Raw genomic sequence first — 114,616 nt, 5'->3', positions numbered from 1 at the left:
GGAACGTCTCAACCGCCCTTGACAAGACATCAACTCATCGGCATGATTCGCGGCCTATTTTGTTTGCTATTTCCTAAAAAGTCTTTCGAGGAGCTCGACGGTGGCCAACACACCTTCCGCCAAAAAACGTGCAAAACAGGCTGAGAAGCGTCGCAGCCACAACGCCAGCCTGCGTTCCATGGTTCGTACCTACATCAAGAATGTAGTTAAGGCCATCGACGCAAAAGACGCTGAAAAAGCTCAAGCAGCTTACGTTCTGGCTGTGCCAGTTATCGACCGTATGGCCGATAAAGGCATCATCCACAAGAACAAGGCAGCTCGTCATAAGAGCCGCCTGAACGGTCACGTCAAGGCTCTGAACCTTGCTGTAGCCGCATAAGCGATAAGCTTGTTGAAAAACCGACCTCAGGGTCGGTTTTTTATTGCCTGCGATTTGGTACACGCCGCGCAAAAAAATGTGGGAGTGGGCCTGCTCGCGATAGCGGTGCAACACTCAACATTGATGCCGACTGTTACACCGCTATCGCGAGCAGGCTCACTCCCACATTTCGATTTGCGCCAGCTTATTGGGCGTGCGTCCACGGCAGGATCGGGATCGCCGTCACCGCATTCTGCGGGCTGCCTTCGATCAAGCGATCGCTGTAGACCAGATACACCAGCGTATTGCGCTTCTTGTCGAGGAAGCGAACCACCTGCATGGTCTTGAACACCAGTGACGTGCGCTCCTTGAACACCTCATCGCCATCCTTCAGCTCACCCTTGAAGCTGATCGGACCTACCTGACGGCACGCGATAGACGCTTCAGCGCGATCTTCCGCCAAACCCAGCCCACCTTTCACTCCGCCCGTCTTGGCCCGCGAGAGGTAGCAAGTCACACCCTCGACCTTCGGATCATCAAACGCCTCAACGACGATACGGTCGTTCGGGCCGACGAACTTGAACACCGTCGACACTTGGCCAATCTCCTCAGCCGAAGCCAGCAGCGGCATTGCCAACAGCAGACCCAACAATCCTTTTGCCACACGCATTCAAATATTCCTTCAGACCAGAATCAGGTTATCGCGGTGAACCAGTTCCGGCTCCGCCATGTAACCCAACAGACCGACAATCGCCTCAGACGACTGACCGATGATTTTTTGTGCTTCCAGCGCGCTGTAGTTGGCCAGGCCACGGGCAATTTCACGACCGTCCGGCGCCACGCACACCACCATTTCACCGCGCCGGAAACTGCCTTGAACCAGTTTGACGCCAACCGGCAGCAAACTTTTGTTGCCCTGGGACAGCGCGATCACTGCACCCGCATCCAGCACCAGGGTGCCACGGGTCTGCAGATGACCGGCCAGCCATTGCTTGCGCGCCGCCAGCATGCCGCGCTCAGGTGACAACAAGGTGCCGATGCGCTCGCCCGCCTTCAGGCGATCCAGCACACGTTCAATGCGCCCACCGACGATGATGGTGTGCGCACCGGAACGCGCCGCCAGACGTGCGGCACGTAATTTGGTCTGCATGCCGCCCCGACCCAACGCACCACCGGTACCGCCAGCGACGGCATCCAGCGCCGGATCATCGGCGCGCGCCTCGTAAATCAGGTTGGCGTCGGGGTTGTTGCGCGGATCGGCGTCGAACATGCCGTCGCGATCGGTAAGGATCACCAGCAAGTCCGCCTCGACCAGATTGGCCACCAGCGCCGCCAGGGTGTCGTTGTCGCCGAAGCGGATCTCGTCGGTGACCACGGTGTCGTTTTCGTTGATCACCGGGATCACTTTCAGCTCGACCAACGCACGCAGGGTGCTACGGGCATTCAGGTAACGCTTGCGGTCAGACAAGTCATCGTGCGTCAGGAGAATCTGCGCGGTATGCCGGCCATGCTCGGCAAAGCTCGACTCCCAGGCTTGCACCAGACCCATCTGACCGATGGCGGCAGCGGCCTGCAGCTCGTGCATTGCACTGGGTCGCACGGTCCAGCCCAGGCGACTCATCCCCGCCGCTACTGCCCCGGAGGACACCAGCACCAGTTCGACGCCCGCCTCATGCAAAGCCACCATCTGCTCGACCCAGACACTCATTGCCGCGCGATCCAGGCCCTTGCCGTCAGCCGTCAGCAAAGCGCTGCCGATCTTCACGACCCAACGCTGCGCACCTGTCACCTTGCTCCGCATCATCTTCAACCTTAGCTTGAGGGCAGCGCGACCCAGCGCCGCCCGTAACGTTATTCGTGACTACCGATTTCCAGATACTAAAACGCCGCTCGATTGAGCGGCGCTTAAGTTTACTGCAACGAATCAGTCACGCACGTAAATGATTTCCGGACCGTCTTCGTCATCCACATCTTCTTCGTCCCAGTCATCGTCGCCGATGTCATGGACCGACTTCACGCCGCTGCGACGCAGGGCACGCTGGTCATCCAGCGCTTGCAACTGGGCACGGGCTTCGTCTTCGATGCGCTGATCGAGCTCGGCCAGCTCTTCCTTGTAAACCGGGTCGTTAGCCAGACGGTCAGCACGATCTTCCATGTAACGCATGATGTCGTGGCACAGACGCTCGGTGCCCAGCTTGGAGATGGCGGAGATCACATAGACCGGACCGGTCCACTCCAGGCGATCAACGATTTCCTTGACGCGAGCGTCATGCTCTTCTTCAAGGATCTGGTCGCACTTGTTCAGCACCAACCAGCGATCACGCTCAGCCAGGGACGGACTGAACTTGGTCAGTTCGCTGACGATCACTTCAGCAGCATCCGGAGCGCTGGCGTCATCCAGCGGCGCCATGTCCACGAGGTGCAACAGCAAACGGGTACGCGACAAGTGCTTGAGGAAACGAATCCCCAGGCCAGCGCCATCGGAAGCACCTTCGATCAGGCCCGGAATGTCCGCGACCACGAAGCTCTTCCAGCGATCGACGCTGACCACACCCAGGTTCGGCACCAACGTGGTGAACGGGTAGTCGGCGACTTTCGGCTTGGCGGCCGATACGGAGCGAATGAAGGTACTTTTACCGGCGTTCGGCAAACCCAGCAGACCGACATCAGCCAATACTTTCATTTCCAGCTTGAGATCACGCGCCTCGCCCGGTTTACCCGGAGTGGTCTGGCGCGGAGCACGGTTGGTACTGGATTTGAAACGGGTGTTACCCAGACCGTGCCAGCCGCCATGAGCCACCAGCAGTTTCTGGCCAGCCTTGGTCAGGTCGCCGATCACTTCCTGAGTGGCGGAGTCGATGACGGTGGTGCCAACCGGAACACGCAGCACCAGCTCTTCACCTTTCTTGCCGGTGCAGTCGGTGCTGCCGCCGTTGGAACCGCGCTCGGCATCGAAGTGCCGGGTGTAACGGTAGTCCACCAGGGTGTTGAGGTTTTCGTCGGCGATCATGTAGACCGAGCCGCCATCACCACCGTCACCGCCGTTCGGGCCGCCGTTTTCAATGAATTTCTCGCGACGGAAGCTCATGCAACCGTTGCCGCCGTCACCGGCTTTTACTCGAATCGATACTTCGTCAACAAACTTCATAACAAAACGCCTCTCGTCATACGGACGAGCCGAAAAAATCTAGACATAAGACTCTTGCAAAAATGAGCGCAGCGACCTCAATCAACGACCGCAAATCCAGCGCTGGAGCCCATCACAAACAGCTTTGCAAGAGACTCACCCCACAAACGAAAAAGCCCCGTCGCGAGACAGGGCTTTTCCAGCAACTACGCAATTATGCCGCGACGACTTCAGTCTTCGGGACAATGCTCACGTAACGGCGGTTGAAAGCGCCTTTTACTTCGAACTTGATCACGCCGTCGATTTTAGCGAACAGAGTGTGATCTTTACCCATGCCAACACCGTAACCGGCGTGGAATTGGGTGCCGCGCTGACGCACGATGATGTTGCCCGGAATGATAACCTGGCCGCCATACATCTTCACGCCAAGGCGTTTGGCTTCTGAGTCGCGACCGTTACGGGTACTACCACCAGCTTTTTTGTGTGCCATGAGTCAATTCTCCTAGTGAGGAATTAGGCTGAAATTAAGCCTGAATACCGGTGATTTTGATCTCGGTGTACCACTGGCGGTGGCCCATACGCTTCATGTGGTGCTTACGACGACGGAACTTGATGATGCGGACTTTATCGTGACGACCTTGGGAGATCACTTCAGCCACAACGGTAGCGCCAGCAACAACTGGAGCGCCGATGTTCACGTCATCGCCATTGGCGACCAACAGAACGCGATCAAAAGTAACGGATTCGCCGGTAGCGATTTCCAGTTTTTCGATCTTCAGGTATTCACCTGGGGCGACCTTGTATTGCTTGCCACCAGTAACAATTACTGCGTACGACATGGTATTTCTCCGATAATCCTGCTCACCCAGCTCTTTATAAGAAGAGGTATTGGCTGGCATGGCTGCATAAGGCTGGAAGGCCTGTTTGCAATTGCGTAAGGCAGGTGCTGCCCAGGAAGTTCAGGGTGCGCGATTGTACGCAAGCTGCCGGGGCGATGCAAGAGGCCGTCCATCGTGCCTTGACACCCGCCGACGTGGGTCCTAGCATGCCGCGCAACCCTTCTGGAGCAACTGTCGCTGATGCAACCCCAAGCTTTCTACCGCGCGGTGGCGGACGATTTTAGCGCCGTCGACGGCATCATCAAGAAGCAGCTGACTTCCCGAGTGCCGCTGGTATCGAAAATCGGCGATTACATTACCTCGGCTGGCGGTAAACGCCTGCGTCCCCTATTAGTGTTGCTGTGTGGCAAGGCTCTGGGTCGCGAAGGCGATGACCTGCGCCTGCTGGCCGCGACCATCGAGTTCCTGCACACCGCCACGCTGCTGCACGACGACGTGGTCGACATGTCCGGCATGCGCCGTGGCCGCTCGACCGCCAACGCCATGTGGGGCAACGCGCCAAGCGTGCTGGTGGGCGACTTCCTGTATTCGCGCTCCTTCGAAATGATGGTCGAACTGGGCTCCATGCCGGTGATGAAGATCCTTTCGCAAGCCACGCGCATCATCGCCGAAGGCGAAGTGTTGCAGCTGTCCAAAGTGCGTGATGCCAGCACCACCGAAGAAACCTACATGGAAGTCATCCGCGGCAAAACCGCGATGCTCTTCGAAGCCTCGACCCACAGCGCCGCGGCCCTGGCCGGTGCCACACCGGAACAGAGCGAAGCGCTGCGCACCTTCGGCGATCATCTGGGCGTGGCCTTCCAACTCGTCGACGACCTGCTGGACTACCGTGGCGACGCGGAAACCCTGGGCAAGAACGTCGGTGACGACCTGGCCGAAGGCAAGCCGACCCTGCCGCTGATCTACACCATGCGCGAAGGCACGCCGGAGCAGGCTGCACTGGTGCGCAAGGCGATCCAGAAAGGCGGTATCGAAGACCTGGAAAGCATCCGCGAAGCCGTGGAAGCGTCCGGTTCGCTGGATTACACCGCGCAACTGGCCCGCGATTATGTAGCCCGTGCAATCAAATGCCTCGACGCGCTGCCCCCCAGCGAATACCGCGATGCATTGGTTGAGCTCAGTGAGTTTGCGGTCGCCCGTACGCACTAACTGCACCGTAATACCCTGTGGGAGCAAGCCTGCTCGCGAAAGCAATCTGTCAGTCAAATGCTGACTGGCACACCGCTTTCGCGAGCAGGCTCGCTCCCACAGTTTTTGGCGTCGCCCCCCTCCCAGCTAAAACCCTATATAATGTGCGCTTTTTAGCGATCCTGAATCCAAGGAGCTTTAGTGAGCACGTTGCCACCCTGCCCAAAATGCAATTCCGAATACACCTACGAAGACGGCGCTCAGCTGATCTGCCCCGAGTGCGCCCACGAGTGGTCCGCCAGCGGCGAAGCCGAAGCGGCGTCCGATGACACCGTGAAAAAAGATTCGGTCGGCAACGTCCTGCAGGACGGCGACACCATCACCGTGATCAAGGACCTGAAGGTCAAAGGCACGTCGCTGGTGGTCAAGGTCGGCACCAAGGTCAAGAACATCCGCCTGTGCGATGGCGATCACGACATCGACTGCAAGATCGACGGCATCGGCCCGATGAAGCTCAAGTCCGAGTTCGTCAGAAAAGTCTGATTCTGTTGTCTTCCATCCCGCGCCCTGCGTGGGATGGTGCTTCACCCGCCCCGCCTCCCCCCACATATCCTCGCAATATCCAAACGCCAGCCGTTTTGACCTTACGCAATCTTTACCCGGAATAAACCACAAACCGCCAATAGGTCCTTGCTATTTGATGAATAAGAATTATTCTCATTGAAACCCATCAATGGAGATGAGACCCATGACTTATTTGATCGATGCCTGGCTGGACCGCCCACACCCCTACCTCAGGATCCTGCATCGGGAAACCGGGGAAGTCTGTGCAGTACTTGAAGAAGAAGCCTTGAACGAGCTGCAGGATCAGGGTGATCTGGACGTCAACGGCTTGAGTTCCTGCGAGCCGGTGGTGCTCAAGGAACTGGTGCGCAATCTGTTTCTGTTCTGCTACGCCAGGGCGTTGCGCCCGACGAGCGATCTGAACCACAAGATCGAAGTATGAGTAGCACTAAACCCCGTAGGAGCGAGGCTTGCCCGCGAACCTGACAACTCGGTTCTGACTTGAACCGAGGTGATGCATTCGCGAGCAAGCTTCACTCCTACAGAATCAAAAGCTTACAGAACGTCGAGCAGTTCGACGTCGAATACCAGAACGCTGTGCGGCGGAATGCTGCCAACGCCTTGAGCGCCGTAAGCCAGTTCGCTCGGCACGTACAGGCGCCATTTGCTACCGGCATTCATCAGTTGCAGGGCTTCGGTCCAGCCAGCGATCACGCCGCCAACCGGGAATTCTGCAGGCTGGCCACGATCGTAGGAGCTGTCGAACACAGTGCCGTCGATCAGGGTGCCGTGGTAGTGAGTGCGCACTTGATCTTCACGGGTTGGCTTGGCGCCTTCACCTTGAGTCAGCACTTCGAATTGCAGGCCCGAGGCCAAGGTGGTGATGCCGTCACGCTTGGCGTTTTCAGCCAGGAAAGCCAGGCCTTCGCCAGCAGCCGCTTCGGCTTTTGCAGCTGCTTCGGCCTGCATGATTTCGCGGATCACCTTGAAGCTGGCGGACATTTCTTCCTGACCGACACGGCTAGGCTTACCGGCGAACGCGTCGGTCAGGCCAGCCAGGATCGCGTCCAGGTTAACGCCCGGTGGCGGGTTGTCGCGCAGTTGGTCGCCCAGCTGACGGCCAATGCCGTAGCTGACGCGGGTTTCGTCGGTGGACAGATTTACTTCGGACATGACACTGCTCCGCTGTGCGGACGGCCCGGGAACTTGCCGTGCGTGCACAGCGCGTCCCGGAGCGCCCGGAACCAAAAGGGCCAGCAGACTAGCACAGATGCCGTTGCGCTGATCAGGGGGTCATTGCTACCAGCGAGAACTGAAGGCGATCGGCACCTTCAGGCCCTCTTCTGCATTGGCGCCGAGTCCGCACATTTCATCATGGACCGACGTGTGCACAAGGTTGAAAGGCAAGGTGGGGAGTCGGTGCAGCACTTGACGCGCATGCTCCACCGAACGCAGGTGGAGCATATGGTCGTGGGCATCACTTAGCGGATACGCCGCCCCATGCATGCGCGCCTCCAGCAGGTAGATCCCGCCTTCCATAGAAATCAGGTTCAGCTCATCGACTTTCCCTGCGATGGCATATGCACGTAATTCAACAAGGTTCATGAATGCACCTCATACGGTGTCAAGCCAATATCAATACATGCATAGGCTTCGGCACCTCAAAGTACAAGCCACAAACGACACCGCCCGTCTGTTTGCACCTGACTGTAGGAGCGAGGCTTGCCCGCGAAGGCGGTGTGACGGGCAACAACTGTATCGACTGACACGGCCCCTTCGCGGGCAAGCCTCGCTCCTACAGGGCTTTGTGAGCGTCAGTGCTTGGTCAGCTTATCCAGATAACCCATGGCAAACGCCGACACGACGAACGTCATGTGAATAATCACGTACCACTTCAAATGCTCGGGATCGACGTTCTTGGCGTCCATGAAGATCCGCAGCAGGTGGATCGACGAAATCGCCACGATGGAGGCCGCCACTTTCATCTTCAGCGAAGACGAATCCATGGTGCCCAGCCAGTTGAGCTTTTCCTTGCTGTCGTCGATGTCCAGCTGGGAAACGAAGTTCTCGTAACCGGAGATCATCACCATCACCAGCAAGCCACCCACCAGTGCCATGTCGATCAGCGACAGCAGCACCAGGATCAGGTCCGACTCGGCCATCGAGAATACGTTGGGAATGACGTGGAAAACTTCCTGGAAGAATTTCAGCGCCAGTGCCAGTAGCCCAAGGGACAGACCGAAGTAGATCGGTGCCAGCAGCCAGCGGGAGGCATACATTGCATTTTCGATAAAGCGTTCCATTGAATCTCACACGTGATGTTGAAAATGGCCGCAAGTATACCAGCCCCCTGTCTATACCCTGAAGCAGCCAGAAACCTTCGGCAAATCCGCGACCTGCGCGTGTGCCACAAAGTTTTTCTGCTAGTGTCCAGACTATTGACAGCTCAGCGACATCGGACAGGAAGACTGGAAATGGATGTGCGATTGCCAATAACGAGTGCCGGCATTTGCCTGGCTCTGCTGCTGGGCGGCTGCTCACCCAGCGATGAGAAGCGCCAGACTAGCCTCGAGGAAAAGACCGCGCAGTTCGAGAAGTCTCTGGATGCGATTGAGGATCCAAAGCTCAGGGATGCCGTTGCCGAACTCGGCGGTTCACTGCTGTTGCTCGAGCGTGCGCAACTCAAGCTCGACAGCAAACCCGTGGAAACCGAATACGGCGAAGACGTTCTCGCCGTGCTCAAGCACTACCCCACGCCTCAGGCTTTGGTCGACACCTACATCAACGGCCTGTTCGTGCTGCACAAGGATTCCAGTTCCGACTACCTGACCGACCTGCAACCGGTGTTCCCTTTCAACTTCAACATTCCGGCAGCGTTTCTCTTTCCCCATGGCCTGGAATGGCAATCGGTGACCTTGAGCAACAAGCGCGTCATCGCGTTCCAGCCGGAATGGTCGGAAACCGATCCCGGCATTCAACTGAGCCCCTCCAGTTCCAACCTGACCAACCCGGATGATCTGACGGTGACCTATCCGTTCATCGACGGTCTGGACATGGACAACAAGAACCAGCCTCAACCGGTGAGCCTGCAAGGCAAGGTCGAGGTCATCGCCCCGCGCCGGCTCTACACCTTCGACCTGACGAAAAAAGACGTTGCCCAGACCCGCACCAACGACAACCTCAGCGTCACCTTGCTGAAACTGGGCAACAACTACGCCGAAATCGACTTCAACAACAGCGCACCACTGGCCCCTGAAGTCAGCGAAACACCGTTGAATCCGCTGATCGTCCAGGCCAGGGACACCACCGGGCAATTCCTCTCGCGATCGGGTTCGATCAACGAAACCGCTGCGCAAATTGCCTTCTATCAAAAACAACTGGCGAAAATTCAGCAGCAGAAAGCCTGGAGCGAGACTTTCGAAAAGCAGATCGACGAAGAACAGCGCACCTTCGAGGCGCAGCAGAAGAATCATTACACCAAAGTGTATTTCAACGGTCCGGTCGAAACCGTTGAAGTGAGCGTTCTGGATTTCTCGGCCGTCACGGTGACCCACAAGGACCTGAACCTGCCGGTGCGCCGCTTTGACTCACACACCACGGCAAAAACCATCCAGCCACTGACCCTACCGGTGGTGGCGTATGACGATCAGGCCCCGACCTGGCTCAAGGGCGCGACATTGAGTGAGGAACAGCTGAAGAAGGGCATCATCGTCAGTCAGTCGGTGGATGACCCCAGCGCCGCACGCATCGAGTTCGACCACCCCAGAAGCTTCAATGACGAGATGCTCGGTACATCGTTCAGCGCTGGCGATAGCCCGGTCACGTTCTTTACGGAGGATGGGAGTGGCAAGCGCGATGGGCCGATCGAGCTGCCGCTTGAGGCTTACGAGGTCGATCCGCTACGTGGCGCCATCACCTATGACTTGAACCTGTTTCCGGAAACACCGGCCTATGCAGTGGGCTCCATGCCGCTGTTTCTGGCGACGGTGGCCAAACAAACGCTCGACGCCCATACGTTGCCCAAAGGCCTGGAACTCAAAGGCAATGCCTTGGTGGTTGATTTGAAGCTGTTTCCTGCCCAGGAGTGGCGTTTTTTCGCCAAGGACGACTCTGGAAACTATCTGAAAGAAATCCTTTCGGTCACTCACGACGCGAGCGCAGAAGGCCCGGCGCTATTTGCCGTGCATTACTTCTATGGCCAGCCAACACGTCTGGAAACCTATCAGCGAACCGACCTCACCACGGTGCAATATGGTTTCGAGGTCAAACTGGCCAAGGCGGATTTGAGCCACCTTGATCAATAACCGGTTTCAGTGGCCGCGCCGAACTCAGCCATTGAGGTTGCGGCAACGGCCCCCGTTGATTTCCCGCAGCTGGGCTTGCAGGTGCAGGCACCAGATTTGTGGGTCATCGGCCAGTTCGTAGCCATGCAGCGTCAGGCTTTCAACAATCGTGTCGAGGATGGACTCCGCCACGAAAGGCCCATGAAACGGTCCCTGCGCCTTGATGGCGGAAGGTTGTTCGCCGGCCATTCCGGCGGCGAAGAGCAAGGTCCACATGCCCGTATCCCCCGCCAACGGACGGATGGCACACTCGATACGGGTCACAAGGCCCAGGCATTGACGGGTGAGGCAGAGGTTGCGCGACATGGCGGCGACCCTCGGTAGATCCGGTGTTCAGCCCCCACGGGAAGGCTGTCTCGATCCAGTGATTACTGTCGATATCCTTGAGCTGAGAATAGAAGAAAAGTCTGACTAGCACGTCAAGTCAGACCAGAAGGCGCCGAATGGTCATTGTGTGAATATTGACGTCAGAGTGATGGCACTTTCTTGAAGTGGACACATCACAAATGTGGGAGTGAGCCTGCCCGCGATAGCGAACTTTCAGCCAACACATGTGTTGGATGAAAGTGCCACATCGCGGGCAGGCTCACTCCCACTGTGGATCGGGGTGATCCTCAGATCGGTCAGGCCGGTTTGGCTTCCACCAGGGCTTCCAGCGCCGCTTCTTTCTCGGCTTCCTTGAGGTCTTCTTCGCTGATCATTTCCGCGATCACGCGCAAGCGTTCCACCACCCGTGCGTTAACGCTGCCTTCGGGGAACTGGCCATCGGCATCCGGCGCACCGGCCGGCTCTCCGACCAACAGGCTCAACGCCTCGTCAGCCTGGCGTACGGCGTAGACATGGAACTGCCCCGCACGCACCGCCGAGAGCACCTTCTCGTCGAGCATCAGCGTGGCGACGTTGGCGTGAGGAATGATCGCCCCCTGCTCACCGGTCAGCCCACGGGCTTCGCAGAGTCGGAAGAAGCCTTCGATCTTCTCGTTGACCCCGCCCACCGCCTGCACTTCACCGAACTGGTTGATCGAGCCGGTGATCGCAAAGCATTGCTTGAGCGGCGTTTTCGACAGGGCCGAAATCAGCGTGCACGCCTCGCCCAGCGACGCACTGTCGCCATCGACGTAACCGTAGGACTGCTCCAGCGCGATACTCGCGGAAATCGCCAGCGGGAATTCCTGGGCGTAACGACTGCCCAGATACCCGGTGAGGATCATCACACCCTTGGAGTGGATCGGCTGGCCGAGGTTGACCTCGCGCTCGATGTCGACGATGCCGCTGCCGCCCGGGTAGACCGTGGCGGAAATCCGCGCCGGCACACCGAACGCCGAGTCGCCGACTTCCAGCACGGTCAGCCCGTTGCACTTGCCGACGGCGGCGCCGTCCGTGTCGATCAGGATGATCCCGGCGAGCATGTCATCGAGAATCCGCGCAGAGACCCGCCCGGTACGGGTGGCCTTGGCCTTTAGCGCCCGTTCGATATGCCCGGCATCGGTCATCTCGTCCCCCGCCAGGTGACGAATGAAGTCCGCCTCGCTGACCAGCTGGAACAGATCACCGATGCGCGCCGACAAACGCCCCTGGTGTTCGGCCAGGCGCGCGCTGTAAGTCGCCAGGCGCGCCACGGCATCGGCCGTCAGCGGCGCCATGCCTTCTTCCGAGGTGCGGGTTTTGAGCAACTGGGCGAACTGCTCCAGGCTTTCGTCGACCATCGGGATGTCTTCGTCGAAATCCACCAGGACGCGGAACATCTCCTGGAAGTCCGGATCGAGGTCTTGCAGCGTGTAATACAGCTGACGCGCACCGATGATGACGACTTTGACCTGCAACGGAATGTGTTGCGGCGTCAGGGTCACGGTGGCCAGGCGGCCCAGCTCACCAAGCGGCGACTCCATTTTCAGCTTGCGCGATTGCAGGGCGCGCTTGAGCGCATCCCACACGAACGGCTCGCTGAGCATTTTTTCCGCTTCAAGGATCAGAAAACCGCCGTTGGCCCGGTGCAATGCGCCCGGCCGCAGTTGCCGATAGGTCGTGTACATCGCGCCCTGATCGGTGCTGTATTCAATGCGGCCAAACAGGTTTTCGTAAGTCGGGTGCGGCTCGAAGACCACCGGCGCACCGCCGCTGGACGAATGACCGACCACCAGGCTCGGGGCGTATTGCTCTTCCAGCAATTTGCGGGCGACGGCGTCGGTCTTGCTGTCGTCCACCAGTTGCTCGACCACGGTCTTGAGCAGGTAGACCTGCATGGCTTGCAGGTAACCGCAAACGGCGGCGTTCTCGGCGTATTTCTCCGACAACGGCGACAGCAACGGCTGCAAGGCCAACGTGATGGTTTCTTCGTTGAGGTGGCGCAGCTGATTGCTCGACTCGCGCTTCCATTGCGGCAGGCTGGCGAGCTCTTCGTTCAGTCGCTCCTCCAGACCGGAAATATCGTCGTGGAAACGCTCGCGATCGGCTTCCGGCAACTGGGCGAATTCCGCTTCGTCCAGGGCCTTGCCTTCGCTCATGGGCGTGAACGCGATGTTGCTGGCGTCGCGGTAAAGCGCGACCTCCTTCTCCAGCGCCAGGCGCTCGATCACGTCCAGTGCCTTGTCGTAGCGCTGGTTGAAGGCGCGGTCGATGGCGCTTTTTTTCTGCTGGTAGGACGGGTGCTCGAACACTGCCGGAAAAGTCGCCAGCAGGTTGTCGATCAAGCCGTTGATGTCACCGATGAAGGCGCCAGCAGTGCCCGATGGCAATTCCAGTGCACGAGGCTCGCGAGGCTCATCGAAATTATTGACGTAGACCCAGTCGGCCGGGGTCTGCAGGCGCTTGCCTTCGGCTTTCAGGTAGCGTTTGACGAACGAAAACCGGCCGGTGCCGGGCTCACCCATGACAAATACGTTGTAACCGGGGCGTGGCATGGCCACGCCGAACTGCAAGGCTTCGACCGCACGTTCCTGGCCAAGCACACCGCGAAAGGGCTCCAGATCATTGGTGGTAGAGAAGCTGAACTGTTCAGCGGAAAACGGACGGGTCAGCGCTTCAGGCGCTAGACGCAAGCTGGCAGCAACAGGATCAGGCATCGGGCTTCCTTACATCAGGCGGGGCAGATAGCGGCATTCTGGCGCTGCCCATACCTCACTTGCAAGGCGCGCCTCCAGGCAAAGCATAGACAAACCGTCATCTCCAGGCCGGCCGGGGACAAATCAATGATTTCAACGAATGTTTTGCAAAAAATCACGGAACCCCGGGAACGTGCCTAAACTCCAAACTGCGCGGCTGGATTAATAACTGGCCCACTGGCGCCGGATTGGGCCAGACCCCTTGTCCATTGGTATGCACATAAAGAGAACAAAGCTATGAAACGGATTCTTCTCGGTACTCTCTTCACCGCTGTATCCATCAACGCCATGGCCCAAGCGCCAGGCGGCCCGGATTGCGGTTGGGGCAACATGCTGTTCGAAGGTCAGCGTGGCACCCCGGCTCACTTCCTGGCATCCACCACCAACGGCACTTCCGGTAACGCAACGTTCGGTATGACTTCTGGTACCAACGGTTGCTCGACTAATGCGTCGCTGACTTATGGCGGCAAATCCTGGTTTGCCATGAATGGCATGATGAACGAGCTGTCCGAAGACATGGCCAAAGGTAACGGCGAAGCGCTGACGACCTATGCCGTGGTACTGGGCGTGGCGCCGGAAGACCGTGCGCACTTCGCCGCTGTGACTCACCAGCACTTCCAGCAGATCTTCAGCAAGGCTGACGTGACCGCTGACGACGTGCATACCAACACCCTGGCCGTTCTGAAGAACGATCCGCGTCTGGCCAAGTACGCTACTCAAGCTTAAGCTCGACCCACCCGCTCCTTTCGGGGGGCGGGTTTTATTTTTTGGACCTGTCCCCCTTGGGTCTTTATTTTTTTTCGACTTAAGTTGCTCACTATGCTCAAACGCCTTGCCTGGCTGGCGCTCTGTGTCTGCGCCCCGCTGTCCGCCGCGCCACATGTCGACAATCAACGTTTGCAGCAACTGGCCAACGACCCTTTCTGGATTTCCCTGGGCCATTACGAAACCGCCAAGCTGGGCGGCTGGCGCAGCTATGTCAGCGACAAAAAGTTCTTTCTCGCACCCGACGGTAACGAACACCCCGACCGCGAACTGGCGGCCACCGTGCAGGCGCTGTACGCCCCGGCCAGTGCGGGCGAACAACATGCCCAATGTGTGTACCCGGCGCGCACCCGCTGGTTGAAAGCGCAGCTCAACCTGACTGATTTGCCGACGCTCGATTGCACTGAGTTCAAACAATGGTTCAAGGATGTCTCGCCCCATAGCGCGGTGATGATTTTCCCGGCGGCTTACCTGAACAGTCCGTCATCGATGTTCGGCCATACCTTGCTGCGCATCGACCAGGCCGATGTGCAGAGTGATCACACCGCGCTGCTCAGTTACGCGATCAACTTCGGCGCCTACATCGAAGGTTCGGACAACAGCATCCTCTACGCCTGGAAAGGCTTGATGGGCGGCTATCCGGGGCTGTTCGCGCTGGTGCCGTATCAGGAAAAACTCTCGGAATACCGCAGCCTCGAAAACCGGGACCTGTGGGAGTACCGGCTGAACCTGACGCAGCCAGAAACCGAGCGCATGGTCGAGCACGTCTGGGAGTTGAAGCAGATCCAGTTCGACTATTTCTTTTTCGACGAAAACTGCTCCTATCGCCTGCTTGAGCTGCTGCAGGTGGCGCGGCCAAGCCTGCGCCTGACCGAACAGTTCCCACTGACGGCCATTCCGACCGATACCGTCAAAGCGGTGAAAGAAGCCGGGCTGGTGGAATCCATTCAGTATCGTCCGTCCCGTGAACGGGAACTGCTGAGCCGCGCCGAGCCGTTGACTGACGAAGAACAGGAGTGGGTGCTGAAAGTCAGCGCCGACCAAAAGCAATTGCAGACACCGGCGTTCAAGGCTCAACCGCGCGACCGTCAGGCGCTGATCATCGATGCGTCTTACCGCCTCGAACGCTATCGCGCCAACGGTCAGGAACGCGATCCTGAGAGGGCGCAACGCAGTTTCGAACTGCTGCGGGCGATCAACCAGAACCCCGCCCCTGAGCTGGACATCCCGAGGCCCGGCCTGCCCGAGGACGGTCATGAATCCCGCACCTGGCAGGCCGGCATCGGCACCCGGGGCGACAAGGCCTTTGGCGAATATGGCCTGCGCATGGCGTATCACGACCTCAACGATAACGCCGAGAGCTTCCCGCTCGGTGCGCAGATCGAAATCCTGCAGATGAAACTGCGCCAGTACGAAGGCAATGACTGGCAGTTCCAGCAACTGGACCTGGCGACCATTCGCTCCCTGACGCCGCGCAATGAGTTGTTGAAGCCATTATCGTGGCAAGTCACGGGCGGCCTGGAACGCGTGCCAGGCAAGCATGACGATGAAACGCTGGTCAGCCACGTCAACGGTGGTGGTGGCGGCACCTGGCAGTTGGGTGAAGACATGCTCGGCTTTGCACTGGGCACCGTGCGTGTCGAACACAACAACGACTTCGCGGGCTTTATCGCACCGGCGGCAGGTTTCAATAGCGGTCTGCTGTGGAAAAACCCACTGGGCAACTTCAGCCTGGAAACCAAGGGCGATTTCTTCACCAACGGCGAGGTGCGCCGCAGTGTGAGCCTCAACCAGCAGTGGGAACTGTCGCGTAACCTGGGCCTGCGCCTGAGTGCCCAGCGCGAATTCAGCCACCTCGCCTCGCCCGAGAACGAAGTGATGCTTGAGGTGAAGTGGTATCACTATTGACGTGACACCCCACCGTCCCTGTGGGAGCGAGCAGGCTCGATCCCACAGCGGATGTGTGGTGGCCAACAGATTAATCACACACCTTTCACAACTGCCTCACGAATCCACTCCTAGACTTCACCCATAGGCCGTCCAACGGCACGGGAGTCGGAGATGTGGCGTTGCGCAGGTGTGCTGGGATTGTTGATGTTGATCGCGGGTTGCCAGACGACCCACGAGGATTTGATCGCCAAGGGTTATCCACCGGCGTTCGCCGATGGTTTCGATGACGGTTGCAGCAGTGGCCGGCAAGCTGCCGGGGCAATCACCGGGGAATTTCGCAAGAACGTCCCGCGTTATCTCAAGGACAAGCAGTACGCCGAAGGCTGGAGCGACGGTTTTCGCCAGTGCCAGGCCATGCGCGAAAGCGAGGATCGCGAGGACTATCGCAGCCACCACTGGGACGACCGCGACAAAGCCTGGCAGCAACAAAAGGACCAGGACGCCGCCCGTGCCTATCGCTCGCAATGAGTCGCGGACAGACATCCATCGAAACTAAAAGCCTGCAACCATGGCCCAAACCCTATAACGGGAGAAAACCATGAGTCGCGCTTTCGTCAATGAAGATAACGCCGCCGCGCAAGCCGATCAGCCGGTCGAACGGCAGGTCAGCACACAGCCCAATTACGTCACGCCCGCGGGGCTGGCGCAGCTTCAGGCGAAAGTCGCCGAAGTGCAAAACCTGCTCAATGGACAGAGTGCGAAAGGCGAACTCGCAGACAAACAGCGCCAGGCCGATCTGGAACGTGACTGGCGATATTTCAATCAACGCCTGCAAAGCGCTCAGTTAGTCGTACCGGCCTCCTCGACCGATAAAGTCCAGATTGGCGCGTGGGTAACGTTTGCCGATGAACAGGGCCACGAACAGCGTGTGCAGTTGGTGGGTGAGGATCAGGCGGATGCGGCGAGTGGGCTGATCAACTGGGGCTCGCCGCTGGGGCGGGCGTTGTTGGGCGCGCAGGTCGGGGATGAAGTGGTGTGGAAGCGGCCGGTGGGGGATTTGATGATTGAGGTGTTGAGCATAGAGATCGAGTGATCGTCAGGCCGTCATCGCTAGCAGGCTAGCTGCCACAGTGGATTTGTGCCGCTCACATATCCCCTGTGGGAGCCAGCCTGCTGGCGATGGCCGCGCCGCGGTGTCACTGAAACCCATAAAAAAACGGAGCCCCGAAGGCTCCGTTTTTTCATGCAAGCCGCCCGATATCAGGCCAGTTTCTTGTGCCGTACACGATGCGGCTGGGAAGCCGCTTCGCCGAGGCGTTTCTTGCGATCGGCTTCGTACTCGGTGTAGTTACCTTCGAAGAACACCGCTTGCGAGTCGTCTTCGTAAGCCAGGATGTGCGTCGCGACGCGGTCAAGGAACCACCGATCGTGAGAGATCACAATGGCGGCGCCCGGGAAGTCCAGCAGGGCTTCTTCCAGGGAACGCAGGGTTTCAACGTCGAGGTCGTTGGACGGTTCGTCAAGCAGCAGGACGTTGCCGCCCTCTTTCAAGGTCAGGGCCAGGTGCAAGCGACCGCGCTCACCACCGGACAGGTCCTTGACGAACTTCTGCTGGTCGCCGCCCTTGAAGTTGAAGCGACCGACGTAGGTGCGCGACGGGATCTCGTAGTTGCCGATGCGGATCTGATCGGAACCGTCGGAGATTTGCTGGAACACCGTCTTGCTGCCGTCCAGGTCTTCGCGGCTCTGATCGACGCACGCCAGTTGCACGGTTTCGCCGACTTCGATGCTGCCCGAATCCGGCGTTTCCTTGCCCATCAGCATGCGGAACAGGGTCGACTTACCGGCACCGTTACCGCCGATCACGCCAACGATGGCGCCTTTTGGCATGGAGAACGACAGGTTGTCGATCAACACGCGATCGCCGTAACCCTTGGAAACGTTCTTGAACTCGATGACCTTGTCACCCAGGCGTGGACCGGCCGGGATGTAGATCTCGTTGGTTTCGCTGCGCTTCTGGAATTCCTGCGACTGCATTTCTTCGAAGCGTTGCAGACGAGCCTTGGATTTGGACTGGCGGGCCTTGGCGCCTTTGCGCACCCACTCCAGTTCTTCCTTCATGGCTTTTTCGTGAGCCGACTGCTGCTTGGATTCGGCAGCCAGACGGTCGGACTTGGCTTCCAGCCAACCCGAATAGTTGCCCTCGTAAGGGATACCGGCGCCGCGGTCGAGCTCGAGGATCCAGCCGGCGACGTTGTCCAGGAAGTACCGGTCGTGCGTGATCGCGACTACGGTGCCCGGGAAGTCGTGCAGGAAGTGCTCCAGCCAGGCGACGGAATCGGCGTCCAGGTGGTTGGTCGGTTCGTCGAGCAGCAGCATGTCCGGAGCAGACAGCAGCAGGCGGCACAGGGCCACGCGACGCTTCTCACCACCGGAGAGGAATTCGATCTTGGCATCCCAGGCCGGCAGACGCAGCGCATCGGCGGCGACTTCCAGCTGGCGATCCAGGTTGTGACCGTCGCTGGCTTGCAGGATGGCTTCGAGCTTGGCCTGTTCGGCGGCCAGTTTGTCGAAGTCGGCATCTTCATCAGCGTAAGCGGCGTAGACCTCGTCCAGGCGAGCCTGGGCGTTCTTGATCACGCTGACCGCTTCCTCGACTACTTCACGCACGGTCTTGGTCGGGTCCAGGATCGGCTCTTGTGGCAGGTAGCCGATGTTCAGGTCCGGCATCGGACGCGCTTCGCCCTCGAACTCGGTGTCGACGCCCGCCATGATTTTCAACAGCGTGGACTTACCCGAACCGTTGAGGCCGAGCACGCCGATCTTGGCGCCGGGGAAGAAGGACAGCGAAATATTTTTCAGGATTTCCCGCTTCGGCGGAACAACTTTGCCCAGCCGATGCATGGTGAAGACGTATTGAGCCATGGAGAACCTTGGGTCAGTGACAGATGAATGATTGGAGCGCAGGCGATGCCTGGCCAGACTGTGCGCGTCGTCAGATTGATAATGTATCAATGCATGAGCGCTGAAAAAGTCTGAGTCTAGGAGCTGGAACGCTCCCGCGTAACCGGCAAAGCTACCTGAATGACAGATGGCAGTCCAGCCGGTAGGGGCTGGCACTTCGCCACAACACAAGGCATGCTAGCCGCCCTCCGGGCGTCCGGCTTATAGTGCACGTCGCGCCAGTCCAGCCAAACCGCAGGATTACAGTTTGTCCAATGTCTCTCCGCCTTCGTCCGTGAGCGCACCTCATCCTGCGACCGGCGCGCCCCTGCGCGGATCCTTGAAGGGTGCGCTGGCGACACTCGTGCTGTTGTTGCTCGCCCTGCTGTTCTGGCAGCTGCTGGATCAGCTGCGCGAAACACAGAAGCACCAGCGGCAATACACCATCGACTACACCGCCGACCTGGCCGCGCAAGTCAGCCTGAACATGGCGCTCAACGCCCAGATTGCACTGAACCTGCTACCGATCGTCGAACAACCGCAAAGTGCCGACGAACAGCAGGCGCTACTGCGCAAACTGCAACAATCGCTGCCTGACCTGCGCAGCCTGGCGCTACTCAGTCCTTCCGGCAAAGTCCTCAGTGACAGCGCCGCCGACGCCCAGGATGCCGATTACCTGGGTGAACTGGTCCGGCGCAGCCGCGCCCAGGCCCACTATTTCAGCAATGCCGATGACGGTTCAGTGGTGCATCTGCTGTTGCATCAAGCCAGCGGCAGCACTCGTGGCTACTGGGCCCTGCGCCTGACACCGACGTTTTTCTCGTCACTGACCAAACAAAACGAAGCCGGCATCCGTCCGCTGTGGCTGGTGGAAAACCGGGTCAATCACCAGATCATCAGCCGCGATGAAGCGTCGCCTTCGGTCAAACCGAGCGCGTTATCCCCCGACGATCTGGCCAAAAGTGTGCTCACAGTGCCCCTGAGCAGCAGCGATTGGCAACTGCGCGGACTGTTCGATCGCCAGCAAGTGCTCGAACAACTGTTGCCGGCATTCATCGGCAAATGCCTGCTGGGCCTGGCCTTCTCCCTGCTGCCGTTCATCGTGTTGCTGAACATTCGCCGCCGTCAGCGCCAGTTGCATGAAGGCCGCCGCCGCTATCACGATATTTTCGAAGGCACGGGCGTTGCCCTGTGCGTACTGGACGTCTCCGGGCTCAAGACCTTCTTCGACAAAGCCCAACTGCACAGCAGCGAGCAACTCAAGGCGTGGCTCGACATACCGGAGCAACGCCAGCAACTGCTCCAGGAACTGCGCGTCACCGAGGTCAACCAGGTCGCCCTGCAACTGCTCAACGTCAACTCCTGCGCTCAGGCCTGGAAACTGTTGATTGACGGCTGCCCGCTGGACGGCACCGCCATCGGCCACCAAGTGATCGAAACGGTGTTCAACCAGCAGAGACAGCTCGAGCTGGAAATCAAACTCCAGGACCTCAATGGCCGCGACCAGCACCTGTGGCTGGTGCTGCGCCTGCCGGAAGATTACGCCGACTATAAAGCGGTGATCCTGAGCATCACCGACATTACCAGCCGTAAACTCATCGAGCTGTCGCTGCTGGAACGCGAAGGGTTCTGGTCCGATGTGGTGCGCACTGTGCCGGACCACCTGTACGTGCAGGACGTGATCAGCCAGCGGATGATTTTCAGTAACCACCACTTGGGCCAGACCCTCGGTTACAACCGTACCGAGTTGCACCAGATGGGCGAGTACTTCTGGGAAATCCTCCTGCACCCCGAAGATGCCGATGACTACCACCGCTCGCGCCAGGCCCAGCGCCACGGGGGTTACACCCAATTGCTGCAGTGCCAGTTGCGGTTCCGTCATCGCGACGGCAAGTGGCGGCGTTTCGACATTCGCGAACAGGCACTGGCGCGGGACAAACACGATCAAGTCACGCGGATCATCGGCGTGGCCAAGGACATCACCGAACAGATCGAAGCCAGTGAATCCCTGCGTGACAGCGAGCAGCGCTACCGGATGCTCGCCGAAAGCATCAGCGACGTGATTTTCTCCACCGACAGCAAAATGGCACTCAATTACGTCAGCCCGTCGGTGCATGCCGTGCTGGGCTACGACGCCGAGTGGATCTTCCAGAACGGCTGGCAATCGACCATCGCCAACCCGCAGCAACTGACCGGTATTTACGGCCTGATGGATCGGGTCAGCAAAGCGCTGGATAAACCCGAGCAACTGGCGCTGCTGCGCACTCAGGTGCAGACCCAACTGTTCCTGTTCGATTGCCTGCGGGCCGACGGGCGCAAGATTCCGATCGAACTACGGCTGGTGCTGGTCTGGGACGAACACGGGGCCTTCGAAGGCGTGCTCGGCGTCGGACGCGACATCAGCCAGCAACGCCGGGCCGAAAAAGACCTGCGCATGGCGGCCACGGTTTTCGAACATTCGACGTCGGCGATCCTGATCACCGACCCGGCCGGCTACATCGTCCAGGCCAACGAAGCGTTCAGTCGCGTCAGCGGTTATGCCGTGGAGCAGGTGCTGGACCAACTGCCAAACATGCTGACCGTCGACGAGCAGCAGGAAGCCCATCTGCGTTATGTGCTCAAACAACTGCATCAGAACAGCACCTGGGAAGGCGAAGTCTGGCTCAAGCGGCGCAACGGCGAGCATTACCCGGCCTGGGTCGGCATCACGGCGGTGCTCGACGATGAAGGTGACCTGGCCAGTTACGTGTGCTTCTTCAGCGACATCAGCGAGCGCAAGGCCAGTGAGCAGCGGATTCACCGTCTCGCCTACTACGACGCCCTGACTCACCTGCCCAACCGCACGCTGTTCCAGGACCGCCTGCACACCGCGCTGCAATCGGCCGAGCGGCAGAAGTCCTGGGTCGTGCTGATGTTCCTCGACCTCGACCGTTTCAAGCCGATCAACGACTCCCTCGGTCACGCCGCCGGCGACCGCATGCTCAAGGAAATGGCCACGCGACTGCTCGGTTGCGTCGATGATGACGACACCGTGGCGCGCATGGGCGGCGATGAATTCACCTTGTTGCTGCAACCGCGGGCCAACCGTGAAGTCGCCTTGAACCGGGCGATCCATGTCGCCGAGCAGATCCTCGCCAGCCTGGTGAAACCGTTCGTGCTGGAAGGCCGCGAGTTCTTCGTCACCGCCAGTATCGGCATCGCGCTGAGCCCGCAGGATGGCAACGAACTCAGTCAGCTGATGAAAAACGCCGACACCGCGATGTACCACGCCAAGGAGCGCGGCAAGAACAACTTCCAGTTCTATCAGGCGGACATGAACGCCAGCGCCCTGGAGCGCCTGGAGCTGGAAAGCGACTTGCGCCATGCCCTGGAACAAGACGAATTCGTTCTGTACTACCAGCCGCAGTTCAGCGGCGACGGCAAACGCCTGACCGGCGCCGAAGCGCTGCTGCGCTGGCGTCATCCACGTCGCGGCCTGGTGCCGCCGGGGGATTTCATTCCGGTGCTCGAAGAGCTCGGGCTGGTGGTGGATGTCGGTGACTGGGTGATCAGCGAAGCCTGCCGTCAGCTCAAGACCTGGCATCAGGCCAAGGTGCGGGTGCCTAAGGTGTCGGTGAACATTTCGGCCCGGCAATTCTCCGACGGCCAACTCGGGACGCGGATTGCCACCATCCTAAAGGAGACCGGCCTGCCGCCGGCGTGCCTGGAGCTGGAGCTGACCGAGAGTATCCTGATGCGCGAAGTCAGCGAAGCGATGCAGATCCTCGCCGGATTGAAAAACCTCGGCCTGAGTATTGCGGTCGATGACTTCGGCACCGGGTATTCCTCGCTCAACTACCTCAAGCAATTCCCGATCGACGTGCTGAAAATCGACCGCACCTTCGTAGATGGCCTGCCGTCGGGTGAACAGGATGCGCAGATTGCCCGGGCGATCATTGCGATGGCCCACAGCCTGAATCTGGCGGTGATCGCCGAAGGCGTGGAAACCCACGAGCAGCTCGATTTCCTGCGTGAGCATGGTTGCGATGAGGTTCAGGGGTATCTGTTCGGCCGGCCGATGCCGGCGAGCCGGTTTGAGGCGCAGTTCAGCAATGATGCGCTCTTCATGTTTGATTGATTGGAGCCAACAGCTCCAATCAATCAAACATGAAGAAAGCTGGAAGCTTCAAGTGGCAAGCTTCAAGCAGTGGCCGGTCCGCTTTTGACTTGCCGCTTGAGGCTTACAGCTAGAAGCTGAATTCCTTTCGTCTGCGACATGATGTCCTTTCATATGCCATCTAAAAGCGGTTGAGTTAGAATGCCCCCCTTTTCTGCCCCGATCCTTGAGGACCGCCATGTTCAGCCGTGATTTGACTATTGCCAAGTACGACGCCGATCTTTTTGCCGCCATGGAGCAAGAAGCTCAGCGCCAGGAAGAACACATCGAGCTGATCGCTTCGGAAAACTACACCAGCCCAGCGGTGATGGAAGCTCAAGGCTCGGTACTGACCAACAAGTACGCCGAAGGCTACCCGGGCAAGCGCTACTACGGTGGTTGCGAGTTCGTCGACGTGGTTGAGCAACTGGCCATCGACCGCGCCAAAGAACTGTTCGGCGCCGATTACGCCAACGTTCAGCCACACGCCGGTTCCCAAGCCAACAGCGCCGTGTACCTGGCACTGCTGCAAGCGGGCGACACCATCCTGGGCATGAGCCTGGCCCACGGCGGTCACCTGACCCACGGCGCCAGCGTTTCCTCCTCCGGCAAGCTGTACAACGCCGTTCAATACGGCATCGACGCCAACGGCCTGATCGACTACGACGAAGTCGAGCGTCTGGCGGTTGAGCACAAGCCAAAAATGATCGTGGCCGGTTTCTCTGCCTACTCGCAGATTCTGGACTTCCCGCGTTTCCGCGAAATCGCTGACAAGGTCGGTGCCTACCTGTTCGTCGACATGGCCCACGTGGCCGGTCTGGTCGCCGCTGGCGTCTACCCGAACCCGGTTCCGTTCGCTGACGTCGTGACCACCACCACGCACAAGACCCTGCGCGGTCCACGTGGCGGCCTGATCCTGGCTCGCGCCAACGCCGACATCGAGAAGAAGCTGAACTCCGCGGTATTCCCGGGCGCCCAGGGTGGCCCACTGGAGCACGTGATCGCCGCCAAAGCGATCTGCTTCAAAGAAGCGCTGCAGCCTGAATTCAAGGCCTACCAGCAACAAGTGGTGAAAAACGCCCAGGCCATGGCCGAAGTGTTCATCGAACGTGGTTTCGATGTGGTTTCCGGCGGGACCAAGAACCACCTGTTCCTGCTGTCGCTGATCAAGCAGGAAATCTCCGGTAAAGACGCCGACGCCGCTCTGGGCAAAGCGTTCATCACCGTGAACAAGAACTCCGTGCCAAACGACCCACGCTCCCCGTTCGTCACCTCCGGCCTGCGCTTCGGTACTCCGGCTGTGACCACTCGCGGCTTCAAGGAAGCAGAGTGCAAAGAACTGGCCGGCTGGATCTGCGACATCCTGGCTGACCTGAACAACGAAGCGGTGATCGACGCCGTTCGTGAGAAGGTCAAGGCCATCTGCAAGAAGCTGCCGGTGTACGGCGCTTAATTGCGGCGCTAAACCGCAGCCATAAAAAACCGGCCACGTGATGGCCGGTTTTTTTTCGCCCTGGATTTGTAGGAGCCGGCACCACTGGTCAGACCGGTCATGCCAATTATGCAATTTCCGCTTGCGATCACCCAAAAACAGCGCCTAGACTGCGCCTGCACTGGACATACCGGTAAGACCACAATAATTAAGTCCTGAATCTGATGCGCCCACTCAAGCGCACGGCAGCCAGGACACCGACCAGGATTCCTCCCATGCTCAGATGGTGCTCGCGTTCAATCTTCCTCCAAGTGGTTCTCGGACTGGTGCTCGGCATCGTCTGCGGGCTGACCCTTCCTGAATACTCCGCCCAGCTCAAACCGCTCGGCGATGGCTTCATCAAACTGATCAAGATGCTCATCGGCCTGATTGTGTTCTGCGTAGTGGTCAGCGGCATCAGCGGTGCCGGCGACTTGAAGAAGGTCGGGCGCATCGGCCTGAAATCGGTGATCTACTTCGAAATCCTGACCACCATCGCCCTGGTGATTGGTCTGGTGTTCGCATTCACCACCGGCATCGGCAGCGGCGCGAACATTCATCTGGATCAGCTTTCCGCTGCCGACATGGGCGACATCGCCCAGCGCGGCCAGCACATGCAAACCACCTCCCAGTTCTTGATGAACCTGATCCCCACCTCGGTCATCGGCGCCTTCGCGGAGAACAACATCCTGCAAGTCCTGCTGTTTTCAGTGCTGTTCGGCAGTGCGCTGAACCTGGTGGGCGAAGCAGCATCGGGTATTTCCCGGCTGATCAATGAGCTGAGCCACGTAATCTTCCGCATCATGGGCATGATCGTGCGCCTGGCGCCGATCGGCGTGTTCGGCGCCATCGCCTTCACCACCAGCAAATATGGCCTGGATTCCCTGCAACACCTGGGCAGCCTGGTCGGCCTGTTTTACCTGACCTGCGTGGCGTTTGTGACATTGATTCTCGGCCTGGTGATGCGCCTTTCGGGCCTGAAGATGTGGCCGTTGCTCAAGTACCTGCGCGAAGAACTGCTGATCGTCATGGGCACCGCTTCGTCCGACGCCGTGCTGCCACAAATCATGCGCAAGCTTGAGCACCTGGGCATCGGCAGTTCGACGGTGGGGTTGGTGATTCCGACGGGTTACTCGTTCAACCTCGACGGGTTCTCGATCTACCTGACCCTCGCCATCGTCTTCATCGCCAACGCCACCGGCACGCCGCTGGCCATGACCGACTTGCTGACGATTCTGCTGGTCTCGCTGATTACCTCAAAAGGGGCCCACGGGATTCCCGGTTCGGCGCTGGTGATTCTGGCAGCGACACTCACGGCGATCCCGGCGATTCCGGTGGTCGGCCTGGTATTGGTGCTGGCGGTGGACTGGTTCATGGGCATCGGCCGGGCGCTGACCAACCTGATCGGCAACTGCGTCGCCACCGTGGCCATCGCCCGCTGGGAGAAGGATATCGATATTCAACGGGCGAACAAAGTGCTTTCCGGCCAGGTGGGGTATACCTTCCAGCCGAGAAAACCCGTCGCCCCGGCACATCAGCAGGAATTCTGAATAAACGCCGTGCCTGTCTTCGGGCAGGCACGGTCAACAACCGTTTTGGATGCTCATGGAGCGAACAGTGATTACCTCGTCGACCGTTGTGAACTCAGTCGTAGAAAAACTCCGGGCCGCTTTGGCCCGTGGTCAGTGGCGCTCCGGCGAAATGCTGCCTGGGCAGCGTGAGCTGGCCGAACAACTGGGCATCAGCCGCCCGAGCCTGCGTGAAGCGGTGATCGTGCTGGAAACCCTTGGCCTGGTGCGCTCGATGCCCGGCAAAGGCGTGGTGGTGCTGGACGCCCATCTCAGCGACAGCCAAAGCCACGACAGCGCGGTCGCCGGCGCCAGCCTGGAAGATGTCTTGCAACTGCGCTACACCCTCGAGCCGTTCATCGTCGGCCTGGTCGCGCAGTCGATCAGCAGCAAGGAGGTCGGGCAACTGCGCCTGACCTTGATGGACATGCGCGAAGCGCTGGAGGCCAACGACAGCGAGGCCGGGGTGAACGCCTACATCGCGTTCCACGAAGAACTGTTCACGCTGACCTCGAACCCGATTTTCCAGAGCGTGGTGCAGCAGACCAGCAATGCCCTCAAGCAAAGCGCCGAGGTGCTGCGCAACTCCCCCGAGCATCTGGCTGAGCGCCTTGAGGAGAACGAAGCCGTGGTGCGCGCGATTCGCAGCAAAAACAGCGCCCAGGCCAGTGCCGAGATGCGTCGGCACATCCTTCGGGAAGGCCAGCGGATGGGCATTGAACTGAATATTCCAGACGACAACTTCGGCAGTTAAAACTTCTTCGAACCGGAGACAGGCCATGAACAGCTTCGCTTCACCGCAAACACTCACTGCCCTGCCCCTTCCACCGCGGGCGGAAGATCTCTATTCGCGGATCTTCGACGCCATTCTCGAACAGCGCCTAAATGCGTCCAGCCGCTTTACCGAGGAAAGCCTGGCGCGGATGTTCAGCGTTCGACGCAGTGACATTCGTGGCGTGCTGACGCGTCTGTCTCATCAGCAAATCATCGTCCTTCGGGCGAACCATCGGCCTCGCGTTGCCACGCTCGATGCAGAACAGACTCGGCAGACGCTGCATGCCCGACGACTGACCGAGACCACCTTGGTGCGGCTGGCCTGCCGACAACCTCGTGCGCAACCCTTGAACCGCCTGCATGCCCTGCTTGAACGCGAACGCCACTGTACAGAGCGCGGCCCGGCGATCCGGTTGTCTGGGGAGTTTCATTTGCTGTTGGCGGAAATGGCGGGAAATGCACCATTGGCGCATTTTCTTGGCAGCCTGGTGCCGCTGACTTCATTGGCGATTGCGCAGTTTGATGCGCAGATGGAGGCCCCTTGCGCGTGGCATGAGGACATTATCAATGCGCTGGAGCGTGGGGATGCGGTGACTGCCGAGGCTTTGCTAAACCGCCACCTCGATATTCTTGAACAGATGTTGCTAGATCCGGTACCCATCCCTGGCAAAAATCGTGTTGCCGGTTAGATCGCCTTCACGGGCAAGCCTCGCGCCTACAAGGGCTACGCAGAACCTGTAGGAGCGAGGCTTGCCCGCAAAGGCGTCATCACCGATGAACACACTCTTTCAATCCGCCGCCACCCGCGCAAACCCCTCACGGATTTTCTCTTCCGGCAAATCATCGGCAATGAACACGATCACGCTTTCGCGCGCCTCGTCCTCTGCCCAATCCGTGTCCCAGTCGAATCCGTAAAGCTTCAACACGCCCTGAAACACCATGCGCCGCGGCTCGCCCACAATGCTCAATACACCTTTGTAGCGCAGCAATTGCTTGCCATGGTCTTCCAGCAGCTCGTTCATGAACTCGCTGAGCTTGTCGATATCCAGCGGCTTGTCGGTGCGCAGCACCAGGCTGGAGATCCGGTCGATGGAGGGTGCCTTGGTCACCGGACGCAGGCTGACGCCGCCGAGGTCGGCATTCAGGTTGAAACCGCGCACGTCGAGCAATTCGGCCAGGTCGATCTTGCCGTGTTCGACCACTCGAATCGGCGCGCGACGGTTGATGCGGGTCAGGCGCTCGCTCAACGCGGTAAACGTCGCTTCGTCCACCAGATCGCGCTTGCTCACCAGCAAGCGGTCGGCAAAACCGATTTGCGCCTGGGCGATGGTTTGCGTCAGGTGAGTGTCGGCGTGCGCCGCGTCTACCAGGGTGATGATGCCGTCGAGGATGTAACGCTCGCGCAGCTCTTCATCGATGAAAAAGGTTTGCGCCACTGGCGCCGGGTCGGCCAGGCCGGTGCATTCGATCACCAGACGGTCAAAGGCGATTTCGCCGCTGTCCAGGCGTTCGAGCAGCAGGTACAAGGCCTTGGTCAGGTCGGTGTGGATGGTGCAGCAGACGCAGCCGTTGGACAGCGTCATCACTTGCACCGGTTCATCGCCCAACAACTGGGTGTCGATACCGGCGTCACTGAATTCGTTCTCGATCACCGCGATTTTCAGGCCGTGCTCGGCTTTGAGCAGGTGGCGCAGCAGCGTGGTTTTACCGGCGCCGAGGAAGCCGCTGAGGATGGTTACCGGGATGGGAGAGGACAACTGGAATCTCCTGTTTCACAAAATTAAAAAGCAACACAAAACAAATGTGGGAGCTAGCCTGCCAGCGATGGCGGACTGTCAATCAACAGTGATGTTGAATGTTCAGCCGCCATCGCTAGCAGGCTAGCTCCCACAAGGATTGTTGTTAACCCGACAACCGGGTCAACAGCACTTCGGCCCACCCTTGCCACCGTAACGAGCCTCTTGGCGTTCCCGGAAGAACATCTCGTAGCTCATCATCGGTTTGTCCGGGTGTTTGGTTTGCATATGCTCGACGTAGTTGTCGTAGTCGGGCATGCCGACCATCAGGCGCGCGGCCTGACCGAGGTATTTACCGAGGCGACTCAGGTCATTGAACATGGTGCAATCCTCGATTACGCATCCGGCACCGCCTGGAACGGTGCTTCTTTATCCGTGCGTCCTTTGCTGCCCCAGGCGGAGATACCGACCTTGAGCGCATAGAACAGGATGCTGAAGACCACGAACAGGAACAGCGCCGTCAGCGTTGCGTTGGTGTAAGCGTTGAAGATCACGTGCTGCATCTGAGTGATGTCCTTGGCCGGGGCGAGGATCTGACCGTTGGCCAGCGCATCGCTGTATTTTTTCGCCAGCGACAGGAAGCCGATCGCCGGGTTGGCGTCGAACAGCTTGATGAAACCGGCGGTGGTGGTGCAGATCAGCAGCCACACGGCTGGCAGCATGGTCACCCAGACGTAACGTTGGCGTTTCATTTTGATCAGCACAACGGTGCCGAGCATCAGCGCGATACCGGCCAGCATCTGGTTGGAGATACCGAACAACGGCCACAAGGTGTTGATGCCGCCCAGTGGATCGATGACGCCCTGGTACAACAACCAGCCCCACATCGCCACACAACCAGCGGTCGCGATCAGGTTGGCGGTCCAGGACTCGGTGCGTTTCAGTGCTGGCACGAAGGAACCGAGCAAGTCCTGCAGCATGAAACGCCCGGCACGGGTGCCGGCATCAACAGCCGTCAGGATGAACAGCGCTTCAAACAGAATCGCGAAGTGATACCAGAACGCCATGGTGTTTTCACCCGGCAGGACACTGTGCAGGATCTGCGCGATACCGACCGCCAGGGTCGGCGCACCGCCGGCACGGGCCAGGATCGTGGTTTCACCGATGTCCTTGGCCACCGCTTGCAGTGCTTCCGGGGTGATTGCAAAGCCCCAGCTGCTGACGGTTTGGGCCACGGTCACCACATCGCTGCCGACGACTGCCGCCGGGCTGTTCATGGCGAAATACACACCTGGCTCGATCACCGAAGCCGCCACCATCGCCATGATGGCGACGAAGGATTCCATCAGCATGCCGCCGTAACCGATGTAACGGGCGTTGACTTCGTTATCCAGCAATTTCGGCGTGGTGCCGGAGGAGATCAGCGCGTGGAAACCCGAGACCGCGCCACAGGCGATGGTAATAAACAGGAACGGAAACAGACCGCCCTTCCACACAGGGCCAGTACCGTCGATGAACTGGGTCAGCGCCGGCATCTTCAGCTCAGGCATGGTGATCAGGATGCCGATCGCCAAGGCCACGATGGTGCCGATTTTCAGGAAGGTCGAGAGGTAGTCGCGCGGCGCCAGAATCAGCCAGACCGGCAGCGAGGCGGCTACAAAACCATAACCGACCAGCATCCACGTAATCTGTACGCCAGTGAAGGTAAAGGCTTTGGCCCAGACCGGATCGGCGGCAATCTGCCCACCGAGCCAGATCGAGCCCAGCAGCAACAGCACCCCGACCACGGAGATTTCGCCAATGCGGCCCGGGCGGATGTAGCGCATGTAAATGCCCATGAACATCGCGATCGGGATGGTCGCCATCACCGTGAATATGCCCCAAGGACTTTCGGCCAGAGCTTTCACGACAATCAATGCCAGCACCGCGAGGATGATGATCATGATCAGGAAGCAGCCAAACAGCGCAATGGTCCCGGGGATGCGGCCCATTTCTTCACGGACCATGTCGCCCAGGGAACGGCCGTTGCGGCGAGTGGACATGAACAGGACCATGAAGTCCTGAACCGCACCGGCCAGCACCACGCCGGCAATCAGCCACAGCGTACCGGGCAGATAGCCCATCTGTGCAGCCAATACCGGACCGACCAGCGGCCCCGCGCCAGCGATGGCGGCGAAGTGGTGACCAAAAAGAATGTGTTTGTTGGTGGGGACGTAGTCCAGACCATCATTGTTGAGCACGGCGGGGGTGGCCCGTCGCGGGTCGAGTTGCATCACATTGTTGGCGATGAACAGACTGTAGTAACGGTAGGCAACCAGATAAATGGCCACGGCTGCAACCACAATCCACAAGGCGTTGATCGCCTCGCCTCGACGCAATGCCACGACACCAAGGGCGCACGCTCCCACGATTGCCAGCAGCAGCCAGGGTAGATGGCGTAGCAGGCTATTATTATTTTTCATTTTATGATTCCAGCCAGGGTGGACAAGAAAGACAGCCACCCCGAGTTTAGCTCGCCTGACGGCAAAGGCCATACCCCGACATTGGTCTAGAGGACTGTCCTCACTGGCAGGCTTTGACCGTGGCGGTCTATAGTCAGCGAACATCAAGAGGATTGCGCCATGAGTGAGCTCCCCGCCGATCGCCGCCGCTTCAAACGTATTGCGTTCGATGCCAGAACAGAGCTGAGCCAGGGGGAATTAACCTGGCCGGTGAAGCTGATCGACCTGTCACTCAAGGGACTGCTGATCGAGAAGCCCGAGCCGTGGCTGGGTAATCCGGACTGGCATTTCCTGGTGGATATTCATCTTAACGAAGACGTCGAGATCAAGATGGATGTGATGTTGACCCACGATGATCATGGTCAACTCGGGTTCGTCTGCAAACACATCAGCCTGGAATCGATTGAACGCCTGCGGCGGTTGATCGAGTTCAACGTGGGGGATCCCAAGGAACTGGAGCGCGAATTGGGCGCGCTCATAGAAGTCTGAAGGCTCAACACTGATCCAATGTGAAGCGAGCTTGCTCGCGAAAGCGGAATGCCAGTCGACATAAATGTTGAATGTCAGATCGCTATCGCGAGCAGGCTCGCTCCCACAGGATTGTGTGCTGCCTGCGACTACTCGAACAATGCGTCGAGGGCCTGCTCCAGACGGGTCACGGCAATAATCTGCAACCCCGGCGGCGCTTCCTTGGGCGCATTGCCCTTGGGCACGATGGCGCGTTTGAAGCCGTGCTTGGCGGCTTCCTTCAAGCGTTCCTGGCCACTCGGCACCGGGCGCACTTCGCCCGACAGCCCGACTTCACCGAACACCAGCAAATCATGGGGCAGCGGGCGGTTGCGCAAACTGGACATGACCGCCGCCATCAGCGCCAGGTCGGAGGCCGTTTCCAGCACCTTCACCCCACCGACCACGTTGAGGAAGACGTCCTGATCGTGGGTCGGAATCCCGCCGTGACGATGCAGCACCGCGAGCAACATCGCCAGACGATTCTGATCCAGCCCCAGCGTGACCCGACGCGGGTTCGCCAAATGGCTGTCATCCACCAGCGCCTGGACTTCCACCAGCATCGGCCGCGTTCCTTCCCACGTCGCCATGACCACGCTGCCCGGCACTTCTTCCTGCGCACGAGTGAGAAAAATCGCTGACGGGTTGGAGACTTCTTTCAGGCCCTTGTCGGTCATGCCGAAAACGCCCAACTCGTTGACAGCGCCGAAACGGTTTTTCACCGCGCGCAACAGACGCAGCCGTCCATCGGATTCGCCTTCGAAATACAGCACCGTATCGACCATGTGCTCCAGCACGCGCGGCCCGGCCAAGGCGCCTTCTTTTGTCACGTGGCCGACCAGGAAAATCGCCGTGCCGCTCTGCTTGGCATACCGCACCAGCAACGCGGCACTTTCCCTCACCTGCGACACGCCGCCCGGTGCCGATTGCAGTTGTTCGGTGAAGATGGTCTGAATGGAGTCGATCACCATGACCTTGGGCTTTTCGACCCGGGCGGTGGCAATGATGGTTTCGATGCAGGTTTCGGTCATCACCCGCAGCTGATCCTGCGGCAGGCCCAGACGTCGGGCGCGCATGGCCACCTGCTGCTGGGATTCTTCACCGGTGACGTACAGCGCCGGCATGACTTTGGCGAGGTTGCACAAGGTTTGCAGGAGAATGGTCGACTTGCCGATGCCCGGATCACCGCCGATCAGCACCACCGAACCATCCACCAGGCCACCGCCCAACACCCGATCGAGTTCACTGGACGCGGTGGAGAAGCGCGGAATCTCTTCGACGCTGACTTCGGCCAGGGTCTTGATCTGAGCCTGCTGGCCGGTCCAACCGGTGCGACCGCTGGGTGCTGCGGCACCGCCGCTCTCGACCATGGTTTCGGTCAGCGTGTTCCAGGCCCCGCACTCGCCGCACTGGCCGGCCCACTTGGGGAAGGTTGAGCCGCACTCGGTGCAGCCGTACATGCGCTTGGCCTTGGCCATCTGAACTCCCGGCAAAAACCGCGATGATAGCTCAGCTGACGCGGATCAGCGCGGCACCGCTGTGCGGATTTCACCGTTGGCCAGACGCGCGGCGCTGTTGCCCAACGGATCTTCGGCATTCAGGTCGGCGCCCTTGGCCTTGAGCTCATCCAGCAATTCGACTCGCTTGAACAGTCCCGCGTACATCGCGGCCGTCTGGCCAGCGCCGTTACGTTGGTCGGGGCTGCAATGGGCGGCCAACAGGGTTTTGGCGATCTGGATTTCGCCCTTGAAAATGGCGCCCATCAGGGCGGTGTTGCCGCGCTGATCCTGCGCGCAGGCATCGGCCCCTGCCGCGAGCAAACGGTCCACGGCGGCTGCCTGGCCGTGATAGGCCGCAAGAATCAGCGCGGTGTAACCCTTGCTGTCGCGGGTATCGAGGGCGTAACCAGCCTCAATGAAGGTATCGAGCATCGGCACATCGCCACGGCGGGCGGCGTCGAAGTAATAATTTTTCAGTTGAGCCTTCAGCGCTGCGGGATCTTCGGCCGGCGCGCCGAATACGCTGAAACACACGCACGCCAGAAACAGCGATAGGCAAAAACGCATGGCAATCTCCTTGGTCTGACGGGACCTCGTCAGAGGCCCCGCTTTTTCAGGCAAACGCGATCAGTCCGCCAGCTTGGCCGCCAGTGCCTTGACCCGGCCCAGATCACCCTTGGCCACCTTGGTCACGCCGCTCCCGTATTCCGGGTCGGCCTTATAAAGGAAGGACAGGATGATGTGCTTGCTCTCGTCATCGGTGGTGGCCAGTGAGCCGCCGAAGCTCTCGATCAGGTCCTTGCGTTCTTTCTTGCTGAACGAGCGATACAGATCGCCGGCTTGCTTGAAGTTCTGCTCACGCTGGATCTTCGCCTGCTGCGTGCTGCCCGACAGGGCCGACTGGCTGTAACGTGCGGTTTGCGACTCGTCACGAGGCAGCAAACGGCTCGGCTGATAATTCACGCCGCTGCTGCTATGGCCGATGTTCATCGCGCCATCCTGATTACCGTTGTTCACGGCGACCTTGGGTGCATTGATTGGCAATTGCAGTGCATTGGCGCCCAGGCGATACAGTTGAGTATCGGCATAAGAGAACACCCGTCCTTGTAATAAGCGATCTTCGGAAGGTTCGATGCCAGGAACAAGATTGGCCGGTGCCATGGCAACTTGTTCTGTTTCCTGGAAGACATTTGCCGGATTTCGGTTCAACACCATTTGTCCAACTTTTCGCTCAGGAACTCCGGGCCAGATTTTGGTTGCGTCCAATGGATCGAAATCAAACTTGTACAAGTCTTTAGGATTTAACACCTGGACGTACAAGTCCCATTTTGGAAAGTTACCCTTGTTAATATGAGACACCAAATCATTAGTCATATGACTGTAGTCTCGACCTTGAACGTTGGTTACTGCTTTTGGATCGAGATTATTAATCCCCTGCAGACTTTTCCAGTGAAACTTCACGTAGTGAACTTCACCCTTGGCATTAACTAACTTGTAAGCATGAACACCGTTACCGTCCATTTCCCGATAACTGGCGGGTGTACCGGAATTGGAATACAACTCCGTCAGCGTGCGAGTGGCTTCTGGAACATGGGAAAAGAAATCGAAGCGGCGGGCATCATCGTCCAGGTTGGTACGTGGGTCCGGCTTGAAGGCGTGGACCATGTCCGGGAATTTGATGGCATCACGAATGAAGAAGGTCGGAAAATTGTTGCCGACCAGGTCCCAGTTGCCGTCCGCCGTATAGAACTTGGTCGCAAAGCCCCGGGGGTCACGCAGGGTTTCTGGCGAATGGTTGCCGTGGACGACCGCCGAGAAACGCACAAACACCGGCGTGCTTTGACCGCCAGCGAACACCTTGGCCTTGGTCAGGTCACTCAGGTCGTCCGTCACGGTAAAGGTGCCGTGGGCACCGGTGCCGCGGGCATGCACGACGCGCTCGGGAATGCGCTCGCGATCAAAGCGTTGGAGCTTCTGGATCAGTTGCACGTCCTGTAGCAGCACCGGGCCATTGGCACCGGCGGTTTGCGAATTCTGGTTGTCGCCGACGGCAGCACCGTTATCGCGGGTCAGGGGGGCAGCGTGGACGGAGAAGGTCAGCAGGCTGGCGGTTAATACGCCAAGGGTACGCCGATGGGGGAAAGCCCCAAGGCCAAGGGTGGAAGTCATATCAGGTTCCTCTGTTTTCAAGGCGCACTCCAAGTGCGCTGCCCAGAGGCTAGTGGCCCGGAGCGCAGAACATAAATAGAAAGAACGTAATGCGATGATTCAGAGAATTGTGTGGCTAATCAGCCCGTTAGCGCGTAGATCGCGCGCGATTGCTGGCACTTTGCAAACTAAATGCCTGCAAATGTGTCGATAAACACGGGCATTGTAAGAAGGCGTTTCGAGCAGGACAGGATTTGCTGATTTACACTGCGTTCACCAACCTCATCTGTAACAAGGAAATAACCTATGGGCGTGATAAGTGAGTTCAAGGCCTTCGCGGTCAAAGGTAATGTGGTCGACATGGCCGTCGGTATCATCATCGGCGCCGCGTTCGGCAAGATCGTTTCATCGTTTGTCGGCGACGTGGTGATGCCGCCAATCGGCCTGCTGATCGGTGGGGTGGACTTCAGTGACCTGGCGGTTACCCTCAAGGCAGCCAACGGCGATATCCCGGCGGTGGTGCTGGCCTACGGCAAGTTCATCCAGAGCCTGATCGACTTCATCATCGTCGCCTTCGCGATCTTCATGGGCGTCAAAGCCATCAACCGTCTGAAACGCGAGGAGGCCGTGGCGCCCACCCTGCCGCCGGTTCCAACCAAGGAAGAAGAGCTGTTGAGCGAGATCCGTGACCTGCTCAAGGCCCAGAACAATCAGCCCTGAAGGCTTGTTGCGTACAAAAGAACGGCGCCTTCGGGGCGCCGTTTTTTTTTACCAGAAGTTCTCCACCGCCACTTGGCCGGGTCGTCGACTGAGGCTCAAGTGCATGTCCCGCTGCTTGAGCAGCTTGCGTGTGTCATCGATCATCTGGGGGTTGCCGCAGAGCATGACCCGCGAGTGCTCGGGCGTCAGCGCCACCCCCGCCACCCGCTCCAGTTCTCCGTTGTCTATCAGCGTCGTGATTCGCCCGTTAAGGGCGCCGGGGTGCTCCTCGCGCGTGACGGTCGCGATGAACTGCAACTTGTGCGCGTATTCGGCCAGATAGTCGCGCTGCGCCAGCCCCGCGATCAGCGCCTGATAAGCCAGCTCGCGGGCTTCCCTTACGCTGTACACCAGGATGATCCGCTCGAATTTCTCCCACACCTCAAAGTCCTGCAGGATCGACAAAAATGGCGCCACGCCGGTGCCAGTGGATAGCAACCAGAGATCACGACCGTCGACGAAACGATCCAGCGTCAGGTAGCCGAAGGCCTGACGGTCCACCAACAGCGTATCGCCGACCTCCAGCCGACTCAGTTCGCTGGTGAACTCCCCGCCTGGCACCACGATGGAAAAGAACTCGAGAAATTCGTCATGGGGCGAGGAGACCATTGAATAGGCGCGCCATACCGTGCTGCCATCGGTCCGGGTAACGCCCAACCGGGCAAATTGCCCCGCCCGAAAACGAAAACCGGGGTCTCGGGTGGCCCGCAACGTGAACAGGTTGGGGGTCAACGGCTGAACGTCGGTCAGGGTCTGGCGAGTGAATTTTTCTGCGCTGACGGTCATGGGGTGCTCCATTCAACAGATGCCCCAGTGTCCCGCAAAGCGAGTGATGTAAACACCGGTGATTTGTAGTGGCTTTAGACGAGCCACCCATTTCCTGGGGTTACTGATGCGATTGTAAGTGCCCCTCCTGTCACACTAACCAAAGGGTACAACACAAAATTCAATAGAAGCATTGGGTACAACATATAACGTTGTTAATCCTGACTAAGAACCAGTTATTTACTTTTCAACCTTTTCAAGAGCAAAAAAATTGCAGCCTCTTCGTAGGAATACTCCTACACTCGTGACGTGCCGGATTTCGGATCCAATGTGCACCCCCCAGATACCCCGTATGGAGTTACGCCAATGGAAATGTGGAAGGAATCACGTTTAAGACAGATATCTGAAGCGAGAGACGTTGGAGATGCCTATGAGATATCACTGGATTTCGTCAAAAGCCTTGGCTTTAATTTTTGTGCATTTTCAATCACTTCTCACTTACGAGGCCCACACTTCGATAGAGTGAATTTCAACAACTACCCAAGTGGCTGGAACGCGGAATATGAACAAAATCACTTCAGAGAAATAGACCCAGTAGTAGCTCATTGCAATCATTCAACAATGCCCATTTTATGGGAAGAAAAGGTTTATTCGAAGACACCAACGCTGTGGCAAGCACAGAAACAACTCGGTTTGCAGTATGGCTGGTCACAATCGCTCCATGGCGACAACGGGCTGCGCAGCATGCTCAGCCTGGCAAGAAGCGACTGCCCCATCACCCCCTATGAATGGTATGAAAAACTGGGCTACACGATGTTCATCAGCAACCACCTGCATGGGCTCGTCGCTAAAAAATTGCCTGATCGCGTGAAGGATTACTGCAAACCGCATTTATCGGCACGCGAGATCGAGATATTGAAACTGTCAGCCGATGGCAAAACCGCCTACGAGATAGGCATCATCCTGTGCATCACTGAACGCACCACAAATTTTCATATTCACCGAGTGATAATGAAACTGGGCGTCAACAACAAGCTTGCGGCAGTGGTCGCAGCCACCAGGGCGTGCTTGATCTGAGCAGTACACCCCTAATAACCAGGAGGAAAAACCTGCGGGTAATCCAAAAGAAAAAAACGTACCATTTGCGGCTCCTCCAGAGTGTTGACGAATGCACCATTACGTCGCAGTCCACTCGGACGGCCCCGCCCGCTACAACGCTTCAGGCAGCGGGACACCACACCCGTTGACTACCCAGAGCCCCGCCTCATGCCCCTGCTCGAAACGCCCTTCGCCCAACTCGATCTGATCCGTCAGCCAGAACAACAGAACGAACCACTGCAAGCTTTCGATGCCGCAGACGAGTACATGCTCAATTATCTGGCCGAGCAGCAACCGGCCGCGGACACCCGAGTGCTGGTGCTCAACGATAGCTTCGGCGCGTTGGCCGCGAGCCTGGCGGGGCACGTTGTGGTGACCAGCAGCGGCGACTCGTTTCTGGCCTTCCAGGGCCTGGAAAAGAATCTGATCCGCAACGGCCAGGCCTTCGATGCCGTGCCGAGCGTACCGGCCAACGAAGCCTTTGCGGGGCCGTTTGACCGCGTGTTGATCCGGGTGCCGAAAACCCTGGCCTTGCTGGAAGAGCAACTGATTCGCCTGCAAAGCCAACTGGCCCCAGGTGCTCAGGTGATTGCAGCAGCGATGGTCAAGCATCTGCCCCGTGCCGCCGGTGATCTGCTGGAGCGTTACATCGGCCCGGTGCAAGCCTCGTTGGCGGTGAAAAAAGCCCGGCTGCTGATCGCAACGCCTGAAGCCAAAAGCCCAGCAGTGTCCCCCTACCCTTCACGCTATCAACTCGACACACCGGCGATCGAACTGCTGAACCACGCCAATGTGTTCTGCCGCGAAGGGCTGGACATCGGCACTCGAGCATTTCTTCCACACTTGCCACAGAACCTCGGGACAGCGCGCGTTGCCGATCTCGGTTGTGGTAACGGCGCACTGGCAATCGCCAGCGCTCTGCAAAACCCTGAGGCCCATTACACGCTGGTGGACGAGTCATTCATGGCGGTGCAATCGGCCGCCGAAAACTGGCGCGCCGCTCTGGGTGATCGTGACGTGATCGTCCGCGCCGACGATGGCCTGGCCGGACAAGAACCGCAATCGCTGGACGTTGTGCTGTGCAATCCACCGTTTCACCAGCAACAAGTCGTAGGCGACTTTCTCGCCTGGCGGATGTTCCAGCAAGCGCGCGAAGCTCTGGTAACCGGCGGTGCGCTGTACATCGTCGGCAACCGTCACCTGGGTTACCACAGCAAGCTCGCGCGGCTGTTCCGTGGCGTCGAGCAAGTGGCGGCCACGCCGAAATTCGTCATTCTCAAAGCCCGCAAATAATCGCAGGTAAAAAAAAACCCTCCGTGACAGGAGGGTTTGAATCCGTGCCGCAAGGCAACGGGGATGGGAATGTCGGGTGTTTCAGTGCGTGGACAGACCTGCGGCGTTCATGAACATGCGCATCAGGCTGGCCACGATAAACAGGGCCCCCACGCTACCGACCCAAATCAAGGCCAACCAACCGAGCCGCTGCCAAAGCGGTTTTTTCTCTGCCGCCTTGATTTCCTCCAGGGAATGTTTGCCAGCCATCATCTTGACCTCCTCTGAAACGGCGCAGGTTCAAGCCCTGCGCCATTGTCGTGTGCGCTAGTGATAACCGTCTTCGTGGGTCACCTTGCCGCGGAACACGTAGTAGCTCCAGAAGGTGTAACCCAGGATGAACGGGATGATGAACAGCGTACCGACCAGCATGAAGCCCTGGCTTTGCGGCGGTGCAGCAGCGTCCCAGATCGAGATCGAAGGCGGTACGATGTTGGGCCACAGGCTGATGCCCAGACCGCTGTAGCCGAGGAAGATCAGCACCAACGTCAGCAGGAATGGCGTGTAGTTCGCATTGCGGGCCACGGCGCGGATCAGACCGTACATGGTCACCAGCACCAGGATCGGTACCGGCAGGAACCAGAACAGGTTCGGCAGGGTAAACCAGCGGGCCGCGATCTCGGCATGGGCCAACGGGGTCCAGATACTGACGATACCGATCACCGCCAACACCACGAACGCCAACGGCCGCGCCAGATCATGCATCTGCTGCTGCAACTTGCCTTCGGTCTTCATGATCAGCCAGGTGCAACCCAGCAGCGCATAAGCCACCACCAGCGCGAGGCCGCAGAACAGGGTGAACGGTGTCAGCCAGTCCAGTGAACCACCGGCAAACTGGCGATTGACCACCGGCAACCCATCGATGAATGCCCCCAGGGCCACCCCCTGGAAGAAGGTTGCAGCAATCGAACCACCGATAAACGCCTTGTCCCACAGATGACGCTTGTCGTCCTTGGCCTTGAAGCGGAACTCAAACGCAACGCCCCGGAAAATCAGCCCGATCAGCATGAAAATCAGCGGCAGGTACAGCGCCGAGAGCACCACCGAATAGGCCAGCGGGAACGCGCCGAACAACGCCGCGCCACCCAGTACCAGCCAGGTTTCGTTGCCGTCCCAGACCGGGGCGACGGTGTTCATCATCACGTCACGGTCGGTCTTGCCCGGGATGAACGGGAAGAGAATCCCGATCCCCAGGTCGAAACCGTCCATGACCACGTACATCATGATGCCGAAGATGATGATCACGGCCCAGATCAGCGGAAGATCAATACCCATGACTCAAATCTCCTTGGTCAGGCTGGGACCGTGGTCGTCGTCGGCGGAATCGTCGGCGGCGGACAGCGGACGGGCCGGCGTGCGCTTCTTGCCTGGACCACCTTCGGGCGTTTCCTTGCCTTCGTCGATCTTCGGCCCTTTGCGCACCAGGCGCATCATGTAGCCCAGACCGGCACCGAACAGCGCGAAATACACCACCACGAACAGGACCAGCGTGATGCTCATCTGCAGGAAGCTGTGATTGGAGGACGCATCCGCCGTGCGCATCAGCCCATAGACCACCCACGGCTGACGGCCGATTTCAGTGGTGAACCAGCCCGCGAGGATCGCGATCAGGCCGGACGGCCCCATCCACAACGCCAGATATAGGAACGGACGCGAGGTGTACAACTTGTCACTCTTGCGCAGCCACAGGCTCCACAATCCGGTGAAGATCATCAGCATGCCCAGACCCACCATGATCCGGAACGACCAGAACACAATGGTGGAATTCGGCCGGTCTTCAGGCGGGAAGTCCTTGAGCGCCGGCACTTGCTTGTCCAGGGAATGGGTCAGGATCAGGCTGCCCAGGTAGGGAATTTCTACCGCGTATTTGGTCCGCTCTTCTTTCATGTCGGGCCAGCCGAACAGGATCAGCGGGGTCGGCTCATCGCCGTGATTTTCCCAGTGACCTTCGATCGCAGCGATTTTCGCCGGCTGGTGCTTGAGCGTGTTGAGCCCGTGAAAGTCACCGATGACCGCCTGAATCGGCGCCACGATCAATGCCATCCACATGGCCATCGAGAGCATGGTGCGGATCGCCGGGTTGTCCTTGCCGCGCAGCAAATGCCAGGCCGCGGAAGAGCCGACGAAAAAGGCAGTCGCGACGAACGCGGCCGTCGCCATGTGCATCAGGCGGTAGGGGAATGAGGGGTTGAAGATCACGGCGAACCAGTCGGTGGGAATGACCTGGCCATTGATGATTTCGAATCCTTGCGGGGTCTGCATCCAACTGTTGGAGGCGAGAATCCAGAAGGTCGATATCAGCGTGCCGATGGCAACCATGACCGTGGCGAAGAAGTGCAGATTGCGCCCGACCTTGTTCCAGCCGAACAGCATGACGCCGAGGAAACCGGCCTCAAGGAAGAACGCTGTGAGGACTTCGTACGTCAGCAACGGCCCGGTCACGGAACCGGCGAAATCCGAGAAGCGGCTCCAGTTGGTGCCGAACTGATATGCCATGACCAACCCGGACACCACACCCATGCCGAAGTTGACGGCAAAGATCTTCGACCAGAAATGGTACAGATCGCGGTAAGTGTCGTTGTTCGTCTTCAGCCACAAACCTTCGAGTACCGCCAGGTAACTCGCCAGGCCAATGGTGATAGCCGGGAACAGGATGTGGAACGAGATGGTGAACGCAAACTGAATTCGGGCGAGATCAAGCGCCTCCAAACCGAACATAAGTCTTCCTCTGTCAGGTAATACCGGCTGAAGGCTTGCGGCCTGCACCCACTGCCCCCACGGATATGGAGTGTGGCGAATTAGAATTCGTTCTTTTTTTACAAACGTCACAACGTAGGGAGTCTGGCCATCTGGCCACCGGATCATTTCCACAAGGGTCTTGATCTGGATCAAGCAATGGTTAAAAGAGTAGTCCCATTTTTGACGATGGACGGTGTGGTCTTTTGCCGCGTGACAGGTTGCCTCATAGCTCTACTCATGAACTGAAACACATTACCGGTGAGAGCGAGCCGGCTCGCGAAGCAGTGTGTCAGGCAGCAGAGGTGTCGGCTGATACTCCATCATCACGAGCAGGCTCGCTCCCAAAGGGGAATGTCGGTGTTTTTGGAGATCGGTGTCTAGCTAACTAAATTTTCCAAGCCTGCAACTTCTGGTTACAGCTTGGTGATAATCTCGACCCTCACCTCGCTCAAGACCAGCTCTCAGATGCCCAGCCAAGCGCCCTTGTTGTTACGCCATCACCGCCCTTTTATCGCGTTCTGGCTGGCTCGGGTGTTTACCGCCAGCGGTTTTCAGATGCTCACCGTGGCCATCGGCTGGAATCTGTATCAACTGACCGGCAATGTGCTCGACCTGGGCCTGGTAGGGCTGGTGGAATTTGCTCCACGGGTTTTGTTCATGCTGCACACCGGGCACGTTGCGGACCGCTATGACCGGCGCAAGGTCGCGGCGATCTGCCAGTCTCTTCAAGCGTTGATTGCCCTGTCCCTGGCCATCGGCAGCGCAACCGACCATGTCACCCGGGAGATGATCTTCATCCTCGCCTTCCTGCTCGGCGCCGCACGCTCCTTCGAGATGCCGACCACCCAGGCCCTGCTGCCGAGCATCGTGCCCAGCGCGCTGTTCCCCCGCGCCGTCGCCGCCGCGCAGTCGGCTCAACAATCAGCCACCATCGTCGCCCCGGCCCTTGGCGGTTTGCTCTATGCCTTCGGCAGCGTCTGGGTGTATGGCCCGACCGTGATCCTCTACCTCATTGCCTGCTTGTTGATGCTCAACCTGCCCGCCCGGCAAACACCGTTGAACAAGGGCAAGGCGACGCTGGACTCATTGCTCGCAGGCATCCGCTTCATTCGCAGTCGGCCGGACATTCTCGGGGCGATTTCCCTGGACCTGTTTGCGGTATTGCTCGGCGGGGCAACGGCACTGCTGCCGGTGTTCGCCAAAGACATCTTGTTGACTGGCCCCTGGGGCCTGGGTCTGTTGCGCTCAGCCCCGGCCGTCGGTGCGCTGCTGATGTCGCTGTACCTGGCGCGATTTGCCGTGGAGCGCCAAGTCGGGCGGGTAATGTTCACGGCCGTCGGCGTGTTCGGCGTCGCGACCATCGCGTTCGGCCTCTCGACTTCGTTCTGGTTTTCCCTGGCCGTGCTGGTGGTGTTGGGCGCAGCGGACATGATCAGCATGGTGATCCGCGCCTCCTTCGTGCAACTGGAAACCCCGGACGAAATGCGCGGCCGGGTCAGCGCCGTGAACGGTTTGTTCATCGGTGCTTCGAACCAGTTGGGCGAGTTCGAATCCGGCCTCACCGCCCATTGGTTCGGCACCGTGCCGGCGGTGGTCATGGGCGGTATCGGCACGCTGGTGGTGACGGGGGCGTGGATCAAATTGTTCCCGACCCTGGCCAACCGCGACCGTATGCATGTGCCAATCGAAGAAGCCAAGGCCTAGAGCAGTTTGTCCAGGGTGATGGGGAAATCCCTCACCCGTTTGCCAGTCGCGTGATAGATCGCATTGGCTACCGCTGCCGCCACGCCGACGATGCCGATCTCGCCCACGCCCTTGGAACCCAGGGCATTGACGATCTCGTCGTGTTCTTCGACAAACAGCACGTCAATGTCGCCGATATCAGCGTTTACCGGAATGTGGTATTCGGCCAGGCTGTGATTCATGTGACGACCCAGCGCATGGTCGGTCTGCGTCTCCTCGTGCAAGGCCATGCCGATGCCCCACACCACGCCACCGAGAATCTGGCTGCGGGCCATTTTCGGATTGACCACTCGACCCGCCGCAATCGCGCTGACCACCCGGTTCACCTTCACCGTGCCCAAGTCCTCATCCACCAGCACTTCGACGAACACCGCTGAATGGGTGGCGGTGGCGTAGGCTTCGCGCTTCTTGTCAGGCTCGGCATCAACCTGAACCTCGAGGGTGTCTTCGCCGCAGTCCCGGGCCAGGTCGGCCAGTTTTACCCGCGCATCGCCAAATGTCAGATATCCGTCTTCAAAAGCCGCTTGTTCCGAGGTCACACCACTGAACGCGGGTGAGGTTTGCCGCGCAACGGCGAGCAGCTTTTCCTTTAAGGCTTCGCAAGCCTGCTGAACGGCCGTGCCGACCGACGACACCGTGAACGATCCGCCCTGCAATGGCGCGGTTGGCAATGAAGAGTCGCCAAGGACAAAAGTGACATCCTCTACCGAAACGCCTGACGCCTGCGCGGCAATTTGCGTCATGACCGTGTAGGTGCCCGTGCCGATATCGGTGGTGGCGCTACTGACGATCAGCTTGCCGTTGTGATCAAGCGAAGCCTTGGCGCTGGCCTTCTGCTGCATCGCTTCCCAAACACCGCCGGCCATGCCCCAGCCCACTAACTGTCGACCCTGACGCATGCTGCGCGGTTCGGGATCGCGCTGATCCCAGCCAAAGCGTTTGGCACCTTGGGCGTAACATTCGCGCAAGGCTTTGCTGGAGTACGGTTTGTCTTCGTTCTGATTGCGCTCGGAATAATTGATCAACCGCAGCTGCACCGGATCGATGGCCAACGCACAGGCCAGTTCGTCCATCGCACATTCAAGGCCAATCAACCCCAGCGCCGCGCCTGGCGCTCGCATGTCGAGGGGCGTGAACACGTCCAGTGGCACAAGTTTGTAGGTCAACTGCACGTTGTCGCAGTGATAGAGCATGCCGCTCCACTCCACCACGTGCTCGGTGAAATCCTCGAAACGCGAGGTCTGGCCGATGGCGGTATGAGCCACCGCCAACAAGCGTCCATTGGCCGCAGCGCCCAATTGCAAACGTTGTAAAGTCCGCGGACGGTAGCCGAAGGTGAACATCTGCTGCCGAGTCAATGTCACTCGCACCGAACGCTTGAGGTGCAGCGCGGCCATCACGGCCAGCGCCAACTGGTACTGCGGACGCAGGCCAGAGCCAAACGCACCGCCGACATACGCGGCGAAAATTCTGACCTGCTCTTTCTCAAGCCCGAACACCTTTTGCACGTATGACTGACAGTTCTGCGGACCCTGAGTCTTGTCATGGATATGCAGACTGCCATCGGCCTGATAAAGCACTGTGCTGGCGTGCGGTTCCATCGGGTTGTGGTGTTCGATCGGCGTGCTGTAGTTCAGATCCAGACTCAGGGCGGCACCGGCAAATTCGGCCTGGAAGTTCCCACGAGGTTCAGGCAGCTTGGCGGGTGCCGGTTTGGCTTCGCCTTGCAGGCTCAACAGATCGGTCTGATGAGACTCGGTGTCGTATTCAATCTTTACCAGCGAACCGGCATAACGCGCCAACTCAAGGTTATCCGCAACGACGAGCGCCAGCGGCTGGCCGCTGTACAGGACCTTATCGTTGTACAACGGACGAAACGGCGATCCCTCAGCCGAGTCGGCGTCTTCGTAATCCTTGTCATAACTGGCGATTGTCGGACGCTGGAGGTGATCGATCACCGCGACAACACCGGGCAATGCCAGCGCCTCGGAGGCGTCAATGCTCAGCACGCGACCGCAGGCGATAGAACTTGAGACAACGCTGCCGTGGAGCAGACCCTCCTCAGGAAACTCACCGGCGTAGCGGGCCTGGCCGGTAACTTTGAGAGGACCGTCGACCCGGTCCAGTGGTTGGCCCATGGGTAAGGTAACTGTGTTCATCGGGCTTGCCCTCCTCGCGCGGCATCGCTCAAGGCGCGAACAATTGCCTCTCGCGCCAGTTTGACCTTAAAGGCGTTATGTTCGAGCGGTTCGGCCTTTTGCAGGAGCATGTCGGCAGCGGCGCAGAAGGTTTCATGGTTGGCCGCCCTACCCTCCAGCCATTGCTCGACGGCATTGTCACGCCACGGTTTGTGCGCCACGCCACCGAGGACCAAACGCGCTTCGCGAATGGCCGGCCCGGACAAGTCCAGCGCTGCGGCGACCGACACCAGGGCGAAGGCGTAAGAGGCGCGATCGCGAATCTTCAAATAATGGCTGTACTCGGCAAAACCGGCGGCGGGCAACTCGACCGCGGTAATGAGTTCATCGTCGGCCAGTTGGTTATCGCGCTCAGGGGCATCGCCCGGCAATCGGTGGAAGTCGGCAAACGCAATGGTTCTGGCACCGTCGCGCCCCTGGACGTGGACGATTGCCTCCAACGCCGCCAACGCCACACACATGTCGGAAGGATGGGTGGCGACACAGTGCGAACTGGCGCCGAGGATCGCGTGAATCCGGTTGAGACCGTCCCGTGCAGGGCAACCACTGCCGGGCTCCCGCTTATTGCACGGCACGCTGGCGTCGTAGAAGTAATAGCAGCGAGTGCGTTGCAGAAGATTGCCGCCGGTGCTGGCCATGTTGCGCAATTGCGGCGAAGCACCTGCCAGGATCGCCTGGGATAACAGCGGGTAACGCTGCTCAATCAGCGGATGCCAGGCCAGATCGGCATTGCTGACCAAGGCGCCAATCATCACGCCGCCGCTGGCCGTTTCCTTGACCTCGCGTAGTGGCAAACCGGTGATATCGATCAAATGTTCGGGGCGAGTGAGGTTCTCTTTCATCAAATCCAGCAGATTCGTACCGCCGGCGATGAAGCGCGACGCCGGACTGGCGAGGTGCACGGCGTCCTGCACCGAATCGGGTTTGCTGTAGTGGAAAGGATTCATTGACCACCTCCTTGCCCAGGCTGGCGGCAGGAGGGAAGTACCTCTTCGATGGCATCGCGAATATTGTTGTAGGCACCGCAACGGCAGAGGTTTCCGCTCATCAGCTCCTGAATGTCCGCGCGGGAGTGCGCCCGCCCTTCATTCGCCAGACCGACCGCCGAACAGATCTGCCCCGGCGTGCAATAGCCGCACTGAAAGGCATCGTGCTTGATGAAGGCTTGCTGCATGGGGTGCAACTCATCGCCGGTTGCCAGCCCTTCAATGGTGACCAGCTCTGCGCCGTCGCACATCACCGCCAGCGTCAGGCAGGCGTTCACCCGCTTGCCGTTGAGCAACACCGTGCAGGCGCCACACTGGCCGTGATCGCAACCTTTTTTGGTGCCGATCAGGTCCAATTGCTCGCGCAGCAGGTCCAAAAGCGTGGTCCAGGGCAAGACCTCCAGTTGACGCTCCTGACCGTTGAGGGTCAGGCGTAACGGGTGACGAACGAAGGACGGCTGCGCCGCTTCGGGGGTGGTCGCACTCATAAACACCTCACGGTTAGTCGTAATAAGCGGCGTTTTGGCAAACCGCCGTCATAAGGGGTACGACTTCGGGGTGGCGAGAGTGTTCAAGGAAACTGATGGGCGCGGAAAGACCAGTATTGGAGCGGGCGAAGTGTTCGTTTGGCTGTTACTAAAAGGTTCGCGCAACTTGAAACCACGAACAGTCAGACCACCAACTCAACCGCCACCGCAGCCCGAGCAGCTTTACCGCACAGTTGCTCCACCAGCGCCAGCGCAAACGGCAGCGCCGCCCCCGATCCCTGGGCAGTGATGCAGTTGCCGTCGACCACCACGGGCTGGTCGACAAAATTGCAGCCCGACAATCGATGGCTGGCCGATGGCAGGCAGGTCATGCGCCGCTGACGCAAGACGCCAAAGGCTTGCAACGCCAGCGCCGGGGACTCACCAATGCCGGCGAACAGGCGCCCGGCGGCGGCCTGGTCCTTGATCAACTGTTGCAGGGGTTGATGCGCGGCGAGGTGCTGGGAGCCCACCTCGCCTCCAGGCAATACGAGAAGGTCGAACGGCTGGGCCAGCAAGTCCACCAGCATTGCATCGGCGGTCAGGCGGGTACCGCGGGCACAAGTGATCATGCGTCGCCCCTCGATGCTCGCCGCCACCACTTCAACCTTGGCGCGGCGCAGTACATCGATCAGGGTGACGGTTTGCAGGTCGTCGATGCCCTCGGCGAGGGTAATCAAAGCTCTAAAGGTCATGGGCGCGGTCCACAGAATGATCTTTAAAGCGTAGTCAGCTTTCCTGACCCTTGTTCGAACGCAGCCGTTACTTGATGTAAAGCTGTGTCGACATCGTGTTGCGGGGCGCGTTGATGGACGTGTTGCTGAAGGTGAAGATGCCGTCCTGCTTGCCCTTCAGATCGAAGATGTACAGATAGCCGACGGTTGTTTCTCCGGATGCGCACTCCTTCAGGTTGCCGGTTTGATAGGCACACACCGCCGTCCGGGTGCCGTCTACGTTAAAACCATCCAGCGCGACGTGCGGACTAAGGCTGCCATATCCAATTTCCAGAACGTAGACCTTGATGTCCGGACCACTGTGGTCGCAGCTCGTCTGCTCCTGTTTCTCGACAATGTTTTCAAGACCACAGCCCGGCGATTGGACCTTGATCACTTTCACCTGGCTCAACGGAGCCGCCATCGCCGCCGAAGCAGTTTGCGCCCCCAGCCATAACGCCATCGCGACGCCCACCATCGCAATCCCACGCTTTTTAATGCACTTCATAACGCCCCCCCAAAACCAGCGCGCAGTATGGCTCACTTCGCTTTACGGCAAAACATCGACGACGATCGCAGCCATAAGCAGCCATAGCCCCACGCTGCTGGTATGATGCGCGGCTTTTTCCGGCCCACAGAAAATTACCAGGCGCTATCAGCGGTCTGTGCTTTGCTGTTGAGGTCGATACATTCACGGCGCCCGGCGCGCCACGGGGAGCAGACATGCTGGAAAGGCTGTTTCAACTCAAGGCACACAACACCAACGTGCGGACCGAGATTCTGGCGGGCGTCACGACCTTCTTGGCCATGGCCTACATTCTGTTCGTCAACCCGAGCATCCTCGGCGAGACCGGCATGGACAAGGGCGCGGTGTTTGTCGCGACCTGCCTGGCAGCAGCCATCGGCTCCACAGTGATGGGCCTGATCGCCAACTACCCGATCGCACTCGCGCCGGGCATGGGCCTGAACGCCTTCTTTACCTACACCGTAGTCCTGCACATGGGCCACACCTGGCAAGTGGCGCTGGGGGCGGTGTTCATCTCGGCGGTGCTGTTCTTCCTGCTGTCGATCTTCCGCATCCGCGAATGGATCATCAACAGCATCCCGCTGCCGCTGCGCTCAGCGATTGCCGCCGGTATCGGCCTGTTCCTGGCGCTGATCGCCCTGCATAACGCCGGCATCGTGGTCAGCAACCCGGCGACCATGGTCGGCCTCGGTGATTTGAAGCAACCCGCTCCGATCCTCGCGACCCTCGGTTTTGCCCTGATCGTTGCCCTCGAAGCGCTCGCCGTGCGCGGTGCGGTGCTGATCGGCATCCTGGTCGTGACCATCGCGTCCATCGCATTGGGCTTCACGCCGTTCGGCGGCGTGATGTCGATGCCGCCGTCTCTGGCGCCGACCTTCCTGCAACTGGACATCAAAGGTGCGCTCGACATCGGCCTGGTCAGCGTGATTTTCGCTTTCCTGTTCGTCGACCTGTTCGATAACTCCGGCACCCTCATCGGCGTCGCCAAGCGCGCCGGCCTGATGGGCAAGGACGGCCACATGCCGAAAATGGGCCGCGCCCTGATCGCCGACAGCACCGCGGCCATGGCCGGTTCGCTGCTGGGCACCTCGACCACCACCAGCTACATCGAATCCGCCGCTGGCGTGAGTGCCGGTGGCCGTACCGGCCTCACGGCCGTCGTGGTGGCGATCCTGTTCCTGCTGGCGCTGTTCTTCTCGCCGTTGGCCGCCAGCGTTCCGGCGTTCGCCACCGCACCGGCGCTGCTGTTCGTCGCCGTGTTGATGACATCCGGCCTGGCCGAAATAGACTGGGATGACATCACCGTCGCCGCACCGGTCGTGGTCACTACGCTGGCCATGCCGTTTACGTACTCCATCGCCAACGGCATCGCCTTCGGTTTCATCTCTTGGACCGCGATCAAGTTGCTGTCCGGCCGCGGCCGTGAGCTGAACCCGGCGCTGGTGATTCTTTCGATTCTGTTTGTGATCAAGTTGGGTTGGTTCAACGCATGACTTTTGATTCCCAGGCCTACGCCGTTCAGCTCGAAGAAAAGGTCACGCGCCTGCGCGATCTGCTGGCCCCGTTCGATGCACCGGAACCTGCGGTGTTTGACTCGCCGCTGAAAAATTTCCGCCTGCGTGCCGAATTCCGCCTGTGGCGCGAAGGCGGCGATCGGCATTACGCGATGTTTTCCCAGGAAGACAAACGCACGCCGATCCTGATCGAAGCGTTCCCGATCGCCAGCCTGCGCATCAATGAACTGATGCCGCAGCTCAAGGCGGCCTGGAAGGCAAGTGCGGCGCTGAGCCACAAGCTGTTTCAGGTGGAGTTTCTGACCACCCTGGCTGGCGATGCGATGATCACCCTGTGCTATCACCGTCCACTGGATGAACACTGGCACGCGGCGGCGTCAAAACTGGCCACCGACCTGAACGTCAGCGTTATCGGTCGTTCGAAAGGCAAACGCGAAGTGATTGGCCATGATTACGTGGTCGAGAAACTCGACGTCGGTGGCCGCACGTTCAGCTACCGCCAGCCCGAAGGTGCATTCACCCAGCCCAACGGCACCGTGAACCAGAAGATGCTCAACTGGGCTTACGACGCCCTCGGCGATCGCCCTGACGATTTGCTGGAGCTGTATTGCGGCAACGGCAACTTCACCCTGCCGCTGGCGACCCGTGTGCGCAAAGTGCTGGCCACGGAAATCAGCAAGACTTCGGTCAACGCCGCACTGAGCAACCTCAGCGAAAACGCTGTGGATAACGTCACCCTGGTGCGGTTGTCCGCAGAAGAGCTGACCGAAGCCCTGAATGAAGTTCGCCCGTTCCGTCGCCTGCAGGGGATCGACCTGAAGAGCTACGAATTCGGTAGCGTCTTCGTCGACCCGCCTCGCGCCGGCATGGACCCGGACACCTGCGAACTGACCCGGCGCTTCGACAACATCCTCTACATCTCCTGCAACCCGGAAACCCTGGCCGCCAACATCGCCCAGTTGCACGATACCCATCGCATCACCCAGTGCGCGATGTTCGACCAGTTTCCGTGGACACATCACATGGAATCCGGGGTGTTGCTGACCCGTCGTTAAAGGTCAGTCGCTTAGACAAATCAGCCGTCATCACGACGGCTTTTTTGTGGGTGCTCAATCGGTGACATCTGTCTTGCGCGGACGCCCGCCTTTTCGGCCATTGGCCCGCGCGGCCTCGGCTTTGGCGGCGCTGCTTTGGCGACCATTGCGCGAGGCGATGACCGAGGCTGCCATGTCCATCAACGGCTTGCTCGCCGAAATCATCCCAGCGATGGACACGTGCAGATCCTTGCCTTCATGGCACAGGGCGGTTCCGGAAAAGCCGACTTTGAGGTTTGCGAAATCCTCGACGTCAAAATCATCAAATTCCGGATAGTGCTGCACGGGCAGCAGCACGCCACTGCCATCAATGAAACTGACCGCCAGACAAGGCTCCACAAACCTCACCGAAGTCGCCTGCAATCCGCTCTTCTGGCGCACTTGCCCGCGCTGGATGGCTTCATCCAGCACGACCTCGGTGACAGGCCGATCGACCAGCATGCCTGCCTGTATCGTTTTCATAGTTGGATCTCCACACCCTCAGGAGCGCCGATCAGCGCCAACAGGGTCTTGTTCGTCTCGGGTTCATAGCAAGCCGAGCCAATCATCCAGGTCGTATTCGCAATCCTTTTTATCACCACGACTTCGCTGGCCTGCCAGTCCCAAATCTGATGATCAAGACAGACCGTGTGCAACTCGCCCCACCAGATGGCACGGGCGCGGCGCAAGTGGGCGGGTTGGCCGAGTGCGTGACGCAATCCTTCCAGCACGGCCACTGGCGGCCGATTTGAATGAGGAACCACATCCCACAGCTCGACACTGTTGTGCCAAAAGCAGAATTTGAAGCGTGCGCTCCAGCTTCCGGCGTCCACATGTGCGTGAGGCGGACAGTGCTCATCACGCAACATGATCACCATTGAAAACCCTTTGTAGCTGAATAACCGCATACCAACCCATCCGTTAGGTTAAGGAATCCGAAGACCCGACATTCCCTGGAAAACCGACAATTGGCGCGACGCCAAATCGCCTTTACGCCTCTGAGACTAGCGCCAAGCCTCGCCTTGGACCGGTGGATAACGGCGCAAAATAGTAAGCAATCCTTTCGCCGCGCCCACAAAAAAGCCGTCACGAGGACGGCTCTGCGGGCGTGTAACACCCTCATTCCGGCAGGTTTTTTCGATACTCGGTGGTGGTCATGCCGGCATAACCCCAGTTATCGGTGTCGACTTCTTCGATCACGATGTGGGTCAATTTCGGATCCTTGCCGAGGACTCGCTCCAAGGTGTCGGTAATCTCGGCGATGACTTGGGCTTTCTGCTCCCGGGTGACGCCGTCACGGGTAATACGCACGCTGACGAAAGGCATGATGCTGCTCCTGGCCGGTTATCAAGGAAGACGCCGTCAAGTAAAGCACCGCCGGGCCGATTTCATCTACAGTGGCGAAATCCAGTCCCTCATTGACCCCCGGTGTCATCCATCATGCAGCGAGTATTCGACGATCTTCAGCTGGGCAGCATCGAACTGTTTTGCCTCGCCGCCGAGGCCGGCAGCTTTACGGCGGCCGCGTTGGTGGCGGGTGTCACACCGGCCGCCGTGAGTCGATCGGTGTCGCGCATGGAAGAACGTCTGGGCGTGCGGCTGTTTGCGCGCACCACCCGCAGCGTCAAGCTGACCGACAGCGGTCGGCGCTATTACGAGGAATGTCGTCAGGCCCTGGCGCAGTTGGTGGAGGCTCAGCGCGAGGTCATGGGCCAGCAACAGCAACCGTCCGGGACACTGCGCATCAGTATTCCCACGACGTATGCGCACCATCGGATCTTGCCGTTGTTGCCGGCATTCCGGGCGCGTTTTCCAGACGTGAAAGTCGAATCGCACATCAGCAATCGCAACATCGATTTTGTCGGCGAAGGCTATGACATGGCGATCCGCGTGCGGGCGATTCCGGATTCCGGGCTCATCGCCCGGCACCTTGAGGACGCCGCCCTGGTGATGATTGCCAGCCCCGATTACCTGAAGCGCGCGGGCACCCCGCAAAGCCTGGACGACCTTGCGCAGCACGAATGCATTCAATACGAATTGCCCAGCAGCGGTCGGCGCATTGCCTGGCTGTTCAACGACGACGGCGTCCCGCGTGAGATTCTTGCCGAGGGCAGCCTCAGTTGTTCTGACGACGTACTCGGCGGCGTGACCCTGGCCAAACACGGGGCGGGGCTTTTTCAAACCTACCGCTTCATCGTTGAAAACGAACTGGCCGATGGCTCATTGGTGGAAGTGCTCAAGCCTTATGGCGGACGCTCGCGCCCCTTCACCCTGCTCTATCCACAGACCCGTCATATGCCGCTTAGACTGCGGGCATTTATCGATTTCCTGGTCGAGCATCTGCCGCGATAAGTCGTGCGAATGTCCGATCACCGCACACAAAACCTCAATGAAACCGCTCTTCAATTGACCGAACTAACCAGCTAGTACAATTTATCTCCACAGGCTGATCACCCCAGCCCATTCCAAAAATAATATGTGGAGAGACTTCGATGTCCCCTATCGTTCTGGTCCTCAACGGCCCGAATCTGAACCTGCTCGGCACCCGCGAACCGGCGACTTATGGTCACGAAACCCTGGCCGATATCTCTGCCCTGTGCGGGCGCGCCGCCGAAGAATTCGGCTTGGCAGTGGAGTTTCGCCAAACCAACCATGAAGGCGAATTGCTCGACTGGATTCACGCGGCCCGTGGCCGTTGCGCCGGGATTGTCATCAACCCGGCGGCCTGGACGCACACGTCAGTCGCGATCCGCGATGCCTTGGTCGCCAGCGAATTGCCGGTGGTCGAAGTTCACCTGTCCAACGTTCACGCCCGCGAACCCTTCCGGCATCACTCCTTCGTTTCCGCCATTGCCACAGCGGTGATGGCCGGTTTCGGCAGCCATGGTTATCGCCTGGCGCTGGATTACTTCAGTCAACGTTTGAAGGGGTAAGCGCCGTGACTCAGAACAACGCGGTACTGGCCGGGCTGATCGGCGCCGGCATCCAGGCTTCCCGTACTCCGGCACTGCACGAGCATGAAGGTGATGCCCAGGGTTTGCGTTATCTGTATCGCTTGATCGACCTCGATCAGTTGAAACTCGACAGCAGCGCCCTGCCCGATCTGTTGATGGCCGCCGAACGCATGAACTTCACCGGCCTGAATATCACCTTCCCGTGCAAGCAGGCGATCATCCCGTTGCTCGACGAATTGTCGCCGGAAGCTCGCGGCATCGGGGCGGTGAACACGGTCGTGCTGAAGGACGGCAAGCGCATCGGCCACAACACCGATTGCCTCGGTTTTGCCGAGGGTTTTCGCCGGGGCTTGAAGGACGTTGCCCGCGAGCGTGTGGTCCAGATGGGCGCTGGCGGGGCCGGAGCGGCAGTGGCCCACGCGCTGTTGAGCGAAGGCGTACAGCTGCTGAGTATTTTCGATGTGGAGATCAGCCGTGCGCAGTCCTTGGCGGACAATCTCAATCAACACTTCGGCGCTGGCCGGGCCGTGGCGGGGCATGATTTGCCGAGCACGCTGGGACAGGCGGATGGGTTAGTGAACACCACGCCCATGGGCATGAAGAAACTACCGGGCATGCCGGTGCCCGTGGAGTTGCTTCGGGCTGAGTTGTGGGTGGCGGAGATTGTTTATTTTCCGCTGGAAACCGAGTTGCTACGCAATGCCCGCGCCTTGGGTTGCCGAACGCTGGATGGCGGCAACATGGCGGTGTTTCAGGCGGTGAAGGCGTTTGAGTTGTTCAGTGGCGTGGTGCCGGATGCGCAGCGGATGTTGGCGCATTTTCAGAGCATGAATGGCTAAGGTTGAAAGTATGAGGGCTGCATCGCAGCCCAACGGGGCGATGCGGCGTTCCGACGCCCCCTCGCCACAGGTCAGGCCTGCAGGTATCGCAAAACCGACTCGCAGATCATTTCCCGATGACGCTGCTTGATGCTTTCGTCCGGCAAGTCGATCTGAAAAATCTCACCGAAGGTATGGCGGTTGGACACGCGATAAAAGCAAAACGAGCTGATCAGCAGATGCACATCCAGCGGCTCAAGCCCTGAACGGAACACGCCCTCTTCAGCCCCGCGACGCAAAATCACGCCCAGGGAATCGAGGATGGTGTTGTTCATCGCCTTGATCGCATCAGAACGCTTCACGTACTCAGCGTTGTGAATGTTCTCGATGCTGACGATGCGCACGAAATCGACGTTGCGGTCATGGTGGTCGAAGGTGAATTCCACCAGTCGCCGAATCGCCTCCACCGGCGCCAGTTCGGCCAGGTGCAGATGGTTTTCCGTGTTACGGATGTCGCCGTAGAGTTTCTCCAGCACCTCGACGTACAGCTGTTCCTTACTGCCGAAGTAGTAATAAATCATGCGTTTTGAGGTGTGGATGCGCTCGGCGATGGCATCGACGCGAGCACCGGAAAGCCCTTGCTGGACGAATTCGACAATCGCCTCTTGAAGGATGTTCTCGCGGGTCTTTTCCGGGTTGTTCTTGCGACTCTTGCGCGGCCCGGCAATCGGTTCGGCGGGCACTGCGGAGAGTTCTGAAGTTATCGTCATTGCGGGCTCACGGCCATCACTGCACAGGCTGGCGATTATGGGCCGCGCCGCACAGTGAAGGAAGCCGCGCGGCAGCGGTTTGTCGCCGTGTTTACGATTTTCCTACAACTTTGCCGGACGTACCGCACCACTTCGGGATTTGGCCATGGCCGCCAGGCGTACCGCCACATTGGCCGCACCGTAACCGGCGTAGCCATTTTTGCGCTGGATGATTTCAAAGAAGAACCGCCCTTCGAACGGCTCCGTGTACACATGGAACAGCTCGCCGCCCTGGGCATCGCGGTCATAAAGAACGTTGAAATACGCCAGTTCACTGAGGAATTCGTCGTCGAAATCGAACCGTGCAGCGAGGTCATCGTAATAGTTGAGCGGAATATCCAGCAGCGGCACGCCCGCCTCTTTGGCACGACTGACTTCGGCAAAGATGTCATCGCAATCAAACGCGATGTGATGCACGCCGGAGCCGCGATAACTCGACAGCGCGTGTGAGATCGCGGTGTTGCGGTTTTCGGAAATGTTCAGCGGCAGGCGAATCGAACTGTCACGACTGCGCAACGCTCGACTTTTCACCAAACCGTAAGGATCGGGCAGCACCACTTCGTCATCGGCTTCGAAATCCAGCAGGCTCTTATAGAACAGCACCCAACTGTCGAGACTGTCGGCCGGCAATGCCATCGCCATGTGGTCGATGCGTTTGAGGCCACCACTGGCCACGGCAGCCGGTTGCAGATGGAAATCAGTGCCGTAGACATCGGCGTCCTGATCCACCAGATAAATCAGGCTGCCATCCGGTGCGCGCACGGCAGCGAGTTCAAGTTCATTGGGGCCGACCAGTCCGCGATACGGTTGCCCCTTGTAAGCCACGGCCCGAGCGAGCGCACTGGCGCTGTCCTTGACCCGCACGGCGGTGGCGCACAGCGACGGACCGTGCGCTTCGAAAAAACTGTGGGCAAACGAGTAAGGCTCGGAATTGAGGATCAGGTTGATGTCACCTTGACGCAGCAGGCTCACGCTCTTGGAGCGATGTTGCCCGGCCTTGACGAAACCCAGTCGCTCCAGCCAGTGGGAAAGCTTGGCGCCAAGGCTTTCGTCCACAGCGAATTCGAGAAACTCGATGCCGTTGTATTCGCTGGCCTTGGGCGTCTCGAACAGAATGTCGAGGCTGACCGCCGGTGTCGTTTCCTGGGCCAGACGATGACGGGTTTTCTCCTCCAGATACAGCAACGAACGCAAACCGTCGGCGGCATTGGCCCGAGGCGGTGCGGCACGGAAACCGTCGTTGAAGATTTCCAGCGACAGCGGCCCGGTGTACCCACTCTTGATGATCGGAGCCAGGAAGCCCGACAAATCGAATTCGCCCTGACCCGGGAAGCAGCGGAAATGCCGGCTCCACTCGAGAACGTCCATCGCCAGAATCGGTGCGTCGGCCATTTGTACGAAGAAGATTTTATCGCCAGGGATCTCGGCGATCGCACTCGGATCACCCTTGAGCGACAGCGTGTGAAAGCTGTCCAGCAGCACACCGAGGCTTGGGTGATCGGCCTGACGGACGATGTTCCACACCTGTTGCCAGGTGTTCACATGCCGGCCCCAGGCCAGCGCTTCGTAGCCGATCCGCAACCCGCGTGCGCCGGCGCGTTCGGCCAGCAGGCGCAAGTCGTCGATGAGGATATTTTCATCACCGATGGAATCGGCGGACGCGTTGCTGCACACCAGCACCAGGTCGGTGCCCAGTTCCTGCATCAGGTCGAACTTGCGCTCGGCCCGTTCCAGATTGCGATGCAAACGGTCGCGGCGGCAGCCTTCAAAGTCCCGAAAGGGTTGAAACAGTGTGATCGCGATCCCGAGATCGGCGCACATCTGCTTGATTTCCCGCGGGCTGCCGTCGTAGTAGAGAAGGTCGTTTTCGAAGATCTCCACCCCGTCGAACCCGGCGGCGGCAATGGCTTCGAGTTTTTCCGGCAGGGTACCGCTCAAGGAAACGGTGGCAATGGAACGCTGCATATTTCGGCTCCCGATGGTGGAGACAATCTTATTAAAGGCGTCGCACCCTTTTTGCAGGAGCGAAGCTTGCTCGCGAAGGCGATCTTGAGGACGCCATCGCCGGCAAGCCTGGCTCCTACAGGGATCGCGTTTCTCTCGGGGGAATTATTGGCTTGGCAGTCGAACACAGCAATTTAAAGTGTACTACCCAGTTAGTTTTGCGTGCGATTATCGAACACAATGGCCCTTGGCGAATTGACGATTTTTCGTCCACTGCCCAACATCGACGACACATTGAGCCCGGTCACACACATCGGTCTCGATGACCAAAGACTCAGAACACCACATAAAAATAATCGGTGGCCTACATGACTCCTTCTCAAAGCTCTCCCGTGGAGCGTTCCTCCATGACTCCTGCCAGCGGCGGTATCGGCGACAAGATTCGCGGCGCCATGGCGGTCGGCAAGACCCGTTGGGGCATGCTGGCACTGGTGTTTTTTGCCACCACGCTCAACTACATCGACCGCGCTGCACTGGGCGTCATGCAGCCTATCCTCGCCAAGGAAATGAGCTGGACGGCGATGGACTACGCCAACATCAACTTCTGGTTCCAGGTCGGCTACGCCATCGGTTTCGTGCTGCAAGGCCGGTTGATCGATCGGGTCGGCGTGAAGCGCGTGTTCTTCTGCGCAGTGTTGCTCTGGAGCCTGGCGACCGGCGCCCACGGCCTGGCCACGTCGGCGGTCGGCTTCATGGTCTGCCGGTTCATCCTCGGTTTGACCGAAGCCGCCAACTACCCGGCTTGCGTGAAAACCACGCGCTTGTGGTTCCCGGCCGGCGAGCGCGCCGTGGCCACCGGCATCTTCAACGCCGGCACCAACGTCGGCGCAATGTTCACGCCGATGCTGCTGCCGCTGATCCTGCACGTGTGGGGCTGGCAAGCCGCGTTCCTGTGCATGGCGTCACTGGGCGGGATCTGGTTGCTGTTCTGGGGTTTGAAGTACTTCAACCCGGAAGACCATCCGAGCGTCAAACAATCGGAACTGGACTACATCCAGAAGGAAGTCGAGCCGGAGCAGACCCGTGTACCGTTCTCGAAAATCCTGCGCATGCGTGGCACCTGGGCCTTCGCCCTCGCCTACTCCATCACCGCACCGGTGTTCTGGTTCTACCTGTACTGGCTGCCGCCGTTTCTCAATCAGCAATACAACCTGGGGATCAACGTGACCCAGATGGGTATCCCGCTGATCATCATCTACCTGACTGCAGACTTCGGCAGCGTCGGCGGCGGGATCCTGTCCTCGCTCCTGATCGGCCGCGGCATGAATCCGATCAAGGCGCGCCTGTTGTCCATGTTCCTGTTCGCCTGCTGCATCGTCGGCGTAATCATGGCGGCGGGTTCGAGCAGTCTGTGGGTCGCGGTGTTCGCCATCTCTCTGGCCATCGGTGCGCACCAGGCCTGGACCGCCAACATCTGGAGCCTGGTGATGGACTACACGCCTAAACACATGATGAGTACGGTATTTGGCTTCGGCGGCATGTGCGCAGCCATCGGCGGTATGTTCATGACTCAGTTGGTCGGCCACATCCTGACGGTCACCAACAACAACTACACCGTGCTGTTCACCCTGATTCCGGCGATGTACTTCATTGCCCTGACCTGGATGTACTTCATGGCACCGCGCAAGATTCCTACTGTCACCGAGTAAAGTTCCCTCCCTTGGCAGGCCTGGTTCCAGGCCTGCCTGTTTGATTTTCCTACCGACGACTCTGTTGCCACGCCGCCGCCAACCCGCTGCAGCAAATCACCGCGATCCCGATCACCGTGGTCAGGGTCGGTGTGTGGGAGAACAGCAGCCAGCCCAGCAAACCGGCAAAGACGATCTGGCAGTAACCGAACGGCGCCAACAACGCGGGCGCGGCGTGGCGGAAGGCCTGAGTCAGAAACAAATGCGCGGTCATCCCGCAGGTCCCCAGCGCCACCATCATGAAACCATGCCCCAGTGTCGGCACTTGCCAGAAGAACGGCACCAGCGCGCTCATCACCAGGGTGTTGCACAAGCCGGCGAAGAAGTTGCTGGTGGTCGGGCTGTCGATGTTGCTGAGCTTGCGAGTGAGCAACTGATAAAAGCAGAAAAACAGCGCTGAACAGAGCGGCAGCAACACCGCCGGCGTGAACAGATCGCCACCGGGGTGGACGATGATCAATACGCCGACAAACCCGCAAATCACCGCGATCCATTGGCCACGTGTCACGCGCTCCCCCAACAGCGGCACCGAGAGCGCAGTCACCAGAACCGGCGCAAGAAAGTTGACCGCCGTCGCTTCAGCCAACGGGATGTACTGCAGGCCGGTGGTAAAAAACAAACTGGTGCCCAACAGGCACAACGCCCTCACCAATTGCAGCATCGGTCGTTTGGTCCGTAGGACGCGCAACCCGGACTGCGGCAGAAAAATCCCGGCCATCAACAAGGTGTGCACCACATAACGAGCCCAGACCACCATCACGATCGGATAGAAGCCCGAGAGGTATTTCGAAAAAGCGTCATGGCTGGAAAACAGGAAAGTGGCGACGACAATCAGCAAAATCCCTTTGAAGGGCTGGTTAACGCCGGAGAGCGGAGTGCTGGCGGTCATGGGTTTCCCTTGAGAAGTGCAACGTGTCTCGGGCGGCGAGTTCCAATAATTTAGAACCTGGTTCCAGATTCCAACACAAGCTTCAGCCGAAAGTGTTCGAATACCGCACAGTTTCACGATCAATAAAAATCAACCGTGGGAGTGAGCCTGCTCGCGATGGCGGACTGACATTCAACATTTGAGCTATTTGAAAGTTCACTTTCGCGAGCAGGCTCGCTCCCCATAAATTAGCTGAACAACTCCGACGCCAGACTCGCCGCCGCCAATTCCTCGGTATACCTCAACAACAGCGGCGCCAATTCATGCAACCGCGCCCCCGGCATCCGCGCACTCGGTCCGGCGATGCTCAGCACACCGATCACACGACCCTCGCTCGGGTGCCGCACCACCGCCGCGATCGCCGAGGTGCCCACCGCCGAGCTTTCCTCGACCCAGGCATAGCCCTGTTCCCGCGCCAGACGCAGACGTTCGAGCAGTTCAATGTTGGAACGCGGAGCATTCGGCCCGAGGTCTTTTGGCTGCTCGCCGCCCTGGCGCTCAACCAGCGACAACGCTTCGGCATCGGTCATGCACGCCAGCCACGCATGGCCCGACGCGGTATAAAACAACGGCGCATCGCGACCCATTTCCGGGTCGTAGCGCAGGCCGGAACGGGCCCCCTGGGACTTGGCAATCCAGATCTGCCGCTCGCCTTCAATCACCCCCAGACGCACCAACTCCCCGGTGTCCTGGGCCAGGCGATCCAGCACTGGCTGAACGATATCGGCGCCGCTGCCCGACAAGTAACGAAATCCCATCGCCACCAGTTTGGTGGACAAGTGATACCGCAGGTTCTCCGGATTCTGCCGCACATAACCCAACCTGATCAGCTCCGCGAGCAGGCGGTGAGTCGCGCTTTTCGGGATGTCCAGTTGCTCCGCGAGCATCTGCATCGGCAGACCGCGAGGGTCACTGGTGAGGCTTTCGAGCACATTGAAGACACGTTCGATCTGACTGCCGGCCATGGGAGGTTCCACCTACAATTTGCCTGATTCTAGAAGATGAACCCTGTAATGCGAAATCTGGAACCCGATGCTCAACAGACCCGCGGGTCGCCCGTTCGATAAAAATCCGCGCCCTGACGGAATTCGATGGGTGATCCATGTTCCTACAGTCAGCGATTCTTCCGGCCAGTGAACGAAATGCCGGACAGCCGGACTGGCGCCGCCCCCCCACACCAGCAACACTCATCACCACGGACAATCAGAGGATTCCCACATGCTATGGAAAAAAGGCCGACGCAGCGACAACGTGGTCGACGCCCGTGGTGATGATGCCGGCAGCGGTGGCGGTGGGATGCGTTTTGGTGGCGGCAAAGGCCTGAGCCTGACCGCGATCATCCTGATTGTGGGGATCGGCTGGCTCACCGGCCAGGACCCGATGCAAATCCTCGGGCAACTGACCGGACAAATGACCGAGCAATCGGCACCGGCCACCAACCAAAGCCGCAAGGCGCCGCCGGCCAACGATGAAGGGGCCGAATTCGTGCGCTCGATCCTCGGCGATACCGAAGACACCTGGGGCCAGATTTTCCAGCAGGCCGGTCGGCAGTATAAAAACCCGACGCTGGTGCTGTTCAGCAACCGGGTTAATTCGGCCTGTGGTCTGGCGACATCGGCGACCGGACCGTTCTATTGCCCGGCCGACCAGAAGGTCTACCTGGACATGGCTTTTTTCCAGGAAATGTCGCAACGCTTTTCCGCGGCCGGTGACTTCGCCCAGGCCTACGTGATCGCTCATGAAGTCGGACACCACGTTCAGACATTGCTCGGCGTTTCCGCGAAAATTCAGACAGCTCGCCAGCAAGGCCGGCAGATGGAAGGTGATGGCGGCTTGTTGGTGCGTCAGGAGTTGCAGGCCGATTGCCTGGCCGGTGTCTGGGCCAACAATGCGCAGCAGCGTCTGAACTGGCTGGAACCGGGTGACATCGAAGAAGCCTTGAACGCGGCCAACGCCATCGGCGATGACCGTTTGCAACAACAGGGGCAGGGTCGGGTGGTACCGGACTCGTTTACCCATGGCACATCAGCGCAAAGGGTGCGCTGGTTCAAAACCGGATTTGCGCAAGGCCAGGTGGGCCAGTGCGATACCTTTGCGGCGAAAAACCTTTAAATGAATAAGTGGTTGTTGATGTTGTTGTTCACCTGCGCGAGCACCCAGGCTGCGGAGCATGGCGTCAAAGAGCTCAGCCCCGGGCGGTTGTTGTTGAAAGAAGGTGAGATGGCGGTGAGCCTCGGCCCGGCGCCCGCGAAAATCGAACGCGTGCTGATCATCATCCATGGTCGTCTGCGCAACGCTGAAACCTATCGCCAGAGCGCCGAGCGCGCAGCGGAACTGGCCGGGCAAAGTGCAAGCACCCTGGTGATCGCGCCGCAATTCCTCAACGAAACCGACATCGCACTTCATCCTGTGGCAGACACGGTGTTGCGCTGGCAGGGCAATGACTGGATGGCAGGAGGTTTATCCACCGCTCCTTTTGCGCTGAGTTCCTTTGCAGCCCTCGATCAAATCATCGAGCGAGTCGGCGACCATCGACAGTTTCCGGACGTGAAGGAAATCATCCTCGCCGGCCACTCCGGTGGCGCTCAGGTGGTGCAGCGATATGCGTTGCTGGCCCGCGAGCAACCGGCCTTGACGGCCGCCGGCGTGAAGCTTCGCTACGTGGTCGCCAACCCTTCGTCCTATGCGTATTTCAATGAGCAGCGGCCAGTGGCGTTCAACCATGCGGCGTGCCCCGGTTTCAATCGCTGGAAATACGGGCTGACGGATTTACCGGTATATGCCAGTGGGCAAACGGCACCACAGATTGAAGGAAATTACGTCAAACGGGACGTGACTTATCTGCTCGGGCAGCAAGACACCGACCCGCAGCATCCGGCGCTGGACAAAAGTTGCGAGGCCGAAGCCCAAGGTGCTTATCGTCTGGTTCGCGGGAAGAATTTTTTCAATTACCTGCTGCGTCGTAATCCGAAAGGGGTGAATCAGCGGCTGGTTGAAGTGCCGGGGGTCGGGCATAACGGGGATGGGATGCTGACGTCACCGGAGGGGCAGAAGGTATTGTTTGGTCAGTGAGTTTGTATGGCCTGATCTGACGTCTTCGCTGGCAAGCCTCGCTCCTACAAGGGCAGCGCGCCCCACTGTAGGAGCGAGGCTTGCCAGCGAAGGGGCCCTCAAGCCGAAAGCATCTCCCGCAACACCGCACAATCCGCCGCATGCCAATCCGTCAGCTCCGGCCAAGGGTTATCCGGCAGATTCACCAACACCGTCCGCGCCCCCGCCGCTCGGCCGCAATCCAGATCAAAGCGGTAATCACCGACCATCACCATCTCGCTCGCCGGCACGTGCCAGGCCTCGGCCAGTTTCAATAAACCACCGGGATGCGGTTTAGGCGGCGCTTCATCACGCCCCAGCACATCCTCCACGGCAAAACAGTCAGCCAGGCCGATCGCCTCCAGGGTTACGTGCGCCAGCTCCCGAGCATTGCGCGTGAGAATGCCAAGACGATAACCGCGCCCGGCCAACTCCCGCACCAGCTCCACCGCACCCGGCGCCGGTTTCGAACCCAGCGCCAAGTCCCGTTCGTGCTCCAGCAGCCAAGCATGCTTGGCGGCCGCTTCATCGGCCGGCAGCGCCGCGAGGTGGGTCAGGATGTCGTCTTCGGCGGGAATCGCCAACGCCACGCGAATCGCCGCGAAGTCATGCACGGCCACCGTCAGGGTGCCGTCCATGTCGAACACCCAGTGCCGCACCTCGGCCAGGCTCATGCCCAATCCTTGCGGTGACGGATCAAGCCTTCCTGAGTCACCGAAGCCACCAGTTGCCCGGCACGATTGAACACGCTGCCACGGGTGAACCCGCGAGAATTGCCGGCCCAGGGGCTGTCCATCGCGTACAGCAACCAGTCATCGGCGCGCAGGTCCGCATGGAACCACAGCGAGTGATCGAGGCTGGCGACTTGCATGTCTTTCTGCCAGACCGATTTGCCATGGGGCTGCATCGAGGTGGTCAGCAGACCGAAGTCCGAGGCGTAGGCCAGCAGGTATTTGTGCAACGCCGGAGAGTCGGCCAAAGCACCGTCGGCGCGAAACCAGACGTACTTGACCGGATCGGACGGTTGCGGGTTGTAGGGATCTTTCTCGGTGATCGGTCGGAATTCGATCGGCTTGGGGCACAGAAATTTCTCGCGCATGTGCTCAGGGATCAGGTGCGCACGCTGCTGGGTGAGTTCCAGTTCCGAGGGCAGGTTTTCCGGGCCGACCACGGTCGGCATCTCGGCCTGATGCTCGAAGCCTTTTTCGTCGTACTGGAACGAGGCGCTGCAGGTAAAGATCGGGTTGCCTTTCTGGATCGCCGTCACCCGACGCGTGCTGAAACTGCCGCCATCACGCACCCGGTCAACCTGATACACCACAGGCAACGCGGAATCGCCCGGGCGCAGGAAATAACCGTGCATCGAATGCACATGGCGCGCTTCTTCGACTGTCTGACTGGCCGCCGACAACGACTGACCGATCACCTGACCGCCGAACAACTGACGAAAACCCAGGTCCTGACTGCGGCCACGAAACAGGTTTTCTTCGATCGGTTCCAGGGTCAGCAAATCGACCAGATCATCCAACACTTGGCTCATTCAGACTCTCCTCACACAAAGCTTGCCGCGCAGTCTTGGCTGCGGCGGTCGATTCAGTTTATGGCCAAGGCCCATGGCAGCCATTGTAAACGTCCGTGACTGCTTATCCATGCAAGGTTTGCAGCCATTGTTCACGGGAGATGCGATACAGCACATGGTGACGCAGGGGATGATCGGCCGCGAGCTTGGGATGGTCAAAGTCATCGGCTGAATCATGGTGCATGCCGATCGCCTGCATGACTTTTTCCGAAGGCAGGTTGTCTTTGGCGGTGAACGACACGACTTCTTGCAGCGCCAACCGATCAAAGCCGCAGCGCAGAGCGGTCCACGCCGCCTCACTGGCATAACCCAAGCCCCAATGCTCGCGCGCCAGGCGCCAGCCGATTTCGGTCGCCGGGGTGAACGGCGCATCGAAACCAACCACACCGAGGCCGGTGAAACCGATGAATGCCCCGGTGTCCTTGCGCTCCAGCGCCCAGAGACCAAAGCCATGTTCGGCAAAATGCCCGCGAATCCGTCCGATCAGCGACGCACTTTCCAGACGACTTAAAGGCGCCGGAAAATATCGCATCACCTGTGGATCGGCGCACATCGCCGCAAACTCCGGCAAATCCTCATCGCGCCACTGCCGCAACAGCAGTCGTGCGCTCTCGAGTTCCAGTATCGGCTCCATCTTTGCTCCCCTTTCCATGCCGCAAGTCTACAACGCTGGTAGGATCCTTCACTCATTCCTACCTGAATTCGTTATGCCGCTGCCGCTGATCTACCACGAAGACTACAGCCCCGAATTCCCGGCGGATCACCGCTTCCCCATGGACAAATTTCGCCTGCTGCGCGATCACTTGGTGGACAGCGGCCTGACCCGGGACGCCGACCTGCTGCGCCCGGAGCTCTGCCCCCCGGAGATTCTCGCCCTCGCCCATGACGCTGCCTATATCGAACGCTACATGAGCGGCGAGTTGTCCCGCGAAGACCAGCGGCGCCTCGGCCTGCCCTGGAGCGAAGCGCTGGCCCGACGCACCGTGCGGGCGGTCGGCGGATCGTTGCTTGCGGCAGAACAGGCGCTGGAACATGGGCTGGCCTGTCATTTGGCCGGAGGCACCCATCACGCGCATTACGACTATCCGGCGGGTTTCGGGCTTTATGCCGACCAAATTATGTAAACAAATCTTGTTAGACCGCGAAAATAAGGCCCTTGGAGAGTCAAGGTTTCTAAAAAGTGGAAATTAATACCCGAGATTCGACGAGGTGTTTACAAAACTCAGAAATCGCCCCAGCCCCCTCATATGCCATCGGGTGAATCGTGGCGGGAATCCGGGGTGAATCAGTGAACAGCATTACACCAAGAACGGGATTTTTATGAGGACCATCACGAATATCACGAATCGGCGACTAAAAATGTTTACTTATGATTGTGAATGATTATTATTAGCGCGCATCCACCCTGAAGGATATGCGTCAGTGATACGAACCTCTCCGGTGTTTTCCCGGTTACAAGCAGGGAACAACGTCTACGGCTTGCTCAATTCTCTACCTTCACCGATGCTCTGCGAAATGCTCGCGTTTGCGGGCTACGACTTCGTGATTCTCGATCTTGAGCACTTACTGCGCTCCGAAGAAGACATCATGCATTGTGTCCGCGCGTGTGAGGCCGCTGGCATTTCGCCTTGGCTGCGCATACCTCAAGTGGACGAAAAACTGATCGGTCGGGCACTGGATGCCGGCATCGAAGCCATTGTCCTTTCACGCACCGAAAGTGCTGCGCAAGTTCAGCGCGCCATCGAAGCGGCGTTCTTTCCCCCCTTGGGGAAACGCGGAATAACCGGCGGACGCATTACCGGTTTCGGTCGCCTGCCATTACCCGAATACATCGATCTGGCCAATCGTCAGACCCCTATTATTCCCATGATCGAAAGCCGCGCCGGGGTCGACGCTCTCGGCGAGATTCTGCAACTGCCGGGGGTCGGCATGATCATGGAAGGCGCTCTGGATCTGTCGCTCGATCTCGATCTGGGCCCCGACCCGCTCAATCCTCAAGTCTGGCAAACGCTGCAAAACATGGCCGATGCCTGCCTCAGCGCCGCAATACCTTTCTGCGCAAATCCCCGCACGGCCGAACAGAACACGCTGTGGCGCGCTCGCGGGATCCGAAGTTTTCTGGCCGGTGAAGACCGAGGCTTGCTGCATAACGCATTGAAAGCCCGCCTGCATTCTCTCCAACAGTAAAAATAAGCCAACGTAGTCCACATGAAAACAACAACAAACTCCCTACATTTTTCACTCAGTCTTATCACTTTGGGCATCTGTCACGGTGCCGTGGCCGCCGATCAACCCGTCGATTTGTCCACCAGACCTGCCAGTAACATGGAACTGGCACCCATGATGATTCAGGGTGACGTTCTCGGGACGGCCAGCGATCAGGAGGTGCGTACCTATGCCGGCAGTCGCAGCGTTGTCGACTCCAGCGAACTGAAAAAAGCCAGCGTCCGCGGTGTGGACGACGCGCTGCAACGGGTACCGGGCATCAAGATCTTTGACGAAACCGGCACCGGCGCCTTGCCACAGATATCGGTACGCGGGCTGTACGAGAGTCGTAGCGGCCGGATTCAAGCGTTGTCGGATGGCATTCCACTAGCACTGGCGCCGTACGGCCAGACGGGTCTGTCGCTGTTTCCAGTGACCATGGCCACTGTAGACCGTATTGATGTCGTGCGTGGGGGCGCAGCGGTGCAATACGGTCCGAACAACGTTGGCGGGGTGATCAACTTCATCAGCAAGCCGATTCCGCGCGAGTGGGAAACCACTCTGCAGGAGAAGTTGACGTTCAATGCTGGCGGGCGCCAGTTGTGGGACAACTATGTGGGCACCGGCGGCTACCTGACCGACAACTTCGGCCTGCAACTGGACCTCAATACCCTGGGTGGCGAATACGGGCGCGAGCACTCCGAGACCGATGTGCAGAACTACCGTCTGCGCGGCCAGTGGAACATCGACGACGATCGCGATCTGAGCTTCGGTATCCAGCACTACAAGGCCGATATGGACCTGGCCGGAGCACTCAGCGTGCAGGATTACAAGGATGATCCACGGCAATCGACGCGTCCGCTGGACCGCTTCGAGGGCGACACCAATCGCGTGTGGGGCACCTACACCCAGCGCCTGGGCGCCATGGGGCCGTTCGACTCAGTAGAATACAGCTGGACCAACTTCGCCCACGACAGCTACCGCAACTTCGTAGTCGGCCTGCCGTTCACTCCGGACGGTACGGCGGTGACCAAACAGGACGGCCCACGCGACTTTAAAGTCTGGGGCACGGAGCCGCGCATCAGTGCCACCATCGATGGCGACACGGTTGGCCAGACCTGGTTGCTGGGCGCCCGTTATGTCAGCGAAGACATCGACTACAAGGTCAACCGCCAGCGCGTCGCTACCGGCGTGACGACGCCGTTCCGGGACTGGAAGTTCGATGACGACGCCCGCGCGTTCTACCTCAGCAACGCCATCAGTCTGCTCGATCATCGCCTGACCATCACCCCCGGCGTGCGCTACGAAAACGCCCGCATGGATTACGCAGACGGCATCACCGGGTTCTCGCGCGAGAACAAATCCGAAGAATGGCTGCCGGGCCTGACGGTGGGTTACCAGGCGACCGACGCCTGGTTTGTCTACGCCAACGCCCAGAAGTCCCTGCGTCCACCGCAAGTCACGCAGATCGTCAAGGAAGGCGATGTCGGCGCCGAACTGGCGTGGAACTACGACACCGGCGTGCGCTATACGCCATGGGACGGCATGCGCGTCGACTTCAACTTGTACCGCATCGATTTCGACGACCAAATCAGCTACAACGCCACGACTGACCGCTTCAATAACCTTGGCAGCACACGTCACCAAGGTTTCGAGAGCGAGATTTTCTGGACGCCGCAAGCTCTACCTGATCTGGACCTGCACGCCAGCTATGCGTACCTCGATGCCAAGCAACGCAACGGCACATTCAAGGGCAACGAAGTGCCGTACTCCTCGCGCAATCAGTTCACGGTTGACGGTCGTTACCGTTTTGCCGAGCACTGGACCTACAACCTTGACGGCCTGTATGTCAGCAGCGCTTACACCGATGCCGCCAACTCCAGCGATGAAGATGCCACAGCCAGTGTGGGCAAACTGCCAGCTTACTGGGTCTGGAACACCGCCATTGAGCGTGAGTTCGAGCTGGCAGACAAAAGCGTCCTGACCGCGTCCGCGGGCATCAGCAACCTGTTCAACCGCGAATACTACTTCCGCGGTATCGACACCAGCCCGTGGGGTCGTCAACCCGCGCCAGAGCGCTCGCTCACCCTAGGCGTCAACTACCGCTTCTAAACCGCGCACTTGCGCACTTGTAAACCAGTGCCCGATCCTCCGGGACGGGCAACTGCTGCCCCCAGGAAACTGCCATGCAACGCCCATTCGTCATTCTTGCCCACGTCGCCCACCCTGCCATTCTTGAGGGTTTCCTGCCTGCCGCGCACAAACGCGGGTTGCCGATCGTGGTGATCACCGACCACGCTCAGGAACACCGGCGCCTGCTCGCCACCTCGCACATTTCGCCGGATGAGCTGCACGTTATCGAATGTGATGTGTTCAATCCGCTAGCGGTCGTCGAGACACTCAACAGCCAGGGTTTGCGCCCCGCCGCAGTGTTCTCCAACAGCGATCACCTGCAGACCGCGACAGCAATGGTGGCCGAGATATTCGAATGCCCCGGCAAGGACTGGCGACTGTGCTATGCGGCAAAGAACAAGGCGGCCATGCGCGAGCGCATGCAACGTCTCGGCTTGCCCGGCCCATGGTTCCAGGTGATTACATCGAATTCCAAACTGCCGACCGATGCGCCATGGCCGGTGGTCGCCAAGCCTCGTGAAGGCGTCGCCAGCCTGGACGTCAGACTGTGTCACAACGCCGCCGATCTGGCCGTTTACTGCAAACAGTTCTGGCAGCAGCAACCGGACCGGGCGTTGTTGCTGGAGGCGTACATGGAAGGTCCTTTATTCACCCTCGAGACACTGGGCGACGGGCGCAACCTGCAAGCCATCGGTGGCTTCGACGTCACCCTTTCAGCACCGCCGCATTTCGTAGAACTCGCCGCACGCTGGAATGGACAACTCAGCCGCGCGCAGCGCGCCGGCGCGCTGGCTCAAGTGGCCGCGTTCGGGGTCAATTTCGGGGTTTGCCACAGCGAGTTCATTCTGACCGCCCAAGGCCCGGTACTGGTTGAGATCAACTATCGCAGCATCGGCGATGGTCGCGAGTTCCTGCTTGATCGGCTGCTGCCACAGGGTTGGTTCGACCGCATCGTCGCTTTGTATTTGGGAGACAGCCTGATCGACGCGCAACCGGCGCAAGCCGAAGCAACCGTTCATTACCTTGTGGTCGACCGCTCGGGGCGTCTGGATCAGGCCAGCGCCAGCTTCAACGTCGAACGTGAGGGCCATTGGTGCGATTACCGCGCACTTCACAACACCGGCGACACCGTGACCATCAGCCATTCCAACAAGGACTACGTCGGCGTACTGAGACTGATCGCGCCGGATGAGGTGAGCCTCGAAGCGCAACTGAATTCGACTCTGAACGACCTGAAATGGGTGATGGCATGAGCCTGTATCCGGACGCCGCGGATCAGGCGTTCATTACTCGACGCATCATCGATTGCTGCCTGCGCGAGGACATCCGAGGGATCGTCAGCACAGGACAGATTTGTCGGCTGCCGGAAGAACTGAGTCAACACTTGCAGCATCAGCCCGACGCAAGCTGGCTGCGAATCGCCCATCTGGGCGCCGACGAACTATGGCTGCCGGTGGTCAAGGCGTATCCGTTGCAGGACTGGATCGGTACAGGCGACGCCTGGATCAAAGTGTCGCCGCAAAGCCACGGCGAGGTTCAACACGGCTACGGGCTCTGGCTGGGCCACCTGAGCCACGGTCTGGACGAAGAAAGTCTGACGCTGTTCGCGGCGTACCTGAAAGAAGCGGATTGCGCGACCGAACACCGGACCCTGTGCAATCAGGCGTATCGCCAGCATGGCCCTGCGCTGAGCGACGTGACTGCCCTGAAAGACTGGTCGCAGAGGCTGCTGAAGATCGATCAACTGGCGAGCTACCTGGATCACCCGTTTTATCCAACGGCGCGGGCCAAAAGCGGCTTCGATGCCGCCGCGCTCAAAGGCTACGCGCCGGAGTTTGCGCCGCGCTTCGAACTCAACTGGCTGGCGATTCCCAACAACGCCCTGACCCTGACCAGCCCACAGCCGCTGCACTGGCCGGACTTCGAGGACGTCGGCTTGTCACCGACCTTGCAAAACAGCCATTCATTACTGCCAGTACACCCGCTGACATGGGGCGAACTGGAGCAATACGGCCTGCCTGAAGGAACGCTCAAGGCTCCACGTTCGGCCATGCAGGTCGAACCTACGCTGTCCGTGCGCACGGTGGTCTGCATCAATCAACCTCAGTGGCACATCAAACTACCGTTGTTAGTCAGCACGCTCGGTGCGCGCAATTTGCGCCTGATCAAGCCCAGCACCCTATACGACGGTCACTGGTTCCAGACCACCCTGCAGGCCTTGACCGAGCGCGATCCGGCACTGGCGTCACGTTATCTGCACGTTGACGAAAAACACGGTGGTCATGCCGACGAAAGTCGTCACCTAGCCTATATCGTGCGCCGTTACCCGACGGGTCTTGAGAACACCACACTCGTACCTGTCGCCGCGTTGGCCAGTCCGCTTGCCGATGGACGCCTTTTCCTCGAACAGTTGGCCGAGCGCTTCTACGCAGGTTCGTTGCAACACTGGCTGGACGATTATCTCGATCTGCTGCTGCAGGTCCATCTGCGGTTGTGGCTGCATTACGGCATCGCGCTGGAGGCCAACCAGCAGAACGCCGTCTTGATGTTCGAACAAGGTCAGCCATTGCGCCTGCTGATGAAGGACAACGACGCCGCTCGCCTGTGGCCTCAGCGCTTCACCCATGCGTGCCCGGATCTCGCTGATCTGCCGGCAGTCTTGCAGGACGAGCGCATTCGCGTCGACAGCAGCCAACCGTTGGCCGAGATGTTCTGCACCATCACCTTGCAGCTGAATATTGTTGCGATCCTGGAAGCGATAGCGACCGCAGGCCTGGCCTCTCGATCCGGTCTGTACGGCACGCTGCGTCAGCGTCTCATGACCTGTCTGCAACATCTCGAAGCAGAAGGCATCGACTGTGACGACGCGCGTCAATGGCTGCTCGACAGCCCGAAACTGCCGGTGAAATACCTGCTCAGCGCCGGCAGCCTGTTCAGCAAGGCGCATTCCGGTGCCAGCGACATCAACAAGTTCTATGGCTACAGCGCGGCGAACTTCCTGCTGGAGGATGCTCCATGCAACGGAGTCTGATCACCAGCGTTCTGCTGGGGCATTACCTGTCGGCTTTCACGGCGCTGGGTATTCCGTTGTACTTGCCGCGCATCCTCGCCGACCTCGCACCTGACACACCAGGCTGGGCCATCGGGGTGCTGTTCGTACTGCCGACACTCTGCACCGCACTGGCGGCGCCGATCTGGGGACGCTGGGCCGATCGCAACGGTTGTCGCTTGTCGTTGCTGCGTGCGCATGCCGGACTGTTCGCGGGCTTCCTGCTGGCAGGCTTCAGCCCCAATCTGCCGGTGTTCGTCCTGGCATTGATCATCCAGGGCACCTTCGGCGGCGCGATGGCGGCGTCCAACGCCTACCTGTCGACTCAGTTCAAGGAAGGCGATCTGTCCCGCGCCCTGAACTGGACGCAGTATTCAGCACGTCTGGCGATGATCAGTGGCCCAATCCTGTTGGGGCTGCTGACCTCACAGGGTTTGGGATTAAGCCTGTATCGCTATCTGGCCTGGTTACCGCTGCTGGCGTTTGTGCTCGTCCTGCCGCTGCCCAAGGACGCCCCCAAACATGCCTTGAGCAGCAAGAAAGCCGTGGCCTTGGGCGAACTGCCTGAAGACATGCCGCGGCTGATGGCGGTGCAGTTTCTGTTCAGCTTCGCGATGGTCGTCACCTTTCCCTATTTCGTGCCCTTCGGCGAACAACTGAAAATTGGCAACGATGCCTTGATCGGCGTGCTCTACAGCCTGCCGCATCTGGTTTACCTGCTGGCCCTACCCTGGGCTCAGAAGCATCAGGGCAACCTGCTGTTGCCGGGGCTGGCGCTGCTGGCAATCAGTAACGCGTTGCAATTCTGGAGCGTGCAGGCCGAGCCGCTGTTCGCTCTGCGTCTACTCAGCGGGGCCGGCATGTTGCTGAGTTTTGTCGGGCTGCACCGCTGTCTGAGCCAGCGCAGCCGCCAAGGCAGCGCCGGCCGCCTGTTTGGCTGGTTCGACTCCAGTGGCAAATGGGCCGGCACTGCTGCCGGGGTCACTGCCGCTCTGGTCAGTCAGACCTGCGGCATCGCGTCCCCCTTTCTCGTTGCGTGCCTGGCGGCCATAGCGGCCATGGTGCTCGCCCGCCCTCTATTGATGACTTCCCGGGAGATTCCGGCATGACTTTCGCTCTGAATACCGCATCGCTGAACACCGTATCCCAGCATGACCATGCCCTCGATGGCGAAGCCCAACGACATGCCATCGAGTGCCTGCTCAATTGCTATTTGCGCGAATACGCATTGCCCCGCAACGAAGTGAACCTGAACGATCAAGCACAGGATTTGCCGATGAGCCTGCGCCAAGCCAACAGTCGTTGCATCAGCATTCGCCTGCCCAGTGGCCGGTTGATCGTACGCATCGACCGCGCCAGTCTTCTGGGCCGCTGCCACTACATCAGCGCCCCCTACTTCAAAGGCAATAACCAGAGCTGGCGACCGTTGGACGCCCACGAACTGGCGCGCCTGCTCTGTACCCCGCTGAGTGGAGCCGACCGCGTCGGCGAGATGCTGCAACAGATCGGTAACAGCCTGCAGATCACCCGTACCTTTCTGCGGCATTCACGCCCGGCCAACCAAGCAGCCGACAGCCTGCTGGCGTCCGAGCAACATCAGCTGTGGGGCCATGCCCTGCATCCGACACCGAAAAGTCGCGAGGGCATCTCCCATGACGATTTGCTGACCTGCTCGCCGGAAGTTGGGGCGCGCTTTCAGTTGCACTGGTTCAAGGTTGATCCGACGCTGATTCGTCATCAGGGCGAGGATCCGCGCAGCACGCTACGCCAACTGTCGGGGCGTGAGGGCGCCTATCCGTGCCACCCTTGGGAAGTCGCCCGCGTGCTTGCTGACCCGCTGGTGCAACGGGCGCAACAACAGGGTTTGATCACCTACCTCGGCCCCCTGGGTCAGGCCATGTACCCGACGTCGTCTGTGCGCACGCTCTACCATCCGCAGATGGCCTACTTCATGAAGTTCTCGATGCACGTGCGCCTGACCAACTGCGTGCGCAAGAACGCTTGGTATGAACTCGACAGCGCCGTCGCCCTCACTCACCTGCTCGGCCCCATCATGAGCGAGTTGGCGACGCAACAACCGGGCTTCATGTTGATGCCCGAACCCTGCGCCACCAGCCTGGACCTCAGCGCCCTGGGTACGCTGGAGGAGGCCCGCGAAGTCACCGAATGTTTCGGTATCGTTTACCGGGAAAACCTTTCCGTCGCCGAACGCGAGCGTTATCAGCCGCAAGTGGCAATGGCGCTGTTTACCTGGGATCAACAAGGTCGCAGTGTCTGCCGCCCACAGGTACAGCGCTACGCCGACAACACCGGCTTGACCATTGAGCAAGCCACGTTGAACTGGCTCGATGCCTATGCCGGTCAGATGCTCGGCGGTGTGCTGTATTGCCTATTCCGTCAGGGCGTGGCGCTGGAGCCGCATTTGCAGAACACGGTCATCGGCTTCGCTGAAAACGGCCTGCCCAGTCAGGTCTGGATTCGCGATCTGGAAGGTACCAAGCTGGTCCCTGAAATCTGGCCCGCTGAACGCCTGAGTGCGCTGGATGAACGCACCCGCAGCTCGGTGTACTACAGCGCGCAAAAGGCCTGGCAACGAGTGGGCTACTGCGCACTGGTGAACAATCTCGGCGAAGCGATCTTCCATCTGGCCAACGGCAGCGGCATGCTGGAACAACAATTGTGGGACCGAATCGGCGACCTGCTGCACGCGCAATCCACGCGTCTGGGCCATCCGACAGAACTGCGTGAGTTGTGCGCCGGCGCGCCCTTCCCAAGCAAGGAAAATTTCATGACGCGCCTGATGATGCGCGCCGACCGCGAGGCCGATTACACGTTACTGCCCAGCCCGCTGACGATGACTGAAAAGAGGAAACACGCATGAGCCTTCCTGCCTCCGTCACCCAACGCATCGAGCAGCTCAAGACTGAACACGACGCGCCATTGTGCGCCTACGTCTACGACCTGCCTGCCCTTGAACGGCACGTAAAGGCAATGCGTCAGGTACTGCCCGAAAACTGCGAATTGTTCTACGCCGCCAAGGCCAACCCGGAAGCCCTGGTGCTGAAAACCCTGGCGCCGTGGGTAGACGGATTCGAGGCGGCCTCCGGCGGCGAGCTGACGTGGCTGCATGAACAGTGCCCCGACCAGCCGCTGATCTTTGGTGGCCCTGGCAAACTCGATCGCGAACTGGATATCGCCCTGCAGTACCGGATTTCGGCGTTTCACGTGGAGAGCGTGACCGAACTGCGCAGTCTGGCGCGCATCGCCCGCGAACGCGGTGTGCGGGCTCCGGTGATGCTGCGGCTGAATCTGAAGCTGGCCCAGACACCGCAGAGCCGATTGGTCATGGGTGGCAAACCCACGCCGTTCGGTCTGGATGAAGAAGGCCTTGCAAGCGCCCTGCAATTGCTGCGCGAAGAGCCGTCCCTAGAGCTCAAGGGACTGCATTTTCATCTGTTGTCGCACCAGCTGGATGTCGACGCGCACCTTGAATTGATTCGCAGCTACTTCCTGACCTTCCGCCAGCTGTGCGCCGACCACGACCTGCAACTGCCGCTACTGAATGTCGGCGGAGGGATGGGCATCAACTATCAGGACGCGGCCAGGTCATTCGACTGGCCACGGTTTTGTCAGGGCCTGCAGGGGTTGATCAATGAATACGACATGGGCGCGACCCGCATACGTTTCGAGATCGGCCGCTTCATCAGCGCTGCCTGTGGTTACTACGTCATGCAGGTGCTGGACATCAAAAGCAGTCACGGCGAGTTTTTTGCCATCGGACGTGGCGGTACCCATCACTTTCGCACGCCTGCGGCTCAAGGCCACAATCATCCGTTCACGGTACTACGAGGCTCGCAGCCGGCACAAATCAGTGATCAGTCCGTGACGCTGGTGGGCCAGTTGTGTACACCAAAAGACGTCCTTGCCAGACAACAACCAGTGGCGCAGCTAACGATTGGTGACCTGCTAGTATTCACTCTCGCGGGCGCCTATGCCTGGAACATCTCGCACCAGAACTTCCTGATGCACGAACCGCCGTTGAAGGTTTTTATCGAGGGCTGATTCCACGCTATTGTCAGCCTCTGTGCTGCCCTTCCCGTATCTGTGGCTGCTTGTCCGATGTGTCCTTCAAACTCTTCGGACCACTACAGTTTGCCTATCCCTTATGTTAAGGGGGGGGGGAAACGGTGTCCTGTCTTTCAGAGGGCTCGTCCAGATGGGATGATTGCAGTCCTTCAACCAAGCAAGTTGGAGGGAGCGCTCCTGTCGGCCACCTATTAAGTTGAGACGGTCGTTCCGAGTCGTGCCAATGGCTTGAATCAGAATGATATGTATTTACTTACAAAAGATAACCGTTATCATCTGCGCGATAATTCATACAAAAGGTGTTCATGGTGGCTCGATCGCGCATTTACCCAGTCTCTCTGTCGTTGCTGGGCGTTCTGGTTGTACCTGATTTACAGGCAGAAACGGAGTCTGCTCTAACCCTACCGGCAACCGCTGTGAACAGTGAGTACAGCGAGCAGAGCTACATGTCGACCGAGAGCAGGAGCGCGCTGAAGATCGATGCCCCTCTACGAGATATCCCGCAAACCGTCAACGTAATTCCCCAGAGCGTTATCAAGGATCAGGGGGCTCAGTCGATGGAAGACGTGCTGAAGAATGTCCCCGGTATCGGCCTGTCCAATGGCGATGGCCAGCGCGATCAAGTCACCATCCGTGGTTTCAGCGCCATTGGCGACATGTACGTCGACGGCATTCGTGACGATGCGCTGTACTTCCGTGATCTGTCCAACGTCGAGCGGGTGGAAGTGATCAAGGGGCCGGCCGCAGTGCTCTATGGCCGAGGCTCTTCGGGCGGTCTGATCAACAGCATCAGCAAGAAGCCCAACTTCACGCCCAAGCAGGAGGTCGGTGTCAGTGTCGACAGCGAGGGCAAAAAGCGCACTCAGTTCGATGCCGGTTGGGCCGATCAGCAACAGGGCGATAAAGCCTTTCGTGTGACAGGGGCGCTGGAGAACAGCGACACCTTCCGGGATGACGGCTACATCGACCGCAAGGCCATCGCGCCTTCGGCCTACTTCAAGCTCTCCGACGATCTGGAACTGAACCTGGGCGCTACCTATCTGTATGACAAGCGCCTGATCGACTTCGGTATCCCAGCACGAGGCGACCGTCCAGTCGATGTGGACCGCGATAAGCGTTTCGGTTCCGCTGATCCAGATGACGATTACACCCGCAGCGAAGTGTTCTCGTTCACGGCCGGCGTCGATTACAGCATCAATGACGACTTCACCCTGAGCAACACCAGCCGCTACTACCACTACGACCTGGATCGCAACAATACGCTCGCGGACTCCAGTCCAACGCGTTTCGTTACCGCCGCCAACGGCGAATTGCTGGTAAAACTCAACCGCGGCAACGTGCAGCGCAAGGAAGACGGTTGGTTCAACCAGACCGAACTCAAGCAGCGCGCCGTGCTCGCCGGGATGAACCATAACCTGCTCTATGGTGTGGAGCTGGGGCGCCAGGTGAAGGACCAGTCCGTGTTCAGCCAACCCAACGTGGCAAGGGTGCCGGTGTACCGCGATGCTTTGGTCGACGTGCCGTTCCAGGCCAACCGGCAAACCGCCAAGGGCACCAATACTCAGGACACTGCCGGGTTCTACGTGCAGGACCTGATCGAACTGGCGCCGCAGTGGAAAGCTCTGCTGGGAGTGCGTTATGACGTGTTTGACCAGGAATACGCCGATGACCTGACGAACAAGGAACTCTCCCGCACCGACACTACCTGGAGTCCGCGAGTCGGTCTGGTCTACCAGCCTGATCATGTGCAGTCCTATTACGTCTCGGTGAGCCGTTCCTACCAGCCCTCTGCCGAAATGTTCGCTCTGAGCACGACGAACCAGGACCTTGAGCCGGAGGAAACCACCAACTTCGAGATCGGCGGCAAATGGGACCTGCTCGACAATCGCCTGGCGTTGACGGCGGCGCTGTTCCGGCTGGAACGCACCAACATGAAAACCACCGATCCGGCGAACCCGACCAAACTGGTGCTTGCGGGAGAGCAGCGTACTGATGGTCTCGAACTGACCGCCAGTGGGCAGTTGAGCGAAAAATGGCAGGTATATGCCGGTTACGCCTATCTGGATGCCGAGATCACCAAGTCCAACAGCCGTACCAACGGTATCGCCAACGAAGGCCAGACTCCGACCTTGACCCCGCGCCACAGTGCCAATTTGTGGTTGGTACGTTCTTTGACACAGGAGTGGCGTGTAGGCATGGGGGCGAACTATGTCGATGACCGTTACACCGCCTTGGATAACCAAGTGGTCATGCCGGCCTACACCACCGTGGACGCAGCGTTGCTCTACAACCAGCCGAAATGGGACATGGCCCTGCGTCTGCGCAATGTCTTCGACAAGGACTATTACGCTTCGGCGCATGGCTCGGTGGATCTGATCACACCCGGCGCACCACGGACGCTGGAGCTGAGCACCAACTACCGCTTCTGAGTACGGACCTGAAGAACAAACGCCCGGCATTGTCGAGCGTTTCCTCACGGCTGGGCCTGTACTCCCAGCCGTGCAGTGGCAGCTTTCAAAAGCCCAACTAATCTTCAATGCGCGGGTTTGAGTGAGAATCTGTCGTGTGAGAGCTTTAACGATACGAGTTTGCTCTTATAGATCAATGGCTTGAGATGAAACGGCAACAGACCCTAGGGTGTCTGCTGTCGATTGATGATGGGCAGAGGGCGGGAAAGAAACTGTTCATCCAAGCCCCGAATGTAAGCGTTATAAGCCCAGCGTACAAACTGCTCGAGCAATCGATCATTCTCCATCCGCAGACGTTGATTCTCCGCTTCCAAACGAGCAATTCGCTCGTTTGCAACTTGTAATTCAGGACTGCTGGCCTTCTTCACTCCTACTGTGGTTGAGAGTGTTTGCTTACGCAGTATGAACGCACGCCGAATCCGCTCATGTTTATGCAGAGTCTGGCGCGTGTAGGTTCCTCGTAAACGGCGAGCGACGCTTAAGATCAGCAGGTCCCACGTCAGTTTTCCAGACCAACCATCCAGGATCGACACGATCTGCTCTATAGCATCTGGGGTTAGATTTCTCGAACGAGACATTACAGGTCCTCAGCCTCTATGCATGGCACATCTGGATCTTCAGTGTCTGGTCCCGGCAAATTACGCTTGTTCAATATTTTATGGTGGGTCAGCAACTGTTCCAGCCTTGACGCTGGGACGATCCCACGCGGCTGGATAATTGCATTTGCGGCAACGGAAGAGTCCTCAAAAATGGCACACAGTTCATCCAGTCGTTTAAGGGTCAGTGTCTGGTGCTCGACCCAACGGTTGGCACCAAACTCCTCCTCGCCCAGCGCTTCTAACGCTTTTGCGAGGAGGGCCTGGGTTTCCTGACGATACTGGCGTATAGCCTGCTCTCGGACCACATCACCTTTGATGCATACATGCTCATCACAATTGGGGCAATCTCGATGGAGTTGGCAAGGCAACATGGAAAAATCGTGCAGGCAATACCCCAAATCCGTTGTATGGGCGGTCATGATCTTCAGCGTCGCAAACTGATCCCGCGAGATCAAACTACTTGGAGGGATACCTGCCACATGACCTGCCGACTTTTCCGGGTCACCCAAAGCGGACCTCGCGAGCGCCAACACATCCCTATCGGACTGATGGTCATAGCACTTGTTTTGTCCGAGTTTGGCGCGACCGCTCCATTTGGCGATGTCGAGTTGCGATAATCCGCCCATCTGTGCCACGGTATTTAAAAAATGGCGAAATTGATGCGTCGTGATACTCATTGGACTGCCATCTAACTCACGATAACCGAACCGTTCGAAAATATTGAGAAAAGTTCGAGTACTACCTAGTTGCTTCTGAGTATAAGCGGTGTCTGGCAAGACGATTACCCCACGGTACGTTCCCCACAACTCGGTTAGCTCATTCAGCCGTGTCAAGCAAAGCGCTTCACTGTACTTCAGGTTGTTCTTCTGATCTGCCAGCGGGAAGTTAGCTGGCAGCATCGAAAGGATTACTCGCTCAACGTCCGCGAACAAAAACCTCGGAGCATGTCTCTGCTGTGGGTCATATGGAATATGTTCAAAAATCCCCTGCTTTCTGCACCACCCCGCCCCTTGCGCGGTTTGATTGCCATTGGGGGGTGGGGCGAGAAAAACAATCGCGCCCACCTGTTCTGAACTAATTAACGACCGCCCCCGTAACGCCTCCAGCTCCGTTGGCAAATACATCGCATCAGGGTGCTGCTCATACCACCGTGCCACTTCCCGCGCTGGCGTGGAAATGGTCCTGAGCTTACTCACCGCCTCGCGGGCAACACTGGCCATGGATTGCACCACCCATTTGACTTGTGCCTTACCACCCTTTGAAGGCCGCCAGCGCAATCCATACAGTTGTTGATTTGCTTTTGGATCGAACTCCTCGACTTCACACTGGTTTGAAATGGACATCACCTCATTAATGCGGCTCGGCGCCGACGCAAGCAACGCACAGACACTGGAGGTAAAAATATCGCCTGGCTTCTCGGCGGTTCTGAAAATTTCGGCAATCGCTTCTAACGAAGCTGACGAGGGCAGACGGGCCCGGCGCGACGCATCAAACTCTGGGCCAACACTGCGCACAAAGTTCGCTGGTGCCCGAAGTGGATTTTGCCATTGAAGAGGCAGCGTACAGAGTTGATGCTCCACCAGGAACTGCGAAATGCGTTTGAGTTCTGCCCCGGCAAAAAATGCGGCAGAGGCTTGGTAGCGTTCGTTTAGTATCGCGCACGCACGATTAAAATGCCCCAGACTTGCCTTAATAGGTGTGACACAACTCTCCGTTTCTTCCAGAGCTACAGCGAGGGAGCGGAGCGCGGCCAATCGTGAACTGACGGTTGTATACGCGCACAACGAATAATCATAACGGCAGTAGGCTTTGGCAAAGTCTTTGTAAGGCTGAGGCAAGCAACAGGAATCCTTTTGCCCTCGTCCACTGGGGAATCCATGAAATCGCATGCTTGAACAAGAATTACGTCGTTTCAATCGAACAAAATTGGTGACATCCCAACTGTCCGCCTCAAAGACCAACTCACTGCCAAAAGCCGTCAGAGACTCTCTGGCGAGGGTAACGAAGTCCCTGAGATTGTCCTCAGCCGCCTGCTCTGCTCGGGGCTTAAACAGGATTACCCTATCGTCCATGAGCCTGCTCCTTTCTGCTGCGACATAATTGGACCACTTCTGCCACTGCGAGCAGCGTTCGATCGTTGATCGCCGCGATACGACCGTCCGGATAGCGTTTAGCATCCGCTAGCAAGAAATCCAGGACCGCCTCATGCGGCCCGTCCAACCAAGGTTGAAAACACTGACAGGTGTAACAGGCCACGGGGGCAAATAATCCGCAGAAACTGAAGCTGCCACATGACCCCATTGGCCGTGCGCTTTGATCGATACGCAAATCGATAATTCGGCTGGAGCGGTCTGCTCCACGAACGGCATTGTCCTCATGAGCTATCAGTTGACCTTTAAAAGCTTGAGCCAGAGGCGCCATGTACAGCGCAGTCGCCTTTTCAATCCGCATCGCAAGCTCTGGTGTCGCAGCTACATAGACAGCCGCAGAGTCAGTTCGCGAATGATCAAGCAAGTCCGCAATGACCAAAACCCCGTGCCCTTCACGCGCAAGATTCGTCCCTAACGTACGCCGAAAGCGCAAGGCACAGATGTTAACTATTTCCCCCGTGCGCTCAGAGCGGACGGATAGCTTGTCCAACGCGGTCACCAACAATTTCCGTAAATTCTCGCTGGTACGGTGGTATCTGGCCCATCCTGGCCCGTCCGCCAAATACTGTGACTGCCGGGGTAAAGGAAACAGGGGCGCCTGCTGGGGGTCTGGAAACGCTCCAATAAAGCGCTCACTGACGCGTCGGGCATAATCAAACAACGGTCGACCAATTTGATTCACCAGCGCTCGCGGCTTGAGTTCCTGGCGGAGCAATGCGTTTTGTTGCTTCGCACGCGGAACAAGCAAAAGAAAAGACTCTGTTCCATCCGCAGCCACCGAGCGCACAACATCACAAACCTTTAAGGCTGCCAACTGAACAGGGCGGGAACCCAACGCAATAAACAACCATGCCAGCAGGTATATGTCCTCACTCAAACGCCCTGCGCCGTAAGCTTCATTCAGGGCATCTTGAATACCCACTTGCTCAATTGGAGTAAATGGACCCAACTCGGGATCCCACGTCAATACAGCGATTCCGGTTTCTCGCTTCCGGAGCTTTTTCCTGTCCAGGACGTACACCACATCATCCTGAATACCCGGCAAGCTCATGGCATGCCATCGGCGTAAAAACGCAAAGAGATCGCGTGTTTGAAAGTCATTGGCATCGCAATGTATCAATACGTCATTTCCGCAGATAGTTTCCAACGGTTCAACGCGCCCCTCTTGCAATCGCAAGGCAAATGCTTTTAAAGCCGCAAAGCGACCCATCACAGTACTTGGCGCCCTATTTTCAACGAACCAAATCAACGTAAGATGGAATGAAGCCATGAGCACAGCAGAAAAATGTAGCCCAGAAAAATCCATGTAAACCGAATACACACCGTCCCGGTACGACCAAGCAGGCCGGTTAGGATCAAACGCGATACCGCTTTTGCTACGAATTACCGACGGAAGTGAAGGACAGAAATCAATTCCATCGATTACGTAGTTTTCCCCTGGTTTTTTAATCATCGGAAGGAGCCTCCACACGCAATTGTTTTTGCATTTGCAAGGACACAGCGGTGGCTTTTTTCTTGATATGACGCTGGTTATACACAATCGCCATTCCGGATGTTTCGGACCACCCCATCAATCGTGACCGCAGTTTTTGCTCCATGGTCGGCGACACATCACTTCTATCAATCGCTTCCGAAAAAATATCGTTCCAGGTATGGCGAAGGAGATGAGGGCAGATGTTTTCTGGTAGTTCCGGACAGTGTTGCCGTAAAGTGATAAATACTTTATTTAGCGCCGCAAGACTCAGTGGTTTTCCTGAGCCACCGGCTACCCAAAGATATTCATGCTTACGCGAGCCTGTAACATTTCGACGAATGGACATTACATACGCTCGCGTGAGCGCTACCAACTCTGCGTCGAGCGCTAATAATCGACCGCTTGTTTTGGCATTCGGCTGTCTCAACCGTGGATCCGCCGGATCGTCTGCCCTCCTGGCAATTAAAACTTCATTGGTCTGAAAGTTAATATCCGAGATTTTGACACCAAGCAACTCACCTCTCCTGACTCCCAAGGACAATAGCCAGCGAATCATTAAGTAGTTTCGCTGCCGAACAAATTCATGAGACCACGGATTATGCTCAAACTCTGGAGCAACCACCTGTTGCAGTAGCGATACCATTTGTTCAGTTAGGCCCTCACGAGGCGTAACATTGGATAAGCGCTGCACTGAAGGAATGCGAGCCTTTATGGCTGTAGAAACCAGTTCACGGAGTTTTTCCACCCCTGAAAAATGTGGGTTTCCTGCGCCTGTTTTTAGTAAGTGGTCGGTCGCAATCCAGTCAAGGTAACGGGCAATGTATAAAAGCCGTATAGCAATAGTACCAGGATGAATTTTTGGCGTACTAAAGCCACTGGTAGACCATGGCGATACAAACTTTCCATTTCCAATTTTTTTTCTGTCGCCCGCTGTAATTGGTAATTTACACGCCCCAACGATAGCTTCTATGTCTCCAACCGTTAAAAACTGGCCGTCGCGCAAACGGGCGGACAAATCTATCTTTAGTTCATCAAAAACAATGAACAGCACCATCAACGACCGAAGCGCCTGTTGGAGTGTGCTCGTCGACAAATTCGCCGTTCGTAACTCTGTCAGTACCCAAAGGTTAGCGCTGTGCACGGGCATGCCGTCTTGCTGAAGGCAAAGCACTGGAAAGCGCTCACCACCGTCGAACCGCACGAGTTTGATTCTGTAAGGGTTCATTGTTTACACACTCCTAAGGTAAACTATAATAAACCCTAGACTACAATCCTACTTTTCGCAAAAAAGTACGCTAATCCTCTGTTTTTATTATATTTCCCTCCTAAATATTTACGTTTTAATAGAAGTCGGCGCTACTGCATCTTCAATGACCTGGCGGTGATCAGCCATTTCCTGCTGGAAAGCGGCCGTGTGAATCGGGTGCTGATCTTCGATTGCGACGTGCACCAGGGCGACGGGACTGCACGGATTCTGCACAACACCCCGGAGGCGGTGACTGTTTCCCTGCACTGCGAAAAGAATTTTCCTGCACGCAAGGCTGAAAGCGACTGGGACATCCCGCTGCCAAAAGGCATGGGCGATGCCGATTACCTGAAGGTGGTGGATGACGCGCTGAATTATTTGCTACCGCTCTACCAACCGGATCTGGTGTTGTATGACGCCGGCGTCGACGTGCACAAGGACGACGCCCTCGGTTACCTGAAGCTGACCGACGAAGGCGTGGCCGCTCGCGATGAAAGCGTGATGCGCCACTGCCTGGGGCGGGATATTCCGGTGGTAGGAGTGATTGGCGGCGGCTACAGCAAGGACCGCCAGGCCCTGGCGCGCCGCCACGGCATCCTGCATCACAGCGCGCAACGGGTCTGGCAGTCATCAGGGTGTCATTGAGGTGTGAGTCTTTACCCACAATGCCTGTGGAACTGCCTGTGGATAACCTGAGTGAAAGGGTCTGCAGGCCATGCTTCATATAGCATGCAGAGCACTGGTTGTTTTTTGATCACTATTTTATGAACACCCCGGAACCAATGTAGGAGCGAGCCTGCTCGCGATGAGGCCATCACATCCAACATCGATTTTGACTGACCCACGGCCATCGCGAGCAGGCTCACTCCCACAGGGATCTGTGCTGATAGAATGCCCGGCTTATTCCGCCGAACCGCAGCGCACTCCATGACCCAGCCCTCGACCTCCTCCCCTTCTCACGTCGCCATCATCGGCGGCGGCCCCGCCGGTCTGATGGCGGCCGAAGTGCTGAGCCAGGCCGGGATCAAGGTCGACCTGTACGACGGCATGCCGTCGGTGGGGCGAAAATTCCTGCTGGCCGGTGTCGGCGGCATGAACATCACCCATTCCGAAGCCTACCCGGCGTTTCTCTCGCGCTATGCCGAACGCGCGCCGCAGATTGCCCCGCTGCTTCGCTCATTCGGCGCTGATGCGTTGTGCCAGTGGATTCATGACCTGGGCATCGAAACCTTCGTCGGCAGCTCCGGCCGGGTGTTTCCGACCGACATGAAAGCGGCCCCCCTGTTGCGCGCCTGGCTCAAGCGTCTGCGCGAGGCCGGCGTCGTTATCCACACCCGCCACCGCTGGCTCGGCTGGGATGACCACGGTGGGTTACGCATCGACAGCCCCGATGGCGAAACCATCATCAAGCCCGACGCCACCTTGCTGGCCCTCGGCGGAGGCAGCTGGTCCCGCCTTGGTTCGGACGGCGCGTGGATGCTGCCATTGGAGCAGCGAGGCGTAGGACTGATGCCGTTGCAACCGAGCAATTGCGGCTTCGAGGTGCAAGCCTGGAGCGAGTTGATGGTCAGCAAATTTGCTGGCGCGCCGCTGAAGAACATCGCCATCGGCCTCAATGACGACGTGCCGCGCTTGGGCGAATGCGTGATCACCGCGACCGGGATCGAAGGCAGCTTGATCTACGCCCTCTCGGCACCGATTCGCGAGGCCATCAATCAGCACGGCTCCGCCACCGTTCATCTTGACCTGTTGCCGGGCCGGCCTGTGGATAAAGTTCAGGCGGCGCTGAGCAAACCCCGTGGCTCCCGCTCCATGTCCAAACACCTGCACAGCCAGCTCGGGATCGATGGGGTGAAAGCGGCGTTGCTACGCGAACTCACACCGGCCGAAAGCTTTGCTGATCCGGCGTTGCTGGCCAGGGCGATCAAGGCGTTGCCCCTGATGCTGGTTAAAACCCGTCCACTGGACGAGGCCATCAGCAGCGCCGGAGGCGTGATGTTCGAGTCGATGGATGAACGGCTAATGCTCAAGCAATTGCCTGGGGTGTTCTGCGCGGGGGAAATGCTCGATTGGGAAGCGCCGACCGGCGGCTATCTGCTGACCGCGTGTTTCGCCAGTGGGCGTGCGGCGGGGTTGGGGATGGTGGAGTGGCTGAAGCGCAAGGCTTGAAGACCGAGTCGTGCCCATCGCGAGCAGGCTCACTTCCACACTGGATCTGTGTCGTTCACAAATCCCCTGTGGGAGCGAGCCTGCTCGCGAAGGCGTCCTGACAGACGCCGAAGCTTTTTAAGGCTTCTTCTTACGCGGCCCAGTGTTAAACACCGGCACTTTGCGCACAGGCTTGATCGAAGGCTCCGGCGCCGAAGCATCCCCACTCTCGACCCACTTACCCAGATTGCGTTTACCGCCACCGGAGGTTTTCGGCTTCTTCGGTTTTTTCGGCTTCTTGACGACCTGACCGCTGGCGTCGGTATCCGGCACCCGGTGCTCAGGTTCGAAGTCATGTTCCATCTGCCGTGGCAATGTCTGACGGGTCAACGTCTCGATGGCCGACAGCAGATTCACTTCATCGGCACACACCAGCGAAATGGCCTGCCCGCTTGCACCCGCGCGACCGGTACGACCGATCCGGTGGATGTAGTCCTCCGCCACGATCGGCAGGTCGAAGTTGACCACCAATGGCAAATCTTCGATATCCAGACCACGGGCCGCAACGTCGGTGGCCACAAGAATCTGCACTTCACTGGCCTTGAACCGGTCCAGCGCACGCTGACGGGTTGCCTGCGGTTTGTCGCCGTGGATGCCGTCGGCATTGATGCCCAGGCCCTGGAGTTTTTCCACCAGCGCGTCCACACCATTGCGGGTCTTGGCGAACACCAGCACCTGCTTCCACTTGCCCTTGCGCATCAAGTGAACGAACAGTTCAGGCTTGCGCTTCTTGTCCACCACCACGACCCACTGCTTGACGGTGCTGGCAGCGACGTTGCGCGGGCTAACTTCGATGCTCAGCGGATCGTTGAGCATTTGTCCAGCCAGCAAGCGGATCGCGTCGGAGAACGTCGCGGAGAACAGCAGCGTCTGACGTTGCTTGGGCAGCACGCGGTAGATATTCCCCAGCTCCTCGGAGAAACCCAGATCAAGCATGCGATCGGCTTCATCCAGAATCAGGGTTTGCAGCTGATTGAACTTGAGGGCCTTCTGGCGATACAGATCGAGCAAACGACCCGGCGTCGCCACCAGCACGTCAACACCCTTGCGCAGCTTCATCATTTGCGGGTTGATACTGACGCCGCCGTACACGGCATAAGTGCTCAACGGCAGGTTCTCGGCGTACTGACGCACGGCTTCGTGAACCTGTTCGGCCAGTTCGCGGGTCGGCACCAGGATCAGTGCGCGCACCGAGTTAGACGCCACTTTCGGCCCTTCCATGGCCAACAATTGCAGGAGCGGCAGCGCGAAGCCGGCGGTCTTGCCAGTGCCGGTCTGGGCGGCGGCCATCAGGTCGCGACCGGCCAGCACCGCCGGGATGGCTTGCGCCTGAACCGGCGTCGGGGTCTGGTAGCCGAGCGTCTCGAGAGAGCGCAGCAAGGGTTCGATCAGGCCAAGGGTGGCGAAAGTCATGGGATTACCGTAGGAAAATTCAGCGCGGGTTTTTCAAAACAAGTGTGCAAAACAAGATGCAATGGCGCGCAGTTTACCCTAATTCACACTCGATTCTGTCTGCACCACAGCAGCAGGTCGTTCCGGTGCCCGACGCCACTGCGGCAATCCGATCAACACCACGGCACTGATAATCACCAACATGGCCAGCGCTTCTTCGATGCCAATGGTTTCGCCGGCAAATACGATCCCCAGCAACACCGCGACCGCCGGGTTGACGTAGGCATAACTGGTCGCTGCCGCCGGCCGCACGTTTTTCAACAGGTACATGTAAGCGTTGAAGGCGATGATCGAACCGAAGAAGGTCAGGTAGGCCAGGGCTGCCCAGCCTTCGATCGGCGGCATCGCCTGCAGATGCTCGCCGCTCAGCGCGCTGCCGATCAGCAATGCCACGCCGCCCACCAGCATTTCCACGGCACTGGCCATGGCGCCCTGAGGCAATGGCAATTGTTTGCTCCAGACCGAGCCGAACGCCCAGGACGCGGCCGCGAACACCAGCAACGCCGCACCCAGCGGGCTCGATTGCAGGTTTGAACCGAGGTTGAGCATGGCGATGCCGATCAGCCCGAGCACAATGCCGGCCCATTCGAGACGGGTATTGCGCGCGCCCCAGAAATAGCCGCAGAGCAAGGTAAACAGCGGCACCGTCGCCACCGCCAGTGCCGCAACACCGGAAGCGACACCCGTGTGTTCGGCCACACTGACCGCGCCGTTACCGCACGTCAGCAGCAAAATCCCGATGATCCCGGCGGCTTTCCACTGCGCCCAGGTCGGGGCCGGTGCCCCGCGCCAGCGCAGGAAGGCGTACATCAAACTCCCGGCGATCACGAAACGGATGCCGGCGAGCAGCAACGGCGGCCAGTACTCCACGCCGATGCGGATCACCAGGTAAGTCGAGCCCCAAATCACGTACAACGCGAAAAAGGCGGCGATCAACGGTAAGGGGAAACGACGTAAGCCAGGCATGGGCAGCTCGATGACAGGACAATGTGAACGGCTATTCTAGAAAGGCCAGCGGCTTAAAATAAGTTACAAAACCTGTTTATAGCGCCGGTACACTTTTCAAAACACGGAGATTGACGCTATAAGCCGTGTTTTCGAAAGTCAGTCATTTTTCAGGTATACGACAATGGATAAATACGACCGCATGCTGCTCAGCGCCCTGCTGGAAAACGGCCGTGCGTCCTACGCCGACCTGGCGCGCAAGGTCAACCTGTCCGCCCCGGCCGTGGCCGAGCGCGTGGCCAAACTCGAAGCCAGCGGGGTAATTACCGGTTACCAGGCGAAAGTCGACATGGCCAAGCTTGGGCTGCCGATCCAGTGCGTGATCGAGTTGCGCCTGAACCAGCATGGCAACCAGAAGGCCTACGACGACCTGATCAAAATCCCACAACTGACGGAATGCCACCGGGTCACGGGTGATCCGTGCGTGATCATGCAGGCTGCGGTGGGTTCGATGCCGGAGCTGGAGGAGTTGATCAACCGAATCGCCAAATTCGGGTTCAGCAAGACCTCGATTGTGCTGTCGAGCGCGATAGAGAAGCGCGTGCCGCTGGGGCAATTGGAAGGCAACAGCAAAGTCTGAAAACGGCGCAGTCCCTGTAGGAGCGAGCCTGCTCGTGATAGCGGAGTATCAGTCGACATCAACGTTGAATGATAAATCGCTATCGCGAGCAGGCTCACTCCCACAGGGGATTTGCAGTGCTTTCAGAACCCGCGATGGCGCTTAAGGCCAGGTGCGACGTCAGGTTGGCCGCCATTTCAGCATCGGCCATGGCCCGGTGAGCCTGTCCACAACCCCACCCCCACGGATGTCAACTGATTCCTGTGGGAGCGGCGGTGCGACGATTCGACTTGCCAGCGAAGCGATCTGTCAGACGCCGCAGTAACTTGCAGGCAACAAGCCCGGCATATCCCGCAGGCGCACCCAAGGTTCTTTGCGCCAATGCAGCAGTCGCAGCGTTCCGCCCGCCCATTCCATCGCCCGCATATGCGGCGCTTGATTCGAAATGGACCCGACTTCCTCCCGCAACATCGGCACCACGTCGTGGGTCAGCCAACGTCGTAAATGGCGGTTTTCCGGGCAGTAGTGATAGACCAGCATCGCGTACACGCCGGACTCGCTAAGCATCAGTGTCTCTTGCGAGCCATCGTTTCCAGACAGTCGCATCACTTGCCGCTGATCCAAATCAAGCTTGAGCGCTTGCCGTCCGTTTAGCTCCACCCCCATCAGCCGCCCGATATCGCGAGCACAGAACCAAGCCTCTGCATGCAGCAACAGGGCTCGCAGCTGGATGTGATGACGGATGAATGTTTTGGGGATGAGGTGAGCTGCGCTCGTAGCTGATTGCGCAGAGTCTTCGGGGGGATTGGGGGTAACTTTGATCATGGCGAATCTCCTGAGAAAGTCGGAGCTGCCAGCATCACTTGCAGATGATGGGTGGCAGCTATGCGCGGGTCTGCAAGACCGAGTAGGAGACCACCCCCGGCAGACCCGAAGGTCTCCCGCACACAGCTACCATAAATCGATGGTCGCTCATTAAAGCGACGCGATTATAGGTGCGCCGGTGGTCTCATAACAAACTGTCGGCGGGCTTGCAGACCCGGTCGCTGAATTGGCAGCGACAGTCAAAAGGTTATCGATGCCACAGATGAGGGGCAAGACAGACATTCCCTATTATTCGGTAGGACCGATCATCAAACCGGAGGCGTCGTTAAACACATCAACTCACTGTTCAAACGCGAAACTGCCATCACACGATGGACGCCAGGAAAAGCAACAGATACTGTCGTTTGAGTGACGGCCAGGCGCTCTCCCCCGAAAACAAAAAGCAATTTGAATGAGAGGATCTCTGAGATGACATGGAAAGGAACTCTGCGCTCGATGCAAGCGTCAGCTCGACGGGCTGAGCGTAACTCGAAGCGTCGTCAACGTGAGCTTCAAGTGCAGGAAAAAGAATACGCAAAGATGGAGGCTCGTGAGCAAGCAGCCTACGAAGTTGAAGTCTATGAAAATCACATCGAATTGCTGTTATCGATGCATAAGGACTCTGGAGAGGACATCGATTGGAACGAGTTCGTGCAACGACCTGCACCACTCAAACCCGTCGCGCTCAACACCTTAGAAAACCAAGCCAGAAAGAACGAAACAAGCTACAAACCTGGCTTCATCGCTCGCTCGTTGAAGCTGGAGACCAAAAAGCGCCGTAAGTTGGCAGAGGCCGTTCAAACCGCAGTAATCAAAGACAAACAGCAGCTGGACCAAGAGTTGACAGAATGGGAATCAAAAAATAACGATTGGAAAGAAGAGTTCGAGCTTGCTCAAGGAATACTGAATGGTAACGGCCCGTCCAAAATTGAAGCCATCAAGCGGATAGACCCTTTTACTGATATTTCGCATCTCGGCACCGCTATAGTCGTCTCTATCGCTGGCGACGGCATTCTTGAATGCACGCTCTCGGTTCACGGCGAAAAAGTAATCCCTCAAGAAATAAAATCACTACTACAGAGCGGCAAGCTTTCCGCTAAAAAAATGCCGACCAGCAAATTCAATGAACTGCTGCAGGACTACGTGTGTAGCTGCGTTTTGCGGGTCGGACAGGAGTTGTTGAGCATTCTGCCGGACGATCTTGTCATCGTTACAGCCATCGATACATTGCTCAATTCTGCAACCGGCCATCTGGAAGAACAACCAATCCTGAGCGTAGCGATCTCGCGTGAGACGCTATTCAGACTGAATATGCAGAGCATCGATCCATCAGATTCGATGAAGAACTTCGTGCATACGATGAATTTCAAGAAGACAACAGGTTTTATGCCCGTGAGCAGGGTAAGTAGCCGAGATTTCGCGAAACCTGCGTAATCAAAGAGCTGCAGCAGAACCAATGTAGGACCGAGCCTGCTCGCGATAGCGGAGTATCAGTCGACATCAACGTTGAATGATAAATCGCTATCGCGAGCAGGCTCGCTCCCACAGGGGATTTGCGGTGTCTTCAGAACCCGCGATGGCGCTTGAGGTGTTCGTTGATCTTGGCCGCCGGCACTTTCTGCAAGCTGACCAGCAAATCATGGGACAACTCGCGCAACCCGTGCTTGTGCCGCAGCTCTTGCGCCAGGTGCGCCGTGAGGTTGGCCGCCATTTCGGCATCGGCCATGGCCCGGTGGGCCTTGCCGGTGTTGGGCAGGCTGGCGAAGGTGGTGAGGGTGCCGAGTTTGTGGTTCGGCGCGGCGGGCATCAGGCGGCGGGCCAGTAGCAGCGAGCAGGCGAAGTTCTGCAAGCGGGTGCGCTTGATGCGGCTGAGTTCGAAGTCCCAGAACTTCTGGTCGAACGCGGCGTTGTGGGCCAGCAGCGGCGTGAGCCCGACGAATTCGTTGACCTCGTTCATCACCTGCTCTGCCGAGGGCGCGGTGCGCAGCATGGCGTTGCTGATGCCGGTCAGTTGCTCGATGAACGCGGGCACGCGCACGCCGGCGTTCATCAGGCTCTGGTAACGCTCGACGATGCGCCCCTGTTCAAGGATCACCACGGCAATTTCCGTGGCCCGGCAGCTGCTGCTCGGGGAGATCCCGGTGGTTTCAAAGTCGATGACTGCTATGCGTTCCAAACCTGTTTCAACTCCGTAAAAATCAATTCTTGAGCAGCAACGCGCCTTCGATCGGCACGTAGCGGCTGGCGGCGCGGATCAGCGAGTTGGCCGTCAAGCCCGGCACGCCGTAAGCCACGGCTTGCACCCCGTGCTTGGTGATGATGCGTTCCAGCAGCATGTCGAAATCACCGTCGCCGGAAGCCAGCACCACTTCGTCGACATGATCGGCGGCGTCCATGATGTCGAGGGTGATGCCCACGTCCCAGTCGCCTTTGGCCGAGCCGTCGCTGCGCTGGATGTAGGGCTTGAGCTTCACGATGAAGCCGAGGTTGCGCAGGATCTGCTGGAATTGCTGCTGTTTGCTGTCGCCGCGATCAATCGCGTAGGCGTAGGCCTCGACGATCTCGCCCTGTTTGCTGATATCAGCCCACAGCGCGGCGTAGTTGAAGTGGCAACCATAGGCCTGACGCACGGTGTAATAGAGGTTTTGAACGTCGGCGAACACTGCGATTTTTTTCACCGTGCATCCTCTTTGGCGCAGTCGCGCGCAGGCTGGGTCAGGCACCAGGCCCGAAAAGTGGCCCAGTATGCCAGCCTGAAGGATTGTTCCGCGAATAATCGGCCCGAAGCCTCTTGGAGCCTCGGACGAATGGCAACCTGTGGCGAGGGCGCTTGCTCCCGCTGGGTCGCGCAGCGGCCCCAAAGAAGGACTGCTGCGCAGCCCAGCGGGAGCAAGCTCCCTGACCACGGGTTCAGTGTTACACCTGTAACGTTGAATCAGACGAAGGAATCGTCGTCGCCGCCAAAGAACGATGAGCTGTCATCGCTGTAGTCGGCGTCGGTGAAGCCTCCCTGATCGTTGGCGTTGTTGTCAGCCACGCGCTCGTCGTTGCCCCAGCCGTTGCCGCTGTCGCTCTGATCATTGACCTGAGCCGGTTCTTCCTTGATGACTTCGACGACTTCCTGCGGTTGCTGATTGCTGTGGAACAGGCTGCTGATGCCTTGCGCCAGCATCACGCCACCGGCCACACCGGCGGCGGTTTTCAGTGCGCCGCCAAGGAAACCACTGCCAATCCCGGGGGCTTGCTGCTGCGGCGCGTAATTCTGCTGTGGCGGTGCAGCACCGAAGTTCTGTTGCTGTGGCGGCTGCGAATTGAACGACGGCCGCCCCTGCTCACGCCATCCACCATTGGAGGACGGCGCGCTTTGCGTCGGTGCAGGCTGTGGATCACGGGAACCGCCACCGAAAATGCTCGACAGGAAACCACCGCTGGCAGGCGCCGACGGCTGAGCCTTGGCCGATTGCAGTTCGGCCTGCAATTGCTGAACTTGCTGAGCGAGTTGCTTGTTCTGCGCGTCGAGGCTTTTGATGGCCGCTTCCTGAACCAGAATCGCCTGGGTCATGAAATAACCTGCCGCCGGTTGGCGAGTCAGGTGCTCCTTGATCCGCGCTTCAGCCTGGGCGTCACGCGGGGCTGAGTCCGTTTCGGCTTGTTGCAACCGGGAAAACAGTCCATCGATCAGGGTTTGTTCTTCGCTGTTCATGGCGACCTCGTAGATTGCCGGAGAAATCGTTGACCTTTACCAAAGAGGATAAGGTGCTCGACCTTAATGGAGGCTGAAACAAGTTGTTTCAATGACCTTTACCGAACGTTTACGTTTGCGCCCCAAAGGGCTTCATCGGTTAAAGTGGGCCACTGCTTTCAACCTGCGATACCGACTGATGAATTCGTTCGATGTACTGCGTGACTCTCTGTATTTCTTCAAGCGCAATCTGGGCCAGATCGTGCGCCTGTGCCTGCCGCTGGTGATTTTCGAGGCGCTGCTGCAACAGGTGGTCGATCGCTCCACCGAGCCGGACAGTTTCCCCGGCATCAGCGTGATGGTCGGCTTGCTGGTCTATCCGCTGTACACCGCCGCACTGATCCTGTTTCTCGATGCCCGCAGCCGTGGCGAATCACCGAGCACCCGCGAGTTGCTGTCGAGGTCGGCCTATCTGTGGCCGCGCTTCGCCCTGCTCACCGCCCTCAACACCTTGCTGATCCTGATCGGCCTGTCGCTGTATTTCCTGCCGGGCATCTGGCTGATGGTGACCCTGGCGTTCGGCGAGTATCTGTTGGTGCTGCGCGGCCTGGCCCCGTTGGCGGCGATGAAGGAAAGCCTGCGTCTGACCCGCGGCCATTTCCTGCGCATCCTGGTGTGCATTCTGTGTGTGATGGGCCCGTTGTGGGTGCTCAAGGGCGCGACCCTTGCGATTTACCCGGATCCGCAGAACCCGGTGATTTCGCTGCTGATCGACAGCGCGCACAGCTTTTTGCAACTGTTCACCAGCGTGGTGCTGTTCCGCCTGTTCATGCTGATTGCCGATGCCCCCGAGAAAATTGACGGGCCGCTATGACCCATGGGCTTAAGCCCGACGCTCGGTTATGCTCGGGCTCATCTTTTGTAACGCTATAAGCCGAGCCATGACCCGTCTACTGCGCTACACCCTGCTGGGCCTGCTGATCGCGGCGGGCCTGATTGCCTTGCTGATTTACAACCTGACCTGGCGTCCCGGTGCCAAAGAAGCAGCACCGGTCGGCTGCAGCGCTCAGGCGCCCACGCTGGTCCCCGGCCAGGCCCTGAAAGTCATGACCTGGAACGTCCAGTACCTGGCGGGCAAGCGCTACGTGTTCTGGAACGACCTGGCCAAAGGCGACGACGACCGCCCCACCGCCGAAGACATGGCCTTCAGCCTCGATGAGGTGGCACGGGTCATTCGTGACGAGCAACCGGACATTGTGCTGTTGCAGGAGCTGGATGACGGCGCCAAGGCCAGCGATTATCAAAACCAGTTCAAGTTGCTTCAGGAACGGGTCGCCGACCTTTATCCGTGCAGCGCTCATGCCTTCGACTGGAAAGCTGACTTTGTGCCGCTGCCGCACATCTTCGGCAGTGTCGGCCGACAACTGGCAACCCTCAGCCGATACCAGATCGAACACGCCGAACGCCTGCAATTGCCGATCGCGTCGGCCAACTTCATCAGCCGTCAGTTCACACCGAAAAACGCCTTGCTGGCGACTTACCTGCCATTGGGCGGCGGTGGGCAGATCGCGGTACTCAATACCCATCTGGACCGCGTCATCCAACCTGATGAAACCCTGCTGGCCCAAGTGACCGCCGTGGCCAAGGTGCTCGACAAATATGAAAGCCATGGCACCCCGTGGTTGATCGGTGGCGACTTCAACCTGTTGCCGCTGGGTCAGTATCGACGCCTGCCCGACGAACAACGCACGCCCTACTCCGTCGACAGTGCCTTGCATGTGCTGTGGGACAAATACCCGATGATCCCGACCAACAACGAAGCCAGCGGGATCGACCGGGCGCGGTGGCTGACCCACTACCCGAACGATCCAGGCTTGAATGGCCCGGACCGGACGGTTGATTACCTGTTCTACAGCCCGCGGATCAAACGGGTCGAGGCGATGGTGAGGCAGGACGATACCTTGCGGATCTCCGATCATTTGCCGGTGATTGCGCGGTTCCTCCTGCCTGCGGCCCCATAGAGCCGGATCAACGCTCCCAGAGGGGATTTGGGCATGACGGTAAATCGGCTCAATGAACCTCTTCCAGATCGTCATGCAACAGCCCGAAGATCTTGCGTTTCATGTCGATGAACGAGCGCTCCATGACCATGTCCAGGTTACGCGGGCGTTCGATCGGCACGTCCAGGATCTGCTTGATCCGCCCGGGCCTGGCGCCCATCACGTACACCCGATCCCCCAACAGAATCGCCTCATCGATATCGTGGGTCACGAACAGCACGGTCTTCTTGCTGTTGCCCCAGACCCGCAACAACAGCTGCTGCATTTGCAGGCGCGTCTGGCTGTCGAGCGCGCCGAAGGGTTCGTCCATCAGCAGGATTTGCGGGTCATTGGCCAACGCCCGGGCAATCGCCACACGCTGCATCATGCCGCCGGACAACTGCTTGGCGTAGTTGTCGGCGAACCCGGTCAGCCCCACTTCATTGACGTAGTAATCGACGATCTCCTTGCGCTGAGCGGCCGCCATGCCGCGCCGCTTGAGGCCGAACTCGACGTTCTGCCGCACGGTCAGCCACGGGAACAGCGTGTAGCTCTGGAACACCATACCCCGATCCGCACCCGGCCCCTGCACTTGCTGGCCGCCGACATAAATCTCGCCTTCCGTGGGCTCGTTCAGGCCGGCCGTGAGGTACAGCAGACTCGACTTGCCACAGCCCGACGGCCCGACCAGCACGGCGAATTGTTGATCCGGCACTTCGAACGACACCTGCTCCAGCGCGGTGAACATGCCGCCGTCAGGTTTCTGATAACGCAGACTGACCTTGTCCACCTGCAGCCGTGGTGCGGCTTGCACCGGGGCGGCCGTGGGTGTGATGAAACGCGGGTTGACGGCGCTTACTGAGCCCATGCGGCAATCCTCAGACGGAGAAAACGGAACAGTTGATCGGTGACCAGACCCAGCAGGCCGATGATTGCGATGGCGAGGAAAATCACATCCACTTGAAAACCGCGCATGGCTTTCAGGCTCAAGTAACCCAGGCCACTGGACGCGGCGACCAGCTCGGCGACCACCAGATAGGTCCAGGCCCAGCCCATGGTCACGCGCAACGTGTCGAGCACACCCGGCAACGACGCCGGGGCAATCACATGCAGCACCGCATCGCGGCGGGTCGAACCCAAGGTGTACGACGCGTTGATCAGGTCCTTGGAGATGCCCTTGGACACGTCCGCGATCATCACCAGTTGCTGGAAAAACACGCCGAAGATGATCACCGACACCCGCTGTTCCAGACCGATGCCGATCCACAGAATGAACAGCGGCACGAACGAGGTCACCGGCAGGTAGCGGATGAAATTGACCATCGGTTCAAGGAACGCCTGGACGATGCGGAAGCTGCCCATCAGCAACCCCAACGGCACCGCCACCAGAGACGAGACAATGAAGCCGACCATCACCACTTCGAGGCTGGCCCACACATGCAGGCCAAGGGTGCCGTCGCGGCTCAGGCGCACGGCGGCTTCGGCCACCGCCCCTGGTGTCGGCAGGAACATGCCCGGCACCACGCCGCCGTAGGACAACCCGGCCCACAGGCCGATCAACAACACCCAGGCCAGCCCGCTCGCGCTCCAGATCACCTGCACCGGCAGGCCGGTCTTGGGCGTGATGCAGCGGCTCAGCCATGAATTGCGCTTGAACATGCGGACCTCCTACAGCGGGCTGACGAAGCGGTTGTCGATCAGGTCGTCATTGCTGACGTTGTAGGGCTTGCCCTGCAATTCGCTGGCGGTTTCGTTGGCCAGTTTGATCAGTGGCTCGCTGTCGCCCGGCTTGCCCGGAGACCCCAAGAGTTTTTCACTCATGGCCTGATCGTAGAAGCGCACGCCTTGCGCGGCGGCTTCCAGTTCCTTCGGATCAGCGAGGTAACCGCCGACGCCTTTGGCCATGATTTTGTAAGCTTCCTTCGGATGGTCCTTGGTGTACTGCACCGCTTTGTAGAGGCCGGCGACCAAGGCCTTGACGTCTTCCGGTTGCTTCTCGATGACCGTGCAGTTGAGCGCGACCACGTCGACAATCACTCCCGGCGTGCTGCTGCTGTCGATCAGCACTTTGCCTTGTTGCTTGTTGCGGACCATCGACAGGTGCGGCTCCCAGGTCACGGCGGCCGGCACACGGCCGGCGATGAACGCGGTGGCAGCGTCATCGGCCGTCATGTTCTGCACGGTGATGTCGCTCATGCTCATGCCGTGTTTTTTCAGCAGGTACGACAGCCAGAACTGCGAGGTCGACCCTTCGTTCACGGCCACTGCCTTGCCTTTGAGCTCCTGCAAACTCTTGACGTCCTTGCCCACCAGAACACCGTCGCCACCATGGCTATCATCGAGTGCGGCGACGGCCTTGAAGCAGAATTGCGGGCGGTACTTGAGCACTTCGTCGATGGTCGACGCCGAGCCCGACAACTCGCCCGAAGCCTGGGCGGCCATGTACATCGAAGCTTCTTCAACGACGGGCAATTCGACGGTCAAACCGCCTTCCTTGAAGTAGCCCAGATCCTGGGCCAGGTAGAGCGTGCCGTAGCCGACCCACGTGGTGTGGCCGATGGACAGGGTGCCGGCCTGGGCGCTGGTGGCGACCGTGGCGGCGATGGCGGTGATCGCCAGTGGATGAGCGACGCGGTTAAGCAAGGACTTGATCATGGAGCACTCCCAAAGCTGTTGATTTAGTTTTGTCATGGGCAGTACGGCCAGTGGCCTTGGATCAGTTGCCACCGGTGGTCTCTGATGGACCTTTCGATGGTCAGCATTCGGCTGACTGGCGAAGTCGATGTTGGACCAGGGGCGGGATAAGGAAAATCAGGAAATATGTCGTTGGGAGTGATGAAAAAACTGGGTAGCGCGCGCCGTAAAAGGGCGGGGTTGGCGGGGATGCACGGGGGAGGTGCAAAACATGAAATGAGTGTTGAATCGACCACAGCATTCGCGGGCAAGCCTCGCTCCTACAGGGTTTATGTCGGCCGCGGAATTGGGCACGACACATAACCTGTAGGAGCGAGGCTTGCCCGCGAAGAGGATCACAAGAGCGCTACAAGATCAAAGCCGGCCGTATTCCTGGGCAGTACGATCGACTGCTTTCAAGGTCTTGCCCACCAGCTCATCAATCTCCTCCCGGCTGGCAATCAAGGCCGGCGCCATGATCATCCGCCCCAGCGTCGAACGAATAATCACCCCTTCCTCAAAGCCAATCGTGCGGCAACGCCAGGCAATGTCGTTCTCATTGGCAAAACGCTTGCGACTGCTTTTGTCCTCGGCCAATTGCAACGCCGCGACCATGCCGACACCCTGAATATCGCCTACCAACGGGTGATTGCCGAACACCTCGCGCAGGCACTGTTGCAGGTACGGTCCGATGTCATCCTTGACCCGCGTCACCACGCCCTCATCGCGCAACGCCGTGAGGTTGGCAATCGCCACCGCCGCCGCCACCGGGTGCCCGGAGTAAGTCAAACCGTGGGCAAATACCCCGCCCTGCTCCACCAACACCCGGGCCATTTTCTTCGACAGAATCAACCCGCCCATGGGGATGTAACCGGAGGTCAACCCCTTGGCAATCGACAGCGTGTCCGGCTCGAAACCGAAGTGCTCGTGAGCGAACCATTCGCCGGTACGACCGAAGCCGCCGATCACTTCGTCGGCGCACAACAGCACGTCATACTTGCGGCAGATCCGCTGAATTTCCGGCCAGTAACTCTCAGGCGGGAAGATCATCCCGCCGGCGCCCTGGAACGGTTCGGCGATAAACCCCGCGACCTTATCGGCGCCCAGCTCGAGAATCTTCGCTTCCAGTTGCTGCGCCGCCCGCACGCCGAATTCGGCCGGGGTCAGATTGCCCTCGTGAGCGAAAAAGTACGGCTCGTCGATGTGTTCGATATCGGGGATCATGCCGCCCATTTCATGCATGAATTTCATGCCGCCGAGCGCCGTCGCCGCCAGGGTCGAGCCGTGGTAACCGTTCCAGCGACCGATCATGATTTTCTTCTCGGGCTTGCCGAGGATCGTCCAGTAACGCCGCACAGTGCGGATCAGCACCTCGTTGGCTTCGGAACCGGAGTTGGTGTAGATCGCGTGGCTGTAGTGCCCCGGCAACAGGCTGAACAGCAGCTCCGAGAGCTCGATCACCTGCGGGTGGGTGGTGTGGAAAAACATGTTGTAGTACGGCAACTGCTCGAGCTGCCGGGTCGCCGCAGCCGCCAGATCCTTGCGGCCGTAACCGAGGTTGGTGCACCACAACCCGGACATGCCGTCGAGGTAACGCCGACCATCGTTGTCCCACAGGTGCAGGCGCTCACCGCGGACCATCACCCGCGGCCCTTCGTCATTGAGCGCTTTTTGATCGACGAATGCGTGGATGTGGTGCGCAGCGTCGGCGGCCTGGTAGTCGCGGGTTTCACGTGGTGTGGTCATCGCCAGTTCTCCGTTTTGTTATGAGCGGCTGTTATGCGCGCAGCTGAAACCAGGTGGTCTTCAACTGGGTGTATTTATCGAATGAGTGCAGCGACAGGTCGCGACCGAATCCGGACTGTTTGCCGCCGCCAAAAGGCACGGTCACGTCCAGTGCATCGACGCTGTTGACCGACACCGTGCCCGCTCGCAATTGCCGCGCCACACGGTGGGCGCGGTTGAGGTCGTCGGTCCACAGCGAAGCCGCCAGGCCGTAGACGCTGTCGTTGGCCAGTTGCAAGGCGTGGGCCTCGTCGTCGAACGCCGTGACCGCCAGCACCGGGCCGAACACTTCCTCGCGAAACAGCGGCATGTCCGGGCTCACGCCGGTAAAAATCGTCGGCTGAATGAAGTTGTCGGAGCCGTTGAAGATCGACTGCCTGCCCCCGCACACCCTGGTCGCGCCCAGGCGTTCGGCCTGTTGGATGAACTTCATGATGCGCGCGGTCTGACGGCTGTCGACGATTGCCCCGGCGCTGCTCGACGGGTCCAGCGGATCCCCCGGCTGCCAACGCTCGGCCTGCACTTTCAGGCGCTCGACGAACTCATCATGAATCGAACGCTGCACCAGCAAGCGTGAGTTGGCCGAGCAGACTTCACCCTGATTGAAGAAGATGCCGAACGCGGCTTTCTCGGCGGCCAGGTCCAGGTCCTGGCAATCGGCGAACACCAGATTGGCGCTCTTGCCGCCGCACTCCAGCCACACCTGTTTCAGGTTCGATTGCGCCGAATACTGCATGAAATACTTGCCGACTTCAGTGGAGCCGGTGAACACCAGGCAATCGACATCCGGGTGCAGACCGAGGGCTTTGCCGGTCTGCTCGCCGAGGCCCGGCAGCACGTTCAGCACGCCCGGTGGTAGACCGGCTTCCAATGCAAGCTCAGCCAGACGCAGAGCGGAGAACGGTGATTGCTCGGCGGGCTTGAGGATCACCGAATTGCCTGCGGCCAAGGCTGGCGCGAGTTTCCACGCGGCCATGTCCAGCGGGAAATTCCACGGCACCACCGCAGCGACCACACCCAGTGCTTCGCGGGTGATGGTCGCCAGCACGTTTTGCGCACTGGGGGCGATCTGGTCGTAGAGTTTGTCGAGGCTTTCGGCGTACCAGCGAAACACCCCGGCGGCGCCCGGCACGTCGATGTTGTAGGCGTCCATCACCGGTTTGCCCATGTTCAGCGAGTCGAGCAGCGCCAGCTCTTCGCGGTGGGTCATGATCAGCTCCGCCAGACGCAGCAACACGTGCTTGCGCTCGCTCGGCGAACGCGCCGACCAGGTGCCGGCTTCGAATACCCGCCGCGCATTGAGTACCGCCGCGTCCACCTCTTCATCACCGCAAGCGGTCACGTTAGCCAGACGCTGGCCAGTGGCGGGGTCGATTGCTGTGAAGGTCTGACCCGACTGCGCCGAACGGGGTTTGCCGTCGATCAGGGCCTGGTCGGGAAACCGCAGCGCGGCGACTTTGTTTTGCCAATATGCAAGCTCGAACACGTTCAGATGCTCCATGGGCTTTTCTTGTGTCTGAATGGTGGCCCAGGCCCGAGTCCAGTAAAAATAGTAAAAATGTCTTCGCAGACCATGAAAAAACTGGGCAGCCAATCTCCCCGGTGGCGCGGTATGTGGTTATTGTTCAGGCACAACAACACCGTCGTCAGAACGGATGCAGTCGGCGCGAAAATTGCCTGGATGTCGAGTCCATCCACCCCGAGGTTTGCCGTGGCTGCCTACAACCTGCGTCAATTGAAATACTTCATCACCACCGTCGAATGCGGCAGCGTCGCCGAGGCCTCGCGCAAGCTGTACATCGCCCAACCGGCGATCTCCACGGCGATCAAAGGCCTGGAAGACAGCTTCGGCGTGCAACTGCTGATCCGCCATCACGCTCAGGGCGTGTCCCTGACACCAAGCGGCGCACGCTTCTATCGCAAAGCCCAGGAACTGCTGCGCATGGCCAAGGAGTTCGAACAGAACGCCCTCGCCGACAACGACGTGGTGGCCGGGCAAATCGATATCGGCTGCTTCGAAACGGTCGCACCGCTGTACCTGCCGCAACTGATTGCCGGGTTTTCGGCGCTGTATCCGGGGGTGAAAATCCGCATCCGCGATGGCGAGCAGCAAGAGCTGGTGCAAGGCCTGACGTCGGGCACCTTCGACCTCGCGATCCTGTATGAGCACGAGCTCGACGCCACCATTCAGACCGAACCGCTGATGCCGGCGCAACGGCCTTATGCGTTGCTGCCAGCGGACCATCGCTTCGCCCAGCTCAAACAAGTGTCGCTACGTGATCTGTGCCTGGAACCGATGATTCTGCTGGACGTGCAACCGAGCCGGACCTACTTCGTCAGCCTGTTCGAAGAACTGAACCTGTCACCGAACATCGCCTTCAGCTCACCGTCGATCGAGATGGTGCGGGGGATGGTCGGGCAAGGGTTCGGCTTCTCGATCCTGGTGACGCGGCCGCATTCGGAATGCACTTACGACGGGAAGAAAGTGGTGTGCGTGGATATCGTCGAAGAGGTCACTGGTTCGGGATTGGTGGCGGCATGGTTGAAGCGCGGGCAACTGACCAAACCGGCGCAGTTGTTTGCCGATTATTGCCGGGAGCAACTCACTGCCAAGGCCGGGGCAAGCACATGAGCCAAGTGAAATCCTGTGGCGAGGGAGCTTGCTCCCGTTCGACTGCGCAGCAGTCGCATCTCCATTGCATGCGGTGTATCTGACACATTCAGGCGGCCTGATTATGGGGCCGCTTCGTGACCCAACGGGAGCAAGCTCCCTCGCCACAGTTTTTGTGTTCTACCCCAAGAGTTACTTGCGCGGTTTGATCCGAGCGGTGGCTTCGGCCACCAACGGATCATCCGGCCAATAATGCTTCGGATACCGCCCCTTCAAATCCTTCTTCACCTCGGCGTAGGTACTGCGCCAGAAGTTCGCCAAGTCCTGAGTCACCTGCACCGGCCGCCGCGCCGGGGACAGCAGATGCAGCTTCACCACTTGCCGGCCCCCGGCAATGCGCGGGGTATCGGACAGGCCGAACAGCTCCTGTAAACGCACCGCCAGAATCGGCGGCTGTTCGCTGTAGTCCAGACGAATCGAAGAGCCCGACGGCACACTCAGGTGATGCGGCGCCTGTTCATCCAGCCGTTGCGGCAGCGGCCAGGGCAGCAAGTTATGGACGATGCTCGACAGGTCCAGATTGGCGAAATGACTGAGGCGTGAGACTTTGCCCAGGTACGGCATCAGCCAGTGCTCAAGGTTTTTGAGCAGTGCGGCATCGCTGACATCCGGCCATTCACTTTCACCCTTACTGCCGAAGTCCAGCTGTCGCAGCAATGCCACGCGCGCCTGCCACTGACGCAGCTCCGGGATCCACGGCAACAACTCCAGCCCCTTGCGGCGTACCAGATTGACCAGCGCCTGGCTGCGCGCTGTTTCGTCGAGACCGGTCAGCGGTTCGCGGCTGAGGATCAATTCACCAACCTTGCGTTGACGCTCGGCGCGCAATACGCCCTCACGTTCGTCCCAATCCAGTTGATCGACCACGCGCACTTGCTCGGCCAGTACGGAATCGAACAGCGCCGGATCAAAATCCGCCGCCAGATAAATCCGTTCCTCGCGCTGCCCCTGACGACTGCCCAGATCCGCAATCACCAACCACGCTTGCTTCATCAGACTGTCTGCTTCAGCGAACAACGCCGCACGGCCGTTGGCCAGGCGATATTCAGCGCCACCGGCGCGGCGTTGCTGGGCGACACGGTCTGGATAGGCCAACGCCAACAGGGCGCCGAGCCAGCGTGGATGATCCGGATCGCTGACCGGCTCCGACGCTTTGCCACGCAGGTAACCGCGATACTGCCGCGCCAGTTGCCGGGCACGTTGCACGCCACCCTGAGCACCGCGAGCCGCACGCTCTTCGCCGGACAACAGCACCAATCGGCTGTGCAGATCCGCTCCGGCGCCACGCAAGATGTCCCGCTCACCGAGCAATGCCGCAACATCGCAGGCCATGTCGGCCAAACCGAGCGCCTGACCGCGCAACAACAAATGGGCGATGCGCGGATGCGCCGGCAATTCGGCCATGGCCTGACCGTGACGGGTCAGCGCTTCACCGTCCAATGCACCCAGACGATCAAGCAGATCCTGAGCCTGTGCATAAGCGGCGGCGGGCGGCACGTCGAGCCACACCAATTGCGTCGGTGTCACGCCCCAGCGCCCGAGCTGCAAGGCCAGACCGGCAAGGTCGGCCGAGAGAATCTCCGCGCTGGCATAGGCCGCCAATTGCTCGTGCTGATCCTGCGACCACAACCGATAACACACGCCCGGCTCCAGGCGCCCTGCCCGGCCGGCACGTTGAGTGGCACTGGCTTTTGAAATTCGTTGGGTATCGAGCCTGGTCATGCCGCTGCCGGGATCGAAACGCGGCACCCGCGCCAGCCCGGCATCAATCACCACACGCACGCCGTCGATGGTCAGGCTGGTCTCGGCGATGTTGGTCGCCAGCACCACTTTGCGCTTGCCCGCCGGTGCCGGATCGATTGCCGCGCGTTGGGCGGCGAGGTCCAGCTCACCGTGCAACGGGCAGAGCAACACCTGTGTGCTCTCGCCCAACGCATCCGCCAATTGTTGATGCACGCGACGGATTTCCGCCTGCCCCGGCAGGAACACCAGCACGCTGCCGGTCTCATCATTCAAGGCTTCGAGAATCGTCTGCACCAGGCGCGGCTCGATGAATTCGCCGGGCTGGAACGGCCGACCCCAGCGCATCGCCACCGGGTACATACGGCCTTCACTGCGCAGGATCGGCGCGTCATCGAGCAACCCGGCCAGGCGTTCGCCTTCAAGCGTTGCAGACATCAAAAGGATTTTCAGCGGCTGGTCGTCGCGAAACAGCTCCCGGCCATTCAGGCTCAGGGCCAATGCCAGGTCCGCGTCGAGGCTGCGCTCGTGGAATTCGTCGAAAATCAGCAGGCCAACGCCGTCGAGTGCCGGGTCATCCTGCAAACGTCGGGTGAGAATGCCTTCAGTGACCACTTCAATACGGGTCTTGGGGCCGACTTTGCTGTCCAGCCGGATCCGGTAGCCAACGGTTTCACCGACCTTCTCGCCCAGCTCACTGGCCAAGCGCTCCGCCGCCGCCCGCGCCGCCAAACGGCGGGGCTCAAGCATCAGAATGGTCTGCCCGGCCAGCCACGGCTCGTTGAGCAAGGCCAGCGGAACACGGGTGGTTTTACCGGCGCCGGGCGGTGCTTCGAGCACGGCTTCGTGACGTGTAGCCAAGGCTTCACGCAGGGCGGGTAAAACTTCATCAATCGGCAAAGAAATCATGCTGGCTCCAAAACAGAGCGGCGAGTATAACGGCGAACTGCTCGGCGTTAATGACGGTCCTAATTCATATAGGCGTCCTTTCGTTTTGAAATTACCCAGGAGATTTCATATGCGTGTTCCCTTTCGCTTGATTGGCGGTGTATTGGTCGCGACGTTGCTGACCCAGGTGACCGCTTGCGGATCGATTTTTTATCCTGACCGTCGTGGTCAGATTGACGGCAAGATCGACCCGGCCATCGCCGCGCTCGATGCCGTGGGCCTGCTGTTCTACATCATCCCCGGCCTGATCGCGTTCGCCGTGGACTTCGCCACTGGCGCGATTTACTACGCGCCCGGTGAGACCGCACAGGTGGCCCCGGAAAAACTCAAGGAAGCGATCGGCGCCGACGGCAAAGTTGATAACCATAAGTTGCAGACTATTCTCGAAACCGAGTTGGGCCGCAGCTTCCCGCTGGATGACCCACGCCTGATTCAACACAAAGGCAGCACCCAGCAACTGGCCCTGTTCGGCCTGCAACCCGCCGCGTAATCCGTGCACGTAAAGGAATAGCCGCCCCTATGATTTCCAGCTCCGAACACGCCCGCCTGCTGCGGCTGGCGACTCGTGCCTCGGTGGCGGTGGCGTGTACGCTGATCGTCGCCAAAGCCATCGCCTGGTGGTTGAGCGGTTCGGTGAGCATGCTCGCCGGATTGACCGACTCGGCGCTCGACGGCGTCACCTCCCTGCTCAATCTGCTGGCGGTGCATTACGCGTTGCGCCCGGCCGATGACGATCACCGTTACGGGCACGGCAAGGCCGAGTCGCTGGCGGGCATGGCTCAAGCGTTGTTCATTGGCGGCAGTGCGGTGCTGATTTCTTTGCAGGCGATCGAGCGGCTGAAACATCCGGAACCAGTGGGCGCGCCGTGGATCAGCATCGGCGTGATTGTGTTCTCCCTGGCGCTGACCGTGGCGTTGCTGATGTTGCAACATCGGGTGGTCAAGGCCACCGGCTCCAACGCGGTGCGCGCCGACTCCCTGCACTACCGCTCGGACTTGCTGCTCAATGGCAGCATTCTGCTGGCGCTGGTGTTGGCCGGGTTTGGCTGGCATCAGGTCGACCCCTGGTTCGGCCTGGCAATCGCTGCGTACATCTTCTGGAGCGCGATTCAGATCGCCAAGGAAAGTTTTACGGTGCTGATGGATGAAGAACTGCCGCCGGAAGTGAGCCAGCACATGCTTGAGCTGGCCTGCGGCGTTCCGGGGGTGCTGGGCGCGCATGACCTGCGCACGCGGATTTCCGGCAACCAGTGGTTCGTGCAGTTGCACCTGGAATTGCCGGGGGACCTGACCCTGTCAGTCGCCCACGGCATCAGCGATCAGGCCGCCGATGCGATTCACGCCGCTTACCCGCGAGCCGAAGTGCTGGTGCACGCCGACCCGCAGGAAGTGGTACTGGCGGCAAAGACTCAGAAAGAAACCTGATAGCCGCGACTGCTCAGGCAGTTACCTTGAGCCTGGCGGTAGGCTTGCACCACCGACGGGTCTGGCTGGTAGGTGGCCGTCCGCGGATTGAAGCCACTTTGCTGCACCGCGTATTGATAACACTCGTAACCGTCCTGGTTGACCTGCTCCGGCGACTGGCCGTTGGCCGGATAGGCCTCCACGTCGTAGTTGTTGCTGACCGGCTGCGGCTGCATTTGCACCGGCGGCTCGACCACCACGTAGTCCTGAGTGTTTTCCTGATAGGCGTAATACGAACCGGCCGCCAGGAACAGCAGCGCCCCACCGATCCACACCTCACGCGCGTAATCGGGCAAGTAGCTGACTCGAATCCCGCGAGGCGGTTGAACCACCACATAACGCGGGCCTTGTGGGCGATACCAATAGCCGCCGGAATAGAAATAATCCCGACCACCGTAAGGCACGCGGTAGTCACGGTCCGGGAAGCGGTCGATCACATGACCCGGGCGATATTGCGGGCCGGGGCCCCAGCCATTACCGTGCCCATCCGGACGACCCGCCCAACGACGATCATCGGGACGCGGACCGTTGTTCTGCCATTGCTGGTTGTAATTGTTGCGCTGTGGATTGTCCTGATAGTAACCACGCTGTGGCTGCTGGGTCTGGCGCACCGCGTCGGGGCGACCCTGGATCGGCAGGTCATTGGCCGGGAGCTGCGGGGGTGGCGGCGGTGAGCGAACAGGATTGTTGTAGTCGGGCTGCGGACGGTTCTGCCATTGGCCATTGTTCTGAGTCTGGCCGTTGTGCTCGAACTGGCGGCTGTTGTCGCCACGAATGATGTCGTTGTCCTGCAGGCGCGGCTGATTATTGCCGCCATGCCCCTGATTGTTGCCCTGATGGCCGTCCGATCCACGTTGCCCGCCATCGGGACCACGGTTTTGCTGATCATCGGCCAGCGATTGCGCAGTGACACTCACACACAGCAAACCAACACCGGCCAAACGCCAGATGCGCGACTTCATGCTTTTCCTCACTGCGGGTTAGAGCCTGTACGTAAGACTGGGAAAGTACAGGGCGGTTCTGCAACAGGTTATCAGTCGCGCAACTTATTTATTGAGGGCCGCTCTCAAATTCCAGGCAAAAGAAAAGGGAGACCCGTCGGCCTCCCTTAGAGAACTTCGTCCGTGCTCGACGCTTATGACGTCGGCTCACCTCACGCCGTCTTCTGGACAGTGTGTAGCTCGGAGGCCGGCACATCCCCTGTGGGGGTGGCGGCCGCCGCCGGCCTGATTCGGCGAGCGGCTATGGACTGTTTGTCCGAGCAGTGATTCTGGTGATAAGAATAGGCCGCGAGTGCCGGCAGAGGATTGCGAAGATTGCTCAATTAAACATCACTTGCGCAATTTTTAACCCTGGATAGATAATCTGCCGCAATAGTTATGACAAAGGCCTGATTGATGAGCAAACTCGACCGATACGACTTGAGCATTTTGGCGGAATTGCAGCGTGACGCGCGCATCTCCAACCAGGAGCTGGCCGAACGCATCGGCCTGTCGCCTTCGCCTTGCTCGCGCCGGGTCAAGCAACTGGAAGACGACGGCTACATCACCCGCCAGGTGGCGCTGCTGGACCGCAAGATGCTCGGCTTGAGCCTCACGGCTTACGTGCTGATCGGCATGGACCGCCATACGCCGGAGCGTTTCGAGAACTTTGAAGCCGCGATTCGAACGTTGCCGCAGGTGCTGGAATGCAGCTTGGTGACGGGGATGGATGCAGATTATCAACTCAAGGTTGTGGTGCCGGACATGGATCACTACCAGAAACTGCTGCTGGGGCATTTGACCCGGATTGAAGGGGTGACCAGCGTTCGTTCGAGTTTTGTGTTGAATCAGGTGCTCAATAGTACCGAGCTGCCGTTGACTCATCTGCGCAGCTGATGTCCCCATCGCGAGCAGGCTCACTCCTACAGTGGATCTCCCGAACACCGAAGACCCCTTGTAGGAGCCTGCTCGCGATAAGGCCGGCACAGGCGACGAATGACTGCGACACACTGCCGCAGGTCAATCCTCCAGCCCGTCCCCATGCCGTATACTCCAGCGCCTTTTAGCCCCGCCCGCGCTGGAGATATTCAATGGATCCTGCCGTACTCGAAGAGTGGATGATGACCGGACTGGTCAGCGTCCTGATCATTTTCATGGGTTTCATCGTTTGGGATCTGGCGAAAAAATCCAAGGCCGGACGTTTTGGCTCTTTCATTCTGTTCTTCGTACTGGGTCTGGGCGTGGCTGCGTTCGTGATCAAAAGCGTGGTCATCGGCCTGATCGAAACCGGCACGTTATAAGCGCGCCGGCACTTCCTTCCACTGGCCCTGATCGAGTCCTTCGATTGTCCAGTCGCCGATTCTGACCCGTACCAGGCGCAACGTCGGCAAGCCGACGGCCGCTGTCATGCGCCGCACCTGACGGTTGCGCCCCTCGCGAATCACCAACTCCAGCCAACTGGTCGGCACGCTTTTGCGAAAGCGCACCGGTGGGTTGCGTGGCCACAGCTCGGGCTCCTCCAATTGCCGCGCCTCGGCCGGCAAGGTCATGCCGTCATTCAGTTCGACGCCGTCACGCAAACGCTGCAACTGCTCAGCGCTCGGCTCACCCTCCACCTGCACCCAATAGGTCTTGGCCAATTTGTGTTTCGGGTCAGCGATTCGCGCTTGCAGCTGGCCATCGTTGGTCAGCAGCAGTAATCCTTCGCTGTCGCGGTCCAGCCGTCCTGCCGGATAGATCCCCGGAATCTCGATGTAATCCTTGAGCGTCGCCCGCCCTCCTTCGTCACTGAACTGGGTCAGCACATCGAAGGGTTTGTTGAACAGGATCAGCTTCGGCTCGGCCGGCGGCGCTTTGGCGACACGGCGCGGGGCTGGGGAGGATGGCGCAGGCTTCGCGCCAGGGCGGCGAGAAACGGGACGTTGTGGACGGGACATGGGAAAGAGGAGCATCTAACGGTCAGGGCTGCCAATGCTAGTGCCCTGACCGTCAAATGACCATCACGAATCAGCGGAACGGCGGCTCGTCGAAGCTGCGCAGTTTGCGCGAGTGCAACGAGTTGAGTTCGGTGCGCAACAGATCCACCGCCTCGATGCCGATCTTCAAGTGCTGGCTGACCGCGCGCTCATAGAAGGCGTTGGCCGAACCCGGCAGCTTGATTTCGCTGTGCAGCGGTTTGTCCGACACACAGAGCAACGTGCCATAGGGCACCCGCAGGCGATAGCCTTGGGCGGCGATGGTGCCGCTTTCCATGTCCACCGCCACGGCGCGGGACAAGTTGATCAGAGGACGCTCCTGCGCCCAGCGCAATTCCCAGTTACGGTCGTCGTAGGTCAACACGGTGCCGGTGCGCAGGCGTTTTTTCAGCTCGTCGCCCTTTTCGCCGGTAATGTTGGCGGCCGCTTGCTGCAAGGCCATCTGCACTTCGGCCAGGGCCGGGATCGGAATGTTCGGCGGCACCACCCGGTCGAGAATCCCGTCGCGACGCATATAAGCGTGCGCCAGCACGTAGTCGCCAATGGTCTGCGACTGACGCAAGCCGCCGCAGTGACCGATCATCAACCAGCAATGTGGACGCAGCACCGCCAAATGGTCGGTGATGTTCTTGGCGTTGGACGGGCCGACGCCGATGTTCACCAGGGTCACGCCATGGCCATCGCTGGCAATCAGGTGATAGGCCGGCATCTGATAGCGGTGCCACACCACGCCCGCAGCAATCGCCGAGGCTTCGCCGTGGTCCATGCTCTTTTCGATGATCACGTTGCCGGGCAATACCATGCGCACGAAACGCGGGTCACTGCGCAACTGCTCCAAACCATGGACGATGAATTGGTCAACGTACCGGTGGTAGTTGGTCAGCAGAATCCACGGCTGCACATGACGCCAGTCGCTGCCGGTGTAATGCACCAGTCGACGCAGGGAGAAATCCACCCGCGCGGCATCGAACAGGGCCAGTGGCAGCGGATCGGTGTTCTCCCAGTCGTACAAGCCATCGGCAATGCCGTCGGTCGCGGCGGACAAGTCGGTGCTCGGGAACACCCGCGCCAGTACGGCAGCGGTGACGCCGGAGCCGGCCAGTTCATCGCCCTGCTCGACCACGTAAGGATAAGGAATGTTTTGCTGGCTGATGCCGACTTCGACGGTCACGGTGAAGTCGTGCATCAACGGCACGAGTTGTTCCAGCAGGTATTTACGGAACGCCGCCGGATGGGTGACGGTGACACTGTAGGTCCCAGGCAGCTGAACCTTGGCGTAAGCGCGGGTGGTCTGTGGGACTTCGCCCTGGCAGTGGTAGGTCAGACGCAGTTCGGGATAACGAAACATCGCACGCTGTTCAGCGTCCGGCTCGACTCGGTCCTTGAGATAACGCTTGAGCGCCTGGTTGAGCGCGGTGGTTGCACGGTTGTGCAAGAGCGCAAGCCGGTCCACGGCTTGCTCGGCGGTTTGAACGACAATAAAAGCTTCGGTCACGATCAGCATCCTGTGTTCTGACTTGCAGAGCTTCATCTTGCCTGCATCGTCGCTTCACGGGAACAGTGGCGTGTTGGCTATATGTCACTGATAGCCCCTGTAGGAGTGAGCCTGCTCGCGATAACGGCTTGTCAGTCACATCGATGTTGGATGTGCCAACGCTATCGCGAGCAGGCTCACTCCTACAGGGGTTCTGTGTGGTTCATGCCATCGTGGTCAAAAACCCTGCGGAGTCGAGCGGGCGACGATCGCTTCCACTTCCAGCCCACGCGGCAACGCGCCATACACCCGACCGGCCGAGCCGAGGCGACTGGCGATGAACGCATCGCTGACTGCCGAGTTGCCGGCTTCCAGCAACAGTTTGGCCTGAAGCCCCAGCGCAATGTCTTCAGTCAGCTGCCGCGCACGGTATTGAATGTCGCTGGTGTCCTTGAACGCCGTCTGCAACTGGCTGATGTGCGCAGCCAGGCGCTTATCGCCCTGACCATCACCCAACTCGCTGAACAACACATCAAGCACACCTGGCTCCTTCGATAGCGCCCGCAGCACGTCCAGGCACTGCACGTTGCCGGAACCTTCCCACGTCGAATTGACCGGTGCCTCACGGTAGAGGCGCGGCAGGATGCTTTCCTCGACATAGCCCGCACCGCCCATGCATTCGGCGGCTTCGTTGATCATTGCCGGGGCGCGCTTGCAGATCCAGTACTTGCCCACCGCCGTCACCAACCGGGCGAATTTGGCTTCGTGGCTGTCATCCAGATGATCCAGCGCCTTGCCCATGCGCAGGCTCAAGGCCAGGGCCGCTTCGCTTTCCAGCGCCAGATCAGCGAGTACGTTTTGCATCAACGGCTGTTCGCTGAGCAACTTGCCGCCGACCATGCGATGTGCGCAGTGATGGCTGGCCTGGGTCAGCGCCTGACGCATCAGCGAGCTGGAACCGACCATGCAATCGAAGCGAGTCATCGCCACCATCTCAATGATGGTCGGAACACCGCGCCCTTCTTCACCGACCATCCACGCCAGCGCGCCACGAAACTCCACTTCGCTGGAAGCATTGGAGCAATTGCCGAGTTTGTTCTTCAGGCGCTGGATGTAGAACTGATTGCGCGTGTCGTCCGGGCGATGGCGTGGCAGCAGGAAACAGGTCAAGCCCTTGTCCGTCTGCGCCAACGTCAGGAAGGCGTCGCACATCGGCGCGGAACAGAACCACTTGTGCCCGACCAATTCATAAGCCTGGCCCGGGCCACTGGCGCCGACCGGGTACGCCTTGGTGGTGTTGGCCCGCACGTCGGTGCCGCCCTGTTTCTCGGTCATCGCCATGCCGATGGTGACACCGGCCTTGTGGGCCATGCCGACATTGCGCGGGTCGTATTCGGTCGAGAGGATTTTCGGCAGCCACTGCTCGGCCAGGTCCGGTTGCAGGCGCATCGCCGGGACGCTGGCGAAGGTCATGGTCAACGGGCAACCGCTGCCGGCTTCGGCCTGGCTGTGCAGGTACGTCATCGACGCGCGAGCCACATGGGCGCCAGGTTGCGGATGTGCCCAGGGTGATGAGGTCAAGCCGTGCTCGACCGCCGTGCGCATCAACTGGTGATACGCCGGGTGAAATTCCACCAGGTCGATGCGATGCCCGTATCGGTCATGGCTGACGAACACCGGTTTGTTCTGATTGGCCAGGAATCCTGCTTCCATCAGCGGCCCGCCGGCCAATGCACCATAAGCGTCGATCCGCGACTCGGCCCAACCCGCCCCGAAACGCCGAGACCATTCTTGCAAAGGCAGGTCGATGCGATAGAGGTTGGCGCCGTCCAGCGACGGGGGCTGATTGGTGACTTCGTGGGTTTCGGCGAACTGATGCAGGTTCATGACGGGGCTCCTTTGGTCAGCCAAGGGATTCAGTTAAGCACCGCCTCTTGGCCGAACAAAGTGTCATAACCGCCTAAATGTCGGCGCTTTCGCCTTGCCCCGAACAGAGTACCCGGCGATAGAGCGCCGCTTGCAGATCCTCGAATTTCACCGGTTTGCTCAGGTGATCGATCAAGGCTCCCGTCGGGCAGCGCTCCCGGTCGGCGCTCACGGCAATCACGAACACTGGCAAGTCGGCACAGCCTGGCAAGCCGCGGATCTGGCAGCAAAAGGCGGTGCCATCCAGCGTCGGCAACTGACCATCGAGCAGGACCGCATCGAAGCTTTCACGCTGCAAGAGGTCGAGCGCGGCAGCGCCGCTGTCGGTGGCGCGCACCCGGAACCCGAGCTTGAGCAACATGCCACGCATCACCAATTGATTGATGCTGTTGTCATCCACCAGCAGCACCGTGCAGTCCTGTGGCAATCGAAGACGCGGAAACTCGCGGGTCATCAAGGG

At 59.2% G+C, this 114,616-nt stretch carries 102 protein-coding genes and 2 pseudogenes (1 of these 104 only partly in view); 47 read left to right on the top strand and 57 right to left on the bottom strand.

The window, feature by feature from the left end; translation table 11 throughout:
* The first annotated feature begins 100 nt into the window (after positions 1-100).
* Entirely contained in the window at positions 101-379 is a 279-nt protein-coding gene (gene rpsT / locus BLU63_RS15085) for a 30S ribosomal protein S20 (RefSeq protein WP_008154937.1), read from the top strand.
* A gap of 184 nt (positions 380-563) precedes the next feature.
* On the opposite strand, the gene BLU63_RS15080 is transcribed toward rpsT, so the two are convergent.
* The 5 genes from BLU63_RS15080 to rplU all read right to left on the bottom strand — a co-directional run bounded on the left by BLU63_RS15080 (position 564) and on the right by rplU (position 4,324).
* Positions 564-1,028: a CreA family protein gene (locus BLU63_RS15080; RefSeq protein ID WP_010467533.1), complete on the bottom strand. Its 465-nt coding sequence runs from the start codon at positions 1,026-1,028 to the stop codon at positions 564-566.
* 12 nt (positions 1,029-1,040) lie between these two features.
* Complete coding sequence (gene proB / locus BLU63_RS15075; RefSeq protein WP_083375722.1) at positions 1,041-2,159, bottom strand: glutamate 5-kinase; 1,119 nt, start codon at positions 2,157-2,159, stop codon at positions 1,041-1,043.
* A gap of 123 nt (positions 2,160-2,282) precedes the next feature.
* Positions 2,283-3,506, bottom strand: coding sequence for an Obg family GTPase CgtA (gene cgtA, locus BLU63_RS15070; protein WP_010467530.1), 1,224 nt, complete (start codon positions 3,504-3,506; stop codon positions 2,283-2,285).
* 193 nt (positions 3,507-3,699) lie between these two features.
* Positions 3,700-3,975 carry a 50S ribosomal protein L27 gene (rpmA, locus tag BLU63_RS15065; protein ID WP_003215862.1) on the bottom strand — a complete coding sequence of 92 codons (276 nt, stop codon included), beginning with the start codon at positions 3,973-3,975 and terminating at the stop codon, positions 3,700-3,702.
* A gap of 34 nt (positions 3,976-4,009) precedes the next feature.
* The gene (gene rplU, locus BLU63_RS15060; protein WP_003176051.1) at positions 4,010-4,324 is read right to left on the bottom strand and encodes a 50S ribosomal protein L21; all 315 of its coding nucleotides are present in this window, start codon (positions 4,322-4,324) and stop codon (positions 4,010-4,012) included.
* A 240-nt stretch (positions 4,325-4,564) separates the two neighbouring features.
* Here rplU and BLU63_RS15055 point away from each other — a divergent pair, with 240 nt between their 5' ends.
* From BLU63_RS15055 to BLU63_RS15045, 3 genes are all read left to right on the top strand, one after another.
* Positions 4,565-5,533, top strand: coding sequence for a polyprenyl synthetase family protein (locus BLU63_RS15055; protein WP_083375721.1), 969 nt, complete (start codon positions 4,565-4,567; stop codon positions 5,531-5,533).
* Positions 5,534-5,713: 180 nt separating this feature from the next.
* A complete protein-coding gene (locus tag BLU63_RS15050) occupies positions 5,714-6,055 on the top strand; it encodes a zinc ribbon domain-containing protein YjdM (RefSeq protein WP_010467527.1) in 342 nt (113 codons plus the stop codon).
* 205 nt (positions 6,056-6,260) lie between these two features.
* A complete protein-coding gene (locus tag BLU63_RS15045; protein WP_010467526.1) occupies positions 6,261-6,518 on the top strand; it encodes a PA4570 family protein in 258 nt (85 codons plus the stop codon).
* Between the two features lie 113 nt (positions 6,519-6,631).
* Here the strand turns inward: BLU63_RS15045 and BLU63_RS15040 are convergent, their stop codons facing one another.
* The 3 genes from BLU63_RS15040 to BLU63_RS15030 all read right to left on the bottom strand — a co-directional run bounded on the left by BLU63_RS15040 (position 6,632) and on the right by BLU63_RS15030 (position 8,379).
* The gene (locus BLU63_RS15040) at positions 6,632-7,249 is read right to left on the bottom strand and encodes an FKBP-type peptidyl-prolyl cis-trans isomerase (protein WP_010467525.1); all 618 of its coding nucleotides are present in this window, start codon (positions 7,247-7,249) and stop codon (positions 6,632-6,634) included.
* 126 nt (positions 7,250-7,375) lie between these two features.
* Positions 7,376-7,681 (bottom strand): DUF6482 family protein, encoded by a 306-nt coding sequence (locus tag BLU63_RS15035; protein ID WP_010467524.1) that lies wholly within the window; start codon positions 7,679-7,681, stop codon positions 7,376-7,378.
* 209 nt (positions 7,682-7,890) lie between these two features.
* Positions 7,891-8,379, bottom strand: coding sequence for a TIGR00645 family protein (locus BLU63_RS15030; RefSeq protein ID WP_007943976.1), 489 nt, complete (start codon positions 8,377-8,379; stop codon positions 7,891-7,893).
* Positions 8,380-8,550: 171 nt separating this feature from the next.
* Here BLU63_RS15030 and BLU63_RS15025 point away from each other — a divergent pair, with 171 nt between their 5' ends.
* Entirely contained in the window at positions 8,551-10,380 is a 1,830-nt protein-coding gene (locus BLU63_RS15025) for a hypothetical protein (protein ID WP_083375720.1), read from the top strand.
* A 24-nt stretch (positions 10,381-10,404) separates the two neighbouring features.
* Here BLU63_RS15025 and BLU63_RS15020 read toward each other — a convergent pair whose 3' ends face one another.
* Positions 10,405-10,725: a PA4575 family protein gene (locus BLU63_RS15020; protein ID WP_010467520.1), complete on the bottom strand. Its 321-nt coding sequence runs from the start codon at positions 10,723-10,725 to the stop codon at positions 10,405-10,407.
* A 317-nt stretch (positions 10,726-11,042) separates the two neighbouring features.
* Positions 11,043-13,481, bottom strand: a complete 2,439-nt coding sequence (locus BLU63_RS15015) for a Lon protease family protein (protein ID WP_010467518.1) — start codon at positions 13,479-13,481, stop codon at positions 11,043-11,045.
* 276 nt (positions 13,482-13,757) lie between these two features.
* Between BLU63_RS15015 and BLU63_RS15010 the strand changes: the two genes are divergently transcribed.
* From BLU63_RS15010 to BLU63_RS14995, 4 genes are all read left to right on the top strand, one after another.
* On the top strand, positions 13,758-14,246 hold the full coding sequence (locus BLU63_RS15010) for a DUF3015 domain-containing protein (protein WP_010467516.1): 489 nt from the start codon (positions 13,758-13,760) through the stop codon (positions 14,244-14,246).
* 93 nt (positions 14,247-14,339) lie between these two features.
* Positions 14,340-16,193 (top strand): Lnb N-terminal periplasmic domain-containing protein, encoded by a 1,854-nt coding sequence (locus BLU63_RS15005; protein ID WP_083375719.1) that lies wholly within the window; start codon positions 14,340-14,342, stop codon positions 16,191-16,193.
* 153 nt (positions 16,194-16,346) lie between these two features.
* On the top strand, positions 16,347-16,703 hold the full coding sequence (locus BLU63_RS15000) for a hypothetical protein (protein WP_010467512.1): 357 nt from the start codon (positions 16,347-16,349) through the stop codon (positions 16,701-16,703).
* A 70-nt stretch (positions 16,704-16,773) separates the two neighbouring features.
* Positions 16,774-17,268 carry a GreA/GreB family elongation factor gene (locus tag BLU63_RS14995; RefSeq protein WP_077749398.1) on the top strand — a complete coding sequence of 165 codons (495 nt, stop codon included), beginning with the start codon at positions 16,774-16,776 and terminating at the stop codon, positions 17,266-17,268.
* Between the two features lie 167 nt (positions 17,269-17,435).
* Here BLU63_RS14995 and ettA read toward each other — a convergent pair whose 3' ends face one another.
* Positions 17,436-19,100: an energy-dependent translational throttle protein EttA gene (ettA, locus tag BLU63_RS14990; protein WP_077749399.1), complete on the bottom strand. Its 1,665-nt coding sequence runs from the start codon at positions 19,098-19,100 to the stop codon at positions 17,436-17,438.
* Between the two features lie 286 nt (positions 19,101-19,386).
* Between ettA and BLU63_RS14985 the strand changes: the two genes are divergently transcribed.
* The 5 genes from BLU63_RS14985 to BLU63_RS14965 all read left to right on the top strand — a co-directional run bounded on the left by BLU63_RS14985 (position 19,387) and on the right by BLU63_RS14965 (position 27,755).
* On the top strand, positions 19,387-23,235 hold the full coding sequence (locus BLU63_RS14985; protein WP_083375718.1) for a sensor domain-containing protein: 3,849 nt from the start codon (positions 19,387-19,389) through the stop codon (positions 23,233-23,235).
* Positions 23,236-23,452: 217 nt separating this feature from the next.
* Positions 23,453-24,706: a serine hydroxymethyltransferase gene (gene glyA / locus BLU63_RS14980; protein WP_077749401.1), complete on the top strand. Its 1,254-nt coding sequence runs from the start codon at positions 23,453-23,455 to the stop codon at positions 24,704-24,706.
* A gap of 254 nt (positions 24,707-24,960) precedes the next feature.
* Entirely contained in the window at positions 24,961-26,274 is a 1,314-nt protein-coding gene (locus BLU63_RS14975) for a C4-dicarboxylate transporter DctA (RefSeq protein ID WP_010467502.1), read from the top strand.
* A 67-nt stretch (positions 26,275-26,341) separates the two neighbouring features.
* Positions 26,342-27,046, top strand: a complete 705-nt coding sequence (locus BLU63_RS14970; RefSeq protein ID WP_010467500.1) for a FadR/GntR family transcriptional regulator — start codon at positions 26,342-26,344, stop codon at positions 27,044-27,046.
* 25 nt (positions 27,047-27,071) lie between these two features.
* Positions 27,072-27,755 carry a GntR family transcriptional regulator gene (locus tag BLU63_RS14965; RefSeq protein ID WP_083375717.1) on the top strand — a complete coding sequence of 228 codons (684 nt, stop codon included), beginning with the start codon at positions 27,072-27,074 and terminating at the stop codon, positions 27,753-27,755.
* 99 nt (positions 27,756-27,854) lie between these two features.
* Here BLU63_RS14965 and yjiA read toward each other — a convergent pair whose 3' ends face one another.
* From yjiA to BLU63_RS14950, 3 genes are all read right to left on the bottom strand, one after another.
* Positions 27,855-28,823, bottom strand: coding sequence for a GTPase (gene yjiA, locus BLU63_RS14960; RefSeq protein ID WP_083375716.1), 969 nt, complete (start codon positions 28,821-28,823; stop codon positions 27,855-27,857).
* Between the two features lie 162 nt (positions 28,824-28,985).
* Complete coding sequence (locus BLU63_RS14955; RefSeq protein WP_010467494.1) at positions 28,986-29,183, bottom strand: YbdD/YjiX family protein; 198 nt, start codon at positions 29,181-29,183, stop codon at positions 28,986-28,988.
* A 14-nt stretch (positions 29,184-29,197) separates the two neighbouring features.
* Complete coding sequence (locus BLU63_RS14950) at positions 29,198-31,264, bottom strand: carbon starvation CstA family protein (RefSeq protein WP_077749404.1); 2,067 nt, start codon at positions 31,262-31,264, stop codon at positions 29,198-29,200.
* Positions 31,265-31,423: 159 nt separating this feature from the next.
* On the opposite strand from BLU63_RS14950, the gene BLU63_RS14945 reads away from it, so the two are divergent.
* Entirely contained in the window at positions 31,424-31,792 is a 369-nt protein-coding gene (locus BLU63_RS14945) for a PilZ domain-containing protein (RefSeq protein ID WP_083375715.1), read from the top strand.
* 128 nt (positions 31,793-31,920) lie between these two features.
* On the opposite strand, the gene radA is transcribed toward BLU63_RS14945, so the two are convergent.
* From radA to katB, 3 genes are read right to left on the bottom strand one after another with little or no spacing between them, the layout of a single operon-like run.
* Positions 31,921-33,288 carry a DNA repair protein RadA gene (gene radA, locus BLU63_RS14940; RefSeq protein WP_010467488.1) on the bottom strand — a complete coding sequence of 456 codons (1,368 nt, stop codon included), beginning with the start codon at positions 33,286-33,288 and terminating at the stop codon, positions 31,921-31,923.
* Between the two features lie 45 nt (positions 33,289-33,333).
* Positions 33,334-33,876, bottom strand: coding sequence for an ankyrin repeat domain-containing protein (locus tag BLU63_RS14935; RefSeq protein WP_083375714.1), 543 nt, complete (start codon positions 33,874-33,876; stop codon positions 33,334-33,336).
* Between the two features lie 60 nt (positions 33,877-33,936).
* Entirely contained in the window at positions 33,937-35,478 is a 1,542-nt protein-coding gene (katB, locus tag BLU63_RS14930) for a catalase KatB (protein ID WP_077749408.1), read from the bottom strand.
* Between the two features lie 285 nt (positions 35,479-35,763).
* On the opposite strand from katB, the gene mscL reads away from it, so the two are divergent.
* Positions 35,764-36,177: a large-conductance mechanosensitive channel protein MscL gene (mscL, locus tag BLU63_RS14925; protein ID WP_010467482.1), complete on the top strand. Its 414-nt coding sequence runs from the start codon at positions 35,764-35,766 to the stop codon at positions 36,175-36,177.
* A 48-nt stretch (positions 36,178-36,225) separates the two neighbouring features.
* Here the strand turns inward: mscL and BLU63_RS14920 are convergent, their stop codons facing one another.
* The gene (locus BLU63_RS14920; protein ID WP_083375713.1) at positions 36,226-37,002 is read right to left on the bottom strand and encodes a ferredoxin--NADP reductase; all 777 of its coding nucleotides are present in this window, start codon (positions 37,000-37,002) and stop codon (positions 36,226-36,228) included.
* A gap of 345 nt (positions 37,003-37,347) precedes the next feature.
* On the opposite strand from BLU63_RS14920, the gene BLU63_RS14915 reads away from it, so the two are divergent.
* Entirely contained in the window at positions 37,348-38,058 is a 711-nt protein-coding gene (locus tag BLU63_RS14915; RefSeq protein WP_077749409.1) for an autoinducer binding domain-containing protein, read from the top strand.
* Positions 38,059-38,247: 189 nt separating this feature from the next.
* Positions 38,248-39,372 (top strand): methyltransferase, encoded by a 1,125-nt coding sequence (locus BLU63_RS14910; protein WP_083375712.1) that lies wholly within the window; start codon positions 38,248-38,250, stop codon positions 39,370-39,372.
* Positions 39,373-39,453: 81 nt separating this feature from the next.
* Here BLU63_RS14910 and BLU63_RS14905 read toward each other — a convergent pair whose 3' ends face one another.
* Genes BLU63_RS14905 through BLU63_RS14895 form a run of 3 tightly spaced genes read right to left on the bottom strand, consistent with a single transcriptional unit; the run spans position 39,454 to position 42,129 of the window.
* Positions 39,454-39,621 carry a DUF2474 domain-containing protein gene (locus BLU63_RS14905; RefSeq protein WP_010467474.1) on the bottom strand — a complete coding sequence of 56 codons (168 nt, stop codon included), beginning with the start codon at positions 39,619-39,621 and terminating at the stop codon, positions 39,454-39,456.
* 57 nt (positions 39,622-39,678) lie between these two features.
* Positions 39,679-40,686 (bottom strand): cytochrome d ubiquinol oxidase subunit II, encoded by a 1,008-nt coding sequence (gene cydB / locus BLU63_RS14900; RefSeq protein WP_083375711.1) that lies wholly within the window; start codon positions 40,684-40,686, stop codon positions 39,679-39,681.
* Positions 40,687-40,689: 3 nt separating this feature from the next.
* The gene (locus BLU63_RS14895) at positions 40,690-42,129 is read right to left on the bottom strand and encodes a cytochrome ubiquinol oxidase subunit I (protein WP_010467471.1); all 1,440 of its coding nucleotides are present in this window, start codon (positions 42,127-42,129) and stop codon (positions 40,690-40,692) included.
* Positions 42,130-42,615: 486 nt separating this feature from the next.
* Here BLU63_RS14895 and BLU63_RS14890 point away from each other — a divergent pair, with 486 nt between their 5' ends.
* The gene (locus tag BLU63_RS14890) at positions 42,616-43,854 is read left to right on the top strand and encodes an MFS transporter (RefSeq protein ID WP_083375710.1); all 1,239 of its coding nucleotides are present in this window, start codon (positions 42,616-42,618) and stop codon (positions 43,852-43,854) included.
* Here the strand turns inward: BLU63_RS14890 and BLU63_RS14885 are convergent.
* The 5 genes from BLU63_RS14885 to BLU63_RS14865 form a co-directional block, all read right to left on the bottom strand.
* Complete coding sequence (locus BLU63_RS14885) at positions 43,851-46,052, bottom strand: xanthine dehydrogenase family protein molybdopterin-binding subunit (protein ID WP_077749412.1); 2,202 nt, start codon at positions 46,050-46,052, stop codon at positions 43,851-43,853. The two genes, BLU63_RS14890 and BLU63_RS14885, sit on opposite strands and share 4 nt — an antisense overlap.
* The gene (locus tag BLU63_RS14880; RefSeq protein ID WP_077749413.1) at positions 46,049-47,038 is read right to left on the bottom strand and encodes an FAD binding domain-containing protein; all 990 of its coding nucleotides are present in this window, start codon (positions 47,036-47,038) and stop codon (positions 46,049-46,051) included. The genes BLU63_RS14885 and BLU63_RS14880 overlap by 4 nt, the downstream gene beginning before the upstream one ends.
* Positions 47,035-47,565: a (2Fe-2S)-binding protein gene (locus BLU63_RS14875; RefSeq protein ID WP_077749414.1), complete on the bottom strand. Its 531-nt coding sequence runs from the start codon at positions 47,563-47,565 to the stop codon at positions 47,035-47,037. The genes BLU63_RS14880 and BLU63_RS14875 overlap by 4 nt, the downstream gene beginning before the upstream one ends.
* Positions 47,566-47,747: 182 nt before the next feature.
* Positions 47,748-48,299, bottom strand: coding sequence for a DJ-1 family glyoxalase III (locus BLU63_RS14870; protein ID WP_077749415.1), 552 nt, complete (start codon positions 48,297-48,299; stop codon positions 47,748-47,750).
* A gap of 67 nt (positions 48,300-48,366) precedes the next feature.
* Positions 48,367-48,825 (bottom strand): DUF4879 domain-containing protein, encoded by a 459-nt coding sequence (locus BLU63_RS14865; RefSeq protein ID WP_083375709.1) that lies wholly within the window; start codon positions 48,823-48,825, stop codon positions 48,367-48,369.
* A 215-nt stretch (positions 48,826-49,040) separates the two neighbouring features.
* Here BLU63_RS14865 and BLU63_RS14860 point away from each other — a divergent pair, with 215 nt between their 5' ends.
* Both BLU63_RS14860 and trmA read left to right on the top strand, forming a co-directional pair.
* The gene (locus BLU63_RS14860; RefSeq protein WP_010467459.1) at positions 49,041-50,336 is read left to right on the top strand and encodes an NCS2 family permease; all 1,296 of its coding nucleotides are present in this window, start codon (positions 49,041-49,043) and stop codon (positions 50,334-50,336) included.
* Positions 50,333-51,412, top strand: coding sequence for a tRNA (uridine(54)-C5)-methyltransferase TrmA (trmA, locus tag BLU63_RS14855; protein ID WP_010467457.1), 1,080 nt, complete (start codon positions 50,333-50,335; stop codon positions 51,410-51,412). The genes BLU63_RS14860 and trmA overlap by 4 nt, the downstream gene beginning before the upstream one ends.
* 54 nt (positions 51,413-51,466) lie before the next feature.
* Here the strand turns inward: trmA and BLU63_RS14850 are convergent, their stop codons facing one another.
* From BLU63_RS14850 to BLU63_RS14840, 3 genes are all read right to left on the bottom strand, one after another.
* Positions 51,467-51,913 (bottom strand): DUF2442 domain-containing protein, encoded by a 447-nt coding sequence (locus BLU63_RS14850; protein WP_083375708.1) that lies wholly within the window; start codon positions 51,911-51,913, stop codon positions 51,467-51,469.
* Complete coding sequence (locus tag BLU63_RS14845) at positions 51,910-52,338, bottom strand: DUF4160 domain-containing protein (protein ID WP_077749418.1); 429 nt, start codon at positions 52,336-52,338, stop codon at positions 51,910-51,912. Before BLU63_RS14845 ends, BLU63_RS14850 begins: the two co-directional genes overlap by 4 nt.
* 211 nt (positions 52,339-52,549) lie before the next feature.
* Positions 52,550-52,756, bottom strand: coding sequence for a tautomerase family protein (locus BLU63_RS14840; protein ID WP_083375707.1), 207 nt, complete (start codon positions 52,754-52,756; stop codon positions 52,550-52,552).
* 114 nt (positions 52,757-52,870) lie between these two features.
* Between BLU63_RS14840 and BLU63_RS14835 the strand changes: the two genes are divergently transcribed.
* From BLU63_RS14835 to BLU63_RS14825, 3 genes are all read left to right on the top strand, one after another.
* The gene (locus BLU63_RS14835) at positions 52,871-53,782 is read left to right on the top strand and encodes a LysR family transcriptional regulator (RefSeq protein ID WP_010467449.1); all 912 of its coding nucleotides are present in this window, start codon (positions 52,871-52,873) and stop codon (positions 53,780-53,782) included.
* 140 nt (positions 53,783-53,922) lie between these two features.
* Positions 53,923-54,363: a type II 3-dehydroquinate dehydratase gene (aroQ, locus tag BLU63_RS14830; protein WP_077749419.1), complete on the top strand. Its 441-nt coding sequence runs from the start codon at positions 53,923-53,925 to the stop codon at positions 54,361-54,363.
* A 5-nt stretch (positions 54,364-54,368) separates the two neighbouring features.
* Entirely contained in the window at positions 54,369-55,223 is an 855-nt protein-coding gene (locus BLU63_RS14825) for a shikimate dehydrogenase (RefSeq protein WP_083375706.1), read from the top strand.
* A gap of 71 nt (positions 55,224-55,294) precedes the next feature.
* Here BLU63_RS14825 and BLU63_RS14820 read toward each other — a convergent pair whose 3' ends face one another.
* Both BLU63_RS14820 and quiC read right to left on the bottom strand, forming a co-directional pair.
* Positions 55,295-55,972 (bottom strand): TetR/AcrR family transcriptional regulator, encoded by a 678-nt coding sequence (locus BLU63_RS14820; RefSeq protein ID WP_042932539.1) that lies wholly within the window; start codon positions 55,970-55,972, stop codon positions 55,295-55,297.
* A gap of 102 nt (positions 55,973-56,074) precedes the next feature.
* Positions 56,075-57,976: a 3-dehydroshikimate dehydratase QuiC gene (gene quiC, locus BLU63_RS14815; protein WP_083375705.1), complete on the bottom strand. Its 1,902-nt coding sequence runs from the start codon at positions 57,974-57,976 to the stop codon at positions 56,075-56,077.
* A 386-nt stretch (positions 57,977-58,362) separates the two neighbouring features.
* Between quiC and BLU63_RS14810 the strand changes: the two genes are divergently transcribed.
* Positions 58,363-59,664, top strand: coding sequence for an MFS transporter (locus BLU63_RS14810; RefSeq protein ID WP_010467439.1), 1,302 nt, complete (start codon positions 58,363-58,365; stop codon positions 59,662-59,664).
* 49 nt (positions 59,665-59,713) lie between these two features.
* On the opposite strand, the gene BLU63_RS14805 is transcribed toward BLU63_RS14810, so the two are convergent.
* The gene (locus BLU63_RS14805; RefSeq protein WP_010467437.1) at positions 59,714-60,592 is read right to left on the bottom strand and encodes a DMT family transporter; all 879 of its coding nucleotides are present in this window, start codon (positions 60,590-60,592) and stop codon (positions 59,714-59,716) included.
* A gap of 227 nt (positions 60,593-60,819) precedes the next feature.
* Positions 60,820-61,596, bottom strand: a complete 777-nt coding sequence (locus tag BLU63_RS14800; RefSeq protein ID WP_083375704.1) for an IclR family transcriptional regulator — start codon at positions 61,594-61,596, stop codon at positions 60,820-60,822.
* 253 nt (positions 61,597-61,849) lie between these two features.
* On the opposite strand from BLU63_RS14800, the gene ypfJ reads away from it, so the two are divergent.
* A complete protein-coding gene (gene ypfJ, locus BLU63_RS14795; protein WP_077749423.1) occupies positions 61,850-62,743 on the top strand; it encodes a KPN_02809 family neutral zinc metallopeptidase in 894 nt (297 codons plus the stop codon).
* Entirely contained in the window at positions 62,744-63,703 is a 960-nt protein-coding gene (locus BLU63_RS14790; RefSeq protein ID WP_083375703.1) for an alpha/beta fold hydrolase, read from the top strand.
* Positions 63,704-63,801: 98 nt separating this feature from the next.
* Here BLU63_RS14790 and BLU63_RS14785 read toward each other — a convergent pair whose 3' ends face one another.
* The 3 genes from BLU63_RS14785 to BLU63_RS14775 form a co-directional block, all read right to left on the bottom strand.
* On the bottom strand, positions 63,802-64,395 hold the full coding sequence (locus BLU63_RS14785; RefSeq protein WP_010467429.1) for an HAD family hydrolase: 594 nt from the start codon (positions 64,393-64,395) through the stop codon (positions 63,802-63,804).
* A complete protein-coding gene (tesB, locus tag BLU63_RS14780) occupies positions 64,392-65,261 on the bottom strand; it encodes an acyl-CoA thioesterase II (protein ID WP_083375702.1) in 870 nt (289 codons plus the stop codon). The genes BLU63_RS14785 and tesB overlap by 4 nt, the downstream gene beginning before the upstream one ends.
* 103 nt (positions 65,262-65,364) lie before the next feature.
* On the bottom strand, positions 65,365-65,934 hold the full coding sequence (locus BLU63_RS14775) for a GNAT family N-acetyltransferase (protein ID WP_010467427.1): 570 nt from the start codon (positions 65,932-65,934) through the stop codon (positions 65,365-65,367).
* Between the two features lie 73 nt (positions 65,935-66,007).
* On the opposite strand from BLU63_RS14775, the pseudogene BLU63_RS14770 reads away from it, so the two are divergent.
* The 9 genes and pseudogenes from BLU63_RS14770 to BLU63_RS14730 form a co-directional block, all read left to right on the top strand.
* Positions 66,008-66,412 (top strand): annotated as a pseudogene (locus BLU63_RS14770) (histone deacetylase); the annotation flags it as partial.
* 310 nt (positions 66,413-66,722) lie between these two features.
* The gene (locus BLU63_RS14765) at positions 66,723-67,487 is read left to right on the top strand and encodes an HpcH/HpaI aldolase family protein (RefSeq protein WP_032861804.1); all 765 of its coding nucleotides are present in this window, start codon (positions 66,723-66,725) and stop codon (positions 67,485-67,487) included.
* 21 nt (positions 67,488-67,508) lie between these two features.
* Positions 67,509-69,617, top strand: a complete 2,109-nt coding sequence (locus tag BLU63_RS14760; RefSeq protein ID WP_032861803.1) for a TonB-dependent receptor family protein — start codon at positions 67,509-67,511, stop codon at positions 69,615-69,617.
* A 74-nt stretch (positions 69,618-69,691) separates the two neighbouring features.
* Positions 69,692-70,891 carry an ATP-grasp domain-containing protein gene (locus BLU63_RS14755; protein ID WP_032861802.1) on the top strand — a complete coding sequence of 400 codons (1,200 nt, stop codon included), beginning with the start codon at positions 69,692-69,694 and terminating at the stop codon, positions 70,889-70,891.
* A complete protein-coding gene (locus tag BLU63_RS14750) occupies positions 70,888-72,669 on the top strand; it encodes an IucA/IucC family protein (protein ID WP_032861967.1) in 1,782 nt (593 codons plus the stop codon). The genes BLU63_RS14755 and BLU63_RS14750 overlap by 4 nt, the downstream gene beginning before the upstream one ends.
* Positions 72,654-73,796, top strand: coding sequence for an MFS transporter (locus BLU63_RS14745; protein ID WP_032861801.1), 1,143 nt, complete (start codon positions 72,654-72,656; stop codon positions 73,794-73,796). Before BLU63_RS14750 ends, BLU63_RS14745 begins: the two co-directional genes overlap by 16 nt.
* Positions 73,793-75,568: an IucA/IucC family protein gene (locus tag BLU63_RS14740; protein WP_050593417.1), complete on the top strand. Its 1,776-nt coding sequence runs from the start codon at positions 73,793-73,795 to the stop codon at positions 75,566-75,568. Before BLU63_RS14745 ends, BLU63_RS14740 begins: the two co-directional genes overlap by 4 nt.
* Entirely contained in the window at positions 75,565-76,749 is a 1,185-nt protein-coding gene (locus BLU63_RS14735) for a type III PLP-dependent enzyme (RefSeq protein ID WP_032861800.1), read from the top strand. The genes BLU63_RS14740 and BLU63_RS14735 overlap by 4 nt, the downstream gene beginning before the upstream one ends.
* Before the next feature lie 329 nt (positions 76,750-77,078).
* Positions 77,079-79,202, top strand: coding sequence for a TonB-dependent receptor (locus tag BLU63_RS14730; RefSeq protein WP_032861799.1), 2,124 nt, complete (start codon positions 77,079-77,081; stop codon positions 79,200-79,202).
* A gap of 203 nt (positions 79,203-79,405) precedes the next feature.
* On the opposite strand, the gene BLU63_RS14725 is transcribed toward BLU63_RS14730, so the two are convergent.
* The 4 genes from BLU63_RS14725 to BLU63_RS14710 are packed head-to-tail and all read right to left on the bottom strand — an operon-like array spanning position 79,406 to position 84,689.
* A complete protein-coding gene (locus BLU63_RS14725; protein ID WP_082422834.1) occupies positions 79,406-79,819 on the bottom strand; it encodes a hypothetical protein in 414 nt (137 codons plus the stop codon).
* The gene (locus tag BLU63_RS14720; protein WP_050593416.1) at positions 79,819-81,912 is read right to left on the bottom strand and encodes a hypothetical protein; all 2,094 of its coding nucleotides are present in this window, start codon (positions 81,910-81,912) and stop codon (positions 79,819-79,821) included. Before BLU63_RS14720 ends, BLU63_RS14725 begins: the two co-directional genes overlap by 1 nt.
* The gene (locus BLU63_RS14715; protein ID WP_143513825.1) at positions 81,902-83,443 is read right to left on the bottom strand and encodes a site-specific integrase; all 1,542 of its coding nucleotides are present in this window, start codon (positions 83,441-83,443) and stop codon (positions 81,902-81,904) included. The genes BLU63_RS14720 and BLU63_RS14715 overlap by 11 nt, the downstream gene beginning before the upstream one ends.
* Complete coding sequence (locus tag BLU63_RS14710) at positions 83,436-84,689, bottom strand: tyrosine-type recombinase/integrase (RefSeq protein WP_050593414.1); 1,254 nt, start codon at positions 84,687-84,689, stop codon at positions 83,436-83,438. Before BLU63_RS14710 ends, BLU63_RS14715 begins: the two co-directional genes overlap by 8 nt.
* Positions 84,690-84,821: 132 nt before the next feature.
* Here BLU63_RS14710 and BLU63_RS14705 point away from each other — a divergent pair.
* A pseudogene (locus BLU63_RS14705) lies at positions 84,822-85,355 on the top strand (histone deacetylase family protein); the annotation flags it as partial.
* A 282-nt stretch (positions 85,356-85,637) separates the two neighbouring features.
* Positions 85,638-86,879 (top strand): TIGR03862 family flavoprotein, encoded by a 1,242-nt coding sequence (locus tag BLU63_RS14700; protein ID WP_174604227.1) that lies wholly within the window; start codon positions 85,638-85,640, stop codon positions 86,877-86,879.
* A gap of 117 nt (positions 86,880-86,996) precedes the next feature.
* On the opposite strand, the gene BLU63_RS14695 is transcribed toward BLU63_RS14700, so the two are convergent.
* Positions 86,997-88,331, bottom strand: coding sequence for a DEAD/DEAH box helicase (locus tag BLU63_RS14695; RefSeq protein WP_077749917.1), 1,335 nt, complete (start codon positions 88,329-88,331; stop codon positions 86,997-86,999).
* A 78-nt stretch (positions 88,332-88,409) separates the two neighbouring features.
* Complete coding sequence (yedA, locus tag BLU63_RS14690) at positions 88,410-89,336, bottom strand: drug/metabolite exporter YedA (RefSeq protein ID WP_083375700.1); 927 nt, start codon at positions 89,334-89,336, stop codon at positions 88,410-88,412.
* A 163-nt stretch (positions 89,337-89,499) separates the two neighbouring features.
* On the opposite strand from yedA, the gene BLU63_RS14685 reads away from it, so the two are divergent.
* Positions 89,500-89,955 carry an Lrp/AsnC family transcriptional regulator gene (locus BLU63_RS14685; RefSeq protein ID WP_010467415.1) on the top strand — a complete coding sequence of 152 codons (456 nt, stop codon included), beginning with the start codon at positions 89,500-89,502 and terminating at the stop codon, positions 89,953-89,955.
* Between the two features lie 288 nt (positions 89,956-90,243).
* Here BLU63_RS14685 and BLU63_RS14680 read toward each other — a convergent pair whose 3' ends face one another.
* Positions 90,244-90,759 (bottom strand): BRO-N domain-containing protein, encoded by a 516-nt coding sequence (locus BLU63_RS14680; protein ID WP_083375699.1) that lies wholly within the window; start codon positions 90,757-90,759, stop codon positions 90,244-90,246.
* Between the two features lie 468 nt (positions 90,760-91,227).
* On the opposite strand from BLU63_RS14680, the gene BLU63_RS14675 reads away from it, so the two are divergent.
* The gene (locus BLU63_RS14675; RefSeq protein ID WP_083375698.1) at positions 91,228-92,232 is read left to right on the top strand and encodes a hypothetical protein; all 1,005 of its coding nucleotides are present in this window, start codon (positions 91,228-91,230) and stop codon (positions 92,230-92,232) included.
* 130 nt (positions 92,233-92,362) lie between these two features.
* On the opposite strand, the gene BLU63_RS14670 is transcribed toward BLU63_RS14675, so the two are convergent.
* From BLU63_RS14670 to BLU63_RS14660, 3 genes are all read right to left on the bottom strand, one after another.
* The gene (locus BLU63_RS14670) at positions 92,363-92,974 is read right to left on the bottom strand and encodes a 3'-5' exonuclease (RefSeq protein ID WP_083375697.1); all 612 of its coding nucleotides are present in this window, start codon (positions 92,972-92,974) and stop codon (positions 92,363-92,365) included.
* Positions 92,975-92,996: 22 nt separating this feature from the next.
* Entirely contained in the window at positions 92,997-93,476 is a 480-nt protein-coding gene (locus BLU63_RS14665) for a LabA-like NYN domain-containing protein (protein ID WP_010467410.1), read from the bottom strand.
* Positions 93,477-93,733: 257 nt separating this feature from the next.
* Entirely contained in the window at positions 93,734-94,501 is a 768-nt protein-coding gene (locus BLU63_RS14660) for a DUF2076 domain-containing protein (protein WP_083375696.1), read from the bottom strand.
* Between the two features lie 178 nt (positions 94,502-94,679).
* On the opposite strand from BLU63_RS14660, the gene BLU63_RS14655 reads away from it, so the two are divergent.
* Together BLU63_RS14655 and BLU63_RS14650 are read left to right on the top strand one after the other, a co-directional pair.
* On the top strand, positions 94,680-95,354 hold the full coding sequence (locus BLU63_RS14655) for a YciC family protein (protein ID WP_077749934.1): 675 nt from the start codon (positions 94,680-94,682) through the stop codon (positions 95,352-95,354).
* A 67-nt stretch (positions 95,355-95,421) separates the two neighbouring features.
* A complete protein-coding gene (locus BLU63_RS14650; protein WP_010467407.1) occupies positions 95,422-96,501 on the top strand; it encodes an endonuclease/exonuclease/phosphatase family protein in 1,080 nt (359 codons plus the stop codon).
* 49 nt (positions 96,502-96,550) lie between these two features.
* Here BLU63_RS14650 and BLU63_RS14645 read toward each other — a convergent pair whose 3' ends face one another.
* From BLU63_RS14645 to BLU63_RS14625, 5 genes are all read right to left on the bottom strand, one after another.
* Positions 96,551-97,387: an ABC transporter ATP-binding protein gene (locus tag BLU63_RS14645; RefSeq protein WP_010467405.1), complete on the bottom strand. Its 837-nt coding sequence runs from the start codon at positions 97,385-97,387 to the stop codon at positions 96,551-96,553.
* On the bottom strand, positions 97,375-98,178 hold the full coding sequence (locus tag BLU63_RS14640; protein WP_010467403.1) for an ABC transporter permease: 804 nt from the start codon (positions 98,176-98,178) through the stop codon (positions 97,375-97,377). The genes BLU63_RS14645 and BLU63_RS14640 overlap by 13 nt, the downstream gene beginning before the upstream one ends.
* A gap of 9 nt (positions 98,179-98,187) precedes the next feature.
* Positions 98,188-99,174 (bottom strand): ABC transporter substrate-binding protein, encoded by a 987-nt coding sequence (locus BLU63_RS14635; protein WP_010467401.1) that lies wholly within the window; start codon positions 99,172-99,174, stop codon positions 98,188-98,190.
* 393 nt (positions 99,175-99,567) lie between these two features.
* Complete coding sequence (locus BLU63_RS14630; protein WP_010467400.1) at positions 99,568-100,938, bottom strand: aspartate aminotransferase family protein; 1,371 nt, start codon at positions 100,936-100,938, stop codon at positions 99,568-99,570.
* Between the two features lie 31 nt (positions 100,939-100,969).
* Entirely contained in the window at positions 100,970-102,463 is a 1,494-nt protein-coding gene (locus tag BLU63_RS14625; RefSeq protein ID WP_083377265.1) for an aldehyde dehydrogenase, read from the bottom strand.
* A gap of 225 nt (positions 102,464-102,688) precedes the next feature.
* On the opposite strand from BLU63_RS14625, the gene BLU63_RS14620 reads away from it, so the two are divergent.
* Positions 102,689-103,609, top strand: a complete 921-nt coding sequence (locus BLU63_RS14620; protein ID WP_083377264.1) for a LysR substrate-binding domain-containing protein — start codon at positions 102,689-102,691, stop codon at positions 103,607-103,609.
* Positions 103,610-103,780: 171 nt separating this feature from the next.
* On the opposite strand, the gene hrpB is transcribed toward BLU63_RS14620, so the two are convergent.
* Complete coding sequence (gene hrpB / locus BLU63_RS14615) at positions 103,781-106,297, bottom strand: ATP-dependent helicase HrpB (RefSeq protein ID WP_083375695.1); 2,517 nt, start codon at positions 106,295-106,297, stop codon at positions 103,781-103,783.
* A gap of 109 nt (positions 106,298-106,406) precedes the next feature.
* Between hrpB and BLU63_RS14610 the strand changes: the two genes are divergently transcribed.
* The gene (locus BLU63_RS14610; RefSeq protein WP_083375694.1) at positions 106,407-106,826 is read left to right on the top strand and encodes a polyribonucleotide nucleotidyltransferase; all 420 of its coding nucleotides are present in this window, start codon (positions 106,407-106,409) and stop codon (positions 106,824-106,826) included.
* A gap of 29 nt (positions 106,827-106,855) precedes the next feature.
* The gene (locus BLU63_RS14605; protein ID WP_010467394.1) at positions 106,856-107,761 is read left to right on the top strand and encodes a cation diffusion facilitator family transporter; all 906 of its coding nucleotides are present in this window, start codon (positions 106,856-106,858) and stop codon (positions 107,759-107,761) included.
* Here the strand turns inward: BLU63_RS14605 and BLU63_RS14600 are convergent.
* Entirely contained in the window at positions 107,746-108,762 is a 1,017-nt protein-coding gene (locus BLU63_RS14600) for a DUF6515 family protein (protein WP_083375693.1), read from the bottom strand. The two genes, BLU63_RS14605 and BLU63_RS14600, sit on opposite strands and share 16 nt — an antisense overlap.
* 435 nt (positions 108,763-109,197) lie before the next feature.
* On the opposite strand from BLU63_RS14600, the gene BLU63_RS14595 reads away from it, so the two are divergent.
* Positions 109,198-109,677 (top strand): Lrp/AsnC family transcriptional regulator, encoded by a 480-nt coding sequence (locus BLU63_RS14595; RefSeq protein ID WP_007894448.1) that lies wholly within the window; start codon positions 109,198-109,200, stop codon positions 109,675-109,677.
* 194 nt (positions 109,678-109,871) lie between these two features.
* Positions 109,872-110,081, top strand: coding sequence for a DUF2788 domain-containing protein (locus BLU63_RS14590; RefSeq protein WP_010467392.1), 210 nt, complete (start codon positions 109,872-109,874; stop codon positions 110,079-110,081).
* Here BLU63_RS14590 and BLU63_RS14585 read toward each other — a convergent pair.
* From BLU63_RS14585 to BLU63_RS14570, 4 genes are all read right to left on the bottom strand, one after another.
* A complete protein-coding gene (locus BLU63_RS14585; RefSeq protein WP_010467391.1) occupies positions 110,076-110,717 on the bottom strand; it encodes a pseudouridine synthase in 642 nt (213 codons plus the stop codon). The two genes, BLU63_RS14590 and BLU63_RS14585, sit on opposite strands and share 6 nt — an antisense overlap.
* A 70-nt stretch (positions 110,718-110,787) precedes the next feature.
* Positions 110,788-112,287 (bottom strand): AMP nucleosidase, encoded by a 1,500-nt coding sequence (gene amn, locus BLU63_RS14580; protein WP_169858286.1) that lies wholly within the window; start codon positions 112,285-112,287, stop codon positions 110,788-110,790.
* A gap of 180 nt (positions 112,288-112,467) precedes the next feature.
* The gene (locus BLU63_RS14575; RefSeq protein ID WP_083375692.1) at positions 112,468-114,117 is read right to left on the bottom strand and encodes an acyl-CoA dehydrogenase family protein; all 1,650 of its coding nucleotides are present in this window, start codon (positions 114,115-114,117) and stop codon (positions 112,468-112,470) included.
* Between the two features lie 73 nt (positions 114,118-114,190).
* On the bottom strand, positions 114,191-114,616 hold the end of the coding sequence (locus BLU63_RS14570) for a hybrid sensor histidine kinase/response regulator (protein ID WP_083375691.1). The gene runs 1,959 nt beyond the window's last position; 426 of the gene's 2,385 nt are visible here — the last part of the coding sequence; its start codon lies off the right edge, out of view; the stop codon is at positions 114,191-114,193.

The organism is Pseudomonas mandelii (assembly GCF_900106065.1).
In the GTDB taxonomy this organism is placed as follows: Bacteria; Pseudomonadota; Gammaproteobacteria; order Pseudomonadales; family Pseudomonadaceae; genus Aquipseudomonas; species Aquipseudomonas mandelii.
This window is presented reverse-complemented; position numbering and strand designations above follow the sequence as displayed.

Excerpts from the sequence above, each read along its gene's own strand:
- ypfJ (WP_077749423.1), top strand. The coding sequence starts at position 61,850 with ATGCTATGGAAAAAAGGCCGACGCAGCGACAACGTGGTCGACGCCCGT.
- BLU63_RS14995 (WP_077749398.1), top strand. The coding sequence starts at position 16,774 with ATGAGTCGCGCTTTCGTCAATGAAGATAACGCCGCCGCGCAAGCCGAT.
- BLU63_RS15005 (WP_083375719.1), top strand. The coding sequence starts at position 14,340 with ATGCTCAAACGCCTTGCCTGGCTGGCGCTCTGTGTCTGCGCCCCGCTG.
- ettA (WP_077749399.1), bottom strand. The coding sequence starts at position 19,100 with ATGGCTCAATACGTCTTCACCATGCATCGGCTGGGCAAAGTTGTTCCG.
- BLU63_RS14695 (WP_077749917.1), bottom strand. The coding sequence starts at position 88,331 with ATGACTTTCGCCACCCTTGGCCTGATCGAACCCTTGCTGCGCTCTCTC.
- BLU63_RS14850 (WP_083375708.1), bottom strand. The coding sequence starts at position 51,913 with ATGAAAACGATACAGGCAGGCATGCTGGTCGATCGGCCTGTCACCGAG.
- BLU63_RS15055 (WP_083375721.1), top strand. The coding sequence starts at position 4,565 with ATGCAACCCCAAGCTTTCTACCGCGCGGTGGCGGACGATTTTAGCGCC.
- BLU63_RS14720 (WP_050593416.1), bottom strand. The coding sequence starts at position 81,912 with ATGGACGATAGGGTAATCCTGTTTAAGCCCCGAGCAGAGCAGGCGGCT.
- BLU63_RS15030 (WP_007943976.1), bottom strand. The coding sequence starts at position 8,379 with ATGGAACGCTTTATCGAAAATGCAATGTATGCCTCCCGCTGGCTGCTG.
- radA (WP_010467488.1), bottom strand. The coding sequence starts at position 33,288 with ATGGCCAAGGCCAAGCGCATGTACGGCTGCACCGAGTGCGGCTCAACC.
- proB (WP_083375722.1), bottom strand. The coding sequence starts at position 2,159 with ATGCGGAGCAAGGTGACAGGTGCGCAGCGTTGGGTCGTGAAGATCGGC.
- BLU63_RS14750 (WP_032861967.1), top strand. The coding sequence starts at position 70,888 with ATGAGCCTGTATCCGGACGCCGCGGATCAGGCGTTCATTACTCGACGC.
- BLU63_RS14715 (WP_143513825.1), bottom strand. The coding sequence starts at position 83,443 with ATGATTAAAAAACCAGGGGAAAACTACGTAATCGATGGAATTGATTTC.
- BLU63_RS14735 (WP_032861800.1), top strand. The coding sequence starts at position 75,565 with ATGAGCCTTCCTGCCTCCGTCACCCAACGCATCGAGCAGCTCAAGACT.
- BLU63_RS14790 (WP_083375703.1), top strand. The coding sequence starts at position 62,744 with ATGAATAAGTGGTTGTTGATGTTGTTGTTCACCTGCGCGAGCACCCAG.
- BLU63_RS15080 (WP_010467533.1), bottom strand. The coding sequence starts at position 1,028 with ATGCGTGTGGCAAAAGGATTGTTGGGTCTGCTGTTGGCAATGCCGCTG.
- BLU63_RS14875 (WP_077749414.1), bottom strand. The coding sequence starts at position 47,565 with ATGAGTGCGACCACCCCCGAAGCGGCGCAGCCGTCCTTCGTTCGTCAC.
- BLU63_RS14920 (WP_083375713.1), bottom strand. The coding sequence starts at position 37,002 with ATGACCGTCAGCGCAGAAAAATTCACTCGCCAGACCCTGACCGACGTT.
- BLU63_RS14845 (WP_077749418.1), bottom strand. The coding sequence starts at position 52,338 with ATGCGGTTATTCAGCTACAAAGGGTTTTCAATGGTGATCATGTTGCGT.
- BLU63_RS14630 (WP_010467400.1), bottom strand. The coding sequence starts at position 100,938 with ATGACCACACCACGTGAAACCCGCGACTACCAGGCCGCCGACGCTGCG.
- BLU63_RS14760 (WP_032861803.1), top strand. The coding sequence starts at position 67,509 with ATGAAAACAACAACAAACTCCCTACATTTTTCACTCAGTCTTATCACT.
- aroQ (WP_077749419.1), top strand. The coding sequence starts at position 53,923 with ATGTCCCCTATCGTTCTGGTCCTCAACGGCCCGAATCTGAACCTGCTC.
- BLU63_RS14870 (WP_077749415.1), bottom strand. The coding sequence starts at position 48,299 with ATGACCTTTAGAGCTTTGATTACCCTCGCCGAGGGCATCGACGACCTG.
- BLU63_RS14755 (WP_032861802.1), top strand. The coding sequence starts at position 69,692 with ATGCAACGCCCATTCGTCATTCTTGCCCACGTCGCCCACCCTGCCATT.
- BLU63_RS14595 (WP_007894448.1), top strand. The coding sequence starts at position 109,198 with ATGAGCAAACTCGACCGATACGACTTGAGCATTTTGGCGGAATTGCAG.
- BLU63_RS14880 (WP_077749413.1), bottom strand. The coding sequence starts at position 47,038 with ATGAATCCTTTCCACTACAGCAAACCCGATTCGGTGCAGGACGCCGTG.
- BLU63_RS14585 (WP_010467391.1), bottom strand. The coding sequence starts at position 110,717 with ATGTCCCGTCCACAACGTCCCGTTTCTCGCCGCCCTGGCGCGAAGCCT.
- BLU63_RS14730 (WP_032861799.1), top strand. The coding sequence starts at position 77,079 with ATGGTGGCTCGATCGCGCATTTACCCAGTCTCTCTGTCGTTGCTGGGC.
- BLU63_RS14600 (WP_083375693.1), bottom strand. The coding sequence starts at position 108,762 with ATGAAGTCGCGCATCTGGCGTTTGGCCGGTGTTGGTTTGCTGTGTGTG.
- amn (WP_169858286.1), bottom strand. The coding sequence starts at position 112,287 with ATGAAGCTCTGCAAGTCAGAACACAGGATGCTGATCGTGACCGAAGCT.
- BLU63_RS14660 (WP_083375696.1), bottom strand. The coding sequence starts at position 94,501 with ATGAACAGCGAAGAACAAACCCTGATCGATGGACTGTTTTCCCGGTTG.
- BLU63_RS14945 (WP_083375715.1), top strand. The coding sequence starts at position 31,424 with ATGAGTGAGCTCCCCGCCGATCGCCGCCGCTTCAAACGTATTGCGTTC.
- quiC (WP_083375705.1), bottom strand. The coding sequence starts at position 57,976 with ATGCAGCGTTCCATTGCCACCGTTTCCTTGAGCGGTACCCTGCCGGAA.
- hrpB (WP_083375695.1), bottom strand. The coding sequence starts at position 106,297 with ATGATTTCTTTGCCGATTGATGAAGTTTTACCCGCCCTGCGTGAAGCC.
- BLU63_RS15015 (WP_010467518.1), bottom strand. The coding sequence starts at position 13,481 with ATGCCTGATCCTGTTGCTGCCAGCTTGCGTCTAGCGCCTGAAGCGCTG.
- BLU63_RS14950 (WP_077749404.1), bottom strand. The coding sequence starts at position 31,264 with ATGAAAAATAATAATAGCCTGCTACGCCATCTACCCTGGCTGCTGCTG.
- BLU63_RS14890 (WP_083375710.1), top strand. The coding sequence starts at position 42,616 with ATGCCCAGCCAAGCGCCCTTGTTGTTACGCCATCACCGCCCTTTTATC.
- BLU63_RS15040 (WP_010467525.1), bottom strand. The coding sequence starts at position 7,249 with ATGTCCGAAGTAAATCTGTCCACCGACGAAACCCGCGTCAGCTACGGC.
- cgtA (WP_010467530.1), bottom strand. The coding sequence starts at position 3,506 with ATGAAGTTTGTTGACGAAGTATCGATTCGAGTAAAAGCCGGTGACGGC.
- yedA (WP_083375700.1), bottom strand. The coding sequence starts at position 89,336 with ATGCCTGGCTTACGTCGTTTCCCCTTACCGTTGATCGCCGCCTTTTTC.
- trmA (WP_010467457.1), top strand. The coding sequence starts at position 50,333 with ATGACTTTTGATTCCCAGGCCTACGCCGTTCAGCTCGAAGAAAAGGTC.
- BLU63_RS14710 (WP_050593414.1), bottom strand. The coding sequence starts at position 84,689 with ATGAACCCTTACAGAATCAAACTCGTGCGGTTCGACGGTGGTGAGCGC.
- katB (WP_077749408.1), bottom strand. The coding sequence starts at position 35,478 with ATGACTTCCACCCTTGGCCTTGGGGCTTTCCCCCATCGGCGTACCCTT.
- BLU63_RS14910 (WP_083375712.1), top strand. The coding sequence starts at position 38,248 with ATGCCCCTGCTCGAAACGCCCTTCGCCCAACTCGATCTGATCCGTCAG.
- BLU63_RS15035 (WP_010467524.1), bottom strand. The coding sequence starts at position 7,681 with ATGAACCTTGTTGAATTACGTGCATATGCCATCGCAGGGAAAGTCGAT.
- BLU63_RS14610 (WP_083375694.1), top strand. The coding sequence starts at position 106,407 with ATGCGTGTTCCCTTTCGCTTGATTGGCGGTGTATTGGTCGCGACGTTG.
- tesB (WP_083375702.1), bottom strand. The coding sequence starts at position 65,261 with ATGAGCCAAGTGTTGGATGATCTGGTCGATTTGCTGACCCTGGAACCG.
- BLU63_RS14835 (WP_010467449.1), top strand. The coding sequence starts at position 52,871 with ATGCAGCGAGTATTCGACGATCTTCAGCTGGGCAGCATCGAACTGTTT.
- BLU63_RS14820 (WP_042932539.1), bottom strand. The coding sequence starts at position 55,972 with ATGACGATAACTTCAGAACTCTCCGCAGTGCCCGCCGAACCGATTGCC.
- BLU63_RS14645 (WP_010467405.1), bottom strand. The coding sequence starts at position 97,387 with ATGGGCTCAGTAAGCGCCGTCAACCCGCGTTTCATCACACCCACGGCC.
- mscL (WP_010467482.1), top strand. The coding sequence starts at position 35,764 with ATGGGCGTGATAAGTGAGTTCAAGGCCTTCGCGGTCAAAGGTAATGTG.
- BLU63_RS14905 (WP_010467474.1), bottom strand. The coding sequence starts at position 39,621 with ATGGCTGGCAAACATTCCCTGGAGGAAATCAAGGCGGCAGAGAAAAAA.
- glyA (WP_077749401.1), top strand. The coding sequence starts at position 23,453 with ATGTTCAGCCGTGATTTGACTATTGCCAAGTACGACGCCGATCTTTTT.
- BLU63_RS14740 (WP_050593417.1), top strand. The coding sequence starts at position 73,793 with ATGACTTTCGCTCTGAATACCGCATCGCTGAACACCGTATCCCAGCAT.
- rpmA (WP_003215862.1), bottom strand. The coding sequence starts at position 3,975 with ATGGCACACAAAAAAGCTGGTGGTAGTACCCGTAACGGTCGCGACTCA.
- cydB (WP_083375711.1), bottom strand. The coding sequence starts at position 40,686 with ATGGGTATTGATCTTCCGCTGATCTGGGCCGTGATCATCATCTTCGGC.
- BLU63_RS14915 (WP_077749409.1), top strand. The coding sequence starts at position 37,348 with ATGGAAATGTGGAAGGAATCACGTTTAAGACAGATATCTGAAGCGAGA.
- BLU63_RS15025 (WP_083375720.1), top strand. The coding sequence starts at position 8,551 with ATGGATGTGCGATTGCCAATAACGAGTGCCGGCATTTGCCTGGCTCTG.
- rplU (WP_003176051.1), bottom strand. The coding sequence starts at position 4,324 with ATGTCGTACGCAGTAATTGTTACTGGTGGCAAGCAATACAAGGTCGCC.
- BLU63_RS14640 (WP_010467403.1), bottom strand. The coding sequence starts at position 98,178 with ATGTTCAAGCGCAATTCATGGCTGAGCCGCTGCATCACGCCCAAGACC.
- BLU63_RS14655 (WP_077749934.1), top strand. The coding sequence starts at position 94,680 with ATGAATTCGTTCGATGTACTGCGTGACTCTCTGTATTTCTTCAAGCGC.
- BLU63_RS14955 (WP_010467494.1), bottom strand. The coding sequence starts at position 29,183 with ATGTTCAATGACCTGAGTCGCCTCGGTAAATACCTCGGTCAGGCCGCG.
- BLU63_RS14680 (WP_083375699.1), bottom strand. The coding sequence starts at position 90,759 with ATGATCAAAGTTACCCCCAATCCCCCCGAAGACTCTGCGCAATCAGCT.
- BLU63_RS15045 (WP_010467526.1), top strand. The coding sequence starts at position 6,261 with ATGACTTATTTGATCGATGCCTGGCTGGACCGCCCACACCCCTACCTC.
- BLU63_RS14650 (WP_010467407.1), top strand. The coding sequence starts at position 95,422 with ATGACCCGTCTACTGCGCTACACCCTGCTGGGCCTGCTGATCGCGGCG.
- BLU63_RS14965 (WP_083375717.1), top strand. The coding sequence starts at position 27,072 with ATGAACAGCTTCGCTTCACCGCAAACACTCACTGCCCTGCCCCTTCCA.
- BLU63_RS14810 (WP_010467439.1), top strand. The coding sequence starts at position 58,363 with ATGACTCCTGCCAGCGGCGGTATCGGCGACAAGATTCGCGGCGCCATG.
- BLU63_RS14745 (WP_032861801.1), top strand. The coding sequence starts at position 72,654 with ATGCAACGGAGTCTGATCACCAGCGTTCTGCTGGGGCATTACCTGTCG.
- BLU63_RS14935 (WP_083375714.1), bottom strand. The coding sequence starts at position 33,876 with ATGCGTTTTTGCCTATCGCTGTTTCTGGCGTGCGTGTGTTTCAGCGTA.
- BLU63_RS14590 (WP_010467392.1), top strand. The coding sequence starts at position 109,872 with ATGGATCCTGCCGTACTCGAAGAGTGGATGATGACCGGACTGGTCAGC.
- BLU63_RS15020 (WP_010467520.1), bottom strand. The coding sequence starts at position 10,725 with ATGTCGCGCAACCTCTGCCTCACCCGTCAATGCCTGGGCCTTGTGACC.
- BLU63_RS14800 (WP_083375704.1), bottom strand. The coding sequence starts at position 61,596 with ATGGCCGGCAGTCAGATCGAACGTGTCTTCAATGTGCTCGAAAGCCTC.
- BLU63_RS14605 (WP_010467394.1), top strand. The coding sequence starts at position 106,856 with ATGATTTCCAGCTCCGAACACGCCCGCCTGCTGCGGCTGGCGACTCGT.
- BLU63_RS14975 (WP_010467502.1), top strand. The coding sequence starts at position 24,961 with ATGCTCAGATGGTGCTCGCGTTCAATCTTCCTCCAAGTGGTTCTCGGA.
- BLU63_RS14805 (WP_010467437.1), bottom strand. The coding sequence starts at position 60,592 with ATGACCGCCAGCACTCCGCTCTCCGGCGTTAACCAGCCCTTCAAAGGG.
- BLU63_RS14685 (WP_010467415.1), top strand. The coding sequence starts at position 89,500 with ATGGATAAATACGACCGCATGCTGCTCAGCGCCCTGCTGGAAAACGGC.
- BLU63_RS15000 (WP_010467512.1), top strand. The coding sequence starts at position 16,347 with ATGTGGCGTTGCGCAGGTGTGCTGGGATTGTTGATGTTGATCGCGGGT.
- BLU63_RS14860 (WP_010467459.1), top strand. The coding sequence starts at position 49,041 with ATGCTGGAAAGGCTGTTTCAACTCAAGGCACACAACACCAACGTGCGG.
- BLU63_RS14575 (WP_083375692.1), bottom strand. The coding sequence starts at position 114,117 with ATGAACCTGCATCAGTTCGCCGAAACCCACGAAGTCACCAATCAGCCC.
- BLU63_RS14785 (WP_010467429.1), bottom strand. The coding sequence starts at position 64,395 with ATGAGCCTGGCCGAGGTGCGGCACTGGGTGTTCGACATGGACGGCACC.
- BLU63_RS14885 (WP_077749412.1), bottom strand. The coding sequence starts at position 46,052 with ATGAACACAGTTACCTTACCCATGGGCCAACCACTGGACCGGGTCGAC.
- BLU63_RS14865 (WP_083375709.1), bottom strand. The coding sequence starts at position 48,825 with ATGAAGTGCATTAAAAAGCGTGGGATTGCGATGGTGGGCGTCGCGATG.
- BLU63_RS14700 (WP_174604227.1), top strand. The coding sequence starts at position 85,638 with ATGACCCAGCCCTCGACCTCCTCCCCTTCTCACGTCGCCATCATCGGC.
- BLU63_RS14635 (WP_010467401.1), bottom strand. The coding sequence starts at position 99,174 with ATGATCAAGTCCTTGCTTAACCGCGTCGCTCATCCACTGGCGATCACC.
- BLU63_RS14725 (WP_082422834.1), bottom strand. The coding sequence starts at position 79,819 with ATGTCTCGTTCGAGAAATCTAACCCCAGATGCTATAGAGCAGATCGTG.
- BLU63_RS14775 (WP_010467427.1), bottom strand. The coding sequence starts at position 65,934 with ATGGAGCCGATACTGGAACTCGAGAGCGCACGACTGCTGTTGCGGCAG.
- BLU63_RS14675 (WP_083375698.1), top strand. The coding sequence starts at position 91,228 with ATGACATGGAAAGGAACTCTGCGCTCGATGCAAGCGTCAGCTCGACGG.
- BLU63_RS14895 (WP_010467471.1), bottom strand. The coding sequence starts at position 42,129 with ATGTTCGGTTTGGAGGCGCTTGATCTCGCCCGAATTCAGTTTGCGTTC.
- BLU63_RS14840 (WP_083375707.1), bottom strand. The coding sequence starts at position 52,756 with ATGCCTTTCGTCAGCGTGCGTATTACCCGTGACGGCGTCACCCGGGAG.
- BLU63_RS15010 (WP_010467516.1), top strand. The coding sequence starts at position 13,758 with ATGAAACGGATTCTTCTCGGTACTCTCTTCACCGCTGTATCCATCAAC.